The following is a 115,343-nucleotide window of genomic DNA, read 5'->3' as shown; positions in this document are numbered from 1 at the left end:
GTATTTCAAGAAGGATTCGAATTTATCGAATAAGTTACGGACAATATAAATAGACGGCTGTAAAGGTTGCATAGGTGCTTTGTCTAGTTTATACAATTTGCAGTAAAATAACACCTGCATGATTGCTTTTTTACGATCTTTTTCAGAAGGGTCGAAAAGTTCTGTTACCGATTTGAAATCGAGTCTTTCTCGTCCGGTTTTATAATCGACGATACGAATAAGTCCGTTACGTTCGTCTACCCGGTCGATAAAGCCTTTCAACTGTATGGATCGGTTGTTTTCGATAGATATGTTTTTATGTATGGGAAGTTCAGAGGCTACATAGGAAAAAGGCGTAAGGGCACGGTCTTTTTCCAGAGTTTTGTCAATCAGTTTAAGAATGATTTCCCCAGTCAGGTAATCATACCCGGTTAGCGGTTCGGGGCTATGTGGAGTTTTGTAATACTCTTTGGCAAAACATTCTTCGAGATACCGGGTGAGCAAGCCTTTGTCTTTGCGTATGGTGTCGATGTGGTCGGCGGTGACAGTTATTTTTTCTTTTTCGCCTTTGATACGGTTGTAGATTTTTTGCATCATACCGTGATAAATGCTACCGAAAGTACTGCTATCGACGCTTTCTGCGACTTCGTCGGTTTGTTCTATCTTTTCGATGTATTGCAGATAAAATTGTAAAGGACAGTTCAAATAACGATTTATTGCACTGGCCGATAATGCGCTATTTCCTTCTTGCATGAAATCGGCTAATTTTTTTTCTATGCCATATTTCCGTTTATCGATGGAGATTGTTATCGGAGAGAAGGTCGCTATGTCGCAATTGATCTGTATTTCTTGTATGGGTATGCGGTAATGGTATTTCAGTTGGTATATATATCGGCTCACTTCTCCGCTTTTGAGTCCGTCGGTGCGACTGTCGTATAATAAGAATACCCGTTTAGCCCGGCTTATCATGCGGTAAAAGTAGTAGGCATAAATACTATCTTGATGCTCTGTCGTAGCCATGCCAAATCCTTTTCTTAAATTGTAGGGAATGAATGTGGCAGCTACTTTCTTAACGGGGAACACCCCTTCGTTCATGGAAAGGATAATAAGATTATCGAAATCGAGCGCACGAGTTTCGAGTACGCCCATGATTTGTAATCCCGATAAAGGCTCTCCTTGAAACGGTATGGAAATCGAAGCGGCCATTTTCCCCAATAGCCGAAAGAATGTTTCTACGGTCATCTTTATATCTTGCTCGGCGATGACATCACGTAACCGTTTGACGGTAATGTAGTAGTGATACATAAATTCCAGTTCTATCGCCGAGAATCCCACAGGAGTTTCTTCGTCGCCGTCTTCTGATGAATCGCTCCTATTTCCACCTTGTTGCAAATATTCGAGCAATTCTATCAGATAGGCTGCCGCTTCATCTGTCGTACGGGGGATAAGAAACAGAAGTTTTATCAGTCGATGATTCCCTAATTCTTTTGGAGAAACGAATGTGCGATTGTTTTCGTTGATGAAATTCGTTATTTGATAGGCTTTTTCGCCTATTCGGGACGCTATGAACCGATGTCCCAATAATTGTTTTACATCGAGATGATAGAATCTCGGCTCTCCTTTTGAGAACCGGACGTGGCGCTGCATTTGGTATATCAATTCCATGAGTGCTGCGACAGTGGTGTGTTGCAACGTATATCCCATAGTGATGTTTACCGTAGAGATTTCCGGTGGAATGGAGTATAGCATAGGAAGCAACAATTCTTCGTCGGGGAGAACGATGGCTGTATTGATGGCCTTTTCGGGAGATAAATGATTATTGTCGATAAGGCTTTGAAGTATATCTGTCGCTTGTTTTGCCTGCCCGACAGCCGACGGTATCGATATTAATTCGATCTGAGGCGTTTGTTCGATATGCTCGTCGATCTCGATTTTTGATGGGAATCTTCGTTTATTATCGTTGAGAAAGAACGCCGCTTTGTTATATGAATCTTGCAAGGTGGGAGCGTAATAATCCCAATAGAAATCTCCTATGCCGATGTCACGTAAATATTCCATGAATATTTTTTCGGCTTCGGTGATAGCATTGAATCCGATAAATACCACTTGTGTATAAGGTAAGTCGAGAGCTTCTTTCCGTTTACTTTGTTCGGCGACGTCTCGGAATATCATGCCTTCATAGGCTTTGTTTCGGGAGGATAGTTCATCTCGTAATCCGGTATAAAGATCGAAAAGGATTTGCCACAGTTGAATGAATTGCTGTTTATTATCGCTTTCGGTGGAAGGAAAAAACAGATGCCCCCAGAAACGTTTGACGATTTCTATTTGCTCTTCGGTCAGATAAAATTCGTCTATCTCTTTCAGATCGTGTATATTGGTAAATAATTGCCGAGCATCGACCATGTATTTATCCACATCGTCGAAATCACCTAACAGCATGTCTCCCCAAAAGACGAAATTGTCGAATGTCTCATCGCTCTTTCTCAGTTCGATGTATTTTTTATACAACGTTACAAGTAGGCTGATTCGGTCTATTAAGGTATAGGGCGATAGCTCGGCCATTAGGTCGTTTATCGTGGTTACTTTGGGCGAGAAGATCGGTTTCCCGGAAACTTCGGCCAAATATTTTTGAAAAAAAATGCCGCTTCGCCGGTTGGGAAAAACAAATGCAAGTCGAGAGATTTCGTTACCGTATTTTTTGTAAAAGGCTTGGGCTATGCGATATAGAAAGGGTGTCATGATTTTCCCGGTTTTTCTACATGATCGGTTTGAGGAATTTTTATTATATTAAATATTCAGTTATATCGACAGGATTATGATCGGTAGTTTTGGGCTGCGATAAAAGGAATTTATCGTTTTTGTAATTAATAATAACGTGCCAATACATTCTATTCTCCTTTTCAGTCGTCCACATATTTTTGACCAAAGGACCAAATAGGGCATAGGGTATGAGGAGTGTCTTTTGAGAATCTCCGCATCCAAATGCGACGTAAGCCGTAGGATATTCTTCCAACATTTTTTGTTGATGAGGGTGAAATGCAAACCAAAATCGGCCTTGTTTATCGGTTGTATTATGATTTCGGGATATGGTGCACATCACGCAGAGACTATTGTCTTTGGTCGTATATGTTATTTTTGTTTGTTTTATAAGCTGTTGTTTAAGGTGGTTCTGTATTTTATGAATACAATCTAAATAAAAGTTGACCGGAATAGCTTTTTCTTTTTTAGTAGGTGATAGCGATGGTGTTTCTACTGTATCGATATCGTCTAATTGTAAGTCTTTTGACGTCTCAAATATCAAATCGATGAGTTTATCTACTCGTGTATATTCTCTTGGTTTTAGTAGTTCTGTGATTTGGAGAATAGTTTTGGCATCATTAAATGTTTCCTTCAATTTTAGTAGCTGTATCAAGGCATCGGTACTGATAATCCTTATATTCCAAGCATAGCGGGAACCTCGTACCTGAGATTCTAAATCTCCGGTATCTTCGCGTCCTACGACGATTAAAATAGAAGAATTTTCTTTATCTATTTTCCCCGCGTCGATAAGTGCACTTCTATATTTTGCAACCGATTCGCTTAAATTGATTCTGATATAATCGGTCGTTTTAACTTCGATAATGATATTATATCCGTCTTTTGTAGTCCATATTCCATCAAAACCAATACTGTTCTTTTTCCCTTTGTATAATCCGTATTCGACATCGAAATTAAGCCTTTTACCTATTTGATTGACAATGTCTTGTAAGGCAAGACCACTATTTTCAAAAGGGTTTGAAAGACAATAGTTTGCGAATTCGAATAAAATATTCGGTTGTACTATATCCAGTAGATTCCTAAATTCGGAAGAAGTTGTATTACCGTCTTTTAGCTTTCTGTCTCCTGCAAAAGATAAAATTTGAGGTAAAGACTTGTCTTTGAATATGTCTGGTGTTTCGTTGTAAAGGGTGGCTATCGTGTTCATGATTGGAATATAGGGCGTTTTGTATCTTGTGATATATTTGTTTTTTAAGTTTAATGGCAAATTTAATAATTTTGTTGTGAGTATGAAAAGACACTTTTAAAAATTAGAAATTTATGATTGGGGTAAAACAATTTTTCCCAATAACTATAATTAAGTGTTTGTTGTAGCTTATTCTGTATTATCTTTTCATTTTATTACCTATCTTTGCATTTCGATAAGGTAAAGATATATGATATCGATAGAAGGACTTTCGGTCGCTTTTGGAGGAAATACACTATTTGACAATATTACTTATGTAATTAATAAAAAGGATCGCATTGCATTGGTGGGGAAAAATGGTGCGGGGAAATCGACTATGTTGAAAATCATAGCCGGGTTGCAGGCTCCGACATCGGGTAATGTGAATATGCCGAAAGACCTTACGGTGGGGTATCTTCCCCAGCAGATGAATCTATCCGACACTCGTACGGTAATGGAAGAGGCGGAACAGGCTTTTTCTCATATATTCGAATTACAGTCGCGTATAGAGCGCATGAATACCGAATTGTCCGAGCGTACCGATTATGAGTCGGAATATTATCAGGAGTTGATAGAGCGGGTTTCCAATGCTAATGAGCAATTGGCTCTTATCGGGGCATCCAATTATCAGGCAGAGATAGAGAAAACTTTAATAGGGCTGGGATTTACACGAGAGGACTTCGGACGGGATACGTCGGAGTTCAGCGGAGGGTGGCGTATGCGTATCGAATTGGCGAAGTTGTTGTTACAGCGTCCCGATGTGCTTTTGCTCGATGAGCCCACCAACCATTTGGATATAGAGTCTATACAATGGCTCGAAAGTTTTTTATCGACTCGCGCCAATGCAGTCGTATTGGTTTCTCACGACCGGGCGTTTATCGATAATGTGACAACACGGACGATTGAAATCTCTTTGGGGCGCATTTATGACTATCAAGTCAATTATTCCCGTTATGTTGTTCTCCGGCAAGAGCGTCTCGAACAGCAGATGAGAGCTTATGAGAACCAGCAGAAACAGATACAGGATACCGAGGCTTTCATCGAGCGTTTTCGTTATAAGGCAACGAAGTCGGTGCAGGTACAGTCGCGTATCAAGCAACTTGCCAAACTCGAACGTGTAGAAGTGGACGAAGTAGATACCTCCCGGTTGAATCTAAAATTCCCACCGGCGCCTCGTTCGGGCGATTATCCCATTATCGCCGAAGGAGTAGGAAAGAATTATGGCAGTCATGTGGTTTTTTCGAATGCCACGTTTACGATTAAACGAGGCGAAAAAGTCGCTTTTGTCGGGAAAAACGGTGAAGGAAAATCGACTTTGGTAAAATGTATCATGGGCGAAATTCCCTATACAGGAACTTTGAAGATAGGGCATAATGTAAAGATCGGGTATTTTGCTCAAAATCAAGCGAGCTTGCTCGACGAATCTATTACGGTTTTCGATACGATCGATCGGGTTGCGGTAGGGGATATTCGTACAAAAATACGAGATATACTCGGTGCTTTCATGTTTGGGGGAGAGGCTTCGGACAAGAAAGTAAAAGTTTTGTCGGGAGGGGAGAAGACCCGATTGGCAATGATACGTCTATTGCTCGAACCTGTTAATTTGCTTATTCTCGATGAGCCGACTAACCATCTGGATATGCGTACCAAAGATGTGTTGAAACAAGCGATTCGTGATTTTAACGGGACGGTAATTCTTGTTTCCCACGACCGGGAATTTCTCGATGGTTTGGTTTCGAAAGTATATGAGTTCGGTGGAGGACAGGTGCGAGAGCATTTGGGCGGAATTTATGATTTCCTGGAAAGCCGTAAGCTGGATTCTTTGCGAGAGCTTGAACAACGAGCCACAGTTTCGAAAACAGAGAAGGACGGAAATATTTCGAAAGATTCTGCTTCTCCGGCCCAATCGGAGGATTCTAAGTTGTCGTATGGAGAGCAAAAAGAGTTTGCCCGTCGTTTGAGAAAGGCCGAAAAGGTGGTTGCGGATATTGAATCGGAGATTGCTGGTTTGGAGAAACGAATAGCCGAGGTGGAGGAAAAGTTGGCAACACCCGATGGCGCGGCAGATACTTCGTTATACGAACTACATGGGCAGTTGAAGAAGCAACTCGATGATGTGATGTGGAAATGGTCCGAGGCTTCCGAAGTATTGGATAAATTACAGAAATAAATCTAGCAAAAGTCGAATGCAAAAAGCTAAGTTCGATTAGAATCTTTGAGGAAACGCATTCTATATTCTACAAAGTGAATGAAACATATAAAAATGAAAGTAAAATGAAAAGAGTAATGATTTTATCGTTTGCTGCTGCTTTGCTTGCTACTGGTTGTACAAGCAAATCGACCGTAAAGACTCCGGGTATCGATCTTTCCAATCTCGATACGACGGTAGCTTGTGGTGATGATTTTTATGATTATGCGTGTGGCGGCTGGATGAAGAAAAATCCGTTGAAGCCTGAGTATGCTCGTTTCGGATCTTTCGACCAATTACGTGAAAATAACCGAGAACAAATTCGATTGTTATTCGAAGAATTAGGTAAACAAAAGGCTGAACCGGGTAGTATCGCTCAAAAAATTGGCGATTTGTACAATATGGGATTGGATAGTGTGCGATTGAATGAGGAGGGAGCTTCTCCTATTGCGGAAGAATTGAGTCGTATACAATCACTTTCCGGTAAAGAGGCGATAAGTGCCATGATAGGAGAGATGCATCGTACCACATCAGCCCCATTTTTTGCCATATATGTGGATGCCGATGCTAAGAACAGTACGATGAATATCGCAGGTTGGTATCAGGCGGGTATGAATATGGGTGACCGTGATTACTATATAGCCGACGATGAAGCCAATAGCAAGATACGGGATAGTTATCGCAACTATATTCAGAAAATATTTACATTGTCGGGATACAGTGCCGAGTCCGCAGCGCAAGCAGCTGCTACCGTATTGAAGGTGGAGACCGAAATCGCTAAGGCCGCTTTTACTCGCGAAGAGTTGCGTGATCCTCAGGCGGGTTATAATGTTATGACAATCGATGAATTGAAAAAGCAATTCGGCGGTCTGGATTGGGATATTTATTTTAATACGGTGGGTTTAGACAGCTTGAAAAAGATAAACATTGGTCAGCCGCGTACATTGAAAGCTGTAAATAATTTGCTGAAAACATTGAACGAGCAAGAGATTCGCGATTATCTGGCGTTCAACTGTATCGACGGTGCAGCTCCCTATTTGAGCGATGACTTTGTAAATGCTCATTTCGATTTCTATTCGAAGACTTTATCGGGGAAAGAACAAATTGAACCTCGTTGGAAACGTGCTCTCGATGTCCCTAACAGTCTCTTGTCGGAGGCCGTGGGCGAAATGTATGTTGCCAAATATTTCCCTCCTGAGGCAAAAGAGCGTATGGTACAACTTGTTGCGAATTTGCAGACCGCACTGGGACAACATATAGACAGCCTTGAATGGATGAGCGATGAAACCAAAGCGAAGGCTCATGAGAAACTAAACAACTTTTATGTAAAGATCGGTTATCCCGATAAATGGCGCGATTATACAGGTTTGACGGTGAATCCGAAAGATAGTTATTATGCTAATATTCGTCGTGCAGCCGAATTTGAAACTTTATATTCTCTGAAAGATGAGGGGAAACCTGTGGATAAGACCAAGTGGTATATGAGTCCTCAAACCGTTAATGCTTATTATAATCCGAGCTCTAACGAAATTTGTTTCCCTGCCGGAATTTTGCAGCCTCCATTCTTTAATTTTGATGCCGATGATGCCGTTAATTACGGGGCTATCGGTGTCGTTATAGGACATGAAATGACTCACGGATTCGACGATCAAGGGCGCCAGTTCGATAAAGATGGTAATCTTAATGATTGGTGGACTTCTGCCGATGCTGAGCAATTTACTAAACGAGCTGAAATTTTGGCTTCGCAATATGATAACATTGTTGTGCTCGATACAGTGCATGCCAATGGTCATTTTACATTAGGTGAGAATATTGCTGACCATGGAGGTTTACGCATTGCTTATACTGCATTGCATAATACTTTCGATGGTGTGGAGCCGGCTCCGATCGATGGATTTACTGCCGATCAACGTTTCTATCTGGCGTATGCTGCATTGTGGGCCGGCAATATTAGAGATGCCGAAATTCTCCGGTTGACGAAGATTGACCCTCACTCGTTGGGCCGTTGGCGTGTCAATGCTGCGTTGCGTAATATGGAAACTTTCTTTAAGGCTTTTGATATTAAAGAAGGAGATGCCATGTACATGGCTCCCGAAGATCGGGTGATTATTTGGTAATGGATTGTAGCAAACAAAAAAGGAGATAATCCCATTGGGATTATCTCCTTTTTTGTTTATATCTTAATTGAAATATCGGGAAATTTGGAGAATATCTAATTCTACGAGATCGAGATGTTTTTGTATTTTGTGTAACGGTAGATTTAGTTTGCGAGATATTGCCTCGTCGCTTAGTCCCTTTTTTCGCAGTTGATAAATAAGTTTTTGTAGATCGCTCATTCGCTCTGAAATTCGTACGAGTTCTTTATCGTATAAGTCTTCGGGTGTGATGACTCTTAAATATTGTTTCATTTGACGTTGAGTCGTGTAGGCTTGTCGATATTGCCTTAATACATTTTTGTAATCGTGAACAAAAATGGAGATGAGTAATTTGAAGAAAAATTGCTTGACTGTCGGCGGCAACATAAACTTTTTTGTTTTTTAGTTGTATATATTAAAACCTCCGCCTAATTCACATTCTTCAAAAGATGTCTTACTTGCTTTCACAGAATGGTGTGTGCTACACATGATTAGGCGGAAGGTTTAAAATCCTTCTTCCTATTTTGTAACACACACATATTTTCCCTAATGTAAGCAAGTAAGACGACTCAAAATTAAGCAATAGATTTAAATAAAAGGAGGTGCTTGATTCCATTTTTTTGAAAAAATGGCTATTCTATTATAACCCGAATTTTTTAATGGTTTATAGACTATTTAAATGGGTTTCTAAATAAAAAAACGCAGGTCGATAACGCCTGCGTTTTTTTATTTTTATAAGAATAATTTTTTTATCCTGCTCTTTTTTCAGTGGACATGTAATCGTTGCTTTGTATTTTCTTATTGAACTTTTTCGATGATGATTATCGGAGTTTGGGGTTGTTGATATAATGCTGCATGAAAGTTGTCTATCATGTAAAATCCGGTAACTTTGCCGAGTGCCGATAAGAATAATTGCTCCGTTTTCATATCTGGACAAGCCATGCGGGTAGTTGCTACTTGTGTAAAAGCTATTCCGAAAGCGGTTCCATCTAAAGAAATCCCTCCGAACATACGGTTACAGCCTGCAAATCCAGATAATTTTGCCTCTGGGATATCGATAACCATAGTCGGATTTTCTTCGGTGATTTTTTTCCCGTCGATAGTTGTGACTTTCCAAGAACCATTTAATAGATCTACCATTCGTTTTTCAAGGGTCATCACAGATTTCCCTTTTTCGTCACAGAATTTGATAGATAGCTCTTTGGTATCAGCTCGTTTATAAGAGCGGGTTTCGTTCAAAGCATTGAGGACAGTACGATCTGTAACTTCTGGTCGGCAGGCCTTCATCGTCGAGATGAGCGATTCGAAACGTAACCCATTCTCATTTTCGAAAAATGCAGTGCCGTTTATCACGTTGCAACCATCGTTGCCGTAAATACGTCCGTTTGTGAGATCGAAAGTGATTTCTACTGGTGAATCGCCTATAACGGTTTTACCTTTGGCTGTTTTTATAATCCATGTCCCGTTGAGTTCTTCTCGATTTATAGAAATGTTTTTCTTCTCATTGGTTTGTGATGTGGGAGTTTGAGTTTGTGTCATACTTCCTTTTTCAGTCGTTTTACAAGATACTGCGGATAGAAGTAAAATAATGAATCCGGTAAAAAGAAAATTTTTCATTATATATATTTGTTTTGGTTATATGCAAAGATAACAAATAAATTCTCGAAAAGTAGGACATTTTTTTATTTGTTATATATTAGGCTAATTCTTTCCCTACATAAGCTCCTTTTTCTTTGAGATTCAGTATTCCCGGATATTCTGGTTGCTTGTACCGGACACAGAGAACTATAATAATGAATAATATGCTTGCAAAGATTGTCCAGCCCGTGATTTCTTTGAGAGCCGACAACATGGCTTGTACTTGAATGCGTCCTGATACTTGCATGGTCGCAAGAGTAGTCGCGGTTTCGGCACTATGTCCTTGCATGAATTGACTGCCTTTCACCGTTTGATTGAAGCTGCCTGCGATTTCTGGATTCATCAAGTCTACTCCTGTCGATAGTGTGGCCATATAATGTTGCTGACGTTCGTTTAATAAGTTGGAATAAATCGCTGTTCCTACGGTCGGCCCGATAATTGACCGGGCAAAGAGCATTACAAAAATCCAAGACGACATATATTTGAGAGGCAGGCGTATACTACCCAATACGGCACACATGGTATAGAGTATCATCATACCGGTCGAGCGCAGTATCGTGGCCCATATCATGTGTTCATAAAGACCCATGCTTTGGTATTGGAAATACATATATATGGCGTAGGCTGTGATGAAACTGAACCCGAATGCGAAGATATATTTGAAGGGTATCTTGAAAGCCGATAGAATCATGCACAATATGGCTCCTATTACATATCCTACCAATGAATAGTTTCCCAACATGGCATTTTGAAAATTGTCTATTTTCATAGATATGCTGGTGAATACGCTCACGAACATGGCGCTGCAATTAATCATCATAAGCATGATGAATGTTATTGAAGCGAAAATAACATTCTTCTGTTTGAATACTCCTAGTTTCAGATAGGGGTGTTTCAAGTTTCCCTCAATAAAAATGAGAGCGGCCGTGGACAGTAGGAATAATATAGCGGCCAGCCGTATGTAGTAGTTGTCAAACCAGTCGAGTGTTTTACCATAAATCAGTATGAATGACCCAGCCATCATCATCAATGATGCGGCAATTACATCGCCGAATTGACGGAGATTGAAGTTGAGCTTTTTCAGATGCCTCTGATATTTCATGGTGGAAAGAACAACGACGATTGAGAGCATCAACATTCCCATCATATAGTAATAGACATATTGCCATTCATATTCATAGGCAAGCCATGCGGTCAACGAATTACCGGCTTGCGCGAAGAGCATGAAAAAGAGATAAATGATAGGTTGTGTGAGGCCTTTGGCTTGATCGTTCTTGTCGGCAACTACGGGATCGGTGGCTTCGGCTCCCGGGGTGATGATGTCGCTGGCCTCTATCTTAAATGCATACAGTATGAGAGCAAATAGATTTATCAAAGTGAGAGCCATGCGGATAAAACCCGTAATGAGACTGCATAACATGAGTAGTAACCAACTGTCTGTAATTGCACAAATATAGCTGAGCCAAAATAACAGAATGAAGCCTGTCATTAACATCATTTTGGGTCTCCTCACAGCCAAGACTCGTTGCATAAATGGTGCGAATACTACCATGCCGATTGCTCCGGCATAGCTTGCATATTGAATGTGCTCCGAGATAATTCCAAGACCGGACGACATCTCTCCACTATTTATGGTATATGCCCCGTTAATGAACATAATAGGGCAGAATAGCATGATGAGTATGATGATTCCCAGTGGTTTTGGAACCCAGTCGTAAAAAGGATAATTTTTTGTGTGAGCCATTTTTACAATTTAGCTTTTATAATAACCATCATTCCGGCTGCTAAGAGTCGGTTGTCTTCTTCCGATAATTCGTCGAACTCGATTCTTACAGGAATACGTTGTTGTATTTTTACGAAATTCCCGGCTGAATTATCGGTAGGTACTAAGGAGTATTTAGAACCCGTGGCTCCCGATATGGCCGATATGTGTCCCGAAAACTCTTTATCGGGAAAGGCATCGACTTTGATGCTTACTTTTTGGCCTTCGTATAAATTGGCTATTTGGGTTTCTTTATAATTGGCAATCACCCATTTTTGAGTATCGGGTATGATATAAGTGAGACTTTGACCGCCTTGTACAAATTGTCCGTCCTCTAAGGCCCGTCTTCCCAGTGTTCCGTCACAAGGGGCGGTAACTACTGTATAGGACAAATTTAATCGAGCCATTTCCAAAGCTGCTTGGGCTCTTAATATTCCGGCTTCGACCGATGCTTTGCGGTTTGTAACTTCGTTTACTCCCGAAGTGGCTGCGGCTTTCTGTTTTTTCAGAGCTTCTAACTTGGCGAGTGTTGCTGTTAACTCGGTTTCGAGTTGTTCCACTTGTATGGGGGTAGCCGCATTACGTTGTAATAAGTTGCGGTAACGAGTCAAGTCTTTTTGCAATTTGCTTATGCGTGTATTTATTTCCTCGATAGAGGCATCGTAAACCGAAGCAGTTGCCTGTGTCGTCGTCAAACTGGAAGACAAGATTGCAATTCCGTTTTCGGCATCTTTCAAAGCCGCCTCGGCTTCCGATACTCGTATACGGTATTCTCTATCGTCCAGAACAAGTAATGTGTCGCCTTTGTGTACGAATTGGTGTTCGGTGAAGTAAACTTTCTTTACATATCCCGGTACGCGTATGTTGATTGGCGATATATATTGTTCTATTTGGGCATCGTTGCTGGTTTCGCAGCGTTTGTAATTGAGAAAAAGGCAAGCCGCTTCATAAACTCCGTAGCATAGAACGATGATACCGATTGCATTTAATGTATATTGTCCGAAACGCAATGCTTTTAATTTTTTACTCCGTTTATAATGAGAGCTATTTTCTTTTTTCATAATTGTAAAAGTATTTATATATACTGATTATTAATTTTACAGGATTATTGGGTGAGAATATCGAGTTGTTGGGTTAATTTCAGCAAATTTAATTCTGCTATTTTATAATTGTAGTGCGCGCTCAAATAGCCGTTTTGGGCTTCGGTTAATCGGAGCTCATCTTGTAAGAGTTCGGTCATGGAAGCTATTCCTTCTTTGTATTTATCGGTTGTAACCAAGTAAACTTCTTCGGCCAACTTGTAGTTGCTTTGTTGTTTTTCGTAATTGCGTTGATTGTTCATCAAATCCGATACCGAGTTAGTGTACTGTGTTTCTAGTTGTTTGCGGGTATTTTCCTGTTGGAGTACAGCTTTTCGGTATTCGACGTTGGCTTGTTGTTTTTTGGTGTGTTTGCTCAGACCATCGAAGATGGGTATTTTCAAGGACAGGCCGAAGTTGAATGATTCGTACCATTTGTTGGATATATGAGAGTGGAAGAAATGTTTGAATTTATCTGTATAAGCCGAATAAGCCAGTTGGCTGGTGAAATTGAGCGAAGGTATGTAACCTTGATTGATTATTCGTCCTTGTTTCTTTAATAATTGGGTTTGAGTATCCAGTAATTGGAGTTCGTATAGCGAATCTGATAAACCATTGAAACGCACATTCCCGGTTATGTCGGGATTGAGCGGGGTAAGAGTTATCTCGTATTCCGAGGGAAGGTCAAGCGTATATTTCAGAAGGTTGAGTTGCTGGTTAAGCATAGCTTGGGCGTTGTGATATTGAACCCTCATATTTTCGAGATTTATTTCAACACGTTTTACATCTACGTCCATAGCCATTCCATTATCGAAGAATGCTTGTGTGATGTTGCGAAGGGAATCTAGACGGGCGATATTTCCTTCGATAATTTGTAATTGACAGATGGTCGTTTGTCCCAAGAAATAGAGTTTCCCTATTTCGACGATAAGATCCTCTTTGGCTTTTTCGTAAGACAATAGGTCTATCCGATTTACTAATTCCGAGATGGCGATACTTGTATATAGGGTCTGATTATATAATGGTAGTTGCAGTTGTAAACCGCCATTGGCATTGTATCGTAGTGTCTTGGTGACGTTATAGGGAGTTCCATATTTGCTTCCGTCGGTTACCGAAACGGCCGGTTCGGGACTATTGGTAAAATTGGCGAAAGCATTGATGACCGGTAACAGTTTGAACCTGTTTTCAGAGATCCCGTATTTGCTTTTTTGGACATTTAGATTTTTATTTTGCAGGGAGAGATTATTCGCTATGCCCATTTCGATGCATTCTTTCAATGTCATCACTTGTCCAGATTGGGCATAATTGAGTGCAATAAATAAAAAACAGCACAAAAATACGCTAGTGACTTTTTTCATAAATTAATACCTATTTGTTCGGGGGACAAAGGTAGATTGAAAAAAGTCACTTTTTTAGAGGAAAAACAAACCAAAATTGTTCTAAAACACGGATTAAATATGGTTATTCTTCATTCCGTTTCGGATATCGGGTCGGGCGTATCAACAATCGTAAGGTGGCGTTATAGGTAAAATAGTACCAACACCAGTTTAGAAAAGTGATAATTTTATTTTTCATGCCTAATATGGAAACCAAATGAACTCCCATCCATGTGAACCAAGCCGGCCGCCCGTATAATTTTAGATAGGGCAAGTCGGCTACGGCACGATTACGGCCAATGGTTGCCATGTTTCCTTTATCTTTATAACGAAAAGGCGTTTCGAAACTGTTCCGGTTCAAATTTTTTGCTAACAATTTGCTTTGTTGTATGGCTACCTGAGCTACTTGCGGGTGACCTTTGGGATAGTTTTTTTCGGTAAGCAGGGCTATATCGCCGATTGCGAAAAGGTTTTCACACCCGACGACCCGGTTGTATTCGTCTGTGACGATTCGTCTTCCTTTCCCTATGGACGTTTCTGGAATTCCTTTCAAAGGTTCGCCGGTGATACCTGCTGTCCAGATGAGGGTATGGCATTTTATTTTATCGCCGTTGTCAAAACTCACGTAAGTCCCGTCGAACGATTTCATGGTATGTCCGGTAATGACTTCGACTTCGAGTTGTTCGAGGTATTGTCGAGATTTGGTAGAGGCTTCTGTACTCATATTCTGTAATAGGCGGTCTGAACCTTCGACGATAACGACGCGCATATCGCAAGGACTGATCTCGGGATATTCTCGAGACAGAATGTACTTTTTCATTTCACCCAAAGCACCCGCTATTTCGACTCCGGTCGGGCCTCCGCCGACAACCGTGAAGCAGAGAAGCGTGCGGCGCGATTCGGGATCGGCGCAGGTACAGGCCCGCTCTAAACAGAATAGTATTTCATTTCTTAGTCGGATAGCCTCGGCAGTAGATTTCAGAGTATATACTCGTTCCCTTAATTCGGGCATATTGAAAAAATTATTGGTTGTGCCTGTGGCGAGTACCAAATAATCATAATTTATATTTCCTGTATTGGTCGTTAAAATTTGCTTTTGAGTATCTACTGCAAGAGCTTCTCCCATATGGAAACGGACGTGACGTAATTTACGTAGCTCTTTCCTGAAAGGAAAACAAATGGCGGCCGGTTCAAGTCCCGACGAGGCTATTTGATAAAACAGAGGAGGAAAGGCATGAAAATTTTTTCTATCGACTAAGGTCACTCTGAACTTTTCAGGATTAATTCGTTTGGCCAGTAAAAATCCGGCAAATCCGCCTCCGACGATAACGATGTGTTGTAGTTTTTTTTCTGTGCTCATGTCTGTGCAATTTTGAGGTATAAAGATACGAAAAAAGTTTCTTCTTTTTTATATAAGACATTTTGGCGTAAAAAATGTTCATTCGATGCGTTGGGAAAGAAAAATCTTATAAAATGCTCTCAGGGTTGTGTTGTTTTGTCATTATTTACGTACATTTGTCTGATAATCATGTTAAGGCATTTAATGAAACTTATATTCAAGTCAAATATCATATTTCTATTGCTGTCGTTTTCCTCTTTTTTATCTGTGGCGCAGATTAATACCGATAGAGTGATGAATATCGGACGTAATGCACTTTATTTTGAGGACTATATTCTGTCGATGCAATATTTCAATCAAGTAATAAAGGTAAAGCCGTATATGGCCGAGCCTTATTTTTATAGAGGAGTTGCGAAGTTGAGCCTCGATGATTTTAAAGGGGCAGAAGAAGATTGTACCCTTTGTATCGAACGTAATCCTTTTATTGTCAATGCCTATCAAGTTCGGGGGATTGCCCGACAGAATCTTGGGGATTATCAAGGCGCTATCGACGACTATACCGAGGGTTTGCGTTATGCCCCCGAAGATAGGTCTTTTTTGAATAATAAGGCTATTGCCGAGGTGCAGTTGAAAAAATATGACGAAGCCGAAAAAAGTTTCGATAAACTCATAGCTTTGCATCCGAACTATTACAACGGTTATATGAGTAGGGCCCAGTTTTATTTGGAGAAGGGCGATACGATAAAAGCGATTGATGATATAGATAAAGCTATTTCGATAGATAAATACATATCGGGAGCATATGCTCAACGGGCTATTATTAAAGTGTTGCACGATGCCGATTATGATTCGGCTTTGGCCGATATGAACGAGGCTTTAAGGCTCGATCCCAAAGAAGTGTCTTACTATTTCAATAGGGCTCGTATAAAATATCATCAAGATGATTTGCAGGGAGCTATGGCCGATTATGATTATATATTGAAACTAGATCCCGATAATACAATGACCTACTACAATCGGGGATTATTGCGTATGCAAGTAGGTGAACGGAATAAGGCTATATCCGACTTTACAAAAGTAATAAAGGCTGAACCGAACAATTATTTCGCAATTTATAATCGAGCTTTGTTATATGATATGATCGGGAATTATGGGAAGGCTATTTCTGATTTTAACGTAGTTTTGGAACAGTACCCCGATTTTGCCGCGGGTTTTTATGCTCGCTCTGATGCGAAACGGAAAATGGGCGATATGAAAGGCGGTGAAAAGGATTTCATGCTAGCTATGGATTTACAAAAGAAGACCCAGTATGAACCGATCGATGAAAATACAGTAGCTTCGAATAATAGTAAAAAATCGGGACAAGCAGCCGATGAGCGGTCTGAGTCTGATAAAAATATTAATAAGTTCAATCAAATATTGGTAGCCGATGCCCATACCGAATATAAGCCGGAATATGAGAATAAAATTCGGGGACGGGTACAAGATCAGAATGTGCAAGTATCCGTACAGCCAATGTATGTGCTTACTTATTATGAAAGACCCGATGCCGTTCGTCAGAATATTTATTATGTAAGGGAACTCGAAGAGTTGAACGATACCCATGTGTTTAGCAAGAAATTATTGCTTACGAATGCCGAGGCGGCACTGCTATCCGATCAGGTAAACTATCATTTCTCTTCCATAAATGATTATTCCCGTCTTATAGAGATAAATCCTTCTAATCCATTGGCCTATTTCGGTCGAGCTGTCGATTTTATGCTTGTTCAGGATTTTTCTAGTGCTCTTGACGATTTGAATAGAGCTATTATGACGAGTCAAAATTTTACGTTAGCCTATTTCCTTCGGGCTGTTGTAAGAGCGAAACAAATAGAATATCAACTTTCGGCGGAGTCTGTACAGAGTATAGATTTTCAACAGGTGCGCTCGAAAAACTCCAAAGATTTCTCTTTGTCTGGATTACCGGCAGTGGGAAATGAGAGTTTGAAAATGGAATATGAGATGGTGCTGCGTGATTATGAGAAGGTGATAGAGTCTGCACCGCGGTTTATATATGTATATTACAATCGTGGAAATCTGCGTTGTTCCCAGCAAGATTATAGGGGTGCTATTGCCGATTATACCGAGGCGATACGGTTACGTCCCGATTTTGGAGACGCTTATTATAACCGAGGGTTAGTCTATTTAAAACAAGGCGATACGGTTAAAGGTACGGCAGATTTGAGTAAAGCGGGTGAGTTGGGAGTTGTGGCTGCGTATAACTTGTTGAAACGAATGAGTGATTAAAAGATTTTTATAAATATCCGTTTGGGTAATGAAATAATTATTATTTTTGTGCCTTGGAAAAAGAGGCACAGTCATGTGTCTCTATTATTAAATGTATAAAATAGAAGCGTTTTTTGAAAAACGTTGAAAATAGATAAGGACAGAAAAATGATGATTAAGATTACGTTTCCCGATAATTCGGTAAAGGAATTTGAATCTGGTATTACACCTTTACAAATAGCCGAGAGTATAAGTCCAAGATTGGCTCAGGAAGTTCTTGCGGCGACAGTCGATGGACAGGAGTGGGATCTTTCTCGTTCCATAAACGCAGATGCTGCTATTAAACTTTTCAAGTGGGACGATCCAGAGGGAAAGCATGCATTTTGGCATTCTTCGGCACACTTGTTGGCCGAGGCATTACAAGAACTGTATCCCGGTATTAAATTCGGTATAGGCCCGGCTATCGAAAATGGATTTTATTATGACGTGGACCCGGGGGAGGCTACTATTACGGCGGCCGATTTTCCTACGATAGAGGCTAAGATGCTCGAATTGGCGAGCCGTAAAGAACCGATTGTTCGGAAAGAAATATCGAAGGTCGATGCTCTCGACCGATTCGGTAAACGTGGAGAAGAATATAAAGTTGAACTTATCAACGAACTCGAAGACGGTACGATAACTACTTATACGCAAGGTGCGTTTACCGATTTGTGCCGGGGACCGCATTTGCCCAATACGGGGCTTATCAAGGCCGTGAAGATAACTTCTTTGGCCGGGGCATATTGGAGAGGTGATGAGAAGCGCAAACAATTGGTTCGTGTATATGGCATTACGTTCCCTAAGAAGAAGTTACTCGATGAGTATCTTGTTTTGATGGAAGAGGCGAAAAAACGAGACCATCGTAAAATTGGCAAGGAAATGGAGCTCTTTGCTTTTTCTTCCAATGTGGGGCCGGGATTACCTCTTTGGTTGCCGAAAGGGACACAACTGCGGGATCGTCTTGAAGCTATGTTGCGTAAAGTTCAAAAACGTTTTGGGTATTTGCAGGTGATTACTCCTCATATAGGAAATAAGATGTTGTATGTGACATCGGGGCATTATGCCAAATATGGGAAAGATTCTTTCCAGCCCATTCATACGCCGGAAGAAGGAGAAGAATATTTGTTGAAGCCTATGAACTGTCCGCATCACTGTGAGATTTACAAGGTGACACCGCGGTCTTATAAAGATCTTCCTCTTCGTTTTGCAGAGTTTGGTACAGTTTATCGATATGAACAAAGTGGTGAGTTGCATGGTTTAACTCGTGTACGTAGTTTCACCCAAGACGATGCGCATATATTCTGTCGTCCGGATCAGTTGAAAGACGAGTTTTTGAAAGTAATGGATATCATATTCATTATCTTCAAAGCTTTGAAGTTCGATAATTTCGAAGCCCAAATCTCTTTGCGCGACCCTAACAATCGCGAGAAGTACATCGGTAGCGATGAAAATTGGGAAAAAGCGGAGCGGGCCATTGTCGAGGCTTGTGAAGAGAAGGGGTTAAAAGCCAGAGTCGAATATGGTGAAGCTGCATTCTATGGTCCTAAGCTCGATTTCATGGTTAAAGATGCCATTGGCCGGCGTTGGCAATTGGGAACCATACAAGTGGATTACAACTTGCCGGAACGTTTCGAGCTCGAATACACCGGTAGCGATAACCAGAAACATCGTCCGGTAATGATTCACCGGGCTCCTTTCGGTTCTATGGAAAGGTTTGTTGCAGTTCTCATCGAGCATACGGGCGGAAAATTCCCGTTGTGGCTTACTCCCGATCAAGTGGCTGTTCTGCCTATAAGCGCTAAATTTAACGACTATGCGCAACAGGTTGTTAGAGAATTGGCCGAGAAGGATATTCGGGCATTTGTCGATGACAGGAATGAAAAGATAGGGCGGAAGATTCGCGATAACGAGTTGAAAAGAATCCCTTATTTGCTCGTTGTTGGTGAAAAAGAGGCTGAAAATGGTGAAGTTTCTGTAAGAAAACAGGGTGAAGGTGATAAAGGTTCGATGAAAATTGCTACCTTTGCCGAAAATTTAAATGCAGAAGTAGAAGAATTACTCAAAGAATGGTAGTCTGAATGGATAAAAAACCGCAACCGCAACCGCAGTCTAATAGGCCAAACAAGCCTATGCCTGCAAAAAAGAATGATATAAAAGACCAATATCGTGTCAATGAACGTATTCGGGCGAAAGAAGTTCGTTTGGTCGGTGACAATGTAGAGCAAGGGGTATATACCATACAAGAAGCTATACATATGGCTGATGAACAAGGTCTTGACTTGATAGAAATTTCGCCTAATGCAGTGCCGCCGGTATGTAAGATTTTAGATTATCAAAAGTTTCTCTATCAGCAGAAAAAACGTCAGAAAGAGCAGAAAGCTAAGTCGACGAAGATTGTTGTTAAGGAGATTCGTTTCGGACCTCAAACCGATGATCACGATTATAATTTCAAATTGAAACATGCCATCGGTTTTCTGAACGAAGGAGCAAAAGTGAAGGCTTATGTCTTTTTTAAGGGTCGTTCTATTCTGTTCAAGGAACAGGGTGAAGTGCTCTTGTTGCGTTTCGCGAACGATTTGGAAGACTATGGAAAAGTGGAGATGATGCCGGTTCTGGAAGGTAAGCGTATGATCATCATGATAAGCCCGAAGAAAAAATAAATAGGATATTTGACAAACTATTCATTCAATTATAAAATTAAAATTTAGTAAAATGCCAAAGATTAAAACTAATTCCGGTGCCAAAAAGAGGTTCGCCCTTACCGGAACAGGAAAAATCAAGAGAAAACATGCTTTCAAAAGTCACATTTTGACTAAGAAAACGAAGAAGCAAAAAAGAAATCTTACTCACATGGGAACGGTAAATACCGTTGATGTAAACAATGTAAAAGCATTGTTGGGTATGAAATAAGCTTCGGCGATTTCTAAAATTTTTCTCAAAAAAAGAGTAGTTTCAAATTTTATTAACCGAATGTTTTTAGCTTGAAGTTTACCTTGAACGGTAGCGCTAACATTCAAAACAGAAAAAACTATGCCAAGATCAGTAAATCACGTTGCTTCAAGAGCAAAAAGAAAAAAGATTCTTAAACTTACCCGCGGTTATTATGGTTCTCGTAAAAACGTTTGGACCGTTGCCAAAAATACTTGGGAAAAAGGTTTGACGTATGCTTATCGTGACCGTAAAAATAATAAACGTAATTTCCGTGCGTTGTGGATTCAACGTATCAATGCGGCTGCACGTCTCGAAGGTATGTCTTATTCTAAGTTAATGGGTGCACTGCATAAAGCAGGAATCGAAATAAATCGTAAAGTCCTTGCCGATTTGGCAATGAACAATCCCGAAGCATTCAAAGCTATCGTTGAGAAAGTAAAATAAGACAAAGGGATTTGTGGTTTTATATAAAAAATTAGGGGTTGCCGAAATCGGTAAACCCCTAATTTTTTTATTGAAAATATTTTGTTTATTCAAAGTATTTGGTTAGCTTTGTATCAAAGACAAGAGAAAGCCCGGTCGTATCAAAGTAGATTGGGAAACTCATCAAAAATTATGAAATGCCGAGACAAGCTTTTCGTTCCAATGGCGGGCCACGCCTTTCGAGGTATGCTTAGCACGGTGGATTACAAAGGGGCGAAGGCTCTCAAATCCTGTCTTTCGGAGTTTCATCGCATCCTTTGATACGACCCCTTATATAGCCCGACTTTTATAGAGTCGGGCTTTTTTAGTGTAAAATTTGATGTTGCGGATAAAAATTCATCGCTAATCCCACGGATTTTTTTACTGAACTATAAAAATGCTGGAATAAATATCGATCGTTATTTGAATACAAGTATTTAGAATAAAATTGTATCTTTGTATGCGAAAGTCGGAAGTAGTTGGGCTTTGTGTAAAGCGGGTATATTTTCACCTTTGCATGTAGTCGGTTGCTATCTTTGAAAATACATTTATCATGGCAGATACTATTGCACAGTTCGAACACGTTATCTCTATTTGCAGGGATTTATTCGTCAAGAAGCTGAAAGATTATGGCGCTTCATGGCGGATTATGCGTCCGCAGTCGGTCACCGACCAAATCTTTATTAAGGCAAAACGTATAAGAAGTATAGAGACGAAAGGCGAAAGCAAAATAGATGAGGGTGTCCGTTCGGAACTAATCGGAATTGTTAACTATGGTATTATAGGATTAATTCAATTGCATCTCGGATATTCCGATTCGGAGGATATAACTGTCGAGAGGGCTTTGGATCTGTATGACAAATACATGACGGAAACAAAGGAGTTGATGTATGCCAAAAATCATGATTACGACGAGGCTTGGAGAAGTATGCGCATCAGTTCATACACCGATTTGATATTGACAAAGATTTGTCGGACTAAGCAAATAGAGAATAACAACGGTAAAACTCTTGTCTCGGAAGGAGTCGATGCCAACTATATGGATATGATTAACTATTCATTGTTTGGTCTTATAAAAATAGAATATGGCGAACAAGACGATTAAAGATAATAGGAAATCTTCTTTGATTCAATGGCTTGTTTTTCTATCTCGCTTGATCGTAGGCGGAACGTTTGTGTTTTCGGGGTTTGTGAAGGTTATCGATCCCTATGGCACGGTTTATAAGTTTCAGGATTATTTTTCGGCGTTTCATCTCGATTTCCTTTCTTCTTTTGCCATGCTTTTTTCGGTGGCTCTTTCTGTCATCGAGTTTGTGTTAGGAGTACATCTGCTGTTTGGATCTTATCGTAAGTCTACCCCTCGGCTGATCTTTATTTTTCTTTGTGTGATGACTCCTGTCACTCTTTATTTGGCAATAGCCAATCCTATATCCGATTGTGGTTGTTTCGGGGATGCGGTTCATCTAAGTAACTGGGCTACATTTTTCAAAAATGTATTGCTATTGATTATCGTATTGTTTTTAGTTTACCGGAATACCTCTTTGAGAGCTTTGTATAATCAGCAGGTGCAATGGCTCACCGGATTGTATTCGCTGTTGTTTGTCTTCTTTTTTGTTTATATTGGTACGTATTATCAGCCCTATCTCGATTTTCGGCCTTATAAAATAGGCGTAAATATACCGGAAGCATTGGCTGTCGAAGAGCCGGAGCGTGAATTTGTGTTCATTTATGAAAAGAACGGCGAGAGGAAGGAGTTTTTACTCGATAATCTGCCTTCGGAAGAAGAGGGGTGGGTATTTGTAGATAGGTATGAAAAGACAGTTTCGGGACAGGAATCCGTAACACCGATAATCGAGGATTTTACTATCTATCGTGGAGCGACCGATATAACCGAGGATATTATTTATGACGAGAACTATCGTATTCTATTGCTTTCGCCAGATCTTGAAACTGCCGATGATAGTGAGGTCGACCGAATTAACGAGCTTTATGATTATTGTGTCGAGCATGGATATGAGTTTGCTTGCGTTACGGCTTCTACCCCGCAGGGTGTAGAGGCTTGGCAAGAAAATACAGGGGCGGAATATCCGTTCTATTTTATGGATAAAACGGTTATCCGCACTATTGCGAGAGGAAATCCGTGTGTGCTGTTATTGAAGGGGGGGACGATATTACGAAAAACTTCTCCTTCACAATTGCCCGATGAGACATTGTTGGTTCAGCCGCTGGATAAGCTTACATACGGTCAGCCGGAAATTTATCGACCGGAAAGACGGATATGGTTTATCGTTTTGTTATATGCCATGCCGATGCTCTTTTTGTTGTTGACCGAGAAAACCGTGGCGATGATAATCGGACGCGTACGGCAGTGGCGGGATGCCCATCGTCGAAAGAAAAAAGAGAATGAAAATGATATGATAGAAAAAAATAATGTATAGTTTTAACCAATAAAAATTTATTTGTTATGAGAAAAAACATTGTTGCAGGAAACTGGAAAATGAATACTACTCTTCAAGAAGGAGTAGCATTGGCTAAGGAAATAGATGCCGCTTTGGCAGGGGTATCTACTAAGTGCGATGTTATCATCGCTACTCCGTTTACTCATTTAGTGTCGGTGGTCAATGCCGTAGATACCAAACGTATCGGGGTAGGTGCTGAAAATTGTGCCGATAAAACGGAAGGCGCTTATACAGGAGAGGTTTCTGCCAAGATGGTGGCATCGACGGGTGCTCAATATGTTATTCTCGGTCACTCCGAACGTCGTGCATATTATCACGAAACTCCCGAAATCTTAAAAGAAAAAGTTCTTTTGGCTTTGGCTAATGGACTGACTCCTATTTTTTGTATCGGGGAAGTTTTGGAAGAACGTGAAGCCGGAAAACATTTCGATGTCGTGAAAGCTCAGGTGGAAGAATCTTTATTCAACCTTTCTGCTGAGGATTTCGGAAAAATCATTTTGGCTTATGAGCCGGTTTGGGCGATCGGTACAGGAAAGACTGCAACTGCCGACCAAGCTCAAGAAATACATGCTTTTATCCGTAAGACCATTGCCGACAAGTATGGAAAAGAAGTGGCAGAGAATACTTCGATCCTTTATGGTGGAAGCTGTAAGCCGAGCAATGCAGCCGAGTTGTTCGCTAAACCCGATGTAGATGGTGGTCTTATCGGTGGTGCTGCTTTGAAAGCCGATTCATTTATGGGCATTATTACTGCATTCTGATAAAATAGACTTTATAAAGGCTGCAAAAGTAAGAATAAATACTTATTTTTGCAGCCTTACTATTTTGAATGAAAACGTTGGTTATGCGCAAGTCTCTTTTTTTTATTTTGCTGTTGTCCATGATTGGTTTAACGAATGGGGCGCAAGCTCAAATTGCCGTTATGGATACCTCGATCGTTCAATATCTCGAACGACCCGAGACGGGTGGTAAAGTCAAGGTCGTACAACCGGCTCAGTTGGCTAAGCGGGTAAGTCGGGCAGAAGGGGTGATAAAGTACGACGGAAATAAAGGTTATGCCCAGTCCTCGGGATTTCGTATACAAGTATTTTCCGATAATGACTATCGTACGGCTAAAAATAATGCCTTATATAAAGAGGGACTTATTCAACAGGCCTTTCCCGAATTGGAAACATACGTGACTTTTACGTCTCCGTTTTGGCGATTGAGAGTGGGCGATTTTCGTTCTTATGAGGAAGCCGGAAATGCGTTGATACAATTAAAGAAAGAGTTTCCCCAAATGGCACGGGAGATGCGTGTCGTTCGGGACAAAATACATATACAGATACATCAGGGATTTACAGAATAACTTTGAGCGATGGAGGAAGAACAGTCTGTTTGGGCCTCGGAGGAGCAACGCCGCATTTGTAAAGAATTGGCCGAGCACTATCGAGCTATTATTTCTTTGTTGGGCGATGATCCTGACCGTGAGGGATTACGCAAGACTCCCGAACGTACGGCGAAAGCGATGATGCAATTAACGAGAGGATACCGTCAATCGGCGCAGGAAATTATATCATCGGCAGTATTTGAGCATACGGGATCTCGCATTGTAGTAGTACGCGACATTGAGTTTTATTCTTTTTGTGAACATCATTTACTTCCCTTTTTCGGGAAAGTCCATGTCGGGTATATCCCGTCTGGCGGTATTGTCGGTTTGAGTAAAGTGGCTCGTTTGGTCGAAGTGTTTGCCCGGCGTTTTCAGGTGCAGGAGCGTCTTACGGCACAGATTTGTCAAAGCCTTACCGATACGCTTTCTACCGAGGGTGTGATGGTCGTCGTAGAAGCTCGCCACCTTTGTATGCAAATGCGAGGAGTCGAGAAGCAAGGAGCCGTTACGGTTACATACGATAGTAGTGGTAAGTTCGAGCAAGAAGAGTGGAGACGAGAATTTTATTCGCTTATCGGGAAAAATTCTATCGGATAATAACTTTCTATGATTCAAAAGCTAATTGTTTTGTAGGAGCTTGTCCGATGAAAAAAAATAGTAAACCATTTGCATAAACCGAAAAGTAAAACTATCTTTGCACTCGCAATTGCGAAAATAGCTCAGTTGGTAGAGCACAACCTTGCCAAGGTTGGGGTCGCGGGTTCGAGTCCCGTTTTTCGCTCTCGATTTGGATAGCGTTCCAGAAGAATAAATTGAAATTTTGAAAGGCGAAAATAGCTCAGTTGGTAGAGCACAACCTTGCCAAGGTTGGGGTCGCGGGTTCGAGTCCCGTTTTTCGCTCCATCGGTATCTTTCGGTGGTATATGCCCAGGTGGCGGAATTGGTAGACGCGCACGTTTCAGGTGCGTGTGTCGAGAGGCATGCAGGTTCGAGTCCTGTTCTGGGCACCTTCTAATAGATACTGTAATACTGTCCGGGTGGTGGAATTGGTAGACACGCTACTTTGAGGGGGTAGTGGGCGTTGGCTCGTGTGAGTTCGAATCTCATCTCGGACACTATAAGAGGTCGGTTATCTCGTAGGTTGCCGGCCTCTTTTGTTTTTTTATCCGGACCCCGTTGAAATTAGTGAGGGTACTGTTCATAAAATAAAGATAAAATCAATATCTTGGTACAGACAAGAGTTGTGAGGGGGATAAGAAAAATTCGGCTCGGTCGATTCATTCCGTTATTTTGTAGTTTCAGAGAGTGATGTGGTTGTAGCTGCTGTTGCGGTTGAGTCATTGGAGAAGGTTGCTACTTTCTCGTCGGCTTTCTTTTCGAACAAATAGATATTTTCCCCTTGCCATCTACCTGAGTTGCGGTGCGAATTTTCTGGTATTTGCCGCAAAAGTCTTGCTGTAGCTTGGGAATCGAGAGTTTGGCGTGTGCGTGTGAATTGTTCTCGTCGGCTTAATTTGTCTACGGTTCGTTGGGCTTCCCGGAATAAAGAAGATTCGAAAGAGATAGCAGTGACGCCCGGAGCAAAAAGCGCATGCAGAAAAGAACCGTTGTGCAGAGCGTAGTGGTTGACAGTAATCGAACCTTTGGTTTCGCAAACGGGGCGGTAATTATTCGATATTAGCCGGGGTAGTATCTTTTTTAGATTTTTTTGTTTCTGTCGGGGCATGCAGTACCAGATCGCAGCCTCCCCTGTTTCCGAAAAAGAGATGGTTATAGTGCTGGTTTCGGGTAATCGGGCCGAAGAAAGTATTTCCTGCCATAACGATAGGATAGGGGATACTCGTCGTAAAATGGGTAAACGAGATGTAATGGAGTCGATTTGCGATACTTGCTCTATTTCAAGAATTATTTTACTTTTTTCTGCGGGAATATAATCATATATACCGGCCGTTTTATATGCTTTTTCGAGCAGGTAATTTTGCCGGAGGATATAGCCTCCTATCAGAATTAGGCATAAGGCTATACAAATAATACTTATATTCTTTTGATTCATCTTATATTCTACAAATATAACGAATAAGTGAGCGTAAAGCCAAATATAAAAATAATATTCGAGAAATGAATAAGTTTCGAGGAAAAACCGGGAGGGGGCAATCTCGTCGTTATTGTCTGTTGATAACTTCTTTATTTATTCTGTCGAATTAGTCGGTAGAGAAAAAAATTTTCATTACATTTGTTCGTTAAAGATATAAGAACAAAGTACCGAGTAGGTTGCTTTGTTCGGGCTTGATAGTCAGTGAAAGAGCTATCGAGAGAATGTAGTGAAACAAATAAATAAAAAGATATATTTATGAAATTTATCGTATCCAGCACGTTGTTGCTATCGCATTTGCAAACTATTAGCCGAGTAATTAACTCGAAAAACTCGATGGCTATTCTCGACAACTTTTTATTTCGTCTCGAAGGAACTCGATTGTCTATGACGGCATCGGATCAGGAGACGACTATGACTACGGCTATCGATGTAATGGAAGCCGAGGGAGAGGGTGTTTTTGCTGTCAATGCGAAAATATTGCTCGAACCGTTGAAAGAGTTGCCCGATCAACCATTGACGTTTGAGATCGATGACAATAATTTGGAAATATTCCTCTACTTCCAGAACGGACGCTATAACTTTATCGGGGTGAATGGTGACGAGTATCCTACCAAAATGCCGATGGATTCTTCTGCGGTATCGTTTTCTGTCGAAGCTCAACAATTACTTAACGGTATAGGTTGCACGTTGTTCGCTACTGCCGAGGACGAACTTCGGCCAATTATGAATGGTATATTCATGGATATTTTTGAAGATAGCGTTTCTTTCGTCGCTTCCGATACACACAAACTGGTTCGGTTCAAAAATCAGGGCATTGCCCCCGGTGTACGGGCAGCGTTTATACTACCGAAAAAACCGGCCAATTTGTTGAAGGCTATACTCCCGAAAGAGAGTGGAAAGGTAGAGTTGGCTTTTGATTCGAAAAATGCATGCTTCAAACTTTCGGATTTTGTTTTGAATTGCCGGCTTATCGAGGGTAATTATCCCAATTATAACTCGGTTATTCCGACGAATAATCCCAATCGTTTAATTATCGACCGCGCTTTGTTTGTCAACGTTTTGCGTCGTGTATCCGTATTTGCCGATGCTGCTTTGGGATTGGCTAAATTACAACTGAAAAACGGGGAGTTGGTCGTATCTACCGAGAATAAGGACTACTCGATTTCGGCAGAGGAAAAAGTGGCATGCAATTATACCGGCGACGATTTGACTATTGGATTTAAAGCTTCGTTTTTGATAGAAATCTTGAATAATATATCGGCAACCGAGGTACTCGTAGAACTTTCGGATCCGACTCGCGCCGGGGTGATCCTGCCGCTGGAAAATAAAGAAAATGAAGATTTGTTGATGCTGTTAATGCCGATGATGCTCAGCGATTTTTAATAAAGCCTAAGCGATTGAATAACAGAAGATGAATTTGAACTTAAAGAATCCGCTTGTCTTTTTCGACTTGGAAACGACCGGAACGAATATAACGACCGACCGAATTATAGAGTTGGCTTATGTAAAGGTGTTTCCGAACGGAAAAACAGAAGAAAAAGATATTTATATCAATCCGGGAATGCCCATTCCTCCGGCTTCGACGGCCGTTCACCATATTACGGACGAAATGGTGGCCGATAAGCCGTTGTTCAAAGATGTGGCGCGGAATATTGCGAAGGTGTTCGAGGGAGCCGATATTGCCGGATTTAACTCCAATCGTTTTGATGTTCCTCTACTTATAGAAGAGTTGTTGAGAGCCGGGGTCAATCTCGATATATCGAAAAGGAAGTTTGTCGATGTACAAACTATCTATCATATCATGGAGCCTCGCACGTTAAAAGCCGCTTACAAATTCTATTGTGGAGCGCCGTTGGTCGATGCCCATTCGGCTTTGGCCGATACGCGGGCGACTTATGAGGTGTTTAAGGCTCAGCTCGACCGTTATACGGAGGAGATGAAAGAAGAGTATGAAGGAAAGTATCTCACGAACGATATAGACTCGTGGGTATCGTTTTCGACTCAAAATAGAAATGTAGATTTCGCAGGGCGTATTATTCTTAATGAGTACGATGTGGCTGTATTTAATTTCGGGAAATACAAAGGGCGTTCCGTCGAGGAAGTTTTCCAATTAGAACCGAGTTATTACAGTTGGATGATGCAGGGTGATTTCCCGTTGAATACGAAAAACGTCATAACTGAAATATATACTCGCGCACGCCGGCGTTTCTAAATTGCGTAAAAAATAGAGCTTCAACGATGTTGAAAGGAAAACATATCATATTGGGTATTACGGGTAGTATAGCCGCGTATAAAGCAGCCTATTTACTGCGTCTGCTGATAAAGCGGGGAGCCGAAGTACAAGTGGTAATGACTCCCTCGGGGAAAGAATTCATTACGCCGGTTACCTTGTCTTCGCTGAGCGGCAAGCCTGTGGTTAGTGAGTTTTTTACGGCCAATACCGGCGAATGGCATAGCCACGTCGATTTGGGGCTTTGGGCAGATGCTTTGCTCATTGCACCGGCCACGGCTGCGACAATCGGTAAGATGGCCAACGGGATAGCCGATAATATGCTTGTTACGACTTATCTGTCTTGTAAAGCTCCTGTTTTTGTGGCTCCGGCAATGGATTTGGATATGTATGCCCATGCTTCGACACAACGTAATTTGGATATGTTGAGGTCATATGGAAATCATATCATAGAACCGGCTACCGGTGAGTTAGCCAGTCATCTTACCGGCAAAGGACGTATGGAAGAACCCGAGAAGATAGTCGAAATACTCGATCGTTTTTTTGAAACTTCTAAGCCGCTTTCCGGGAAAAAAGTCTTGATTACAGCGGGACCTACTTACGAGAAAATCGATCCGGTGCGTTTTATCGGTAACTACTCGTCTGGGAAAATGGGATTTGCCCTTGCAGAAGCCTGTGCCGAGGCGGGAGCCGAAGTTATGTTGGTTGCTGGCCCGGTGAGTCTGAAAACGAATCATTCATCGATCGACCGTATCGATGTCGAGTCTGCCGAAGAAATGTATAGGGCTGTGCTATCCGAGTACGACCGGTCGGATATAGCGATTATGTGTGCGGCCGTCGCCGATTATGCTCCCGAAACGGTAAGCGATGTGAAATTGAAACGAACAGGGGAAGACCGGATTCTTCGGCTTCGACCGAATCCCGATATAGCGGCAGAGTTGGGACGAAGAAAAAGACCCGGACAGTGTTTGGTGGGTTTTGCTCTCGAAACCAATGACGAGGAAATGAATGCCCGTTTGAAGATGGAGAAAAAGAATCTTGATTTTATCGTTTTGAATTCATTGCGGGATGCGGGTGCGGGATTTCAGTGTGATACGAATAAAGTAACTGTTATCGGTAAGCAGGGAGAACCGATGGAGATTCCGTGTAAGCCCAAGATCGAGGTTGCTGCCGATATTGTCGATATTATCGGCCGTTATGTGTCGGAGGATCGTTGAATCTTAAACGGTAGAAACTCCTCCATTTGAGTGTCTTGAATAAGAGAGATGATATGAAAAGAAATGTCTTGTATTTTTTACTTCTCCTCCTTCCTTACCTGTCAGTTGCACAGGAGTTAAATTGTCGTGTAGAGGTGAATAGTGACCAGATACAGGGCACGAATAAAGAGGTGTTTACGACTTTAAAGGAAGCTATAACCGAGTATATTAACGATAGAAAATGGTCTACGGCCCAAATTTCGCCGGTCGAACGGATAGATTGCTCCATGCTTTTTACCGTTAAGGAATATACCGATAATCGGTTTGTCTGCGAGTTGCAAGTGCAATCGCGGCGTCCGGTATATAACAGTTCCTATACGACGACACTCATCAATTTCAAAGATACCAAAGTAGAGTTCAATTATCAGCAATACGAACCGCTTGTATTTTCCGAGACAAGTATAGAGAGTAATCTCACGGCTGTTATCAATTTCTATGTTTACATGATTCTCGGAGTCGATTTCGACAGTTTCTCGCCTATGGGGGGAACTCCATTCTACGAATTGGCGCATCAAGTGGTGAATCTGGGACAATCTTCTATGGAAGCCGGGTGGAAGGCTTTCGAAGATACCCGTAATCGTCATGCTTTATTATCGGCGTTTATCGAGCAGAGCACTGCCGGATTTCGACAGTTATGGTATGACTATCATCGAGGCGGTTTGGACGAAATGGCTTTGAGTGTAGATAAAGGACGGGCAAAAATAACCGATGCTATACAGCAATTACAGAAAGTATACGAAGCTGCACCGATGTCGGTACTCATTCCTTTATTTAAAGATGCGAAACTCGATGAATTGGTAAATGTGTATTCAAAAGCTCCGGTTTCGGAAAAAGAATCGGTATATGAAACGTTGAGCGGTATCTATCCTACCGAGAATACGATACTCGAGAAAATACGTCAGACAGAAAGATAAAGTGTAGTTACTATGATCAAGAAATTGAGTATTCGCAATTATACGCTTATCGATGAACTCAATATTGAATTTAACTCGGGTTTTTCGGTGATAACAGGTGAAACGGGGGCCGGTAAATCTATCATATTAGGTGCATTGTCGTTGATATTGGGGCAGCGTGCCGATTTGAAATCATTGAAACGTACCGATGAAAAGTCGGTAATAGAAGGTCTTTTCGATATATCGTCGTATCATCTGCAATCTTTTTTTGAAGAGAACGAACTGGACTATGATGCTAAGGAGTGTATTTTGAGAAGAGAGATTCTTCCGTCGGGCAAGTCGAGGGCTTTTATCAATGATACGCCGGTTTCTGTGACTCAGTTGAAATCATTAGGAGAACAGCTTATCGATATACATTCTCAGCATCAGAATCTTTTGTTGGCCGATTCTCATTTTCAGTTACGTGTCGTCGATACGATGGCCGGAAATTTTAGTTTATTGTCCGATTATCAACGGGAGTATCGTTTGTGGCGTGAATTATTGAGAGAATATGCTCGATTGCAAAATGAAAATCGATTAGGTAGGGAAGAAGAAGATTACTTGCGGTATCAGTTGTCCCAGTTAGAGGAGGCACAATTGAAAGAAGGAGAGCAAGAAGAATTGGAGGTAGAGCAGCAAACGTTGCAACATGCCGAGGAAATAAAGGGCGAGTTGGCGGCTATTCAGGGATATTTGCATGGAGAAGAGACTGGTGTTGTTCCTCTCCTGAATGCAGCATTGTCCAAAATGAAATCTCTCTCCCGGTTATACCCCGAAATCGATGAGTTGGTGGGACGGATTGAATCGGATTATATCGATTTGAAAGATATAGCTTCGTCGGTCGATCATTCCCAAGATAGCCTGAGTGTAGATCCCGACCGATTGTCTTGGGTTGAAAATCGTCTGGATATTTACTACTCTTTGCAGCAGAAGCATAGGGTGAGTACGACCGTTGAATTGTTGGCTCTAAGAGATTCTTTTGCCGATAAGTTGACCCGTATCGAAAATTACGATGAGGAACTGTCGGAGCTAAGGAGAAAAATCGAGGTGCAGGAGAGAAGGGTGAGTGAGCTTGTCGGCAAACTTTCGTCGGAACGGAGAAAAGCTGCCGATCAAATATCCCGAACGTTGACTGAAAGGGTGAAACCTTTGGGGATGCCGAATCTGCGGTTCGAAATAGAAATTTCTCCTCGTCAGCAATATGACGAAAATGGAGGTGATATTATTCGTTTTTTGTTTTCTGCCAATAAAAATCAACCGTTACAATCGGTATCCGAGGTCGCTTCTGGTGGAGAAATATCGAGATTGATGCTTTCGTTGAAAGCTCTCATTGCTCATGCTATGGCATTACCCTCGATTGTTTTTGACGAGGTCGATACGGGTGTGTCGGGAGAGATTGCCGATAAGATGGCCGGAATTATGAGGGAGATGGCCGAGTGCATGCAGGTGATCAGTATCACTCATCTGCCGCAGGTCGCTTCTCTGGGACAAACGCATTATCGGGTTTATAAAAGTGATACGGAAACATCGACAGCCACTCATTTGATTAAGTTATCGGAAAAAGAGAGGATCGAGGAAATTGCTCGTATGCTGAGTGGTTCCTCTTTGACAGCTGCGGCTTTGGATAATGCTCGTGAATTATTGAAACGTAATGACTTGAAAGATGGAAAAAAATGAAATGATTTTTGGCATCCGAGCTGTAATAGAAGCAGTGGAAGCCGGAAAGGAAATAGATAAGATTCTGATAAAGAAAGACCTTCAAGGCGATTTGGCGAAAGAACTTTTCGATTTGATAAAAGGTCGTGGATTTTTCGTTCAGCGTGTACCGATCGAACGATTGAACCGGATTACCCGCAAAAATCATCAAGGAGTGATCGCTTTTATCTCGGCGGTGTCGTATCAGCGGTTGGGAGATATAATCCCTTCTTTGTTCGAGGAGGGGAAGGTTCCATTCATTGTTCTTCTCGATGGAATTACCGATGTACGTAATTTTGGAGCGATTGCTCGAACGTGTGAATGTACAGGCGTAGATGCCATTGTGTTACCCGAACGGGGAAGTGTCAGTGTGAATGCCGATGCGGTAAAAACTTCGGCGGGAGCTTTGTTGCATATCCCTGTTTGTCGGGAGCGCTCGATACATAGTGCTATTCGTTATTTGAAAGATAGCGGGATTAAAGTGGTCGCTGCTTCTGAGAAGGCTGTTACGAATTACACACGGGTGGATTATACGGTTCCCGTAGCAGTGGTTATGGGTGCTGAGGATACAGGGGTCGATGCCGATAATTTACGTTTGTGCGACGAGATGGTGGCTATCCCTCAGGTTGGGAACATCGGTTCGCTCAATGTTTCTGTGGCAGCGGGCGTCATGATGTATGAAGTGGTTAGACAAAGATTTAGCGGTGATTCAGTTTTTTGATTTATAGAGAAGAAGGAATAAAGTTTTACAAATAATAAACTTCATTCCTTCTTCTCTATAAGCCTAAAACATCGTATTTTACTTTTTATTCTTAACGGTTTTTAATCTGTAATGCTCTGGTTTAGCTGGGGTATTCATTTGGTCGTCAAGAATAACGACCGTTGTATCGCTTTCTACCCACAAATTGACGGTTTGATTCGATCCGCTGTCGGGGACTAGCTTGTAAACTTTGGCTGCTTTATCTTTTTTAGTCCCTTTATGTGATAGCTTTTTCCCTTTACTGTTTATTTTTTTTCCGCTTTTCCCATCGGCTGTTATATAGGTTGTTGTCATTTGGTATACGCCATTGACACTGTCTATCTTTTGGGTAATGATTACCAAGTAGTCCATACTGTCTTTTTTCCCGGAAGCTGTCGGTACTGTACCTTCATAAGCGAATACATCTACCAGCCCGGTCGAGTCGGTTCCTACGATTTCTACGGCTTCGCCTTCGCCGGTCATCTGATTTTGTTTATTGTTTGACTGGCAAGCGATAAGAGCTGCCACGGCGAATAATGTAAAAACAAATTTTTTCATATCGTTATATATTGGTTTTTCCCTATAACATGTCGAAGCAATAAAAAGTTTACCCGAGTTGATAAAATCGCCTCAAAATTGTTTGAATAGATTCTGCGTGCCAACGGGCTATTTTTTCTCGTCCGCATTCCGATAGAAGTATTTTGCAATCTTCGTAGTTATCCATAAAAAGGTTTTCGGTGAGAAGCGCGGGGCAAACAGATTCTCTTAATATACAGAAATTCTCTTCTTTACAACCTCGAAAACGAAGTTCGGGAAAATGATTTTTCCAGAGGTCTCGAAATATTTCGGCGTATGATTTGCTTTTGTGACTACCTGAATAGGTAAACACTTCTCCACCGCTTCCTCCACCGGCATTCGCATGGATAGAGATAAGTAAACAATCACTTTGTTTGGCGATCGTATTGGCCCGTTTGCAGCGTTCCGATAAAGAAATATCTTCTTTTTCGGGTACTAATCGGACACAAGAGATACCGGCCTTTTTCAATAGAATTTCTATTCGGGATACGATGTCGCGGTTAAACTCCCATTCGAATAGTTGACTACCGTCGGGCCATATAGGAGACCTCTTTCCTGGTGTGTCGTATCCGTGCCCGTTGTCTAAAAGAATTTTTACCATAGTTCGATTTTATTTGGGTGGACAAATTTAGGGGGCTAAATGTTTATATTTATGGCATAATGATATACAGTAACAACAATTAGGTATGGCAAAGCACTTATTTCACTTAAAAAGGGGATTGTATAACTCTTGGGAATGCTGTTCCTTTGTCATGTCGAAACAATGATATTTCGCTATATTTGTAGAATATAGGATGCGGTTCGGTAGAGTCAAATCGGAAATGAGGTTTCCGTTTGCCTTTGCGCTCACCTTTGGTTATATTTGTATTTCAATGATACAAAAAAGTAAAAGAAAAAAAGATGTATAAACTCGGAGCATATAATCAGAATAACCGAATGAGCGATTTGGTTTGTGACAATTACCCTGTGTTGTTAGTCATGAGCCGTTTCGGCATCGCGTTGGGTTTCGGCGATAAAAGTATCGGGGAGGTTTGTCGGGAAAATGGCGTACATACCGAAACATTTTTGGCCGTAGTTAATTTATTGTTAGACGAGGGTGATGTCGATGACTATAAAAATGTTATATCTGCCGGGGCTTTATTGGAGTATTTACATAATTCTCACGACTATTTTCTGAATTTCAGATTACCGGCTATTCGTTGTAATCTATTGAATGCGATAGATGGAGGAGAGAAAGATATTTCTATTGCAATTCTCCGGTTTTTCGATGAGTATGTAGCCGAGGTTCAGAAACACATGCGGTATGAAGAGAGTACTGTTTTTCCTTATGTAAACTCTTTATTGGCAGGTGTAAAGCCCGATATGTACAGTATTGCGATATTTCGAAAACGACACGATCAGGTTGAAGCGAAATTGACCGAACTGAAAAATATATTGATAAAATATTATCCGGCATCGAGTAGTAATGAGCTGAATAGCGTGTTGTTCGATATATTTACATGCGAACAAGATTTAGCTTCGCATAATTATATAGAGGATTATCTTTTTATTCCGGTCATTCAAACGCTGGAATATAATATAGAAAGAAAAAAATGAAGCCTGTATTAAAAGTCGTCATAGCAGAACCTTCATTGATTATCCGTAAGGGATTATTGACTGTGTTGAAAAAACTGTCGACTCTCAATATCGAAGCGGCCGAAGTTGCCGATATGCAGCAGCTCCCAGCATTATTGTCGTGGCGTAGGCCAGATATATTGATTATAGATCCGGGATTGGCAGGTATATCGTCTATTATACAATTTAAGAAGAGCCTTGAAGGTCTCTCATTGAAATGCATTGCTTTACAGCATTCTTTGGCAGATGCTTCGGTTTTAAAAATGTATGATGGAGTCATCTCGGTGTACGATTCGGCAGAGCAGATTAAGGAAACGTTTGAATCGATGGTGCAGACTTCTTCTGAAAAAGAAGAACGACAAGAACCGCTCACCGAGAGAGAAAAAGAGATTATTATAGGCGTTGTGAAAGGAATGACCAATAAGCAGATCGCTGAAAAATTGTGTTTGTCTGCCCATACAGTCATAACCCATAGGAGAAACATCGCAGGGAAATTGCAAATACATAGTCCGGCTGGATTGACGATTTATGCCATAGTGAATAAATTTGTGGATATCAATGATATAAAAGATTCTATTTATAGCCGTGAGGAGTGATTACTTCGTTATATAAGTTATTTGATGTTGTTTTTGGGAAAATCCGCCTAACCAATAGGCGGATTTTTTCATGGTGATAAATGGTAGGAAGTTGGTATGATGTAAATTTGTTTCGACTATCTTTGCATTATAAAAAAGAAAGAATGATTAAAGCCCTGTTTTTCGATATTGACGGTACGCTTGTGAGTTTTCATACTCATCGTATTCCTCGTTCTACGGTAGAATCGTTGGAGAAAGCTAAAAAGAAAGGATTGAAAATCTTTATCTCTACGGGACGACCTTTGACTTATATCAATAATCTCGATGATATCAAAAGCCTTATTGATGGATATATTACTACGAATGGTGCTTATATATTGGTCGGAGATAAGGTAATCGCTTGCCATACAATTCCCAAAGAAGATGTTTGTGCAATGATGAAATTTTCCGATGAGCGGAAATTCCCGTGTATATTGGTGGGAGAATCGGCAGCTCTGGTCTATAACACGACTCGAGAAATCGAAGAATTTTTCCATCGGTTGCTCGATTTGAACAATATCTCCGGTAATATCTCTTTGAGTGCTCTTTTGCAACAACGCATTATACAGATGACACCGATTATTACAGCCGAGGAAGAGGCAGAGATTATGCCTTGTTTACCTTCTTGTGAGTCCAGTCGGTGGTATCCTGCTTTTGCCGATGTAACCGCTAAGGGAGTAGATAAAGGAAAGGGGGTGAAATCGGTTGCGAAATATTGTGGTTTTTCCATAAGTGAAGTAATGGCATTTGGCGATGGAGGAAACGATACCAATATGTTGAAAGTCGCGGGTATTGGTGTCGCTATGGGTAATGCCGGAAATTCGCTAAAAAAGGTAGCCGATTATGTGACAACTTCTGTCGACGACGATGGTATAAAACGAGCTTTGGAGTATTTTCATGTAATATAAAAACCGCCCGATTTTATATTATCGGGCGGTTTTCTATATATGATCGGTTGTTTTTACGGTATTACCACACTAAACTCAGCGATAGAGGTCTTTTGGTTTCCGTTTATCTCTTCGATGGGTTCTAATTTCAAGTATCTTGTTTCCAAGACTTTCCCGAATGTGACGAATTGAGGAATAGGATTGTTCTTTATGTTGCTGAATTCACCGTTAAGTATAATGCCTTTCCATTCTTTTCCGTCGTTACTTTGATACAAATTATAGTGGAAAATAGTCCCATCGGTATTCCCTTCTTGTACCGGTGTGTAACAGAACCCTTTTATGCTTCGTATTTTTCCGAGATCGATGAGGATAGGAGAAAGACCGTCGCTGTAAATAGCAGTCTCGATTTTTTTGTCAATAGCTTCTACTGCTTCTTTATCTCCGATAAGACACTCTTGGGGAGTGAAAACCGAATTTTGTGCTTCTTCTGATTTTTCTATAATAGGGTTTGCATAGAATATTCCGGTTCGTAATATGGAGAAATCGGCTCTTGTCCGATTAATAGTCACTCTTAATTTGTCGGCGATAACATCGTCGAATCTCACCAGTCGTTTATATCCTATTGTTGTGCCTTCGGAGATTTTTTCCCATACTCCGTTTATCGAAGCCTCTACGGTAAATGCTTCAATTCGTTGTCCGTTCTGTATATCCTCTTGCAGTAAGAGTGTATTCACGGGAGTCGTAGCCGTTATATTTATCTCGAAGGAATCGCCCTCTTTCCCGGTAATTTTTTCGTGAGAAGTTTTTCCATAATCGGTTGCAAATGTATGGCTTATATATTGAGCCAGTTCTTGCAGCCGTTTGGCGTCGTTTTCATGAATCAACCCCCTTGTGTCGGGAGGAATATTGAGCAGTAAAACAGAATTGTATCCTACCGATTTGAAATAGATGTCCACCAATGTAGAAAGCGATTTTACCTTATCGTCTTCTTCCCGATGATAGAACCAGCCCGGACGAATCGATACATCGACTTCCGACGGGTACCAAAATAATTCGGTCGCTTGTTCTAAAAGGGCTCGACTGCCGAGGTCTTCCGATTTGTTTTTTAAACCTAATACGGTGTTAATACTGTCTGAACGGGAATATATACCGGGAACAAGAGCCGTTGCGCTCCATTCGGTTTCCCGCCCATATCCTTTTTCGTTTCCTACCCATCTTACGTCGTCTCCCATGATAGCCATGACAGCGTTGGGTTGTAACTTTTGTATGGTTTTATAGAACTGATCCCAGTCATATTCTTGTTTTTTACCATTAGGACCTTCACCGCAAGCACCGTCGAACCAAACTTCGTGTATCTCTCCGTAGTTTGAGAGCAACTCGGTAAGTTGTTCGATGAAAAATTTATTGTATTCGGGCGAGTTTCCATAGCAAGATGCATTTCTGTCCCACGGAGATAGGTAAACACCGAATTTGAGACCATATTTGTCGCAAGCCTCTTTCATCTCTTTGACTACATCGCCTTTTCCATCTTTCCAGGGTGATGAAGCGACCGAGTGACTGGTTGTAGCAGTGGGCCATAAACAAAAACCGTCGTGATGTTTGGCTGTGAGAATCGCCATTTTAAATCCGGCATCTTTCAGCGTTTTTACCCATTGTTCGGCATCTAACTGAGTGGGGTTAAAAAGTTTGGGATCTTCCTTCCCGTCTCCCCATTCCCGATTGGTCAAGGTGTTTATACCGAAGTGTAGAAATGCGGTCAGTTCCAACTGTTGCCATGCTAGTTGTTGAGGTGTAGGTGTCAGGTGTGCTGCCATTTCGACTTTTTGTTCGATTGTCGAGCCTTCGGGAAAAACGAGATGTTTTTCGTAATATTGTTTTTTGTTTGACTGACAACCTGCGAATAGAGCACAAATAGTGAGAAAAACACATGTATTTTTCATTGGGTATAAATAATTAGTTTCCGTACAAAGATAATGATTCTATACAAAAAATAAAATACCTGTAAAATGTATGCTTTTGTTATAAAAAAGATAATGAGCGTTTAATAGGTGCATATCAGATTTTATTCGCTTATTCCATAGTAGTTTCCGTTTCCTCGTTCCGTATTTTACCTTGTATTCTTATGGGTTTGGAAAAATATGCCCGGAATTTTGGGAGATAAGTGTGTCATATATGTGATTAGCGTAAAGTCTTCCTATGGGGAGAAATATTTCTTTCCCGATAAGTTTTATTTTTTTCTTGGAAAACATTTCGATTTTTTCGATAGGTACGATATATGAACGGTGAATGCGGAGAAAATTTTCTTCGGGCAAAATTTCTTGAATCGTTTTCATGTTCGTTCGGGACAGTATGTATCCTCCGTTTTCCCGGAAAATTTTAGTATAGTTTTCCATCGCTTCGATATATAGAATGTCATTAATGGGAATTGTTACGTTAGCATATTCTTGTTTGATAACGATATTCTCGGGGACTTTTTCTGTCTCTATTCTGCGAATGGCTTTCTCGACAGCTTTTTTAAATCTTTCGTAAGCAAACGGTTTGTGTAGGAAATCTACGGCATCGAGGTCGAATCCGTTGAGTGCGTATTGAGCATGTGCAGTGGTGAATATAAAGCAACACTCTCTGGGTAGAGCGTGAGCGATATCCAGTCCGTTGATACTATTCATTTCTATATCGAGGAAAACCAAATCGGGTTTGTGTCGTTTGATCTCTTCCAACCCAATACGAGGTTCGCTGAATGTCGAAAGATCCAAATTTCCAAACCGCTCACAAAATTGAGTGATGACAAGTAAAGCAAGGGGCTCGTCGTCAATAGCTATACAAGAAAATTTTTTCATTGTAGTCGAATAGTTAGTCTGATTTTATATTGTCGGTTTTCTTGGACAGTCGTTAAATTAAAGCGACCCGGATAGAGCAATTCTAATCGCTTGCGGCAATTTTCGATGCCGATAGCAGGGGTCTTTTCCTTTTTTTCTTTCATGACCGTATTTTCTGTTTCGAAAAGGAGTTGTCCGTTTTTCACTATAATTCTGATGAGTACAGTGCAATCTATATCGGAAGATGTACCGTATTTAAAAGCGTTTTCCACGAATGTAATAAGAATCATAGGAGGAATTGGAGCTTGGTCATCGTCGGTTTGCGTTTTGAAAGAAATGTGGGTATGTTTATTTAGTCTGAGAGCTTGTAAATCGACATATTGGCGAATATAATCTATCTCGTTACAAACGGGAATGGTTTCTGATGTAGTTTGTGCATACATATATTTGAGAATGTTGGAGAATTGAATGAATGCCGATTCTGTTTTATCGGATTTGGTCAATACCAAACCATATAATGCATTGAGTGTATTGAATAGAAAATGAGGATTGATTTGTGCCTTGTAAAGAGCCAATTCCGCTTTATTCTTTTCTGCTTCGATTTCTTGTTTGGACAGAATTTGGCGAAATAGTTCGAATGTCAGTTCTATGGCGAGACTGAATCCGGTGACGATGAGAAAGAAAAACCATACGGTTTGTGTTCGCATGTGCTGTCGTATACCCAAGTCCAGAGAAGAAGTGGAAAACTTGTCTTTTGGAATAGGTATCTGGCTGAGTCCCCATGTGATTATCAATAGAGCCGCTATAAGAAAAAAAACTTGTCCGAATTTATGTCTTAAAAAAAGTGAGGGTATGTTGGCTTTGCGGTAAGTAAAATAAAGGGCATATAAGTAAACGATCAATGTTAACATGAAATAGGTGTGGTGTATGATCCATTTTTCCACAGGAGCTAACATGATAATCACTGGTAGTATAACCAAACAAAAAAGTAAATCTATGTATGTACTGATACGAGTCTGCCTCATATTTTCATTTATGTGTCGGTTTATATTGAAGGGAGAGTAGTCGTTGAAAAATTTCTTTTATGACAAAGGTAGAGCTTTCTTGTGAATTTGTCAATTGTCATCATTTGCTGTTCGGCATCACTTTTTAGTCGTTTATCAATACATGTTTATCTGGTAGCAATATAATTTATAAATTTGAGAATTACTTTTCGGGGTAACGAAGATTAATCGCAAATTAAATAATCATCACATAAAACAGTAAAAATGAAACAATTTATTATTGCTATGGCTGTATTGTCTATGCTCTCGGCATGTAAAGAATCCCAACGAAGAGAAGGCACAGCAATGTACAAAACAATTACCGTAGAACCGACAAATAGGACTTTAAAGTCGGGATATACGGCGACACTGCGTGGACGCCAATTTGTAGAAGTACGTCCGCAAGTAAGCGGAATTATTACCGAAATAAAGATAAACGAAGGTGATGCCGTTCATAAGGGACAAACACTTTTTATCATAGATCAAGTGCCTTATAAAGCAGCTCTTGAAACTGCTGTGGCTAATGTGAAAAGTGCCGAAGCCAAGTTGGCTACGGCTCGACTTTCTGCTGAAAGCAAGGCCGAACTTTTTAAAGAACAGGTCGTTTCTGAATTTGATCTTCAAACGGCAAAAAATGAATTAGCCGAAGCAGAAGCGGCTTTGGCCCAAGCGAAAGCACAAGAAACAAATGCTCGTAACGATCTTTCATATACAGAGGTTAAAAGTCCGGTAGACGGTGTTGCTAGTATGATTCCTTATCGGGTGGGGGCTTTGGTGAGTAGTACTATTTCCGAACCTTTGGTATCGGTGTCTGACGATCAAGAAGTGTATGCCTATTTTTCCATGTCGGAGAATCAAATTCTCGACTTGCTTCAACAATATGGTTCTCTGCAAAAGGCGATGTCGCAAATGCCTGACGTAGAACTTACATTGAGCAATGGTAAGGCTTATGTACAACAGGGTAAGATTGATGCCATTAGTGGAACCGTCGATGAAAGTACCGGAGCAATCAGTTTGCGAGCCTCTTTCTCGAATCCTGACGGATTGTTACGTAACGGTGGAAGCGGGACGGTTCTTATTCCTACGGTAAGAAAAAATTGTATCGTTATTCCTCAGACGGCCACTTATGAGTTACAAAATCGGGTATTCGTTTACAAAGTTGTTGAAGGAAAGGCGAAATCTGCTCCGGTCGAGGTATTTAAATTGAATAACGGTACAGAGTATATCGTAGAATCGGGTCTTAATTCGGGAGATGTCATTATTGCCGAAGGAGCCGGATTAGTACGAGAGGGAACGATAATAGAAAGTCAGACGACCCAAGAATAACGTGTTGCCATGAAAATAAAAGTATTTATAGATCGCCCCATATTGGCGGGCGTTATATCCGTCGTGATACTCATTATTGGATTGATAGGTCTTTCCCAGTTGCCCATAGAACAATTCCCGGAGATAGCTCCTCCTACGGTTAGTGTTTCGGCCAGTTACACGGGGGCTAATGCCGAAACTGTGCAAAAGAGTGTGGTCGTACCTTTGGAAGAAGCTCTCAACGGAGTGGAGAATATGATGTACATGGTTTCATCATCTACGAATACTGGCTCTGCGAGAATTACAATCTATTTTCGTCAGGGTACAGATCCCGATATGGCGATGGTCAATGTACAAAATCGTATAGCTAGTGCCCAGGGGCTTTTGCCTGCCGAGGTTACGCGGAGTGGAATTACGGTTCGTAAACGACAGACGAGCAATATTAAAGCATTGGCTCTTTATAGTCCAGATAATTCATTCGATGAAAGTTTCTTGAACAACTATTTGAAAATAAATATTGAGCCCCGTCTTTCTCGTATAGCTGGCGTCGGCGAGGTGAATGTGATGGGAGCCGATTATTCATTGCGTATTTGGCTCGATCCGGGTAAGATGGCAAAATACGGGTTGGTTCCGACAGATATAACGACGGTTCTCGATGAACAAAATTTGGAGGCTCCTACCGGTACTTTGGGTGCGGAGTCGGAAAATACGTTTCAATATGTATTGAAATACCGAGGGCGTTATGAAGATGAGAAAGATTATGAAAATTTGGTAATCAAGTCTCTTGCCAGTGGAGAAGTGTTAAGATTGAAAGATGTTGCTCGGATAGAGCTGGGTTCCCGTACTTACACTTATATTGGAGAGGTGAATGGACATCCCGGCTCTAACTGCATGATTGCGCAAACTTCCGGTTCGAATGCGAATGAGATTATCGAGGAGGTAGACAAAGTCGTAGCCGAAATTTCAAAATCTTTGCCTAAGGGTATGGAGTTGGTAGATTTGATGAGTTCCAAAGACTTTCTCGATGCTTCTATCAAGAACGTGATAAAAACATTGGTCGAAGCTATCCTTTTGGTGATATTTGTTGTGTATGTATTTTTGCAAAGTATGCGTTCGACGCTCATACCTTCTATTTCTATCATTGTCTCTCTGATAGGTACGTTTGCTTTCCTTTATGCGGCTGGTTTTAGTCTGAACATGTTGACTTTGTTCGCACTGGTGTTGGTAATCGGGACGGTGGTCGACGATGCGATAGTTGTGGTCGAGGCTGTACAGGCTAAATTCGATGAGGGATATAAATCTTCCTATTTGGCAACCGTCGATGCAATGGGTGGTATAACGTCTGCATTGATTACGACCACTTTTGTTTTCATGGCAGTGTTTATACCTGTTTGTTTCATTGGTGGTACGACCGGAACGTTTTATACGCAGTTCGGTCTCACTATGGCAGTGGCGGTAGCGATTTCGATGGTCAATGCGTTGACTTTAAGTCCGGCATTGTGCGCTTTGATTATGACCCCTCACGTGATTGGGAAAGGAGGCAAAATGAGTTTTTCTTCTCGTTTCCATATGGCATTTGATACGGCATTTCATCGTATCGTGATGAAATATAAAACAGGCGTGTTTTTTATGTTTAAACATAAATGGTTGGCTGGTGTATTGTTGGTAATTGCTGGCGCCGGATTGTTTATTTTGATGAAAACGACGAAAACCGGACTTGTGCCGCAGGAGGATATGGGAACTATTTTTGTAGATGTACGTACTTCTCCCGGAACGAATTTGGAGCAAACTAAGGTTGTAATGGACGAAATCGACAGGCGTATCAAGGATATTCCTCAGGTTCGTATATTCTCTAAGGTGACAGGTAATGGTATGATTAGCGGTCAAGGGGCATCGAACGGTATGTTTATCATTCGTTTGAAACCCTGGGACGAACGGACGGGTGATGAAGATGAAATAAATGCCGTTATCAATGAAATATATAAACGTACAGACGATATATCTTCGGCACAGATTATGGCTTTTGCACAACCGATGATTCCCGGCTATGGCGTGAGCAGTGGATTTGAAATTTATGTACAGGATCAAAAGGGAGGTACGATTGAGGATTTGTTGAAATATACGCGTCAGATGATCGACGCTTTGAATGCCAGACCCGAAATTGCGCGTGCCACGACTTCGTTCGATACCAAGTTCCCTCAATATTTGGTCGAGGTAGATGCTGCCCGATGCAAACGTAACGGAGTATCGCCGTCGGAAGTGCTGAATGTTTTGTCGGGATATATAGGAGGAAACTATGCATCGAATATGAACCGTTTTTCGAAATTATATCGAGTGATGGTGCAGGCTTCACCGGAATTTCGGTTAGATACGGAAGCATTAAATAATATGTTTGTCCGTAATTCAGATGGTGAAATGTCCCCGGTTAGTCAATATTTGACACTGACTCGTGTGTATGGGGCTGAAACGCTGTCTCGTTTTAATCTTTTTTCGGCTATTAGTGTTAACGGCACACCTGCGGCAGGGTACAGCTCGGGACAAGCTATTCAGGCAGTTCGAGAGGTCGCGGAAGAGACACTTCCCGAAGGCTACGGATTCGAGTTCGGAGGAATGTCTAGGGAAGAGGCATCGTCGGGTAGTACCACTACGTTGGTATTTGTGATATGTGTTGTATTTATCTATTTGATTTTGTGTGCTTTATATGAAAGTCTTTTCATTCCCATCGCGGTAATTCTTTCCGTTCCTTTTGGTTTGGCCGGAAGTTTCTTGTTTGCTAAAATGTTTGGCTTGGAAAATAACATCTACTTGCAAACCGGACTAATCATGTTGATAGGATTGTTGGCGAAAACGGCGATTTTGTTGACAGAATATGCTTCGGAACGTCGTCGGCATGGTATGACAATTACCCAAGCGGCAATCTCGGCAGCTCAGGTTCGGTTACGTCCGATCCTTATGACTTCGCTTACCATGATATTCGGTATGTTACCTATGATGTTTTCGTCGGGTGTAGGAGCTAACGGGAATATTTCTATCGGTGTAGGAACTGTCGGTGGTATGTTAATCGGTACGATAGCTTTATTGTTTATTGTTCCTGTGTTGTTTATCGTATTCCAGACTTTACAAGAAAGATTAATGCCGGAACGTAAGTTACCCAAAATTGAAGAAAATAAATAAACTTGTGAATCATTGATATGAAAAGGATAATTATAGGTTTGTTATTATTGACCGGATTGAGCGGTTGCCACATATATAGGACGTATGAACGTCCTGAATTATCGGGAGTCGATAGTCTGTATCGAGTTCCGGCAATGACAGAAGATACGATGTCGCTTGCTGATTTTTCGTGGAAAGAACTTTTTACCGATACGGTTTTACAACAGCTTATCGAAAAAGGAATAGCAAATAATACCGATTTGAATATAGCTCGGTTGAAAGTGCGTGAAGCAGAAGCTTTGTTGACCTCTTCTAAGTTGGCGTATTTGCCTTCCGTTTCTCTTACTCCGCAGGGAACAATCAAGAGTATAGAAGGAAATAGTCCGACTAAGACGTATAATTTGGCTGCATCGGCCGATTGGGAATTAGATATATTCGGACGTCTCACTAATGCCAAACGAGAGGCAAAGGCTGTGTTAGAGCAAAGTCAAGCATATAAGCAAGCCGTCCAGACTCAGTTGATCGCTACGATCGCAAATAGTTATTATACACTGTTGATGTTGGATAAGCAACTCGATATTAGTAGACGAACGGCCGAGATATGGGCAGAGAATTTACGCGTTATGAAGGCTTTAAAGAAAGCGGGGCAAACTACTGAAATGGCTGTTGCTCAAATCGAAGCAAGTAAATTGTCGGTCGATGCTTCTTTATTATCATTAGAACAGCAAATTACCGAGGTGGAAAATTCTTTATCGTCTTTATTGGGAGTAGTTCCTCAGAGGATAGATCGTTCGACATTGGATATGCAGTCTTTTCCCGATACTTTATCGGTAGGAGTACCTTTGCAGTTGTTGCAGAGGCGTCCAGACGTACGCCAAAGCGAAGCTGCATTAGCCGAAGCTTTTTATACGACAAATCGGGCTTATTCGGCTTTTTATCCTGCCATTACGCTAAGTGGTTCGGCGGGGTGGACGAATGCAGCCGGAGCTATTATTTCTAATCCGGGGGAATGGTTGTTTTCTGCGGTGGGGGCATTGGTACAACCGCTTTTCAACAGAGGACAGAATATAGCTAATTTGAAAGTTGCAAAAGCTCGACAAGAGGAGGCTTTACTCACTTTCCGCCAGACACTCCTTAATGCTGGAACAGAAGTAAATGATGCTTTGTTACAATGGCAAGTTGCACGCCGACGATTGGATTTGGATCGACAGCAAATTATCTCGCTTCAATCGGCAGTCAGGAGTTCCGAACTACTGATGCGTCATAGTTCACAGAACTATTTAGAAGTACTTACCGCACGCCAGACTCTTTTGGATGCCGAGTTATCGGCCGTATCCGATCGTTTTGAAGAGATACAGGGAGTTATTAATCTTTATCATGCGTTAGGCGGAGGATATTAGGTAAGAAATAATTTTATTATAATAAATGACTCACCCTAAAAGTTCAAACTTTTAGGGTGTTGTTTTTTGTGATTAGTATAGAAATCAAGGTCATAAATAAATCGAAATGGTTAAATAACTTTCGTTTACTTTCGATTTATATCTTTTTGAGAAAAAATATTATCTTTGGCAAAATTATATATAAGTCAAATATAACAGTAAACTCTATATAGAGTTCGTTTTGTATTTGTCGCAAAGAAAGTACCAATGAAAGCAGAAACAAAATGTTGGATTATGGAGAGTTGTTTCGGTATTTTCACGGAAATAAGAAATAGTTGTTTAATATAATAAATACAAGACCTTCTAATATTTAAATGATTCTATGAAAACATTATTCCAATCTTTTTCTCCCTATTTAACGGGAGTAGCAGCGACTACTGTTGTTTTTTCTTTTTCGTCATGTAAGAAAGAAAATAAAGTTCCTCCTCGTTATAATATTGTTTATATTATGACAGATGACCATACCGGACAAATGATGAGTTGTTATGATACTCGCTATATCGAAACTCCTAACTTGGATAGAATTGCTCGGGACGGAGTTCGGTTCACGAATAGTTTTGTAGCGAATTCATTAAGTGGGCCGAGTAGGGCGTGTATGCTTACGGGTAAACACAGTCATGCGAATGGGTTCACCGATAATACGACTTGTGTATTCGATGGTTCGCAGCAGACGCTGCCTAAACTTTTGCAGACTGCGGGTTACCAAACCGCTATCGTGGGGAAATGGCATTTAGAGAGTATGCCTACGGGATTCGACTATTGGGAAATTCTTCCCGGTCAGGGCGATTACTATAATCCCGATTTTATAACGATGAATAATGATACGGTTCGAGAAAAGGGTTACTTAACTAATATTATTACCGACAAAAGTATAGATTGGTTGGAGAAAGGTCGTGATAAGGAGCAGCCCTTTTGTTTGTTTATTCATCATAAAGCTATTCACCGCGACTGGCTACCTGAATTGAAATATCTCACGTTATATGAAGATAAAGAGTTTTCAATGCCCGATAATTTTTATGATGATTACGAGGGTCGGCGGCCGGCTGCTGCGCAAACGATGAGTATTGCAAAAGACATGGATATTATTTATGATACGAAAATGTATCGTGAGGGAATGAAGTCACGTTTGAAGAAAGCCTATGGACGTAAGATAAAACGGCTTACTCCCGAAGATCGGGTAGCCTATGATGCGGTATATGATTCTATAACTGATGTATTTTTTCGGGAGAATCCACAGGGGAAGGAGCTGGTTGAGTGGAAATATCAACGGTTTATGCGTGATTATGCAAAAGTCGTGAAGTCGTTGGACGATAATGTTGGACGAGTGTTAGACTATTTGGAAAAGGCTGGGTTATTGGATAATACGTTGGTTGTCTATACTTCCGATCAAGGATTTTATATGGGGGAACATGGCTGGTTTGATAAACGGTTTATGTATGAAGAGTCTATGCGAACACCGCTTGTTATGCGTTTGCCGAAAGGTTTTCAAAAGCGAGGCGATATTACCGAATTGGTGCAGAATATAGATTATGCCCCGACATTCCTCGAATTGGCCGGTGTGGAGATTCCCGATGATATACAAGGTATTTCATTGATGCCGTTATTGAGGGGCGAGCATCCGCAAGACTGGCGATCTTCTCTTTATTATCATTTTTATGAATATCCGGCAGAACACATGGTAAAACGTCACTATGGCGTTCGTACAGAACGTTATAAATTGATACATTTCTATGACGATATCGATCAATGGGAACTATACGATTTGCAAACTGATCCCACGGAAATGAACAATCTTTTCGATAAGCCGGGATATGAAAGTATAATCGAGAAATTGAAACAGGAATTGGTCGGACTTCAAACTTTATACGGAGATTCGATAGAGTACCGATTACGGGATAAAAAATTATAGGATAAAAATTAGGGAGAGAAATTTAGAAATAAGTTATTCAATATAAAGTTATGGTGATGAAGAAAGTTTTTTGGATTATTTTGTGTATGTTTTTTATCCCCCTAGTTACTTTTGCCGGGAATATGAAATTGCATTATGATCGTCCGGCAGAGTATTTCGAAGAGGCTCTCGTTATAGGGAATGGGACGATGGGAGCGACTTTATATGGCGGTGTAAAAAAAGATAAGATTTCATTTAACGATATAACACTTTGGACAGGAGAACCCGAAAGTGAAAATTCTTCTCCCGATGCTTTTAATGTTATTCCCGAAATCAGAGCTTTACTGGATAATGAGGATTATGAAGGAGCAGATAAGGCTCAATACAAGGTACAAGGACATTACAGCGAAAATTATCAACCACTTGGAACATTGACGATAGAATATCTTGATGATACAGCAGGTATTTCTGATTACCACCGATGGCTCGATATTGGTAATGCTACGGCACGAACGCAATACTTGAAGGACGGAAAACTTTTTACGAGCGATTATTTTGCATCGGCTCCCGATTCGGTGATTGTCATTCGTTTGAAATCTGAAAATAAGGAAGGAATTCATGCGTTGCTTTCATTCGATTCTCCGTTACCCCATAGCTCGCAGGTGGCCGATAATGAAATATCTGTTGAAGGTTATGCGGCTTATCATTCGTTCCCGGTTTATTATAAGGCGGAAGATAAGCATCGCTATGATCCGGAAAGAGGCATTCACTTTAAGACTCTTGTGAGGGTTTTGAGTGTCGATGGGAGTGTAAAGAATCGATACTCGGATAGTCGTATCGAGATTGACGGGAGCACAGAAGTGCTCATTTTGATAGCGAATGTTACGAGTTTTAATGGTTTTGACAAGGATCCGGTTAAAGAGGGGCGTAATTATCGCAGTCATGTAGAAAAACGTATGAAGTGTGCCATCGGTAAAACTTATGATGCTTTGCGAGAGGCACATATTAGAGACTATAAATATTATTTCGACCGTGTAAAACTCGATTTAGGAAATACAGATGATGATATTGCGGCATTGCCGACAGACAAACAGTTACTTTTTTATACCGATTGTAAGCAACAAAATCCAGATTTAGAGGAACTTTATTTTCAATTTGGACGCTATTTGCTCATATCTAGCTCTCGTACTCCGGGAGTCCCGGCCAATTTGCAGGGCCTGTGGAACGAAAGTGTGCTTCCGCCTTGGAGCAGTAACTATACAGTCAATATTAATCTCGAAGAAAATTATTGGGCTTCCGGTACGACTAATCTGATAGAGATGCAATATCCGCTGATAGAGTTTATTGCTAATCTCAGTAAGACAGGAAGAAAAACCGCAAAGGATTATTATGGAGTAGAGCGAGGTTGGTGCTTGGGGCATAATTCAGATGTTTGGGCGATGACGTGTCCTGTTGGTCTTAATGAGGGGGACCCTTCATGGGCTTGTTGGACGATGGGGGGTACATGGTTGTCTACTCACATTTGGGAGCATTATCTTTTTACATTGGACAAGGGATTTTTGTGTAAATTTTATCCTGTGTTAAAGGGGGCAGCAGAGTTTTGCATGGATTGGTTAGTCGAGAAAGATGGAAAACTTGTGACCTCTCCCGGAACCTCTCCCGAAAATAAGTACATTACGCCTGATGGGTATGTGGGGGCTACTTCCTATGGAAATACTTCCGATTTGGCGATGATACGCGAATGCCTTATTGATGCCGCCGAAGCCTCGAAGGTGCTCGGGGTGGATAAGTCTTTCAGGAAAAGAATTAAAAAGACTCTTTCACGGTTGTATCCGTATCAAATTGGGACGGACGGTAATTTGCAAGAATGGTATTACGACTGGCAAGATCAAGACCCATATCATCGGCATCAATCTCATCTTTTCGGGTTGTATCCGGGGCATCATTTGTCGGTTGAGGAAACTCCTGAATTGGCGGCAGCTTGTGCCCGTACACTCCAAATTAAAGGCGATGATACGACCGGTTGGAGTACCGGGTGGCGTGTAAACCTTTTGGCTCGGTTACGAGACGGAGAAAAAGCCTATCATATGTATCGTAGGCTTCTTCGGTATGTCAGTCCCGATAACTATAAAGGAGAAGATGCGCGGCGTGGGGGTGGAACTTACCCGAATTTGTTGGATGCTCATTCGCCTTTTCAAATAGATGGTAACTTTGGAGGGTGTTCGGGTGTTATAGAAATGCTCATGCAATCTTCAACCAATAAGATCGTTCTTCTTCCGGCATTGCCAGAGTCTTGGGCCGATGGTAGAGTACAAGGTATTTGTGCTCGTGGCGGGTTTGTCGTCGATATGGAATGGAAAAATAGAGAAGTTGTGTCATTAATTGTCTCTTCCCTTAAAGGAGGACGAACTGAGATTTGCTTCAATGGAGTTTCGAAAAAAGTCGTATTTAAAGCCGGTGAGAAGAAAAGATTGTTGTAGTTGAAAAGTAGTATGCATTATTCTATTTTTAGTTAAATAGTTGTCTTCCTTTTTATCTTAACATCTGTTTCAACTTTATGAATTAACACTGCGAAATCCTTCTTTTTATCTAAATTTGAAAACTTAAAAGGTTATAAAGACTATTGATTCTGAAAAATATCGTTTAGTTATCAATCGGGTAAGCGTTATTTCCCTTTTTGTGCTAAAAAACATATTAAAATGTTTGGTTATAAAGAACAAAACACCTAAATGAAAATGATTGGTATGTTGATTATTATTAGTATTTTTGTGAAAAGTTAATACCATTGATTATGAAAAAATTAATATTATTATTTATCCTTACTTTATTCGGAATGAGTCGTGTAGTTGCTCAAGACAATAATCCATCTCAAACTTCCGACTTAAAAGCTTATGTAGATAGCCTTTCTACAAAGTTAAATACATTGCAACATGATTATGATTACCTGTATTGTCGTCATGAAATTAATCAGCTACAGTCTGAACTTAACGATTTACAGCATGATGTAAATATTAGGTCAAATGCTATTCTTATCAGTTGCTATCATGGGGGATATGATTCTGGTTTATACTCTGCTTATAGAAGTTCTTACAACGCACTGGTTGACTTATATGACTCTGTTAAGGAAAGGATTGAAGTTGGTCAAAGGGCAGTAAGATTAAAGATTCTTTCTTCTAATTTTACCCAAAATGAAATAGACGTTTTGATGAAAGGTTGTGGAACTCTTGATCGTTGTTTATCAACACTGCAATCTTCATTAGATTATTGTGAGTTTGTTTTAGGCATGTATAGAGATTTGAAATAATTTTCGTCTTTTAATAGCATGAAAAGTTAGAGTATCTTTGTGGTACTCTAATTTTTTTGTACTATGAAAATAGTTATCAACGGCAAAACTGCTATTCTAAGGAAAGGAACATCGTTTAAGTTCGTTTCTGAAAATTACTCCGTAATGCTACGGAGTATTTCAGTTTTCATTATCGTAGATATTTTAAACCTCCTCCCCTGTGTTTCCTGCAAGAAAATATAGGGAGGGTGGCGTAGCCGGAGGGGCTGTGGAATACAGAAGTTAAAAACTATTACTCTTTAAAAAAACATAGAGTGTCTCATGGGGAGAGGCACTCTGTGTTTTGAATATTCTAATTTTAAATAATGAGGTTATTCCTTCACGGTGAAAGAGCCTTTAAGTCCTTCGGTACTGTTCGGGGCAACCCAGATGTCAAACTGTCCGGCTTCTACCTTCTTGATTAAATCTTTACCGTAGAAGGCCAGTTCCGAGATGGGCAATTTGAACGATACGGTTTGAGCTTCGCCGGCTTTCAAGGCAAGGCGTTGGAAACCTTTTAACTCCTTGACAGGTCGAGTGATAGATCCTACCAAATCGCGAACATAAAGTTGCACGACTTCGGTACCGTCGATGTCGCTCGTGTTTTTGATCGTAGCGGTGACTGTGAGCGTATCGTTGGCGTTCACCTCGTTGCTCGACAGGTTAAGATCGGAGTATTCGAATGTGCTATACGAGAGACCGTATCCGAATGCGAACAACGGGTCTTTCCCCGAATCCAAGTAGAACGATGTGTTGCCGAGCGATGTTTGCGGGGCTTCCAGCGGAATGTCGTTTATCGGGGTAATCCAATCCTGTGCCGGACGGCCGGTATTGTTGTGATTGTAATACATGGGGATTTGTCCCACTTCGCGTACGAAGGTCACCGGTAGTTTTCCACTGGGGTTGGCCTTTCCGTAGAGCAAGTCCATGATAGCCAATCCGCCCATCGTACCCGGGTGGAAGTTATAGAGAACCGCGTCGGCATAGGGCAGGTCGCGCTCGATCGTGAGCGGCCGGCCGGCCATAACGACCATAACGACCGGTTTGCCGGTGCTTTTTATGGCTTTGAGCAGGTCCGATTGTTTGCCTATCAAGTTGATGTCGCTCAACGAGTGAGCCTCTCCCGACAGGATAGCCTCTTCGCCGACAAAGACAACAACCACATCGGCTTGGCGGGCGATGCTTTTTGCTCTTTCGAAATTACGGGTGCTCTCGTCTCTCGAATGACCCAGCCCGGCCTCGTAGTAGTATTTTATGTGTTTGTATTCGTCGCTTTGCAAGGCTTTCAACGGAGTTACGGTGTGGTTTTTGTCGCCGTCGAACGACCATGTGCCCAGTTGGTCGTAGGGTGCGTGAGCCATAGGGCCGATAATGGCTACGGTCTTATTCTCTTTCAACGGAAGCACACCGTTGTTCTTCAATAAGATAGCCGATTCGGTAGCGGCTTGCCGAGCCGTTTGCAAATGTTCGTCGGAGTAGATTGTCGAAGTTTCCACTTCGTCGACATAGGGATTTTCAAATAATCCCAGCCGATATTTAATGCGCAGGATATTGCGAACCGCATTGTCGATGACGTCTATGGAAACTTTGTTCTCGGCGATTAGTTCGGGCAAGTAGTCGACGTAGGTCTGGCTCACCATTTCCATGTCGAGACCGGCATTGGCCGAGAGGCGGGCCACATCTTTTCGGTCGGCGGCAAATCCGTGGTTAATCATTTCGACCATGGAGCACCAGTCCGAAACGACAAAACCGTCGAATCCCCATTCATCGCGCAATACCGTGCGCAGGAGGAAATCGTTGCCCGAGGCGGGAACCCCGTCGTTGTCGTTGAACGAGGTCATTAGCGTGGCGGCTCCGGCTTCGACCGTTTTTTGGAACGGAGGCAGATAGACGTTGCGCAATAGGCGCTCGGGGATATTGGTCGAGTTGTAATCCTGTCCGCCTTCCGAGGCGCCGTAGCCGACAAAGTGCTTCACACATGCGGCGATGGCGTCGTTGTCAGAGAGGTTGTCCCCTTGGAATCCACGCACCATGGCGACACCCAGTTCACTGGTCAGATAGGGGTCTTCGCCCAGACTCTCGGCAATACGTCCCCAGCGGGCGTCGCGAGAGATGTCGAGCATGGGAGCGAAGGTCCATGTAATACCTTGCTCGCGGGCTTCGGTAGCGGCCATGTGGGTGCCTTTCTCCACGAGTTGCGGGTCGAACGAGGCTGCCATGCCCAGCGGAATGGGCAGTACCGTTTTGTAGCCGTGGACAATATCCCGCCCGATGATGAGGGGGATACCCAGCCGTGACTCTTCGACGGCAGTTTTTTGTATTTCGTTGATTAGTTTCGGGTCTATGTTGAGCATCGAGCCCAACTCACCATTGCGCACTTGGGCTTTGATGGAGTCCAAGGATTTATCGAAATGGATTTGGTTCATTTGTCCGATTTTCTCTTCGAGCGTCATTTGGCTCAACAGATCTTCTATAAAACGATCTTCTTCGGTTTTTCCTGTTTGTGTACAGCTTGTAGCGAATAAAGCGGCCATGCAGATGACAAACAATCCTTTTTTCATTGTATAAGAGGAATTAAGTGGGTTATAAAACTATTTTGCAAGTATGATGTTGTGTCGCGTTGCGCAGTTGGAGCAGATAGACGCCCGAAGCGTTGGCGGGCAATTGTATCGTTTCGTCGTTTTCTATCGTTTTGGAGAACAGGGTTTGTCCGCATAACGAGTAGCACGAAACAAGGCAACTCCCGTCTATCCCCTTTATGACGAGTTCTTTTTCGACCGGTCGGGTATATACTTCGATATTTGATTTTGTCATTTCGGTATAGCCCGATGAGTTGTCCGATGATACGAGCAGTTGCGGTTTCCGTGTGTCGTCGGCCTCCGACGAATAGAAATAGAGCAGGCCGGTGGCGTCGGTATCGTTCATCTTCAACTGTAATGTGACGAGGGATTGTTGGGCTTCGATTTGCTCTTTTACCCAGTCGGTCACGTTCCATTCCACATAACTGTCGAGCTCATTGCCCAAAACTTTCGTTTCGCCGATGGTGGTGAAATCGGTGGGTTTCGTGTCCCAAGTCATGGTGGTATATTGCTGGGTATTGCCCGCTATGCCTACCGGGTGAGTCTCTTTCCGCACCCAACTCGGGTAGATGCAGTCGTAATAGTAGGCACGCAATACGATGCGGTTGGCTTCGGGGTCGATTTTATCGATTGGGAACGATAGATATGCCTCGCGGGTATGGGTGTCGGAGTTTCCTTTTACCTCCAAATGGTCATCGTCTACATAAGCCGTTGTTTTGTTGGCTTGGTGCACATAGGTGTCGAAAGTAGGCGAGATCGCTTGTTTGCCGATAAAGATTTCGGCTTTCCCAGCAACCTCGCCGCTCTCGGTGGTGCGGTTGCTTATGGCCACGGGCAAGATAGAGGTTTGGGCTGTTACGGTAGGAACCGTTACGATGTACGGGTTTTCCATGATGCTGTCCAACTTTTTTTCCACCCCGTTGACCGAGTAGATGAGATTCCAAGGCGAAACCCCGGTGAAGCGGCAAATGAAAGAGGCGTTTTCGCCGCTTTCGACAACGCTGTTCTTTTCAGAAATTTCGACCAAGGCGGGCATGGGTTCAAACAATTTTTCCAGTTCTTCCATGCAAATGGCAGCCATTTTTTGTTGTATGTATTGCTCTTTTCCGCGCAGCGGGTGCCACCCGAATGTAATGTCGTATATCTTCTCGGTGTCGGCGGCATACTTGATACTCGGCTGCCGGCCGTCTTCGTCTACCACTTTGCGGGTGAAGCCTATATTATCGTCCCATTTGATGAGGGGCAGTTGCCAGCGTTCGGCCAATTCCCTGATGCTTTGGTTGTACGAGATGCGGGAATCGTGCCAGTGGGTACACAGGATAATCGTGGCGGGCTTGCCGTTCTCGGTTTGGTAATATTTCGAGTTGGGGTTGTTTTTCAAGTTGTAGCAGTCGGCTTTGTATCGCTTGATTACATAGTCATACGCCGTGTTGTATTGTTGAATGTCGGCGTGTGTGTAGTCTTCGTAATTCTCTTTGATGCCGGTTGTGCTGGCTACGTCTTGGTTGTGTACATGCATGATGATGAATGCGTCGTTGCGTTCGAGTTCTTCGTCGGTGTAAAACCTGTCGTAGAACATATCGGAGGCGGTGTGTTTAATGGCGTCGCCCGATACGGCTTTGTTCATGGCCTCGGCGTTGAAGGCGTCGCACACCAGTTCGAACCACCCGTTCTCGGGGACTGCAAACGAGGCCCCGGCAAGCAGGAAGTGGTATTGATATTCCTGTGCGTATGAAAACAGGGCAAAAAGGGATAAAATCCCCGCTAAGACAATACGTTTCATATTCATTTGTGTTTTTTGTAATAGCGACTAATTTTTCACTTGGATTTTTGCGGTGGCCTGTATCGCTTTCGACGATGAAGCGACGTGGAGCGAGTAACTGTCGTTCTCCAATTTCCAATCGGCTGTTTGCTCGTCATAGAAAGCGAACGACCGAACCGGTATTTCTATTTCCACTACTTGCTCTTCTCCGGCTTGCAGGAAAACTTTCTTAAATCCTTTGAGCTCTTTGACCGGGCGCAGCACACTGGGCTTTTTCTGGCTCATATATACCTGCACGGTTTCTGCTCCGGGCGTGTCGCCTGTATTTTTCAGGGTAAACGAAATCTTTACAGACTCGTCGGCACGGTATGTTTTTTTATCGGTTCGAGCCTTCCCATATTGGAATGTCGTGTATGAGAGCCCGTATCCGAAGGGGAACAGCGGATCTATTTTTTTTGTGTCGTGCCAGCGATAACCCACCAGAATATCATCTTTGTAATATTGCGTGCCATTTACACCCGGGTAGGACTCTGCCCCGAAATAGTGGGCGCTGTTGTCTTCCAGTTTTACCGGAATGGAGAACGGCAATTTTCCCGAAGGATTGGCTTCGCCGCAGATGATATTGGCGGTAGCCGTACCGGCTTGGGAACCCAAATACCACGATTGCATGAGCCCGTCGATTTGCGAGAGCCACGGCATGCTCACGGCATTGCCGCTAATCAGTATGACACCGGTATTGGGATTCACTTGAATAATTTTCTCGATCAACTCGTTTTGTCCGAAAGGCAGATCCATGCTCCGGCGGTCATCGCCTTCGCAATCTTGTTGAAAGTTTTTGTTGAGGCCTCCGAAGAACAGTACTACATCGGCTTCGCGAGCCACTTTCAAGGCTTCTTGCACGAGCGAGTCGGCGTCGAGTCCCGAGGGTAGTTCGTTACTGTAATTGGGCTCGCCCGAAGCATAGCCCAGCGTGAACAGAATATGCTCTTTGCCGTATTTTTCGATCATGCCCTCCAACGGCGAGATTTCTTTTTGTGGTTTCAATTCGGAGGACCCGCCACCGAGGCTCAACTGTTTGACCGCATTCTCGCCAATGACGGCGATTTTCTGGTAGCGGCCTTTCTCGATAGGGAAGAAATGGTTTTCGTTTTTCAGCAGCACAATACCCTCCTCGGCTATTTTACGGGCAATCTCGGCGTGTTCGGGGGTAAGTTTACACCCGTAGGGACGGTTTCGGTTCATACTGGTGCGGAAGGTTAGGCGCAATACCCGGCGCACTTTCTCGTCCAACAGCGATTCGGGTAGTTCTCCGCTCTCTATCTTTTTCAAGAACGGTTGAGCCAGATAATAATCGTCGTAGGCCGAACTCAACCCCCAAGTCAATCCGTTTGTCCAAGAGCCCATTTCGAGATCGAGCCCGTTGCGCGCCGCCTCATCGGTATCGTGAGCCGAGCCCCAGTCGGTCATCATAACCCCGTCGAAGCCCCAATCCTTTTTTAGGATTTGGTTGATGAGCAGGTCGTTGTGGCTGCAATACTGGCCGCGGAACTTGTTGTATGAACCCATCACTGTCCACACTCCACCTTCCTGTACACCTGCCTTGAATGCCGGCAGATAGATTTCATATAAAGCCCGGTCGCTTACCTCGACGTTGATTTTGTCTCGGTCTTTCTCTTGATTGTTCAAGGCAAAGTGTTTCAAGCAGGCGGCGACACCATTTTGTTGCATACCTTTTACATAGGGGGCAACCATGCGGGACGACAGATAGGGGTCTTCGCCCATATATTCAAAGTTGCGTCCGCTCAGCGGCGTGCGGTAGATGTTGACCCCCGGCCCGAGAATGACGTCTTTTTCCCGATAGCGGGCTTCTTGGCCTATGGCGTTGCCATATTTGAATGCCAATTCGGGATTGAACGTGGCCGCCAGACAGGTCAGTGCCGGATATGCTGTACAAGAATCGTTGGTCCAGTCGGCATGATCCCAGTTGTCCCATACAAATTCCATGCGCACGCCGTGGGGGCCGTCGCTCATCCACAATTCGGGGATACCCAGCCTCGGGCAGCCGGGTGAACTGAATTTGGATTGGGCATGTATGATGGCGATTTTTTCCTTTAAGGTCATGCGCGACAAGGCATCTTCGACACGAACCTCGATGGGTTGATTGTCGTCCAGATAGGGCGGCGTAGGTTCTTGTGCCATCACTTGCGCTGTCATGGCCAGCAGAACAGCCGAAAGAGTGTTGATTCTTAAAAATGAATGCTTCATAATGATTTTTAGTGAAAAATAGGTTTATCGACACAGACGATATTATTTGAAATATTGTCCTTCTTCCTGCAGCCGTTTGCGCAGGAAATCGACATCTATATTGTGAACATCGTTTTTGGACTGTTTGATAGCCAATGCTGCGGCCAGACCGGCGGCCTCGCCGGTGACCAGCGAAGGGGGCATGACACGCAAACTGCCCAAAGCCTCCTCGTCGGTCGAGATGCAGCGTCCCGCTGTCAGCAAGTTCTTTATGCCTTTGGGGGTAAGTATCCGGTAGGGGATACCGTGCGACTCGCCTCGTCCGTAATGCTTGGCTTCGTAGCCTTTGATGTGTATATCCACGAAGTAGCAATTCCGGCCAATCTCGTCGTCGAAGCTCTTGCGGTCCAACCAATCTTGAATCGTGAACACATAGTCGCCCTCGATGCGCCGGCTTTCGCGTATTCCCAGTAACGAAGCGGTCTTGACGATAAATGCGTTTCCATACACTTGCGGCTGATAATCTTTGAGCATGCGCAGGTATTCGGCGGCCACCTTTCGCCCTTTCACCATGGCGTCCGATATTTGCCACGGGTCGGTCGAGTTGGTCATGGCGATATGCCCTGCATTGAATTGCACCACACTCGGCCCGATGAGGTTGTTGCAGCTATGTTGGTCTATCAACGGGTATTTGCCCGATTTCAAAGCGTCGTGAATGGGGCTATCCTTGTTTTCCCAATAAAGGTTGGGATTTGTCGTGTAGCCGTATGAATCGACATTGGCCACCGAGAAACAGAGGGTGGAGAGCTGCACTTGGTCGCTGTTGTTGCCCATGAAATAGTTGGCTCCGGCCCATACCGAGAGGTCTCCGTCGCCGGTACAGTCGACGAATACTTTGGCTTTGAACGCCGTCAGCCCGTTTTTATTGGCGACGATAATGGCCTCGATGGTGTCGTCCGATGCCATTTCCACATCGGCCAAGCGGGAGAAAAACAATACCTTCGCACCCGATGAGCAGACCATATCGTCATAGACGGTCATGAGTTGCTCGGGGTTGATAGATACCCAGTCCAGTTTATCGGCCGGTTCATGGGGTACCCCTTTTTTAGCGGCGCGGAATACCTTCTCGGCCAATCCCCGGTAGATGATTTTTTCTCCGTCGGAGAAGGGGCACCAAGCGGGAATCATTCCGGTAGTACCCATGCCGCCCAGTTGGCCTGTCGCTTCGATGAGCAAGGTTTTGGCTCCTTCACGGGCGGCGGCGGTAGCTGCGGTACAGCCGGCGGGGCCGCCACCTACCACAATCACGTCCCATTGGCTGTCGATTGCGATTTTTTGGTTTTTGATCGAGAGGGTAGGCTGTTTCTCCCCAGCCTGTAAAAACGAGGGTACAGAAGTGGCCGCTAAGAGCATGCCGCTTTTTTTAATGAAATTTCGTCTGTTTATATTCGTGGGTTTCATAGTCCTTTTGTGTGTTATCGTGAGTGTTATTTTTTGATGTCGTCGCAAGTAAGAATGTCGGGATAAGAGACAAAGCGAATGAAATCTTCACTGGCCGGATGTCCCGGAACCGGTATGAAATAGTGCTTCTCTTGGTTCCATGCGTTTTTTTCAAACAGCACGAACGACAGTTTGTATTGTGAAATGACAGGATAGAGATACTTCGAAAAGAAATCGGATATCTTTATCCCTTCCAGCCCGGTCGAAGTGACGGCGGCTATTTTTTTATTTTTCGCTGCAAATTGAGTAACGAAAGCGATGCCCTCGTTGAGTTCTTGTATAAATTCGCGTCCGCTGCAACCGTCGCCTTGTAATAGGAGCGAATTGATGCCGATGATATCCACAAAATCGTTACCGGGGTAGTATGCCGGCAATATGTCGGCCGGGTCATTGCTGTAAACCGAGTAGGCGTATAATAGGTTGTGCACGTCTTTCTCGTTTTGTAAGTAGTTGACGGTCAGTTTCCAAAGATTCTTGAAGTCACTGGCCGAGCATTGAGTGGTGCTCCACCATAGAGCGGTGTCGGAGTCGTGGCCGTGGAATGGCTGGAATATCACCGGAATCGGTTCTCCCGCCTCGTCTTTCAGGTTGCCCAGAAACTGGGCAACCTTGTCCAACGAAGCAAGAAATTTCTTTTGAACCGAATCATTTTCGATAACCTGTTTGACCGCATTTTGTGTACTGCAATCATTGGCGGTTTTCCCTGTGACGGGGTTGCTCGCATGCCAAGTGAATACCGATATACCGTCCCATTGTTCCACCTTGTGCACATAGTTTGCGAGGGTCGTAAATGGAATCGAGTCGCAGTTGGCCAAATTCCCTTTTTCTATGTCGCCGATGTCCCAGCCGAATACGGCCGGATAATCGCCGCACACCGATTTTACATCGGAGCGCCCCTCGTCCAAGAACCAGTTGTTGCCATAGGCCAAAGCGTCTTGATGCCCGAGCATGATACCTCGTTCTAAGTTCTCTTGCAGTTTGAGGTATAGCTCCACGGTTTCGGCCGAGGCTTTCTTGTCGGATAAGGCAAGGGCGTTTTCGTCTATTTTGTGGCTCGAAGCGCACGAAATAGAGAGTGTCACGGTCAGGACAAATAGAAACTTGGTTGCGTAATTTCCCATTTTCTTTTAGGTTCGGTATGACGACAATATGCGGTTGACAGGAGTTATCAATTCAGATAGATGTCTCCGCCTTCCCAGCCGGCGTTTTGAGTCAGCACGCCACCCGACAAGTCGATTTGAGTTTGCGGGATAGGCAGGAATCCGCCGGTCTCTTTACGGAATGTAATCGATTTTGTCTCGGCATTGGCTTGGCCACGGCGGTTGTAGGTTACGATACCGGTTTGGTTGATGGTAATCAGGTCCTCGTCGTGCCAGCGCAACAAGTCGTAGTAACGCACGCCCTCAAAGGCCAGCTCGAAACGGCGTTCGGCTTTGATGTTTTCGAGGGTGACAGGCACCGATGCCAGCCCTACACGGTTTCTTACCCGGTCGAGATATTGTTGGGCGTTGGGCGCTCCAAGCTCGGCAGCCATCAGCAATACATCGGAGAAACGTATAAGAATCAAGTCTTGAATGTTGTCGCGTTGGTAATCAGTACCGGTCATGCTGTACAATTCGTGGCTGAAATTATATACGTCGGTTTTCGTCTCGTCGGTCCACACGTTTATGGGAATGTATTTCTTTTGCCAATAGCAAGTGAGGTCCTGTTGGTTGCCTCCACCGAAATCGAAATCTGCGACCTCGTCGGTATTTCTTGCATCGAGAACCGAGGCGTCGCGGCGCAGGTCGTTGGGATCCCAGTCTTCATAGATTTTGGGATTGACCGTACCCATGCCCCAGCCTTGTCCGAAGGGGAATGTTTTGGTGTAGTTTTGGTTGCGGAAACCCGAGTAGAGGCATATTTGGTTGCTCTTTTGTTGAGGCGAGTTCCAGTCATTGGCCAAAGCCGAGTATTTAATGGAGAACACCGTCTCTTTGCTGCCGTCGCCCACCCATTCGAGGTTGTTGTCGGCCGTGTATTTGTAATCTTTCACATAGGAGTAGGCCCACAGGTTGCGGAAGTCCTCCACTAAGTCGTGGCCACTGTTTTCGATACAGTCGACAATCCAAGTGACTACTTGGTCTTTGGTCACTTGGCCGCCGTCGTTCAGGGGCAGAGCGTCGGTTCTGTAATATCCTGTGTAGAACAGGAATACACGAGCCATCAAGGCTTCGGCCGCCCACTTGGTTACCCGGCCGAGGTCTTTGGCGCGGTCTATGTCTTGGAATTTTACACTGGGCAACAACTCGATGGAGGTTTTCAAGTCCGTGGCGATTTGGGCATAGATCTCGGAAGCCGGCGATTTGGGTATGTTGACCGGCTCGGGATCGATCATCAAAGGCACTTCGCCAAACATGCGGACAAGGTCGAAGTAGAAATAAGCCCGCAAGAAATGAGCCTCGCCGAGGATTTTGTTTTTCGACTCCTCGCTGTTCCATTCCACATCGTCCAAGCTGGACAACAGGTAGTTGCTGCGATACACCCCGAAGTACATGGCGCGCCACGGGTTGTTGAATGTGTCGTCGCCGTCTTTCTTGAACTGGTCTATGGCTTTGCAGCTTTTGTCGTCGGTGCCACCGCCGCCCAAGCGGTCGTCCGACATCAGTTCGGAAACGAAGAAGAGGCTTCCGAGCGGCTCGGGACGACCCAGAATGGAATATACACCCGTCAGCAGTTGCGAGACATCGGCTTCGGTTTGCGGGAAGTTGCTCGAGTCTTTTTTGGTTTTGTTGCTCGAGTCGAGAAAATCTTCACAACTGGTGAGCAACATGGCACCGATTATAAAATACAATATCTTTTTCATATCGTTGATTCTTTTTGCAGATTAAACGTGTTTTGAAATTTGAATTAGAATTTGAGGTTGACACCAAACATATAGGTGCGGGCTCCGGGATAGTAACCGAGGTCGATACCCGAGGTCCAATCGTCGCCGCCTCCATAGCCGATTTCGGGGTCCATGCCCGAGTAGTTGGTGAAGGTGAAGAGATTTTGCACGCTTGCATACAGGCGCAGTTGCGAGATATATTTCGACTTGAACAAGCGGGTGAAATCATATCCCAGCGTGACATTGCTGATGCGGAAGTAGTCGCCGTCTTCGATATACAAATCCGATACATAGCCATAGTTGATGGCGCTTCCGTCGATTGCGGGCAACCGGTTGGAAGTACCCTCGCCATGCCAGCGGCCTAAGATTTCGGTCGTATAGTTGTCGAAGGTGGTATTGGTATTGTTGCGGTACGATTTGGCAATTTGGTTGCCGGCTACTCCGTAACCTGTAACCGCGAAGTCAAATCCTTTGTATCCCAACGTGATGGAGAGTCCGTAGGTTACATCGGGGTGCGGGTCGCCGATAAAGGTTTTATCGCCGTCATCGATAACGCCGTTGTTGTTCAAATCCTTGAAAATCACGTCGCCGGGTTGAGCGTCGGGCATGATTTTTTGAGTGGCTCCAGTCTCGGGATCGGTCCAGATGTATGCGTCTACCTGCTCTTGATTCTGGAAGATACCGTCGGTCTTGTAACCGTGGAAGAAGCCCAACGGTTGCCCTACTTCGGCGCGTGCCAGATAAGTGGTGTTGTGGGTCAATATGTTTGAAGTACCGTTGATGAATCCTTGGTCATTGTCGATGCTGAGTACTTCGTTGCGGTTGTACGACATGTTGCCTTTGATGCTGTAACTGAAATCGCCTACGTTGTCGGTCCAGTCCAAACTGATTTCGACACCGGTATTTCTGATGTCACCGCCGTTGATATAGGGAGCCGCTGTACCCCAAATACCCAATCCTGTGGGTTGAACGAGCCAGCCAAGTGTCAGTTTTTCATACCAGTCGAACGAGAATCCCAATCGGCTTTGGAAGAAGCGGGTATCCAATCCGATGTCGGTTTGGCGGGAAGTTTCCCACGTCAGGTCGGGATTGGCGATTCTGTCGGCATATGCACCGATGGCATATTGCGATTTGTCTTCGCCGAAGTAATAGATAGCGGCATTGGATGCGCCGCCGATGGCGATTGTTTCGAGATAGGCGAGACGGCTTATGTTGCAGTTACCGTTTTCACCCCAGCTGGCACGGATTTTCAATTGGTCCATGAAATTGACATTCTCTTTGAAGAAGTTCTCTTCGTGGATATTCCAACCGGCCGATACCGAGGGGAAGTAGCCCCAACGGTGTCCACGGGCAAAGTTGGACGAACCGTCGGCGCGCATGGTCACGCTGGCCATGTACTTGCCGGCATAGTCGTAATTGACACGGCCGAAGAACGAGACGAGACCACCGTCGTCCCACGGCGAGCCGGTCACTGTGGTTGTCCCGCTGGCTACGGTTTTCACATTGTTCAGATAGGCAAATTCAAAAGAGTTAAATTCCGAGCCTCTGTTCGAGCCTCCCAAGTTCTCGCCGAAGCCCCAGCGCTCGAGCGAGTTACCTACCAAAGCGGTGAACTTGTGGTCGCCCAGTTTGAAATCATACGATACCGTGTTGTCCCAACTCCATTGCAATCCGTTCCACGAGCTTTGAGTCACTTTGTCGAGATCTTCGAAGGTCACTGAGTTGAGGTAATGCACCGGAACATATTCCCGGCTGGTGCCGCCGTTGTAGGCATAGCCGAAGGTCGAGCGCCATTTCAAGTTTTTAATCGGCTCGAATATCAGGTAGAGGCTACCGCGAATCGAGTAGTTTTTGCTGTTCACGCGCGAACGCAGGTAATCCATTTGTGCAATCGGGTTGACCGACTGATAATCGAGGCCTTCGAGGGGTTTGTGATAATCTCCGGTTTCGTCGTCATAGACGGGGAGCAACGGGTTTCCGGCCAAGGCGCTACGCACGTCGTTCCAATAGAGGTTTCCGGTTCCCATACCCAGACCCGTGCTGCTTGTGTGACCGGCGGTCAAGGTTTCACCGAAGGTAAGTATGTTGCGGTCGCCGTTGCGGATAATGTTGTGTTCCGAGTTCAACCGCAGGGTGTAGCGTTCATACATCTGTTTTATCTCAGGCTCTTCCAAACCGATGACCGGCTCTTGCGAGGTGTAGGAGAAACCAAACGAGAAAGTAGAAATGTCACCGCCGCTGGTCACATTCACGGCGTGTCCCATTTGAGGGGCGTTCTCGAGAGTCATTTCTTTCAGCCAGTTGGTCCCTTTGAAAGTACCGTTGTCGACACCTTCCAGAATGCTTTCCGGGATACGGTCGGCGAAATATTGTCGGTCATAGCCGGCTTCGTTCAGGATTTCCAGATATTGCTCGGCGTTGAGCGGAGTGGCTGTTTTGGCCAAATTCTGGAACCCGATGTAGCCGTCGTATTGGATAGAGGCTTTTCCCTTTTTCCATTGTTTGGTCGTAATCAAGATTACACCGTTGGCGGCGCGGGCACCGTAGATAGCGGCCGAAGCGGCGTCTTTCAATACATCGACCGACTCGATGTCCGAGGGGTTCAGCATGCCGATGTCGCCGTTGGGTACACCGTCTATAATATAAAGAGGTGCCGAGTTGCCGATTGTTCCGAGACCACGAATCGTCACCTTGAATCCTTCGCCCGGTTTACCGCTTTGTTTGGTAATGTTCACACCGGGAGTCTGGCTTTGCAAGGCTCCGAGGGCATTCACCGTGTTCAGCTTGGCGATGTCGTCGCCTTTGACCTGCACGGTAGCGCCTGTGATCAATTTCTTCTGTTGTACACCGTAACCGATAGCCACAAACTCATCGAGCATGTTGACGGCTTCTTGCAGTTCGATGTCTAAAAACGTTTGGTCCTTTACATCTATCGACCGGGTCTCATATCCCAAGTAGGATACTTGCAGGGTTGCGTTGGGCGCTACTTTGATGGAGAAGCGGCCTTCGATGTCGGTAATGGTTCCATTGGTTGTTCCTTTTTCTGCGATGCTGGCTCCGATTAGCGGTTCTCCTGCCGAAGTGACAACACCCGAAATGGTTTTCGACTGGGCAAATACAGAACTGCTGCAAGCCACGAAAAGCAACAAGAAGACAAGAAAACGTTTCGTTTTGTTCCTTGTGTGTCTTTTGGTTAGAATCTCTTTTTCCATGATTAGATTGTGTGTAATAATTATTTTTGTTTTTGCACTGTTATTTTATTTTTCTTGCGATTGAAATTCCGGGAAATTTCGTATGTCAAAAATAGTCGCTTATTCTCTTTATGGCTTGCACATATACCTATTACTATTTTCGTATCGGGACGGACATTTGTAAAAATGTAGCGAAGAGTTAAAGATTTGTAGCCCGGTTGCTACATTTATTATATTTGAATAAAAAATATTACATTTGTATTTGAAACACGCCGATGTGTTTTTTTAAGAGGATTTTTATTTAGATGAGGATATATAAAACAATTTTCTTAATATTATTATACTTCACGGTCTTTCCGGTTGCCGCCAATACCGATAGATTCTATGGTTTGCAGGAGGGATTGTCCAATAGCCATGTCAATAGCATCTATCAGGATCGCACGGGGCTTATATGGATTTGTACCGATAATGGATTGAACAGTTTCGACGGGGTGGAATTTAAGACCTATTATCACGTCTTGGACGACACGACCTCGCTCGGGAACAATTCGGTCTTGTCGATTTACGACGATACCAAGGGCAATCTGTGGGTGGGCACGACGGGCGGTTTGCAACGGCTCGACCGGGAAACCGACAGGTTCTCGACGGTGCATTTCTCGTATCCGTATATAACCGATTTCAGTTATGTGAGTTGCATTATCGAAGACAGCCGTGGGAACATTTGGCTGTCGACCAGCCGGGCCGGCGCCATTTGTTTGAAGGGCGACGAGCATAGCCCGGTCTACTATTTGCCTACCAACAGCAATATATGTTCCGATAAAATCAACACGATATACGAAGACCGGTTTGGGAATATATGGATCGGGTCGCAGGACAACGGAATAAGTGTGTTGAATATGGAGACACACACGATTGTGAATTATGCGCACGACCCTGCCGATGTGAACTCCTTGTCGAGCAACAAAGTGTTTTCGTTTGTCGAGTTGCCCGATGGCAACATGTTGATAGGCATGATCGATGGCGGAATAGACCTCTTTGACTATTCTTCCAAGAAGTTTATACGCAATTATATCCCTTCGGTCAAGGGGGCTTTCACTTTGAAAGAAGGAAAGGACAATAATGTGTGGATAGGAACCGACGGTAACGGGCTTAAAAAGTTCGATTATCGCACTCGGGAAGTGAGCACATATGATTCCGATTTGACCAGCATCGACATGCATCACGCCAAGGTGCATGGGATACTCGAAGACCGGCAAGACAATTTGTGGCTTGTGCTGTACCAGAAAGGTATTCTGATGGTACCCCAGCAGGAACGTATTTTCCATAACTGGGGATTGAACTTCTTTCACCCCGAGTTGAATATCGGGTCGGAGTGTGTGCTGAGCATTCTCGAGGACTCGTCGCGCAGGGTGTGGATAGGAACCGACGGCGACGGGATATACCGGTTGAACGCCGACCGTGAAGTGGATCGCCACTATACCGCGGACAAACTGCCTGCCGGAGTGGTGCTGACGATTTTTGAGGATAGCCGCGGGCGCATTTGGCTGGGAACCTATTTGCACGGGCTGTTTCTGTATGACGAGCGCTCCGACAGTTTCCAAAGCATACGGTTGCAGACCGGAGGGAGAGAGATAAAAGATATTTACATTATCGAGGAAAATACCGATGGAACCCTTTGGATAGGAACCAACGAAAACGGCTTGTGCCTGTATAACCACGACACGAAAAAACTCGAAAGCTACACCTACGACATGTTGTCCAAAGGCAATCAGATACCCAGCAACTCGGTGCATACGATTCTCTTCGGGAGTGACAGTTTGGTGTGGATTGGTACCAGCAGTGCCGGCATCGCTTGTTTCGACCAGAAAACCGGCCAGTTTCGTGACTACAATGTCGAAAACGGGAAGCTGAAAAACAACAACATTTATGCCGTGGCGCAAGATTCGGCTGGCAACGTTTGGGTGGGCACGAAAGGCGGTTTGCACTATATCGACTTGACGAGGGACACCACCTTGCTATATACCGAGGCCGACGGCCTGTCCAACGCCTCTATCGCCGGGATAGAAATCGACGATCGTGGAAATCTGTGGATAAGCACGTCGCTGGGGCTATCGTTTTACGATGTGAAAAGCCACACGTTTTCCAATTTTTACACCTCCGACGGCTTGCAGAACAACGAGTTTAGGCGGGGGGCGCACTTCCGCTCAAAGACGGGCGAGATGTTTTTCGGCGGGATAGTCGGTCTTACGGCGTTTTATCCGTTTGCCCTTCATGCCGAGCATGAATTGATGCACCTCATGTTTACCAACCTCTATTTCTACAACGAGAAAATAAAGGTGGGCGATGATGAGGCCGCTGTGTTGAAACGCAATATCAATGCGACGGAGCGGATAAAGATAGGCTACGACATACGGAGCTTCTCGATCGAGTTTGCCGCCTTGGAATACAATTCGCCCGAGAAGGTCGTCTATCAAGTAAAGATGGACAACTTCGACACCGAGTGGCGCACCTTGCCGACCGGTAGCCGTCTGGCGACCTATACCAATTTGAATCACGGTGCATATACCTTTATGGTGAGGGCTTTCTTGCCGGGAACCAAACCGGTAGAGCGGAGCCTGTCGATTGTCGTGACGCCCCCATTTTGGCTCACATGGTGGGCAAAGACATTCTATCTCTTGTGTGTCTTGGCCGCATTGTGCCTGTTTGTCTACATGATGGAGCGCCGTATCCGCCGCAAGAAAGTAGATATACAAAAGGAGAACGACAATCTCATCATGCAGTCCAAACTTCAATTCTTCACCGATATATCGCACGAAATCCGAACTCCTTTGACCTTGATTCTCTCGCCCATAGAGGCGCTCATTAAAGAGACTCCCGAGGGCCCTTTGCAAAATGTGTATAAAATGATTAACCAGAACGGACAACGCATTTTGCGGCTGATCAACCAAGTGATGGAAATGCGGAAACTCGATCGCGGGCAGGTGCGGCTGTTGACCGTGCCCACCGATGTCGATACGTTCTTCCGGGCGATAGCTTCGTCGTTCGACAACATCGCCGAGGAGAAGCATATACAGTTCGAGATACATGTGGAGCCGGGCTTGCCCACGGTTTGGATCGACCAAGAAAAATTGGACAAGGTGGTGTTCAATGTCCTTTCCAATGCGTTTAAATACACCCCCGAGGGCGGGAAGGTAACAATTGAGATAGGGAAGGACGGCGGCGACTTGAAAATCCGTATCGCCGACTCTGGCGAGGGTGTCCCGGCCGAGCAGCGGGAATTGATATTCAATCGGTTCTATCAAATACCTACAAAGAACAACCGCAATAAAATGGGTACGGGCATAGGGTTGCACCTCTCCCGCAGCCTTATGGAGATACACCACGGGCGCATTTATGTAGAAGATTCCTCGGCTGGTGGGGCGGTGTTTGTCGTCACATTGCCGCTGAACAACGATTATTTGAAGAAAGAGGAGATGCAGACCGAGGCCTCGGAAGACAGCTTGGCCACGCTCGTGCAGCCCGCTTTGCAGGATTTTGTAGAGGAGGTACAGGAAGAACCGTTGCAAGGAGCCGCCTCGATGTTCCGCTACAAACTCTTGGTGGTGGAAGACGACAAAGAGATACGCAAATATTTGAGAGAGATTCTGGGGCGTGAATATCGAGTGCTTGAGGCCGAAGACGGGTTGCAAGGGCTCGAACTCGTCATCAAGGAATTGCCCGACTGTGTGATTACCGATGTGATGATGCCCGAGATGGACGGTATCGAATTGTGCAAGAAGATAAAGACCAACGAGAAAACCTGCCATATCCCGGTGATTCTGCTCACGGCGAAAACCGCTATCGAGCAGCGTATCGAGGGGCTGGAAGTGGGCGCCGACTCTTATATCCCCAAGCCGTTCAATGTGACGCATCTGAGAACCCGGGTGCGCAAGCTCATCGAGCTGCGGCGCTCGATCAAGGAAAAATACGAGGGAAAACACGAGTTGCGGGAAGAGGACATCAAGATAAAATCGGTCGATGAAAAAATGCTCGAGAAAATCGACCAGATTATCAAAGAGCAAATCTCCGACCCCAATCTTTCGGTCGAGACCCTCAGCCGGCAAATCGGGGTAAGCCGCTCGCAATTGCAACGCAAATTCAAGCAACTCACCAACCAGAATCCGAGCGATTACCTCAAAACAGCCCGGTTGCGCTATGCCGCTTCGTTGCTTGTCACGAAAAACCTTTCGATTTCCGAGGTGACCTATGAAGCCGGTTTTTCGTCGCTGTCACATTTCTCTAACAGTTTCCGCGATTTCTACGGCATGTCGCCCAGCCGTTATGTGGAGTTGAACCGCGATTCGGGGCAACCTCCGTTGAAGGCCGTGGACGACAAGGAGGAGCCATAGACCTGTCTTTTGGAGACGGCGGTGAAATCCCCCGTCGGGACGAGCCGGCGGCGTTGGGGTGTGCTTTATACATAAATTGAAATCTGCGCTACATATTTGAAAATCCCGCCGTCGTATAGTCTCTATCTTTGCGACACAAACCTTTATAACGAATGGATATTTATCATGAAAAAAGTGCAATTGTTTTTAGCTAGCCTGCCGCTGGCGCTCTCGGTGGCATGTGGTACGACAAATGAGTTGGTGTTTGAAGATGATTTCGAGGGAACCGGGCTCCCCGATTCCTTGCGCTGGAATTACGAAGAAGGCTATGTGCGTAACGGCGAATTACAATATTACACGGTAGCCCGTCCCGAGAACTGTTATCGGCAGGACGGCTATCTGCACATCGTGGTTCGTCGCGACAGTGCGGTGATAGAGAACGGACTGTTCGCCAAACAGTGGGAGACGCCGGTCGATACGACCCGCAGCACGGCGGTTGCCCCGATTACCTCGGCCAGCATTACCACCAAGGGTCTTGCCGAATGGAAATATTGCCGGGTAGAGGTGCGCGCCAAATTGCCCGATGGAATAGGCACTTGGCCCGCTATTTGGATGATGCCCGCCGACGATACCTATGGCGAATGGCCCAAGAGCGGTGAGATGGATATTATGGAGAATGTAGGATATGAATTGCCCAAAGTCCATTATGCCATACATACCGAAAAATACAACCATACCAAAAACAATCAAAAATGCCATACCGTCGATTGCGCCACGGTGGCCACCGATTTTCATGTATATGGTTTTGAATGGCGGGAGGATAAACTCACATGGTATCTCGACGGGGTTGAAACCTATTCGGTAACAAAAGACGAAAACGGCTGGGAGGCATGGCCGTTCGACCGTCCGTTTTATCTGATACTCAATTTCGCTTTCGGCGGAGGCTGGGGCGGAAGTCAGGGTGTCGACCTCGACGCGCTCCCGCAAGAGTACATTATCGATTATGTGAGGGTGTATCGCTGACGTGAACAGGCCCTGCCGGGGGCTCGCTGCCGAAACGCCGTTTGCCCTTAACTCCATGGGGTGCTGTGGCGAAAAACGATGACCCGGCGAGCCTTGTGGGCGAAACGGAAAAACGGGGCGAAAACCTCTGTTTGAGGCGGTCGAAAGCCTCGCTGCAACATAAATCTAAATTTTCGCTACAATTTTTCAACTGCGAATGCAAAACTTCAAACAATGTCTTATTCGTTGTAAAACGGTTGTTGCAATTGAATTTATATTTGTCATGTTAAAAAGTGTGTGACAAATACATTATGTTAGTAGAATTATAAATTTAAATTTTTATTCATGAAAAAGAAAATTATTTCGGTTTTATCCACCTTCCTTTGTATTATAGGAATGTCGGCACAGGTGCCGGGTTCGTTTCAGTATCAGGCTGTGCTCCGCAATGACGACGGTAGTATAGCTTCCAATAAACCGCTCGAAGTGAGAGTGCGAATCCACCAAGGCGCGGCCGATGGCACGGTAGTCTATGAAGAAGACCACACTACATCGAGCAACGCTTCGGGAATTATCACCTTGAAAGTGGGCGAGGGTGTGAACACCTCGCGCGAAACTTTGTTTGTCGATGTCGATTGGAGCGAAGGCGTTTATTTCTTCGAGACGCTGGTCAACCGGGGTACCGGTTACGAATCGCTGGGATCCCAGCAGTTGCTGAGTGTGCCGTATGCCAAATGTGCGGTAACCGCCGACAACGTGCATGTGAAATCGCCCGATGGGAAATTGTGGAAAATCAAAGTAAGTAACGACGGAACGGTTTCGGCCGAAGCCGTAACAGAATAAAACAGCGGTTTTATGAAAAAGGCAATCCTATTATTATGTATAGCGTCGGCTTTGTGCGGAAAGTCGGTGGCTCAATCGGTCGTGTCGAGTGCCGGCGGTAGTACCGACATGTTGACATGGACGCTGGGCGAGGTATTCACCGAGTCGGTGATGCGTTCCAATGTCGTGCGTTTCTCGCAAGGATTCAATCAACCTATAGCCATATCGACCTCGGGTATCCTGAATATCAAGGGCGATAACCTCACCTTTACTGCCGGCCCCAATCCCGTAGTCGACGAGTTGTATCTCTCGATTTCGGGGAGCCGTGCCACTTCGTGGTGGTTATACGACATGCAGGGGCGTTTGCTCGGTTTGGGCGAGTTGGCCGATACACAAGCCGTGATTGATTTCTCCGATAAGACGACAGGGGAGTATGTGTTGAAGATTACGAACGAGGTCGGTAGCCGTTCGGTTTTGATTATTAAAAAATAAGTGACAGATGAAAAAGATCCTATTAATCATATTGACCATGGCTCTGTTTCCTGTGGTCGAGTTGTGTGCCCAAACTATAAAGGGCATTCCCTATCAAACGGTTGTGCGCGATGAGCAGGGCAATCCCGTGGCCGACCAAGAATTGACTGTGCGGTTCTACATTCAGCGCACGCTGTCGACACGCTCCGGTGCCCAACCGGTCACCCTGTACAGCGAGACCCACACGGCCACGAGCGACGCCAACGGTTTGGTGCGCCTGCAAGTGGGCGAGGGTACACCTATCGAAGGTTCTTTCGGTGCGGTCGACTGGTGGGGCAAAGTCTCTATCGAGACCGAGATCGAACTGGCCGGTAGCGGCGAGGCGGTATTTACCTCCACTCAAGAGTTGGGCACAGTGCCCTACGCTTTGTCGGCAGAGAATGCTTTGTTGCTGAAATCGGACGACGGCACACAATGGAGCTTGGAGTGCGATAACGACGGCACGTTGAAAGCCGTGGCGATTCCCGAGCGCTTTACCAAACTGGTTTTCTCCGACGAGTTCGACGGCACCGGTTTGCTCGACGACAGCAAATGGGGTTATGAAGAAGGCTATGTGCGCAACGGCGAGGATCAATATTATACGGTGGCTCGTGAAGAAAATGCCTATATGGCCGACGGCTGTCTGCACATCGTGTGCCGCAACGACAGCGCCTTGATAGAAGACGCGTTGTATGAGCAGCAGTGGAGTGGGTCGCATGGTTATCGCGCCGATACGATTATTCCCATTACCTCGGCCAGCGTCGTGACCAAAGGGAAATTCGCCTTTACCTATGGCCGGGTGGAGGTGCGTGCCAAACTTCCGGTGTGCTTGGGCTCGTGGCCCGCTATCTGGATGTTCCCGCAAGACCGTAGCGACTGGCCCGCTTGTGGCGAAATCGACATCATTGAGCATGTGGGATATGACCCCAACAACATCTACTTCACGGCTCACTGCGCCGACTTCAATAGCAACAACCAGCCCAACCGCTACGCTAACAGCGCTCCCATCGAGAACCCCGAGGATTGGCATGTCTATTCCTTTGAGTGGCACCCCGATCGGTTGCTTTGGTTCATCGACGGGGAGCTGCAAGCCACCGTTTTGCGTGGAAGAACCTATTCCAATACCAACTGGCCTTATACCAAAGATTTCTATTTGTTGCTCAATTTCGCCTTTGGCGGAGGTTGGGGCGGTCGTGAAGGAATCGACGTGACGGCTCTTCCCTTGGAGTATGTGATCGACTATGTGAGGATATATCAATAAACCTGAATAATACGAACTAAAATTTGAAATCATGAAAAAACCGATTACGCTTGTAAGGGCGGCCCTCGTGGCTGCCGTATGCAGTTTGTCCGTCCATGCGGATAAAGTGTATTATGTGGAGCCCGACGGGAATAATCCCGAGGGTATGACCGTAGATGCTGTATATACCAAGATTGGGACAGCTATAAACAATGTGACGGCTGATGAGCCTGTGACCATTTATTTGAAACCGGGGCATGTCTTCTCGGAGAACAACATGAATACCAATACAAACCGGATCGACCTGACCATCATCGGCGAGAACACCACGATCAATGCCAATGCGGCGCAACGTATATTGCGCACCGAGGCAGCCCGGTTGGTGTTGAAAGGCATCACTTTCACCGGGGTGAAGAACTATTCGAGCATGGGCGGTGTGCTCTACTTTGCAGGAAATTCCGGTGCCGCTTCCGAGTTGGTAATCGATAGCTGTGTCTTTGACAGCAACACTTTGACCGAGGGAGCCGAGGGCGGAGCTGCTATCGCTACCGGAACCAACGCCATGAATGTGATCATTACCAATAGTGTGTTCAAGAACAATCAGGCCGGCAAGTATTCCTCTACGATGAGCGGTGCCGTTATCCGTTTCCAAGGGAAGGACGGGAACTTTGTCGTAGAAAACTCCACTTTTCACAATAATGCCGTCAATTCGAATAATGGCGCTACGGCCATTGGCTTTGACAACGGTTCGAATGTGAAGGCCCGCTTGGTCAACAACACCTTCTATAACAATACGACAACGGGAGTTCCTTCGGGATCGGTGCCCAATATTTTGATAAAAGGCTCCTCCAATACGGTTGCGGTGGCCAACAATACTTTCTATTTTGATTTGAGAGAGGAAACAGACGAAACCGAGAGCGGAGCCGATATGATGAAAGATGTGTATCGCAGAACCTCGGCGGTCAATATCGCCGAGACTGGCGACAACGCTTTGCACTTTGTCAACAACGTGGTCGTGGGCTTGCGCAGTGCTGTGATCACCCCCGCCGCTACTGGCCGTACCATCGTTTGCCAAAACAATTACTGCGTGGTGCTGGAACCTCATGGCTTTGTATCCGAATTGGCCGATGGTGAGAACGGCAACGTGTTGTCGACCGCCCGTGTGGCCAATATTGGTGACCCTGTTGTCGAGGATATCGACAACTTGACCGCTATGTTGTCTTCGGCTGGATTGGTCGCAGAGTTGAGCGACGATAACTTCGTGCCCTATCTGGCCATGGAAAAAACGAGCCCGCTTGTGAATGCCGGTGCCAACGAATATTTGGTTGCCGAGGAGAACATCGTGCCCGAGTTCGACGTCGTGGGCACTACCCGTGAAGACGGTTATGTCGATATAGGTGCGTATGAGTATGTCGATGACGACGATCCCACCGGTATAGCAGGTAACGAATTGAGCGATGAACTCACGGTCTATGTACAGGCCGGTAACGTGGTTGTCGAGAATCATACCGATGCCGCCTTCGAGGTACGTTTGGTACAAATCGACGGCCGCCAGGTAGCTGCCATGAAGGTGCAACAAACGGCTGTCATCGACGGGAGCGCCCTTCCGCACGGCGTGTTGTTGGTCGTAGCTAATAACGGAACTTCGCAAATCACCAAAAAAGTAATTTTATAAATCAAAGATAACAATTAAAACGTATGAACAAAAAAGTATTATTTGTAGGATTGTTGGCCGGCTGTTTCGGTATGAACGCCTTTGCGGCCACAGAAATCTATGTGAGCGCCTCGACGGGTAACGACAGTTACAACGGCGCTTCGTGGGAAACCGCTTATAAAACCTTGCAATATGCGGTAGCCAGTGTAAAAGAGAACGAAGAGACCATTATCTATTTGGAAGCCAATACTACTTTCGATACGGGCGGCCAATTGGATTTCGGTGAGAACAAAAACGTAACTATTATTGGGGAAAATACGACGCTTCGCGCCGCTTTACAAGCTGGTAAGGACGGCGGTGAGGGCGCTCGTATTATGCGTGCCGCGACCGGTTGCAACCTTACGGTAAAAGGCCTTACTTTCCTCAATGGTCGCCAAGTTACTTATCAACCGGCCGGAGGCCTTTACTTTGCCGGTAATACGTTGGTGGTAGACAGCTGCCAGTTTATCGACAACGAGTCGGGCTCAGGAGGTTCGGGTATATGCGCTCGCGCCAAAGATGTGACCGTGCGCAACTCCTATTTCGACGGCAACTATGTGTACAGTAATTATGGTACGGGTGCCGCCCTTATACAAGCCGGTGTAAACAATGGCGATGCTGGGTCGCTGCTGGTAGAAAACTGTACTTTCTATCGCAATGATGTGCCGGGAGCGGGAACAGCGATTTCGACTTCCGATGCAGCTGTGGGATACTCCAATGTGGAAAGTGTAAAGGTTGTCAATTGTACCTTTGTAGGCAATACCTCCGAAGCCGTCTATACTCCCGATATAGAGAGTTCTGTTTCCAATCAAGGAGCTATCGATGTGACAGAATCTGCCGATGCGACGATATATGTGATCAACAACACCTTCTACGACAACGATGGCGCATTGCGTATCGGCGATATTTATAAAGGTGAGCTTGTGATGCTCAACAACCTGATCTTTGCCAACGGAGCCGGTATTTTTGGCGATCCCAGCTACACGGTAGCCAATTTGCGCACTCCTATCGAAGGTTACAACAACATTATCGTAGGCGCTGAGCAGGGTGTTAATGACGCTATCGACGACGAGTGCTTCAACAGTGGAAAAGCCCAGTACAACAACACGGTAGAGACTTTGGCTACCTACCCGCTATCGAATGTGGCTTTGTCTACCGTATTGTCTACCGACAACTTCGTACCCTACTTGGCGTTGACCGCCGAGAACAGCAGTGCTGTGAACGCCGGTTATGCCACAGGCGAATATGTCGACCTTGTCCCCACTACCGACATTCGTGGCTTGGCCGTTGTGGGCACGAGAGACATCGGTGCCTATGAATACGGCGCTACCGACCCGTCGGCTATCTCGTCGGTTGCAGCCGATGAATCGGACTTCGTGATTGTGGCCAATGGCGACCAAATCTCTGTCATGAATACGGCCGACCGCAACTTCACGTTGACCGTGGTAGATATGTTGGGTCGTGCGGTTTACGCCGGAAATGGCGCTGGCATGATGACGGTCAATAAACAAGACATCGACGCTCATTGCGTAATCTTTGTGTTGACTGACGGTGTAAGCAAGAAAGTACAAAAAATGATGTTGCATTAATCGATTTCCCCGGAGGGGAGCTTGTTTTATAGAAGCCGCCCGAACTCGATGTATTTCAAGTTGGGCGGTTTTGTTTTCATTTTTCTTTGTAGGGGCAAGAAAATGAAGCAAACACAAGGTCTAAATTCAATTTAATTTTGAGATAACATCTGTTTAATTCGTATTTAATTGGGATTAGATCCTCTTAATATCGGTTATGTTTTGAGAGGTCGATAGGCTCTATTGTATTCTCTTTTTTGTAAGAATACTTCACAAAAAGTCAAAAAAGACTTGTATGGAAAGATAAATGTAAAATTACGGCGCTAGGTCTGTGTTTAGATAATGCTTGAGCAACTATTAAATGGAAGTTGGAGATACGTTTAAAAGCAGGGTTAGAAAGCGAGAAATAATGTACATTTCGATGCAAAAAGTGGTGTTGGGAGTACAGTTTTCTATATTATATGAATATTTTATAAATTTATAATAGGCTTTTCATTTAGAAGAGCCTTTAAATTTTGGGATAAAAGTAATGACGATGATTTATAGAATGGATAAATTAAGACAACAAACCGACGATTTTGGACATTAATCTAATTTTAGGGAGGAGACAGGTCACAGACATTATACGAAAAAACTCCTACAATATCAAATATTGTAGGAGTAGTTGTACATTTACTGTCCATTTCTGTCCAGCGTTTCTGTGATCCGCTTGGGGCTCGAACCCAAGACCCCAACATTAAAAGTGTTGTGCTCTACCAGCTGAGCTAGCGAATCTAACCTTGTTGCTTTTTGTAAAAGCGTTGCAAAGATACGGCTTTTATTGGAATATGCAAGCGGTATCTGTAAATTATTATACTTAATTTTATCGGTATAAAGTCATATTTTTATTTTATGCTTTGATTATTAGCGCATAATACTTTCAAAGAGAGGTATAAGTAAAGAGGTGATAACTCCCATCAGCCCGATGGCCAAGCCACTGATAGCCCCTTCGACGGCTCCCAATTCGATGGCTCGTGCCGTTCCTAGCCCATGTGCCGCCGAACCTAAGGCAAGCCCTCTGGCTACTCGGCTGTTGACGTGGCAGCGGTCGAGAATGGCAGGACCGACGATACCACCCAAAAGCCCGCAGCCAAATACGATAACTGCGGTGAGCGACGGTATGCCATTCGAGTGTTCCGACAAGGAGATAGCGATGGGTATGGTTACCGATTTGGGTTGCAGTGACGAGGTGATAGCCTCGTCTACTCCCATGATTCTGCAAATAGCTATGACACTTACTATACCTACGATACCGCCGGCAAAGACAGCAGTAAGTACGGGTATCTCTTTTCCTCTGATTTGCTCGATTTGTTCGTAAAGGGCATATCCCAGTGCAACGACCGAGGGTCCTAAAAGAAAGCTGATGAAACTGCTACCTGCGCAAAACGTGTCATAGTCAATGTCCAGTAATGAAAGGAGAGCTATGATAAGCACCATAGCGACTAGAAGAGGGTGAAACAGAGCTATGTGTTTTTTTCGGTACAATTTGCAGCCGGCTAAATAGCTTCCCAATACCAATAGGAGTATAAAGGGAGTAGAAGAAAATATTTCACTCATATTTTTTCACCTCCTTTCTTATGGGATAATTTGCGGTCGAGCTGTTCTTCGGTTACTCCGACGACAACGATTACCAGCAATGTTGTCACAACCGATACGGTGAGTAATACTACCCAATTGCTCATGAGTATTTTATATTCGTGCATTAGCCCTATGCTGGCGGGAACGAAAAACAGAGCCATATTGCGGGTGAGTGCCGAGGCTGCTTTATCTACATCGTGCGGACGGATCCATTTTAAAGTGAGCGCGATGAATAGCAATATCATGCCGCATACGCTGCCGGGAATGAGTTTCCCGATTAGCAGACTCATCATCTCTCCTAATACATAGAAAAGCATGATGTAACAAAAACCTTTAATCATTTTTACTTAATCTTGATAATACCTGAATACCTTCTGTTATTTATTTTTATAGTGAATACCGTCTTCGCAGGCGGTAATGAATCCTTCGTCCTGTAAAAAGCGCAAGCTCTCGATAACCTCGTTCTCTGGATAGGGGAGGCTTTCCACGATTTTGTTTCGGCTGATTGCCCCATTTCCGAGCAGTCGCTGTATCTCTTTCGCAATTTGTATCGGAGTATTTTTTGAGACGGTCTCTCGTTTTTTTCGTTCGATACAGTTGTCGCAATAGCCACATTCATAATCTGCTTTTTCTCCGAAATATTCCAGGAGCATTTGTTGGCGACAGCGAGAAGAGATAGCGTATGTAATCATACTTTTTATGCGATCTGCCATACGCTCTCGACGCTCTTCATAGGCTTCGCGGGTAATTTGTACATAGCGGGGCTCCATGCGTTCCCGGGTATAGACGATGTATGGGGTGCGACGCCGGGGAATATAATGCAGTACATGCATGCGGTTCAGTTTTAGCAGCGATTCATACACTTCCTGCTGGTTCATGCCGAGCCGTTGGCACAACAAATCTTCATGAATATATGTGTAGTCGGCGAACAGTCCGGTATAAGATCGCAATAGGCATTGCAGCACACGGTCGGTTTGGGGATCACTTTCTCGTAATTCGTATAGTTCGTCCTTGTGTACCAGAATCATGATCCGGGATAGAGAGTCGGTTTCCTCGATAAATTCGATATATCCCGAAATGGTAAGTATTTTCAGCGCGTTGAGTACAGGTGTGGCAGCATACTTGAATGTGGTGCAAAAGCGTTTCAAGTTAAACTCGTAAATCGAATCCATGCCACAGCCTAATGCTATTTCGAGAAAATTGCCTACGCGTTCGTAAACTTTCAATATAAATTCCTTATCGGGAAATTCCTCGGTCAACCTTTTGTGCAACGTGGCTTTATCTCTTCGGGCATAAAGCAATACCGCATAGGAACGGGTTCCATCACGCCCCGCTCGTCCCGCTTCTTGAAAGTACTCTTCGGGGGCGTTCGGCATTTCGATATGGACGACAACCCTTACGTTTGGTTTGTCTATACCCATGCCGAAGGCATTTGTCGAAACCATAACCCGGATTTCGTCTGCTTTCCATTTTTGTTGTTTATCGGCTTTTTCTTCCGAGTTCAATCCAGCGTGAAAAAAATCTGCCGATATACCAGCTTTGCGCAATTCTTCGGCGACTTCTTTCGTCCGTTTTCGATTCCTCACATACACGATAGCGCTGCCCGGCACACGGTTGAGTATGCGTAGCAGTTGTTGGAGCTTGTCTTCTCCTTGTCTTACCACGTATGAAAGATTGGGACGTGAGAAACCGGTGCGGAAAACTTGCCCGTTGCGGAAGGATAGCTTACGTTGTATATCTTCGGCTACTTTGGGGGTAGCAGTAGCTGTGAGTGCCAGTATAGGGACTTCGGGCAGAATATAACGTATGTCTGCTATTTTCAAATAGGCCGGACGGAAATCGTATCCCCATTGAGAAATGCAGTGAGCTTCGTCCACGACGATAAAGGAAACCGGCAATCCTTTAATACGAGCGATGAATAATTCCGTATCCAGACGTTCCGGTGAAATGTACAGAAATTTATAGCGTCCGTACAGGCAATTGTCGAGAGTGACGATCATCTCACGGCGCGTCATACCGGCGTGCAGATAAGCTGCCCGTATCCCTCGGCTGCGTAGGTTATCTACTTGGTCTTTCATCAAAGCGACCAATGGGGTAATTACTAAACAGATGCCTTCCCGGCTAAGGGTGGGAACTTGGAATGTAAGGGATTTTCCTCCCCCTGTCGGCATTAATCCCAACGTGTCATGCCCGTCGAGCAGTGAGGTGATAATCTCTTCCTGCATAGGACGGAATTGGGAATAGCCCCAATATTTATGCAATACTTCGTGGATAATTTCGTTCATTCCTTTTGCAGATTCGGCGCAAAATTACAATTTTATCTTTTATGATGTAGAAATAGCGAAATAAATCTGATTGTTATCGATTCGTTCAAGGTCAGAGGGGCGTTTTTTGAATTTTTTTAGTTCTTGATTAGTATAAAGTAAAGAGGGTTGCAATATCTAAAAAAAAGCAATATATAATAAAAATAAAGTTTGACCGTTATTATGATATGTGTTTTTAGTTAGAAAGATGAATCAAATACGGAGAATTTTATTATTCGGCTGCTTTTTCCCTACTATTTTTAACATAAAGGCTTATGACTTTGAGCATGAGAAGATTTATTATAAAATTACATCTGAGTCTGAGGCGACCGTTGGTGTAGATAGGGGAACGACTGAGTATATTGGGAAAATTGTTATCCCCGAAGAAGTTCAAGGTGGAGATGGAATTTTTGTTGTTGGACCGGGTGGAGAGATTATTGGGCCACCTGTGGTTGATTATTCAAAGACGTATAGAGTGACATCGATTGAAGAAAATGCTTTCGGAGGCTGTTTGGGGGTGGAAACTGTGACTTTCCCTGAAAGTATCGTTTCAGTTAATAAATGTGCTTTCCAAAATTGTTTGTTTTTGGTGCAAATCTATTGTTTGGGACAGGTTCCACCTGTTTGTGATTCTAGTAGCTTTGATAATGTAAATAAGAAGGATTGTGTACTATATGTTCCGAAAGGACGATTGGCTGCTTATAGGAATGCACATGTTTGGAAAGATTTTCCTATGATTGTAGAATCTGATTTTTCAGGGATTGTAGAAATCCAAAATTCTGTGAGAATATCGGGAAAAGAAGACCGAATAATAATAGATGGTATAACCGAAGGGTATGTTTGGATTTATGATATAAATGGAGTATTGGTAAAAACTTTGCCGGCAACTGGCGAGCGTATGGAGATTCGGTTACAAGAAAGAGGTATTTATCTTGTTAAATATGCAGGTAGGACGGTTAAGGTAAAGATATGATTATATTCAATCTTGTCTTGTAATTTTATTTTTGAAAATGTAAATGGTAAACAGTAGGGAGAGATTTACAAGAAATCTCTCCCTACTGTTATATTGTGTCAAATAGTATTATTCCGAGGGGCGCATATCTTTGATAAATAACTGTATCGAACCATTGTTGTGGGTGTTCTCCTCTATGGTGTAACAAATATCGAATGGTTTGCCGGCTTTGATATGTTCGAAATGCTGGCTCATATTAAATGCAATTCCATTCATGATATTTTTCGATTTGCTATCCACCAGTTCCAATTTCACGTGTTCGTTCTTTTTTCCAACAAGGCGGCTTGTTCCGTAATCGGTTACACGCCGGGTGCAGAAAATAGGTTTTTGGTTTCCCGGGCCGAACGGATTAAATTGTTTCAGCATAGTAAAGAAATCGGGTGTGATTTCATTGAAATTGATTTCTGTATCTATGTCGATTTGCGGTTCCATCTGGTCTGGTAAGATGTGCCGGGCGACGTGTTCCTCGAATCGAGCCGTAAATTCCTTGATGTGTTCTTCTTTCATCGATAATCCCACGGCATAGGTATGTCCTCCAAAATTTTCGAGTAAGTCTCGACAAGATTCTACGGCTTTATAAATATCGAATCCTTGTACCGACCGAGCCGACCCTGTGGCCAGTCCGTCGGATAGGGTAAGAACGACGGCCGGGCGATAATATAGTTCCGTCAGGCGTGAGGCCACGATACCTATAATTCCTTTGTGCCAGTCTTTATTGTAAATAACAATCGATTTCCTTCGATTTATGTCGATATGTTCTTCCAATATTCTGCTCGCCTCTTCGGTGATACGTTTATCGAGCTCTTTACGATCCTCATTGTACTGGTCGATATTTTGACTTTTTTCCAAAGCTCCTGCCATGTCTTTGGCGACCAGCAGGTCTACCGCTTCTTTTCCCGATTGCATACGTCCCGAAGCATTGATGCGAGGCCCTATTTTGAATACGATGTCGCTGATTGTAATATTTTTGTTATTCAATCCGCATACTTTCAATATACCTCTTAAACCCATGCTAGGATTGGAGTTGAGTCGTTTAAGACCGTGATAGGCAAGGATTCGGTTTTCTCCGGTTATGGGTACGATGTCTGACGCTATGCTCACGGCGACGAGATCAAGCAGCGGTTCTAGGTCGGAAGTTATGTCGATACCGTTATTGATGGCAAACCCTTGCATGAATTTGTATCCGACGCCACACCCCGATAAGTGTTTATAGGGATAGGTTTCTCCTTCTAATTTGGGATTGAGTATAGCTACGGCATCAGGCAATTGGTCATCGGGCATGTGATGGTCGCAGATGATAAAATCGATCCCTTTGCTTTTGGCGTAAGCTATTTTTTCTACGGCTTTGATGCCACAGTCGAGAGCGATGAACAGCGTGATACCGTTTTCGGCGGCATAGTCGATACTTTTGTCGGAAATACCGTATCCCTCTTCATAACGGTCGGGGATATAGTAGTCGAGTCCCGAATAATAGTTTTGTAAAAACTTATATACCAGAGATACGGCAGTCGTCCCGTCTACGTCGTAGTCTCCGTAAATCATAATTTTTTCTTTACTCCCTAATGCACGATTAAGCCTAACTACAGCTTTTTCCATATCTCTCATTAAGAACGGGTCATGGAGATCGGACAGCTGGGGCTTGAAAAACTTCTCCGCTTCGGCGGCAGAAGTAACCCCTCGTTGAGCGAGTAGCTTACAGAGTGCAGGGACCTTTGGATATCGGTCCCCTAATGTCCGGGCTATTTGTTGTTCGTTTGATGTAAGGGGTAAGTAATTCCATTTACTTATCATTTATATGTTTTTTATTTTTTATCTGTCTTAATGCCCCATTATATAATCGAGAAAGATATTTTCGACGATATAACCGGGAAAGTGTACGAGGTAGGATTACCTTAAATTCCTTACCCTCATGAGGCTATCGCGGTGAGAAGGAGATGTATTTTTTACAGACAATCCTTTTACACCTTATTATTGCCGTAAAGTTATAAAAAGACATTCAATGTTGAGCCGTTTTTAGGAATTAAAATTATAAATCTTCAAATTTTTAACCTCCTTCAAACAATGAGTGTAAATAGTGTTATGGCGTTAGTAATAATTCATAGTCCACGACATCTAACCATCGGTCGAATTTTAGTCCCACTTTTTTGAAATGGGATACTTGTTTGAATCCGAGTCTGATGTGGAGTGACTTGCTGGCTATATTGTCGTCTGTTATGCATGCTATCAATGCGCGGTAATTTTTGTTACGGCACTCTTCGATTAATTTTTGCATGAGCAGAGTCCCTATGCCTCTGCCTGTGTATGCGGGAGATAAATAAACGGTTGTTTCTGCTGTATATCGATAAGCAGCTCTTTCTTTCCATGCATGGGCATAACAGTATCCGACCACTATGCCGTCTGTTTCATAGACAAAATAGGGATATTTCGACGATATTTGCACGATACGTGACAGCATATCTTCTTCGGTTAAAGGTTCGGTTTCGAATGAAATTATACTGTTTGTGATATATTCGTTATAAATTTTTGTGATTGCTGTGGCATCTTGTGGCTTTACGTCTCTTATCATTGTTTCTCTGTTTTACGATACGGATATATAAAAAATCGGTAAACTGTTATATACGTGGGTTCGTGTTTTATAAGAAAACGAGAAAGGGGCAAAAATTTATTCGCCCCTTTCTCGTTCGATACGATGATTATTGATTGTCTTGTATCATGTGTACATCTACTTGTGGATAAGGGAAGTGCAGCCCGTATTTGTCAAACTGTTTGTAGACTTGTTCGTTAAAGTCGAAGAATACTCCCCAGTAATTCTCGGAAGCTGTCCATACTCGTACGGTTATTTCGATCGCACTATCGGCTAGACTGCTTAGGACTACAAACGGAGCCGGGTCATCGAATACTCGTTTGTCTGCTGCAAGTAGTTCGAGAATGGCTTTGCGAGCCGTATCGAAATCGTCGCCGTATGCGATGCCTATTTTCCAGTCGACACGTCGGCGTCCCTCTTTGGAATAGTTGTTCAGGCTGCCTGTCGATAATCCTCCGTTAGGTATGATAATCGTTTTGTTATCCGGTGTATTGAGTATGGTATTGAATATCTGTATCTCCTTTACAGTTCCCGAGTAACCTTGCGCTTCGATAAAATCTCCGACTTTATAGGGTTTGAACAGAAGTATCATGACCCCTCCTGCGAAGTTTTGAAGCGTACCGCTCAAAGCCATACCGATGGCAAGTCCGGCAGAGGCGAATATGGCTAAAAACGAACTGGTGTTGATACCGAGTATTCCTATCACGATAACGATGAGAATAAGCATCAAGATGATGCGTATCAAGCTGAGTAGAAAGGTCCGCAGGGACAGTTCGACGTTACGGCGTATGAATGCTTTGGAGATAAAATGATAGATACGGTTGATGATCCACTTTCCGATAAAAAATACAGCCAGTGCGATAGCTATTTTTACTGCTCCGTGTAATATGGCACTGATGGCTTGTTCCATGAATTGCTGGAACGATAGAGACGAAAGTGCCGATAATTTTTGTTGCCACGTTTGGGCGATCTCTTCCGGAGCCGGAACTTCTGGCGTTTGAGCCAGTAAGGATTGTAAAGAATTGAAAATTGACATTATGAATAGAATTAAGAGTTTAATTATTGTCGGGATAGACTCGTTTGTACCAATCAAGGGTCGTATAATATCGGTCGAGGGTCGTGTTTCCTGTTCCTAAAATGTAGCAGCTCAGGCCGCAATGTTTGTAAATGGAGACATCTCCCATGACCGAAGGGGTTGCCGCATGGTAGAGTATGGCTTGGGAGAGGGCTTGCTCCAACCCTGTATTTTCATCGGGAGTAGCGATTTGCGATAGAAAATCTTGTAAGTCAAAACAAATATATGGCGGTTGACGATCGAAATGTTGGATATTGGAAATATCGGGCATGGCATCGTTTCGATGAGCCTCGAAAATTTCATGGATACTATCGGCTAATGCTTCCAATCTATGGCAGTCCACCAATCCCACGGTAGATGTGCGATATGCTCCGCTTTGAGCATTGTAATAAGTATAGATTGTATTGCAAACATCTTTGAGATCGAGATGATAATCGAATAGTTTTGGAATGGTCAACGAGTAGGGCATTCCGGCTCCTAGAACTTCGGCTGCCGATCCTATATAATAATCGGTCTTGTTTCGTAATTGATAGGCACATTCTATTCCACCCATGAAACAAACGTCCGTGAGAATAAAGTGGAATTGTTTATCGGGTATAGCTTCTGCTAGTTCGTCTATTTCCATATAATTTTTTCCGTCTTGCCCGAAAGAGCGTGTGGGCAATTCGTACCGTCGAGCCGGTGAAAGAGCTAACGAGGAGTTTCCCGGAGCCCAGCCGGTGCTGTGAGACCAAAGTATCAATCCGTATTCTTTCGCTGGAAATAGTTCTTTCGTTTCGTCGATTACCGAACGCATGACTTCCGTGGTAGCCGAGTTACGGTCCGGGTATTCCTTTATAATCGCTTTTTCAGCCGAACCAGATTCGTTTTTCCTAATCTGTATAAGCTGGGGATTTGTATCGTATCCGTCGCGGTAAATAATGAGATTTCCTCCATTTAGACCTCCCGATGCAGCGACTTGTAACATGTCGTTGATATTTTGCGTATCGAAACGGTATGTTGATCCTAAGTTGTTGTTCGACAACATATAAATCAGTACCGTACGGTTTACAGATCCTTGTTCCGGTTCATCTTCGTTGGCGCATCCCGAAAACAGAATGACAATTCCTAAGAGGAGAATAATCCGATGGCTGAATAAAATACTATATATAAATTTATGATTACTCATCATTTGCAAAATTAACAGAAAAATTTAGAATGTCTGTTGCTTTTGATTCGTTTTTGCATATCTAATATGTGAATGTAACGTCTAAACCCGTACCTTTGTTATATAAAATATGGGATATGAAAAATTTTTTGGTTCTCGTTTGTGTGGTAGGGTTACCCTTTTATGTATTGTCACAGTCCTATTATCAATGGGTAGAGAGGGCCGATAGTTGCATCAAGGCGAAAGATTGGGCGGGAGCAGAGTCTGCATTGGTAAGTGCGTTGCGAACCGAGCCTGCGAATGGGCAAAATTCGCTGCTTATGTCCAATTTGGGAACGGTACAACGTTATGCAGGTAATTATGAAGCTGCACTTCGGAGTTATACGAACGGATTGTTGATGACACCTCATTCGGTCACTTTGTTGCGGAATCGGGCGGCTCTTTTTTCCGAAATAGACAGTATAGATCGTGCCTATCAGGATTATAGCCAGATACTGTTAATCGACGATGCCGACGAAGATGCGCTGTATCACAGGGGACTGATTGCATTGGAGCGGGGAGATACGATTTCAAGCCGTGCCGATTTTGAACGAATCTTGAAATTGAATCCGGCGAGTGCCAACGGTCGCATAGGTTTTGCTTCGTTGTTGAAAGTGATGGGTTATTATCCCGAAGCCATAGAGGTCTATTCGCAGGTAATTCGGGTAAATCCCGAGAAGGAGATACTCTATGTAGGGCGGGCGGAAGCCTATTTGTTCGCCGGACAATATGCCAAAGCCGATAAAGACATAGAAAAGGCTATCGAGTTGGCTCCCGATGATCCGGTAGTATATGTATTGAGGGCGTTGGGCAAATTGGCGAGGTATGAAAGAGAATCGGCGAAGGCCGATTTGAAACGAGCCGTGGAACTTGGTTATGATTCCAAAGAGGCCGAGCGTTTATTGGAAGAGGAATAGAGTTTTTTTATATTTTTCTGGGACAAGAATAAAGAGAGATTTTTATTCGTTTTGTTGTATCGGCAAAAGAAAATATATATCTTTGTTGTATGATTGGATTGGTACGCCATATTGAGTATTTATTGTTGCATAACGATGATGTTTTTATCCCCGGTTTGGGTCGTTTTACAGTTCTCCGTGACGAAGCGAAAATACAATCGGGCGGTACATCGTTTCTCCCACCTGTGAGAAAAGTCGCATTTGAATCCGTTGCGACGGGAGATTCCGGGTTATTGGTTCGTTCGGTCATGCGTGCCGGTTTTATTTCTTGGAACGAGGCTGTTGAGGCTATTGCCGAAGAGGTCGAATCTGTTTATAAACACTTGGAGCAAGGTGGCGATTATGGTTTCGGGCGGTTGGGACGATTGGTCTTAGTCGATGGTAACGTGTGCTTTCAGCCACAGGAAAATAATTCTATCGAGAATCCCCGCTTCGGTTTCTCCCCATTGGAAATAGCTCCTCGTGAAGAAGATGCGGAAGATAGGGAGATACCGACGGTTGGAGACGAAAAAGTTCGTGACCGTGTATATATATCGTTTCATCGTCGTACGGTGCGTGCGGCAGCGGTAGCAGCGGCAATAATTGTGTTTTTATTAATGCTTTCTAAGCCAATCAATACACCCGATACCACCGCCAATTATGCCGGATTATTGTCTGCCGAGTTATTCGGTCAGACGGATACTACGACCGACGAAGCTGTCGTTAATGATTTTGAATCCGTTTTGGGAATCGATGAAATGCCCGATACGATTGCCGCCGGGGAAGAAGATGTTTTGGAAACCGCTGTACACGATATCGAAATAGCGAGAAATACCTACTATATTATAGTGGCTTCGCTTCCGTCAAAACAGATGGCCGAGAAGCAAATCGAGTGTTTTCACCGACAGGGAGTTTCAGCCGATTTACAGATTTATGAGACGGCACGTAAATCACGACTCTATGTAGCATCGTTCGATGATTTTGATGAAGCTCGTCGATATCATTCTCGTTTGGTACAGGAGCAGCCTCTTTTTGCGAATGCATGGATTATGAGGGCGGGAAACTAAGAGAGCCTTTGGGTTGCCTCGGGAGAAAAATCTTGTTTTAGTTTCGAATTACCGGATAAGAATGCTTAGTAAAAATCAAATTAAACGCATACAATCGTTAGCTCGAAAGAAAGGACGGAGAGAGGAGGGCTGTTTTATTGCCGAAGGTAATAAACTCGTGGAAGACACACTGTCGGCTTTCGAGTGTGATTTGTTATTGGCTACTCCGTCTTGGATTGTTTCACACGCTCACGAATCGTTGCCTAAGATACAGGAAGTCGACGAACAAGAGATGTCGAAAGTTTCTCAGCTCGTTACGCCGCCCGATGTCTTGGCTGTATATCGCATACCCGAATATCATTTAAATATCGATACTCTGAAAAAGGAGTTGGTGTTGGCTTTGGATACGGTGCAAGATCCCGGTAATTTGGGTACTATCGTTCGCTTGGCCGATTGGTTCGGTATTCGCCATATCGTTTGTTCCCCCGATACCGCCGATCTTTATAACCCTAAGGTTGTGCAAGCCACTATGGGGGCATTGGCTCGGGTAAATGTTTATTATACGTCGTTACCCGATTTTCTCTCTCAGGTGGATTCGTCGGTCGTGTATGGTACATTTCTCGATGGGGAGGATATTTATCATACCTCTTTGACGAAATCGGGGGTAATTGTGATGGGGAACGAGGGAAATGGTATATCGGCCAAGTTGGAACCTTATATTGGGAAACGGCTGTATATTCCTAATTATCCGGTCGGGCAGCCTACTTCCGAGTCGCTCAATGTGGCGGTTGCAGCAGCGATTACATGTGCAGAGTTTCGTAGGAGGCAAATCGTATAAATAGTATGGCAAAGACAAAATCGGTTTACTTTTGCAATAACTGTGGGGCAGAGTCGCCCAAGTGGATAGGACGTTGTCCCGTTTGCGGCGAGTGGAATACCTATGTGGAAGAGGTAGTGAGCACGAAATCCGCGGCCGGTGGTCGGGGCGAGTTCGGCACGATGGAACAGAGTAAAGTACGTCCGCAACGGATAGACGACATTCAGATTACAGAAGAGTCGCGAATCGATTTGGGAAACGGCGAATTGAACCGAGTATTGGGTGGTGGTCTTGTGCGGGGATCATTGGTGCTGATAGGCGGTGAGCCCGGTATCGGTAAATCGACGTTGATCCTACAAACTGTACTTGCTCTAAAAGGACAGAAGGTATTATATGTATCGGGGGAGGAAAGCGCAAGGCAATTGAAATTGAGAGCCGAGCGTATCGGTGGAAATGCTCCCGACTGTTATATCGTGTGCGAGACATCGCTCGAAGATATATTTGTGCATATTCGTAATGTCGACCCCGATATTGTCGTTATCGATTCCATACAGACGATTGCTACCAGTGCGATGGAGTCTTCACCGGGTAGTGTGGGACAGGTGAGGGAGTGTGCTGCCTCGTTACTCAAATTTGCGAAACAGACCAATACGCCGGTTCTTCTCGTAGGCCACATTAACAAAGAAGGCAGCATTGCCGGGCCGAAAGTGTTGGAACATATTGTCGATACAGTATTGCAGTTCGAGGGAGATCGACACTATTTATACCGTATTCTCCGCTCGATAAAAAATCGGTTCGGAAGCACTTCCGAATTGGGTATTTACGAGATGAGGCAAAACGGGTTACGAGAGGTGAGCAACCCGTCGGAAATGTTATTGACTCAAAATCACGAAGGTTTGAGCGGTGTTGCCATTGCTGTCACGATAGAGGGTATACGCCCTTTCCTTATCGAGACACAGGCGTTGGTCAGTACGGCAGCTTACGGTACGCCGCAACGGTCGGCGACAGGATTCGACCTGCGGCGAATGAATATGTTACTTGCCGTTTTGGAAAAGAGGGTCGGGTTCAAATTGGCACAAAAAGACGTTTTTCTCAATATTGCCGGAGGCATAAAAGTTAATGACCCCGCGATGGATTTGGCCGTAATCAGCGCGATACTTTCTTCCAATATGGATATGGCGATTGAGGCAGGAACTTGTATGACCGGCGAGGTTGGGCTTTCGGGAGAGATACGCCCGATCAATCGGATAGAACAACGCATTCTTGAAGCCGAAAAATTAGGTTTTAAACGTATGCTCATACCTCAAAATAATCTGAAAGGTTTTGATACTTCCCGATTGGCGATAGAATTAGTTGCTGTCCGTAAGGTCGAGGAGGCCTTCCGGCAACTGTTCGGATAAATAGGATATAGAGAATATGATTCGAGAATTGCAGTTAAGAATTCTGCCCGAACAAGCAGCTTCGGAACAAAGCATAGCAGCATATGTGGCTCGGGAGCAGAGTATGGATATACGGTCGATAAAGTCTGTGAGGGTATTGAAACGCTCGATAGATGCCCGTCAGCGCACGGTCATGGTGAATTTGAAAGTGCGGGTATACATCGACGAATTCCCGCAAGACGACGAGTTCCCCCGTATCGAGTATGGCGATGTTTCGGGTAAGCCTCGGGCGATTGTCGTGGGGGCTGGGCCGGCGGGGCTTTTTGCGGCATTGCGTTTGATTGAGTTAGGTATTTGTCCGGTCGTTGTCGAACGAGGAAAAAACGTGCATGACCGTCGCAAGGATATAGCTCTTATCAGTCGGGAACAGAGAGTCGACCCGGAGTCGAATTATAGTTTTGGAGAGGGGGGAGCCGGAGCGTTTTCCGACGGTAAACTCTATACTCGCAGCAAGAAGCGGGGAAGTGTCGAGCGTATTCTTCAAATTTTTTGTCAGCATGGGGCATCGGTTTCAATCCTTTCTGATGCCCACCCTCACATCGGGACCGACAAGTTGCCGAGGGTAATCGAGCGCATGAGGAATCGTATTATCGAATCGGGTGGTGAGGTACATTTCGAGACCCGAATGGAGCGTTTGATTATTGATGGCGATGAGGTGTGTGGAATCGTTACAGCCGATGGTCGTGAATTTAACGGCCCTGTTATTTTGGCAACGGGGCATTCGGCTCGCGATGTTTATTATATGTTGCACGAGAACGGGGTGGAGTTGGAATCCAAAGGTATTGCCGTAGGTGTGAGATTGGAACACCCGCAACAGTTGATAGATTCCATTCAATACCACAATCCCGAAGGTCGGGGGAAATATCTTCCGGCTGCCGAATATAGCTTTGTCACGCAGGTGAAAGGGCGAGGTGTCTATTCGTTCTGCATGTGCCCCGGCGGATTTGTAGTCCCGGCAGCCAGTGGTCCCGAACAAATTGTTGTAAACGGTATGTCCCCGTCGAATAGGGGTTCGGTATGGGCCAATTCGGGTATGGTTGTGGAGTTGCAGCCGGAGGATTTCGGAGCCCGGTTTTCTATGTTTGGAGTTTTGGCGGGGATAAAATTTCAGGAGGATCTCGAACGGCAGTGCTATTTGAACGGGAACTGCAAACAGACGGCTCCTGCCCAACGCATGACCGATTTTGTCAATCGTCGCAATTCGTTCGATTTGCCTCGCTCCTCTTATTCACCGGGACTCATCGCTTCGCCGTTGCATTTCTGGTTACCCGATTTTATCGCCGCCCGGTTGCAGGAAGGATTCAAATATTTTGGGAAAGTATCTCATGGATTCCTCACCCGGGAAGCCGTGATGATAGGGGTGGAAACTCGCACCTCTTCTCCTGTACGAATACCACGTGATAGAGTGTCGATGACTCATATTCGTTTGCGGGGATTTTACCCATGCGGCGAGGGAGCTGGTTATGCGGGAGGAATTGTTTCGGCTGCTATCGATGGGGAACGTTGTGCCGAAGCTCTGGCTATGCAAATTAAACAATCGTCGTCTTTCGATCGTTCTGTTTAAAACGAATATATGAGGCTGATTTATCTTTTTCATAGCGGGTTTTTGATCGAAGCCGAGGATTTTTCAATCATATTCGATTATTATCGAGGAGGTGAAAATATCATAGAGAAGGCTTTGTGTAGGCGGCAGCCTATGTATGTTTTGGTATCCCACGAACATCGCGACCATTATAATCCCGAAATACTGACTTGGAAAAATTTGAAAAACAATATACATTATATTTTCCCTTGCGAAATGTCCTCGTTGGACGAGCTTTCGGGGTTGCCCAATATCGTGTATCTCGATCGGGGAGAAAGTTATGAAGATGACCGATTACGGGTGAATGCATTCGGCTCCACCGATATGGGGGTGTCCTATTTGGTAACAGCCGAGGGTAAAACAATTTTTCATGCTGGGGATTTAAACAATTGGCATTGGCGTGACGAATCTACCGAAGAAGAGGTGTGGGAAGCTGAAACTGCTTATTTATCGGAATTGTATTATATGAAGCGGGCTATTAAGTCTATCGATGTGGCGATGTTTCCGGTCGATGCCCGATTGGGAAAGGATTATATGAGAGGTGCAGAGCAGTTTGTCGGGGAATTTAATGTAGGTATGTTTGTCCCTATGCACTTTTATCCGGCAGTGCGTAAAGCCGAATCCTTTGCTCCGATAGCGAAGCGATACGGTACAGAATTTGTTTTATTAAGTAGTACGGGAGATTCAGTAATTATATAATAAATGCTTATAAATCATGGAAGTAAAAGCAAAATTTGACCATTTTAATGTGAATGTGACAGATTTAAATCGCAGTATAGAATTTTATTCGAAGGCATTAGGTTTTACCGAAGCTCGTAGAAAAGAGGCTGCCGATGGTTCTTTTGTATTGGTGTATCTTACAGATGGAGTTTCTCCGTTTTTGTTGGAACTCACTTGGCTGAGAGACCATAAAGATGCATACGAGTTAGGCGAAAACGAAAGTCACTTGTGTGTGCGGGTATCGGGCGATTATAATAAAGTGAGAGCCTATCATAAAGAAATGGGATGCGTATGCTTTGAGAATGAAGTTATGGGACTCTATTTTATTCACGATCCGGACGACTATTGGATTGAGATACTTCCAGCCAAAGAGGGTATTGCTTTATAAATAGTGAAAAGCTGCATTTCTTGACGTAAGGATGCAGCTTTTTTTTAATTGAGTTGATAGAATGGCAAAAAGATTTTACCTTTGTAACATTCCATTACATAAGATGGTATGGAAATTTGTTCGATTGGATAAATAGCTTAGATGAATCGGGTAATTGATTTTCATTGAAGTTAGTTTGTCAAGACCATGAATTTACATAAGAGTTTGGTATGATCACATTTTGCATTGCTTTGTTGCTGTTAGTTGCCGGATACTTCGTTTACGGTGCTTTGGTTGAAAAAGTTTTTGGGGTTAATCCGGGGAGGCAGACACCTGCCTATACCTCGACAGACGGTATCGATTATATTCCTATGCCGACATGGAGAGTTTTTCTCATACAATTTTTGAATATAGCTGGGCTGGGGCCTATTTTCGGAGCCATTATGGGCATCCTTTACGGGCCTTCGGCCTATTTATGGATTGTGTTCGGGACTATATTCGGTGGAGCTGTGCATGATTATCTGTCGGGTATGCTTTCGGTTCGTCGGAATGGAGCTAGCCTGCCCGAGTTAGTCGGCGATGAACTGGGGTCGGGAGTTAAGCAAGTCATGCGGATTTTCTCTCTGCTTTTAATGATATTGGTAGGGGCTGTGTTTGTCGTAAATCCGGCTAATCTACTCGATTTACTTACTGGGGAAAATACGACCACGACCATGTGGACTGCTATTATATTCGGGTATTATATATTGGCTACGTTGCTTCCTATCGATAAACTGATAGGGCGGCTTTATCCTTTATTTGGATTTGCTTTGCTGTTTATGGCGATTGGGATTATGATATCTTTGTTTTTGCGTCCAGACAGTTTACCGGAATTTCACGAAGCGATAGGTTATACACGACCGGACTCTGATGTAAATCCCATATTTCCTATGATGTTTATTTCGATAGCTTGTGGAGCTATTTCTGGTTTTCATGCTACACAATCTCCGATGATGGCTCGTTGTCTGAAAAATGAAAAAATGGGACGCCGGGTATTCTATGGGGCAATGGTTGTCGAGGGTATCGTCGCTTTAATTTGGGCGGCTGCGGCGATTGCCTTTTTCAATGGGTCATTCGATGCACTTTCTGAGTTCTTGAAAGGGAAAACTCCGGCTATTTTAGTCAATGATATATCGGTGGGCTGGTTAGGAACTTTCGGTGGAATTTTGGCTATGCTCGGTGTCATTGCGGCGCCTATAACCTCGGGTGATACTGCGCTCCGGTCGGCGCGTTTGATTGCTGCCGATTTTTTGCATATTCCTCAAAAGAAAATCCGAAATAGACTATTGGTTTCTATTCCGATTTTTATTCTTGCATGGCTCGTGATGATGATCGATTTCGAAGTGCTTTGGCGCTATTTTGCATGGTGTAATCAAACTTTGGCTGTGTTTACATTGTGGGCATTGACTGTTTGGTTGGCTAAGGAACATAAATGTTATTGGCTCACTTTGATTCCGGCGTTGTTTATGACGATGGTGACGGTTACTTACATATTTTTTGCTCAGGAAGGGTTTCGGTTGTCCTATTCGGTTTCGCTGGGCATAGCCGTCTTTGTTACGTTGTTATTATCATTTTTGTTTATCCGGTTTCTCCGTACTCTATCGAAGAGGGTGTCTATAAAGAGATAATCGATTGGTGTCGTTATGAATAATTTGACTAACTATCATTCTCATTGTGATTTTTGTGATGGGCATGCCCCTATGGAACTTTTTGTACGGGAGGCTGTGAAAGAAGGGTTTTCCTCATACGGTATTTCCTCTCATGCTCCATTCCCTGTACAGAATGGTTGTAATATGCAAAAAGAGAAAATGACGGCTTATTTGGAAGAATTTCGTCGTTTGAAGCGACTGTATTCCTCCGAGATAGATTTATATATAGGTCTCGAAATAGATTTCTTAGACGATTCGTTCAATCCTTCTATCGACTATTTTCAATCCCTTCCTCTCGATTATCGTATCGGGTCTGTACACTATATCGTTGCGTCCGACGGTACGCCTGTCGATACAGATGGATCACCGGAACGATTTCGGAACTATGTGGATACGTATTTCGATGGAGATGTTAAAGAGGTAGTTCACCGATTTTATCGTAGTTCCTTTCGTATGATCGAGCTGGGGGGCTTCGACTTTTTGGGACATTTGGATAAGATAGGGTTGAATGCCTCTCTCTATTGTCCGGGATTGGATCGTGAATCGTGGTATAAAAAATGGGTGACAGACTATCTTGAAGAAGTCGCTTCTCGAAATTTATTGGTCGAAGTCAATACGAAGGCTTGGGAGACTCGTGGACGTTTTTATCCGAATCATGATTATTTCGAGTTGATGAATGATTTGGGAATTCGGGTAGTCGTTAATTCGGATGCCCATTATCCCGAGAAAATAAATGCCGGCCGGATAGAGGCTTTGTGCGCTTTGGCACAAGCCGGGTACACCAATGTCTGGCAATTTTGTAAAGGTAATTGGGTCGACGTTCCTATTGAGGATTAAATTCCGTTCGTTCCCTTTCTGTAATAATGTAATTGTTTCTTTCTTAGTTACAGCTTTTTTTGTATCTTCGTGCCGATTTTTACGCAAAGATTATTTAAGAAATATATGGGCAAGAAATTCACCGAATATTCTCGTTTCGACCTCTCGGAAATCAATAAAGAGGTTTTGAACCAATGGGATAAGCAAGATCTTTTTCACCAAAGTCTGGAAACGCGCGAAGGGTGTCCTTCATTCGTATTTTACGAAGGTCCGCCTTCTGCCAACGGTATGCCGGGTATTCACCATGTGATGGCCCGTTCCATTAAAGATATATTCTGCCGGTACAAAACCATGAAGGGATTTCATGTGAAACGTAAAGCCGGGTGGGATACTCACGGGTTGCCCGTTGAGCTTGGGGTTGAAAAGGCTTTGGGTATCACCAAAGAAGACATCGGTAAAACCATTTCTGTGGCCGATTATAATGCGACTTGTCGTAAAGACGTGATGAAATTTACCCGTGAATGGGAAGACTTGACACACCGTATGGGATATTGGGTAGATATGAAGAATCCTTATATCACGTATGATAATCGTTATATCGAAACTTTGTGGTGGTTGCTCAAACAGTTGTATAATAAAAATTATCTTTATAAAGGATATACCATTCAACCTTATTCTCCGGCAGCAGGTACGGGATTGAGTTCACATGAGTTGAACCAACCCGGTTGTTATCGCGATGTTAAGGACACGACTTGTATAGCGCAATTTAAGATTAAGAATCCGCGTACGGAAATGACCGCTTTCGGAGAACCCTATTTCTTGGCATGGACCACTACACCGTGGACGTTGCCTTCCAATACGGCTCTTTGCGTAGGCCCGAATATCGATTACAATCTTGTACAGAGCTATAATCCTTATACCGGTGTACCCATTAGTGTAATAGTGGCGAAAGTTCTCGTGCGGACTCTATTCAATCCGAAAGCCGAGGGCCTTTCTTTGGAAGATTACAAGCCCGGTGACAAACTCATTCCGTGGAAAGTCGTTGCAGAATATAAAGGTAACGATTTGGCCGGAATGGAGTATGAACAACTGTTGCCGTGGGTAAATCCGGGAGAAGGAGCTTTCCGGGTTATTACCGGTGATTTCGTGACAACCGAAGAAGGTACAACCGGTATCGTGCATATTGCGCCCACATTCGGTGCAGATGACGATCGTGTAGCCAAAGCCAACGGTATTCCTCCTTTGATGATGCTCGATAAAGACGGCAATCGCCGTCCTATGGTCGATATGACCGGTAAATTCTATCTGATAGAAGACCTCGATCCTGATTTCGTTAAGCAGAACATAGATGTGGAGGCTTATAGCGAATATGCCGGCCGTTATGTAAAAAATGCTTATGATGCCGCACTTACGGCCGATGATGCCACGCTCGATATCGATATTTGCGTTTTGTTGAAGCAAACGAATAAAGTATTTAAAATCGAGAAACATGTGCATAGTTATCCGCACTGTTGGCGTACCGATAAGCCTGTGCTTTATTATCCGCTCGATAGTTGGTTCATTCGTACGACGGCTTGCCGTGGTCGCATGATAGAACTCAACAACACGATAAATTGGAAACCGCAGTCTACTGGGTCGGGACGTTTCGGAAAGTGGCTCGAAAATTTGCAAGATTGGAATCTTTCCCGTAGCCGTTATTGGGGAACTCCGTTACCTATTTGGCGTACCGAAGACGGGAGTGAAGAGGTTTGTATTGGTTCGGTCGAAGAATTGTATAATGAGATAGAGAAATCTATTACTGCCGGATTGATGAATGAGAATCCTTATAAGAAACAGGGTTTTGTCCCCGGCGAATATACGGCTGGAAATTACGATAAGATAGATTTACATCGCCCGTATGTAGATGATATCGTGTTGGTTTCCCCTTCGGGAAAACCCATGAAAAGAGAGAGCGACCTCATTGATGTTTGGTTCGATTCGGGCGCTATGCCTTATGCGCAGATACACTATCCTTTCGAGAATAAAGAAGTATTTGACAAGCGGGAAGTATATCCTGCCGATTTTATCGCCGAAGGTGTAGACCAAACGAGAGGGTGGTTCTTCACGTTGCATGCCATCGCCTCGATGGTTTTCGATAGCGTGGCCTATAAAGCAGTTGTTTCGAACGGGCTTGTTTTGGATAAGAACGGAAACAAGATGTCCAAACGATTGGGTAACGCTGTCGACCCGTTCAGTACGATCGAAAAATATGGTTCCGATCCGTTACGTTGGTATATGATTACCAATTCTTCGCCGTGGGATAACCTCAAATTCGATTTGGAAGGTGTGGAGGAAGTTCGTCGCAAGTTCTTTGGAACGTTGTATAACACCTATTCTTTCTTCGCTTTGTATGCCAATGTAGATGGTTTCACATTCAGTGAACCCGAGGTTCCGATGGAAAAACGGCCTGAAATAGACCGTTGGATTATCTCTCTTTTGAACTCTTTGATTAAAGAAGTCGACGAACAGTTTGCCGCTTACGAACCTACTCGTGCAGGGCGGGCTATATCGGATTTTGTAAATGACAATCTCAGTAACTGGTATGTTCGGTTGAATCGTAAACGTTTCTGGGGCGGAACGATGACGGAAGATAAATTGTCGGCATATCAAACGCTTTATACTTGCCTCGAAACAGTTGCCAAGCTCATGGCTCCTATTGCGCCTTTCTATGCCGATCGGCTCTATACAGACCTTACTGCGGCAACCGGACGAGATACTCGATCGGTACATTTGGTCGATTTCCCGGTAAGTTGCAACGATTATATCGATTTGGCTCTCGAAGAGCGTATGCAGATTGCTCAGACTATGACTTCGATGGTATTGGCTTTACGTCGTAAAGTGAATATCAAAGTACGCCAGCCGCTCACGACCTTGATGATTCCGGTATTGAATAAAGAGCAACAGGATCATATCGAAGCCGTGAAAGATTTGATTCTGAGTGAGGTGAATGTGAAAGAAATGAAGTTTGTCGATAATGCGGCAGGTATATTGGTAAAACGGGTCAAACCCGATTTCAAAAAGCTTGGTCCGCGTTATGGAAAGATTATGAAACAGTTGGCAGCTACGATAGCTTCTATGTCGCAACCGGATATTATCGAATTTGAGAAGAACGGAACTTTTACTTTCGAGATAGATGGGCAACAAGCTACTATCGAAGCGAGCGATGTAGAAATTATCTCCGAGGATATTCCGGGGTGGTTGGTTGCTAACGAAGGTAATCTTACAGTAGCTCTCGACATTACGGTGACCGACGAATTGCGCCGCGAAGGTATTGCCCGCGAGCTGGTGAACCGTATACAGAATATTCGTAAAACTTCGGGCTTCGATATTACGGATAAAATCGATGTATATATCGCTTCGAACGGGGAGACCGATTTGGTTGTGGAGGAATATCGCGACTATATGTCTCGACAGGTCTTGGCCAATACGTTTGAGATATTGGGCGCTCTTTCCGGAGAGTCTGTCACCGAGCTGGACTTCGATACGTTTAAGGTGAATATCAGAATTGTTAAATCCTTGAAATAATGGAGGTCCATAGGGATATTTCTGTTATATTTGACCGGATATAGAACAATTTCCGTTTGTGGTCGGTTCTTTGAATAATTGAATGTGGAATTTTAAGTAGCAATAATTATGAGTGAAAAAACACGTTATTCCGATGCTGAACTTGAAGAATTTCGGCAGATTATTAATGAAAAGCTCGAAAAAGCATATCGTGATTATGATTTGTTGAAAGCCTCGATTATGAATACCGATGGCAACGATGTTACCGATACATCGCCTACATTTAAGGTGTTGGAAGAAGGTGCTAGCACTCTCTCCAAAGAAGAGGCAGGACAATTGGCGCAACGGCAGATGAAGTTTATTCAGCACTTGCAGGCTGCGCTTGTACGCATAGAAAATAAAACATACGGGATTTGTCGGGAGACCGGTAAGCTGATTCCGAAAGAGAGACTTCGTGCTGTTCCTCATGCAACTTTGGGAATTGACGCGAAGGAAGATGGAAAAAGAAAATAGTTTGCCGATATCCATATCAATCTGTTCTTTGGGGAAACAGGTAAAGAGGATTGGCAGTTTTTATGAAACTTACTGAAAAGTGATATTAAAATTCGACCTTTGGGGGCTGTTCTTTGGGTAGAAAGCACGAAGGTCGAATCTTTTTGAGATAGGATAAAAGTGAGAATCTTTTTATTTTGGATATGAAGAAATTGACCAAAGGGCAGGTTGCTCTTATTACGATTGTTCTTGTACTCATTGTCGACCAAGCCGTGAAGATATGGGTGAAAACTCATATGTATATCGGTGAATCTATACGAGTGACCGATTGGTTTTATATAGCGTTTATCGAAAATAACGGTATGGCCTTCGGCATGGAAGTGGGAAGCAAGCTGTTCTTGTCTCTGTTCCGTATTGTTGCCGTTGTTTTTCTGTCGTGGTGGATGCTGAAAATTAAGAATCGTCCCCAAGTCGCTACGGGATTCATCGTTTGCTTGGCTTTGATTATAGCGGGAGCTGCGGGAAATATTGTAGACTGCCTGTTCTATGGATTGATGTTTAACGATCCTGTCCCCCCTTTGGTCGCTTCTTTTGTGCCGGGAGACGGGTATGCCGGGCTGTTCTATGGGCGAGTTGTGGATATGCTCTATTTCCCTCTGTTCAGTTTTTATTGGCCCGATTGGATACCGTGGATAGGAGGTGAGCGGTTCGAGTTTTTCCGTCCGGTATTCAATATTGCCGATTCGGCGATTTCGGTCGGAGTGGTTTGTATGATTCTCTTTTATCATCGTTATCTCTCTTCCGAAAATAAACAAGTTGAGAAATCCGAATAGCTTTATGAAAAATCCGATATGGATCATATGGTTGATTTTATGTTTGTCGGCATGTGGCAGCCGTACTCCGGATTATGTCATTAATGAGAAAGATATGGAGGATTTGTTAGTCGATATACACAAATCCGAAGCTGTCATAGAATCGAACTATAATATCTATAACAACAATGCCGATAAGAAAAAGATAAGAGAAGCCGTATTTTTGCGTCATGGAGTCACTCGGGAACAGTTCGACACGACTCTTGTATGGTATGGGCATCATATTGAAATCTATATGAAAATATACGATCGTGTGGTGGAACGATTGAAAGCCGAAAATGAGGAGGCCAAAAAACTGTTAGCGGAAGAAAATTCCCAAACGATGTCGCAGCCGGGCGATAGTGTAGATGTATGGAAACAAAGGCGGAGCCATATCTTCGACTCCCGGTTATCTACCAATTTGTTAGCGTTCGATATCGCTCCCGATGAAAACTTCCGTACTCGCGATTATTTCGAGTTGAAATTTAAAGTCGTCATGCTACCTAAATTAAGCGTGAACCCGCAAGTATATATGGCCGTACGTCATACCGATAATGGGGTGGCATACAACAGAATCGATATAGATAAGGGAGGGTGGTTCTCTTTGCCGTTACAATCCGATTCTGCTACGGCGTTGTCCCGTCTTTACGGATATATCGTTCTTCCGGAGCAATCGGTTCGGGAGAAGGTATATATCGATAGTTTGATGTTGATTCGTAAGCACTATAACGATCGTATTCTTGATGTGGATAATCAGGTGTATATGCCAGAGCAGTCGGTCGTAAGTGGCGAATCTAAGAAAGCCGTTGCAAAACGGGTTACCAAATTAAAAAAGTTAGGTTCATAAGAGAAGATCATTGGATTATGAAGAAAGGATTCTTTTCGCATCAGTTGTGTTATAGGCGGTCGTTGCTCAATAAACACATTCTCTATCTCACTTTCGACAATAAAGTTGATAATATATTGCCGTTTCAGCGAGAAGTATCCTTGACTACCTTTTGTGAAGGTGTGTTGTTTGTCGTGTCGCCCGGTTTCGAACAGGAAAAAGAGGAGTTCTGTCGCATATTGCGGGAACAGCTCTCCGGCAATCCTTTGCTCACGGTAGGAGAGGCTATTATTCATAATCCCGTCTATCTTCGTAATATGGCCGACGACATCGCCCCTTGCAGTCTGTATACTGTCACATCGATAAATTGGGCGACGGCTCGGTTGAGAGACGACGAACTCACGTTGGTGAAAGTACTCTGAACAGACTCTTGTTTTATCAGCATGATTATGTTTTAGCTGGTGAGAAAAAAGTATTCAATTTTTTCCCCTACTCCGATGATTGTCGAAGATAGGGAAAATATCGCTTGGTGTCGTTCTCGGTTTCGTCCGGTTAATACTCTAAGATATATAAAGCTCTGGGGGGAAACTCCATAACGGGGGAGAACTCGATCTGTCTGTGTGTAATAATATCATGGGCGGATTGTACTTCCGATAAAATCTCGTTATAACGGCTCATGTCGACCGTCAGTGGAGAGTCGTTCCCGTTCATGATAACCAACACATTTTTCCCTTCGTAGCTGCGGCGATATACATACAATCCGTTGTTCGGCATGAAGTGCATCATTTCCCCGTGTGACAGACAGGGATTGTTTTGTCTCCATTTCAAGAGAGTCCGGCAAAAGTCGAAGGCTTCGTTTTGCAGGGGGGTGCGGTCTTGGGATAAGAAATCGTTAATCGTATCGCCCGGAAATCCTCCCGGAAAATCGAGGCGGACTAATCCGTCGGTCTTTTGCTTGCTCCCATGCATTAGAATTTCTGTCCCGTAATAGATTTGGGGAATCCCACGGGTTGTCAATAGGAATGCGATGGCTTGTTTGTAAAAGCCCAAGTGGGAGGGTTCGGACAACAGAAAACGATCGGTGTCGTGGTTGTCGAGGAAGTTGAGTACATTCATTGGGTCGGCAAACATGAAGTCGAGTGCAAGGTGGTCGTAAATCAGATTCAACCCGCCCCAACTGTCGGTTTGCGAAGTAAACGCATCACGGGCTATACCTTGTAGCGGAAAATCCATAACGCTTTTCAAGTGGGAGTTACGCGACGTATCCAAAATGCTGTTCCGTTGCCAATAGGCCGAACCGGCTTCGGTTCCGTACCAGCATTCTCCCACGATGTTGAAATTAGGGTATTCCCGGTTGATGGCGGCACACCATTCGGACATGGAATCGAAAAACACATACGGGTGAGTATCCATACGTATGCCGTCGATTCCCGAGAATTCTATCCACCAGATACTGTTCTGAGTCAGATATTTCATCAAATGCGGATTGTGCTGGTTCAAGTCTGGCATGCTCTCTACGAACCAACCTTCTACGGTCATGCTTTTGTCATATTCCGATACGTAAGGATCGAAGTGGGGAGTAAGACGGTAGGACGTTTGTCGATAACCGTCGGGGAAGTTGAACCAATCGTGCGACGGTCGGTCCAAGAACCAGATATGTTGGTCTCCGCAATGGTTGAATATCATATCCATGACGACTTTCATACCCCGGTTATGGCATTCGGTTATCAAATCCCGGTAATACATGTTTGTCCCGAACCGAGGATCGACCCGATAATAATCGGTTGTTGCATATCCATGATACGACCCTCCGGGCATATCGTTTTCGAGAACCGGATTCAGCCAAATGGCCGTTACGCCTAAGTCTTCGATATAGTCCAAGTGCTCGGCGATACCTTTTAAGTCCCCTCCATGCCGGGCATCGGGATTGTTCCGATTTACGGGTGAAGGAAATCGCATGGACGGAATGACGTTTGTAGACGGGTCGCCATCGGCGAAACGGTCTGGCATAATCAGATAAAGTACGTCCGTTGCGTCGAATCCTTTCCGGTTTTTTCCCTGTATGGTTCTTGCATTGAGTGTGTATGGGATATTTTGTTTCTCTCGTTTTCGGCTCAGTTGAATATCGAAATTGCCGGGTTGGGTCTCAGGGGCGATACTCAGATAAAGGAATGAATAATTTTTACTGTCCAGACTGACAGCTTTTGTTAAGGTTACGCCCGGGTAATCTATCTTAATTTTACAGTCGGCGATATTTTTCCCGTATAACATGATTTGTAGCTCTCGGTCTTGCATTCCGGTCCACCAGAATGGAGGGTCGATTCGTTCTATATCTATCTTTGCATAACTTGTGCTTAGGGTGCAGAATAGCAGGAATGATAGGAATATCTTTTTCATACGTATGGCATTTATGGGTTTTTCTGTTGGAGAAACAATTATATGTAAGACTTGGTTCGTAGGCAACTTCATTATAAATGAGAAAGGGAGGAGATAATTTTTATCTCCTCCCTTTCTCTATGTTCGCATTATTCGAAATCTTAAATGACTCCTTGTGCCATCATGGCTTTGGCTACTTTCATGAAACCTGCGATGTTGGCTCCTTTCATATAGTTGATGTATCCGTCCGTTTCGGTTCCGTATTTTACACATTGAGTGTGAATGTCGCTCATGATTTGGTGCAGACGTTGGTCAACTTCTTCGGCGCTCCATGAAATGTGCATGGCGTTCTGTGTCATTTCCAATCCCGAAGTGGCTACGCCGCCCGCATTGACAGCCTTGCCTGGTCCGTACATGATACGATGTTTGATAAATAAATCGATAGCTTCGGGGCGGCAACCCATATTGGAGATTTCACCCACACAGATAACGCCGTTTTCAATAAGCCTCTTGGCATCTTCTTCGTCGAGTTCGTTTTGTGTAGCACAAGGAAGAGCGATGTCGACTTTTTGTTCCCAGGGGCGTTTTCCGGGGAAGAATTGTACTCCGTATTTTTCGGCATAAGGTGCGACTATATCTTCGCCCGATGCGCGTAGTTCGAGCATATAGTCTATCTTTTCGCCTGAAATACCGTCTGGATCATATACATAACCGTCAGGTCCCGAAATGGTGACTACTTTCGCTCCTAATTGTGTAGCTTTTGATGCCGCACCCCATGCTACGTTGCCGAATCCACTGATGGCGATTCTCTTTCCGGCGATGTCTATTCCTTTGGTTGCCAGCATTTGTTTTACGAAGTAAAGTCCACCGTAGCCGGTTGCTTCGGGACGAACAAGGGAACCTCCGAATTCGAGACCTTTTCCGGTAAACGTTCCGGTGTGCTCGTGCGTCAGTTTTTTATACATACCGAACATGTAGCCGACCTCACGGCCTCCTACGCCTATATCGCCCGCAGGCACGTCGGTGTCGGGGCCTAAATGACGCCACAATTCCAACATGAATGCTTGGCAGAATCTCATGATTTCGGCATCTGATTTACCACGAGGGCTGAAATCCGAACCACCTTTTCCACCACCCATAGGTAGAGTGGTCAGTGCATTTTTGAATGTTTGTTCGAATCCGAGGAATTTCAATATGGAAAGATTTACCGATGCATGGAATCTTATTCCTCCTTTGTATGGGCCTATGGCATTGTTGAATTGTACCCGGTATCCTAAGTTTACTTGTATTTCGCCGTTATCATCTACCCAGGGCACTTTGAAGGTGATGATTCTGTCGGGTTCGACAAGCCTTTCTATCAATTTGGCTTTTTCGAATTCGGGGTGTTGGTTATAAACTTCCTCTATGGAAAGTAACACCTCGTGTACCGCTTGTAAATACTCCGACTCACCGGGGTGCTTTGCCGCCAATGATGTCATGATGTGCTCGATGTTCATAGTCGCGATATTATTAAGTTAAATTCTTGATTGGGCATCTCTTTGGAAGATGCTCGTTTCTCTTATCGCAAATGTACATATTTATATGGATAAAAAAATTTTTTTTACTACTTTTGAACAATAAAATCGCAAAAAAATAAAATGGCAATTTGAAAGCCGGAATCGACACAAAAATAATGAATCGACCGAATATTAACCAATTATATCTGAAAGATACCTCTTTTGCTAACTTAATGCAAAAAAGAGTGTTCAATGTCTTACTTGTTGCGAGCCGATATGATGCTTTTATCATGGAAGAAGATGGGCGGGTGGAGGAACAAATTTACTTCGAATATGTTTCCCTGAATCTGAGTTCGCCTCCTCGGGTGAAACAGGTAACGACCAATGAGGAAGCCTTCGAGGAATTGGCTTTGAAACGTTATGACCTGATTATAACTATGCCCGGAGTCGATTGTTCCGAGACCTTTACGCAGGCAAAGGCGATGAAACGTCTCTACCCTTATATCCCTATTGTCGTTCTGACCCCTTTTTCTCACGAAGTTTCAAGGCGTATAGCAAAGGAAGATTTGAGTGGGGTGGACTACGTGTTCAGTTGGTTGGGTAATGTCGATTTGTTAGTGGCTATTATTAAGCTGATCGAAGATAAAATGAATGCCGAAGTCGATATTACTTCGGTAGGTGTGCAGCTCATTCTATTGGTAGAAGACTCTATCCGGTTCTATTCTTCCATTTTGCCTAATTTGTATAATTTTGTGTTGAAGCAATCCCAAATATTTTCGACCGAAGCCTTGAACGATCACGAGCGAATGCTGCGCATGCGGGGACGCCCCAAAGTAATGTTGGCACGAACTTATGAGGAAGCTATGCAGATATATGAAAAATATTCGGGAAACATGCTGGGTATCGTATCCGATGTTTCGTTCGTTAGGGCAGGCGAAAAAGATAAAAAAGCAGGAATAAAATTTTGCACCTATGTGCGCTCTTGCGATCCTTACTTGCCTCTTATTATTGAGTCTTCCGAACGCGAAAATCAAAAAGAAGCCATTAAGCTCAACGCTTCGTTCTTAGATAAAAATTCTAAGAAATTGCCGGTTGATTTGAGAAAAACGATATTGAAAAATTTCGGCTTCGGTGATTTTACATTCATCAATCCTAATACGGGAGAGCCTATCGTGACAATAAAAAATCTAAAAGATTTACAAGACAATATAGATATTATTCCCGACGACTCTCTTTATTATCATGCCTCTCGTAATCACATATCCCGATGGCTCTATTCGCGGGCCATTTTCCCTATGGCCGAAGCCTTGCAGCCTCGACAAATTACCGATTTGAGCGAGATATCTGAGATTCGTAAACTCATTTTCGACGCTATTGTACAGTATAGAAAAATGAAGAATAGGGGAGTAGTTGCCATTTTCAAGCGTGACCGTTTTGACAAATACTCCAATTTTGCTCGTATTGGTAATGGTTCTTTGGGGGGGAAAGGACGAGGCTTGGCGTTTATCGACGCCATGATAAAAAGAAATCCGACTTTCGATAATATCGAAGGCGTGAATGTGACCGTTCCCAAAACGGTAGTTTTGTGTACCGATATATTCGATACCTTTATGGAGAGTAATAATCTCTATCAAATAGCTCTTTCCGATATTTCCGATGAAGAAATTTTGGAGCATTTTCTTAAAGCGAAGCTCCCCGAAGAATTAAAGCCCGATTTTTTGGCATTTTTCGATGTGGTGGGTAAGCCCATTGCCGTTCGTTCGTCGAGTCTGTTGGAAGATTCCCACTATCAACCTTTCGCCGGTATCTATTCTACCTATATGATACCCTCGTTGGACGATAAGAACGAGATGCTCCGTTTACTGTTAGATGCTATAAAAGCAGTTTATGCCTCGGTTTTTTACGCCGATAGTAAAGCCTATATGACAGCTACGTCGAATGTTATCGATCAAGAAAAGATGGCGATTATATTGCAGGAAGTGGTAGGTACGCAATACAACGATCGTTATTATCCGTCGTTTGCAGGAGTAGGCCGTTCGATAAACTACTATCCTATTAATGACGAAAAGGCCGAAGATGGAGTTGTCGATTTGGCTATTGGGTTAGGAAAATATATTGTCGATGGAGGACGCAGTTTACGATTCTCTCCACGGCATCCCAATAAAGTATTGCAAACCAGTACACTCGATTTGGCGTTGAGAGATACCCAAACACGATTCTACGCGTTGGATATGAATAGAGGTGAAAAACCTTTCTCTATTGACGATGGCTTCAATTTGTTGAAACTCTCCGTTCGCGATGCCGAGAAAGACAATTCCCTTCGTTTGATGGTTTCTACTTACGATCCTGTCGATCAGATGATCCGGGACGGTTACTATGATGGGGGGCGCAAAGTCGTTACGTTTGCCAATATCTTGCAACATAAAGCCTTTCCGTTAGCCTCTATTCTCGATTCCATGCTTACCATTGGCAGTCGCGAAATGGGACGGCCGGTAGAAATAGAGTTTGCAGGAAATCTTGTAGGGCCGGGTAATACTCCTGGTACAGTTTATTGGTTGCAGATAAGGCCTATTGTCGATATGAAGGAAATGCTTAGCGACGAAGTAATGGATTTACCCGACGAAAGAACCATTCTTAAAAGCAATACGGCATTAGGACACGGCGTGATGGATAATGTATCTCATATTGTCTATGTAAAATCATCGAGTTTTAAGTCCTCAAATAATGTAAATATAGCACGTGAAATAGAGAAAATAAATCGTACCTTTACCGAGCGGGAAGAAAACTATATTTTGGTAGGGCCCGGGCGATGGGGGTCGAGTGACTCTTCACTGGGAATTCCAGTTAAATGGCCGCATATATCATCAGCCCGTCTCATTGTAGAGTCCGCACTTGATAATTATAGGATAGAACCAAGTCAAGGAACGCATTTCTTTCAGAATTTGACTTCGTTTGGTGTTGGCTATTTTACGGTAAATACATTTGCAGGCGATGGCTATTACGATGAAAGTTATCTGAATGAGCTCCCTGCTGTGTACGAATCGGAATCTTTGAGAATTGTTAAATTTGATGCTCCTGTACTGATAGAGATAAACGGACGCAAAGGGAAAGGTCTGGTGACAAAGCCCGGAGTGGAACAAATTGAAAATAAATAAGATAGAAAATTATGTCTATATTTAGAAAAACGATGAAAGCGTTGGGGTTTTCTGGCGAAGATGATGAATTCGAGGCTCAACCTTATACTGCTGAAAATATTACGAATGCATGTATTCGGGAAAAAGAGAGACAGGATAATGAGAGTGACGTTACTCCGTCTGCTTCGAGAGTTGGAGAAGACAAAGAGGAGGAACTGCAACTCCCCGATACGCTGCTCGATACATTGTTAGAATTATTGAACAAATCGCTTCCCGATTATATATTGGCCGCATTGGATAAGGAAGCGGAGAAAAAATATCTCTTCGATCGATTAGATAAACCGTTTAAAGAATTTATCTGTGCGGTAAATGAGCGTGCCCGTGAATCCGTTTCACGGAAATGGAAAACAGAACACCTCAATTTAACGAAAGAAATGGAAGAGGCACGGGTAAAAATGAAAGAATTGGAAGAGCAGCGTAATACTATGCAAAGTGCTCAATTAAGCGCCGAACGACAGAAACGGGCGGTGGCGGAAAAAGTGCATGAGCTGGAAGCTCGTATCGCTGCGTTAGAAGCCGAAAAAGAGCAGTTTGAACTGGAAAATAAAAGTTTGGTGAATAAATTGAAAGTCTCTAATGTTCATCAAGAAGAATTGGAGGCAGCTTCTGCCGAAATTGAGAGGTTAAGAGCCGAACTTAAAACACAGAAAGAAAATATATCCGATGTAGAGCAACTTCGCATGGATTTACAGCAGGCTCGCAAAGAACTATCACAGGCAAAAGATAAAGAGACCGAGATTGCAAGTCAGTTGGAAGCAGCTCGACAAGACTTAATGCAACGAGAAGATAAAAATTCACAACTCTTAAAGCAGATAAAGGATCTCGAAATTCAGCTATCCGAAGCACAGAATGGGTTGAAGGTAGTAGACGAAGTCGAAATTAAATTGCAACAGTTTGAGCAGATAAAAGCATCGAAAGATGAAAAAATAGCACAACTCTTAGACAACTTGCAATCCGTGGAGGAAGAAAACAAACAACTCCAAGCTCGACTGAATGATCTGATAGAACAAAAAGAAAAATTAGAACAGACTGTGACACAGGGAAATGTCGGTAACAAAAACGAAATTGAGTCGTTGAAAAGCGATTTAGAAAATGCCAATGCAATGATAGCTGCATTGCGAAATCAACGACAAGAACTATTAGCACAGATAGAGAATTTGAAATTTGTGAAAAACACTAATGAAAAGCAAGAGCCGGAAACCGTTACGCCAGTCGAAGAGAAACAAGACACATCGTCCGTAATTAGTTTTGAAGTTCGTCAGGACGAAAGTGAAACAAAAAGCAATGTAAAAACTTCGGTAGAGGAATCGAAAGAAGTTACGGAGAATTCCCCTAAGAGTGTTGATACAAACACAGGGGAAGACGATTTTCCGGGTCTCGATTCATTCGATGATAACTGGTTAATTCCTACCAGACCCGATACACCCGAGATGATTGCAAAACGGAAAGAAGAGGAGAAAAAGAAACGCGAAGCCGAAGAACAGGCTGCCGTGGAGCAAAAGAAAGCGCAGCAAGTTGATTCCTCGCAAATGTCTCTTTGGTAAAATAAATGTAATGTATGGAAAGAGTCCCGTTTAGAGAATGGGACTCTTTTTTTTTAGAAGCTGTTTTAAATTTATTCCGAGACAGATTGAGCCCTATGTTGAAGCAGATTGGAGTCCGAGATATGCAGTCAATAGCGGGCTATTGACAAAAATCAAGGGATTCAAGATGCCAGACAGGGGCTCAATATGGCCGGAACATACCTGCTTGCAATGATAATATTATTTCTCTATAAATTTAAAACAGCTTCTTATTAGGAGGAAAGAAAAAAATTCGATAAAAATGATAGGAGGAATAGATTACGTTCGACTTTGTCTTCGTTACCGAGGGCGTCATATCTTCTCCCCTGTGCCGGGAAATAGTATGGGGAAGAAACCCAAGAAGCGATAGTTTCTGAGGAGAAGAGTTGTAATATACAAGGACAATCTCCACAAATTATCAGCCGAACTAGCGTTTAGGTGTAGCTCACTTAAATAGCATTGGGATTTTTTTGGGAAAAAATGTTTAAGTATAAAATCGTGAGGTACAGTCCATTGCAAGAAAGTTATGTTATATAGCATAAAAAAGTGGGAAAAAAATTTGGAGCGGAGTAGGAAAATGAATTAACTTTGCAACCGCAAAAGAGGAAACGGGGCACGCTCCGGGGAACTTTTTTGTCAAGTTCATTGAAGGAATTGAAGAAGCAAGTGTAGTACAGTAAAAGAAGAGAGAAAGAAGTCAATTCAGTCAGGTAACGCTTCGAAGGTATAATAAAGAAAAAGAAGAAGATACAACGAAGAGTTTGATCCTGGCTCAGGATGAACGCTAGCGACAGGCCTAACACATGCAAGTCGAGGGGCAGCGGGGAGGTAGCAATACCTTTGCCGGCGACCGGCGCACGGGTGAGTAACACGTATGCAATCCACCTGTAACAGGGGGATAACCCGGAGAAATCCGGACTAATACCCCATAATATGGGCGCTCCGCATGGAGAGTTCATTAAAGAGAGCAATTTTGGTTACAGACGAGCATGCGCTCCATTAGCCAGTTGGCGGGGTAACGGCCCACCAAAGCGACGATGGATAGGGGTTCTGAGAGGAAGGTCCCCCACATTGGAACTGAGACACGGTCCAAACTCCTACGGGAGGCAGCAGTGAGGAATATTGGTCAATGGTCGGCAGACTGAACCAGCCAAGTCGCGTGAGGGAAGACGGCCCTACGGGTTGTAAACCTCTTTTGTCGGAGAGTAAAGTACGCTACGTGTAGCGTATTGCAAGTATCCGAAGAAAAAGCATCGGCTAACTCCGTGCCAGCAGCCGCGGTAATACGGAGGATGCGAGCGTTATCCGGATTTATTGGGTTTAAAGGGTGCGTAGGCGGCACGCCAAGTCAGCGGTGAAATTTCCGGGCTCAACCCGGAGTGTGCCGTTGAAACTGGCGAGCTAGAGTACACAAGAGGCAGGCGGAATGCGTGGTGTAGCGGTGAAATGCATAGATATCACGCAGAACCCCGATTGCGAAGGCAGCCTGCTAGGGTGAAACAGACGCTGAGGCACGAAAGCGTGGGTATCGAACAGGATTAGATACCCTGGTAGTCCACGCAGTAAACGATGAATACTAACTGTTTGCGATACAATGTAAGCGGTACAGCGAAAGCGTTAAGTATTCCACCTGGGGAGTACGCCGGCAACGGTGAAACTCAAAGGAATTGACGGGGGCCCGCACAAGCGGAGGAACATGTGGTTTAATTCGATGATACGCGAGGAACCTTACCCGGGCTCAAACGCAGGGGGAATGTCGGTGAAAGCCGGCAGCTAGTAATAGTCACCTGCGAGGTGCTGCATGGTTGTCGTCAGCTCGTGCCGTGAGGTGTCGGCTTAAGTGCCATAACGAGCGCAACCCCTATCGACAGTTACTAACGGGTGAAGCCGAGGACTCTGTCGAGACTGCCGGCGCAAGCCGCGAGGAAGGTGGGGATGACGTCAAATCAGCACGGCCCTTACGTCCGGGGCGACACACGTGTTACAATGGCAGGTACAGAAGGCAGCCAGTCAGCAATGACGCGCGAATCCCGAAAACCTGTCTCAGTTCGGATTGGAGTCTGCAACCCGACTCCATGAAGCTGGATTCGCTAGTAATCGCGCATCAGCCATGGCGCGGTGAATACGTTCCCGGGCCTTGTACACACCGCCCGTCAAGCCATGGAAGCCGGGAGTACCTGAAGCATGCAACCGCAAGGAGCGTACGAAGGTAATACCGGTAACTGGGGCTAAGTCGTAACAAGGTAGCCGTACCGGAAGGTGCGGCTGGAACACCTCCTTTCTGGAGAAGCAAAACCTGCAATAAGACTGGAAAAGACCAAGCTCTCTCTTGGTACTACACGCTTCGTTCAATATAAAAAGAAGGAAAACAACCCGCCGCAGGCACGATTTGAAGAATAGTCCTATAGCTCAGTAGGTTAGAGCGCTACACTGATAATGTAGAGGTCGGCAGTTCAAATCTGCCTGGGACTACCAGGCCGGAGGTCAGGTGGTAAAAGGGGGGATTAGCTCAGCTGGCTAGAGCACCTGCTTTGCAAGCAGGGGGTCAACGGTTCGAATCCGTTATTCTCCACGAAAGATCCTTGACATGATGGAAAAAGAAGAGTAAACGAGCAAAGCAAACCCATATCAACCCCTAACGTCGCCGTCTCTAAGCAGAGACGGAAGACGCGGAAGAAAGTAAACAAGGGCGCATGGAGGATGCCTAGGCTCTCGGAGGCGAAGAAGGACGTGATAAGCTGCGAAAAGTTACGGTAAGGCGCAAATAGCCGTAGACCCGTAAATATCCGAATGGGGCAACCCGGCCAGCAATGGCCATACCGCCAAGCGGTAAGCCAACGCGGGGAACTGAAACATCTAAGTACCCGCAGGAAAAGAAAATAACAATGATTCCGCCAGTAGTGGCGAGCGAACGCGGAACAGCCCAAACCACTCGTGTTACGGCACGAGTGGGGTAGAAGGATCCACGACACGGCAAGAAATAAGTTAGCGGAATACGATGGAAATCGTAGCCAGAGACGGTGACAGCCCGGTACGCGAAAACCGACAGAAGCCCAGTGGACACCTGAGTAACCCAGGACACGAGAAATCCGGGGCGAATCAGCGGGGCCCATCCCGTAAGGCTAAATACTCCCGAGAGACCGATAGCGAACCAGTACTGTGAAGGAAAGGTGAAAAGAACCTCGAACAGAGGAGTGAAACAGACCCTGAAACCATGCGCCTACAAGCGGTCGGAGCATGTTAAAGTGTGACGGCGTGCCTTTTGCATAATGAACCTACGAGTTACTCTCGCTGGCAAGGTTAAGCGATTCAGTCGCGCAGCCGAAGCGAAAGCAAGTCCGAACAAGGCGTACAGTCAGCGGGAGTAGACGCGAAACCAAGTGATCTACCCTTGGTCAGGTTGAAGGTTGGGTAACACCAATTGGAGGACCGCACCGATAAGCGTTGAAAAGCTTACGGATGAACTGAGGGTAGGAGTGAAAGGCCAATCAAACTTGGAGATAGCTCGTACTCCCCGAAATGCATTTAGGTGCAGCCTCGAAGCAGAGTGATAGAGGTAGAGCGACTGATAAGATGCGAGGGCTTCACCGCCTATCAAGTCTTGACAAACTCCGAATACTATCACTTGGTCTTCGGGAGTGAGGGCATGGGTGCTAAGGTCCATGTCCGAAAGAGGAACAACTCAGACCACCGGCTAAGGTCCCGAAATAAGGGCTAAGTTGAACAAACGAAGTAAAACTGCAAAGACAGCTAGGATGTTGGCTTGGAAGCAGCCATTCATTTAAAGAGTGCGTAACAGCTCACTAGTCGAGGAGTTTTGCATGGATAATAATCGGGCATAAGCCCTTTACCGAAGCTGTGGATGTCG

General features: G+C 44.1%; 81 protein-coding genes, 7 tRNA genes and 2 rRNA genes (1 of these 90 running past the window's edge). 59 read left to right on the top strand and 31 right to left on the bottom strand.

From position 1 onward, the window contains the following. Together HMPREF9448_RS00455 and HMPREF9448_RS00450 are read right to left on the bottom strand one after the other, a co-directional pair. On the bottom strand, positions 1–2,718 hold the 5' portion of the coding sequence (locus HMPREF9448_RS00455; RefSeq protein ID WP_008860723.1) for a PD-(D/E)XK nuclease family protein. It extends 162 nt beyond the left edge of the window; only the first 2,718 of its 2,880 coding nucleotides appear in the window; the start codon lies at positions 2,716–2,718; its stop codon lies off the left edge, out of view. A gap of 43 nt (positions 2,719–2,761) precedes the next feature. Further along, positions 2,762–3,943 (bottom strand): hypothetical protein, encoded by a 1,182-nt coding sequence (locus HMPREF9448_RS00450; RefSeq protein WP_040295799.1) that lies wholly within the window; start codon positions 3,941–3,943, stop codon positions 2,762–2,764. Positions 3,944–4,172: 229 nt separating this feature from the next. On the opposite strand from HMPREF9448_RS00450, the gene HMPREF9448_RS00445 reads away from it, so the two are divergent. Both HMPREF9448_RS00445 and HMPREF9448_RS00440 read left to right on the top strand, forming a co-directional pair. Further along, positions 4,173–6,131, top strand: a complete 1,959-nt coding sequence (locus HMPREF9448_RS00445) for an ABC-F family ATP-binding cassette domain-containing protein (protein ID WP_008860721.1) — start codon at positions 4,173–4,175, stop codon at positions 6,129–6,131. Positions 6,132–6,235: 104 nt separating this feature from the next. Further along, positions 6,236–8,266 carry a M13 family metallopeptidase gene (locus HMPREF9448_RS00440; protein ID WP_008860720.1) on the top strand — a complete coding sequence of 677 codons (2,031 nt, stop codon included), beginning with the start codon at positions 6,236–6,238 and terminating at the stop codon, positions 8,264–8,266. Between the two features lie 63 nt (positions 8,267–8,329). Here HMPREF9448_RS00440 and HMPREF9448_RS00435 read toward each other — a convergent pair whose 3' ends face one another. The 6 genes from HMPREF9448_RS00435 to HMPREF9448_RS00410 all read right to left on the bottom strand — a co-directional run bounded on the left by HMPREF9448_RS00435 (position 8,330) and on the right by HMPREF9448_RS00410 (position 15,499). Further along, positions 8,330–8,671 carry a hypothetical protein gene (locus HMPREF9448_RS00435; protein WP_008860719.1) on the bottom strand — a complete coding sequence of 114 codons (342 nt, stop codon included), beginning with the start codon at positions 8,669–8,671 and terminating at the stop codon, positions 8,330–8,332. A 411-nt stretch (positions 8,672–9,082) separates the two neighbouring features. Continuing rightward, complete coding sequence (locus HMPREF9448_RS00430; protein WP_008860718.1) at positions 9,083–9,901, bottom strand: META domain-containing protein; 819 nt, start codon at positions 9,899–9,901, stop codon at positions 9,083–9,085. 79 nt (positions 9,902–9,980) lie between these two features. After that, positions 9,981–11,666 carry an efflux MFS transporter permease gene (locus tag HMPREF9448_RS00425; protein ID WP_008860717.1) on the bottom strand — a complete coding sequence of 562 codons (1,686 nt, stop codon included), beginning with the start codon at positions 11,664–11,666 and terminating at the stop codon, positions 9,981–9,983. A gap of 2 nt (positions 11,667–11,668) precedes the next feature. Further along, a complete protein-coding gene (locus HMPREF9448_RS00420; RefSeq protein WP_008860716.1) occupies positions 11,669–12,745 on the bottom strand; it encodes an HlyD family secretion protein in 1,077 nt (358 codons plus the stop codon). A 44-nt stretch (positions 12,746–12,789) separates the two neighbouring features. Then, positions 12,790–14,121 (bottom strand): TolC family protein, encoded by a 1,332-nt coding sequence (locus tag HMPREF9448_RS00415; RefSeq protein WP_008860715.1) that lies wholly within the window; start codon positions 14,119–14,121, stop codon positions 12,790–12,792. Between the two features lie 103 nt (positions 14,122–14,224). After that, positions 14,225–15,499 carry an NAD(P)/FAD-dependent oxidoreductase gene (locus HMPREF9448_RS00410; protein WP_008860714.1) on the bottom strand — a complete coding sequence of 425 codons (1,275 nt, stop codon included), beginning with the start codon at positions 15,497–15,499 and terminating at the stop codon, positions 14,225–14,227. 183 nt (positions 15,500–15,682) lie between these two features. On the opposite strand from HMPREF9448_RS00410, the gene HMPREF9448_RS00405 reads away from it, so the two are divergent. The 14 genes from HMPREF9448_RS00405 (at position 15,683) to HMPREF9448_RS00340 (ending at position 26,118) form a co-directional block, all read left to right on the top strand. Next, positions 15,683–17,764, top strand: a complete 2,082-nt coding sequence (locus tag HMPREF9448_RS00405; protein WP_008860713.1) for a tetratricopeptide repeat protein — start codon at positions 15,683–15,685, stop codon at positions 17,762–17,764. Positions 17,765–17,914: 150 nt separating this feature from the next. Then, positions 17,915–19,855 (top strand): threonine--tRNA ligase, encoded by a 1,941-nt coding sequence (gene thrS / locus HMPREF9448_RS00400; protein ID WP_008860712.1) that lies wholly within the window; start codon positions 17,915–17,917, stop codon positions 19,853–19,855. Between the two features lie 56 nt (positions 19,856–19,911). Continuing rightward, a complete protein-coding gene (infC, locus tag HMPREF9448_RS00395; RefSeq protein ID WP_040295798.1) occupies positions 19,912–20,442 on the top strand; it encodes a translation initiation factor IF-3 in 531 nt (176 codons plus the stop codon). A 52-nt stretch (positions 20,443–20,494) separates the two neighbouring features. Next, the gene (gene rpmI, locus HMPREF9448_RS00390; RefSeq protein ID WP_008860710.1) at positions 20,495–20,692 is read left to right on the top strand and encodes a 50S ribosomal protein L35; all 198 of its coding nucleotides are present in this window, start codon (positions 20,495–20,497) and stop codon (positions 20,690–20,692) included. Positions 20,693–20,812: 120 nt separating this feature from the next. Beyond that, the gene (gene rplT, locus HMPREF9448_RS00385) at positions 20,813–21,157 is read left to right on the top strand and encodes a 50S ribosomal protein L20 (RefSeq protein WP_008860709.1); all 345 of its coding nucleotides are present in this window, start codon (positions 20,813–20,815) and stop codon (positions 21,155–21,157) included. A gap of 571 nt (positions 21,158–21,728) precedes the next feature. Next, positions 21,729–22,280, top strand: coding sequence for a DUF1599 domain-containing protein (locus HMPREF9448_RS00380; RefSeq protein ID WP_008860708.1), 552 nt, complete (start codon positions 21,729–21,731; stop codon positions 22,278–22,280). Further along, positions 22,261–23,613 (top strand): BT_3928 family protein, encoded by a 1,353-nt coding sequence (locus HMPREF9448_RS00375; RefSeq protein ID WP_008860707.1) that lies wholly within the window; start codon positions 22,261–22,263, stop codon positions 23,611–23,613. Before HMPREF9448_RS00380 ends, HMPREF9448_RS00375 begins: the two co-directional genes overlap by 20 nt. Before the next feature lie 26 nt (positions 23,614–23,639). Continuing rightward, complete coding sequence (gene tpiA / locus HMPREF9448_RS00370) at positions 23,640–24,395, top strand: triose-phosphate isomerase (RefSeq protein WP_008860706.1); 756 nt, start codon at positions 23,640–23,642, stop codon at positions 24,393–24,395. 68 nt (positions 24,396–24,463) lie between these two features. Then, positions 24,464–24,982, top strand: a complete 519-nt coding sequence (locus tag HMPREF9448_RS00365) for an SPOR domain-containing protein (RefSeq protein WP_051008880.1) — start codon at positions 24,464–24,466, stop codon at positions 24,980–24,982. 9 nt (positions 24,983–24,991) lie between these two features. Beyond that, complete coding sequence (folE, locus tag HMPREF9448_RS00360) at positions 24,992–25,600, top strand: GTP cyclohydrolase I FolE (protein ID WP_008860704.1); 609 nt, start codon at positions 24,992–24,994, stop codon at positions 25,598–25,600. A gap of 111 nt (positions 25,601–25,711) precedes the next feature. Continuing rightward, positions 25,712–25,784: transfer RNA gene (locus HMPREF9448_RS00355), tRNA-Gly, on the top strand. A gap of 46 nt (positions 25,785–25,830) precedes the next feature. Beyond that, positions 25,831–25,906 (top strand) — tRNA-Gly (locus HMPREF9448_RS00350). 22 nt (positions 25,907–25,928) lie between these two features. Then, positions 25,929–26,010: transfer RNA gene (locus HMPREF9448_RS00345), tRNA-Leu, on the top strand. Positions 26,011–26,034: 24 nt separating this feature from the next. After that, positions 26,035–26,118 (top strand) — tRNA-Leu (locus tag HMPREF9448_RS00340). A 170-nt stretch (positions 26,119–26,288) separates the two neighbouring features. Here HMPREF9448_RS00340 and HMPREF9448_RS00335 read toward each other — a convergent pair. Beyond that, on the bottom strand, positions 26,289–27,056 hold the full coding sequence (locus HMPREF9448_RS00335) for a hypothetical protein (RefSeq protein ID WP_008860703.1): 768 nt from the start codon (positions 27,054–27,056) through the stop codon (positions 26,289–26,291). Between the two features lie 297 nt (positions 27,057–27,353). On the opposite strand from HMPREF9448_RS00335, the gene dnaN reads away from it, so the two are divergent. Genes dnaN through rlmB form a run of 6 tightly spaced genes read left to right on the top strand, consistent with a single transcriptional unit; the run spans position 27,354 to position 33,932 of the window. Then, on the top strand, positions 27,354–28,481 hold the full coding sequence (gene dnaN, locus HMPREF9448_RS00330) for a DNA polymerase III subunit beta (RefSeq protein WP_008860702.1): 1,128 nt from the start codon (positions 27,354–27,356) through the stop codon (positions 28,479–28,481). A 28-nt stretch (positions 28,482–28,509) separates the two neighbouring features. Continuing rightward, positions 28,510–29,310 carry a 3'-5' exonuclease gene (locus HMPREF9448_RS00325; protein WP_008860701.1) on the top strand — a complete coding sequence of 267 codons (801 nt, stop codon included), beginning with the start codon at positions 28,510–28,512 and terminating at the stop codon, positions 29,308–29,310. Between the two features lie 26 nt (positions 29,311–29,336). Then, positions 29,337–30,545: a bifunctional phosphopantothenoylcysteine decarboxylase/phosphopantothenate--cysteine ligase CoaBC gene (gene coaBC, locus HMPREF9448_RS00320; protein ID WP_008860700.1), complete on the top strand. Its 1,209-nt coding sequence runs from the start codon at positions 29,337–29,339 to the stop codon at positions 30,543–30,545. Between the two features lie 53 nt (positions 30,546–30,598). Continuing rightward, a complete protein-coding gene (porD, locus tag HMPREF9448_RS00315; protein WP_008860699.1) occupies positions 30,599–31,498 on the top strand; it encodes a type IX secretion system protein PorD in 900 nt (299 codons plus the stop codon). A 12-nt stretch (positions 31,499–31,510) separates the two neighbouring features. Next, on the top strand, positions 31,511–33,193 hold the full coding sequence (gene recN / locus HMPREF9448_RS00310; protein ID WP_008860698.1) for a DNA repair protein RecN: 1,683 nt from the start codon (positions 31,511–31,513) through the stop codon (positions 33,191–33,193). Continuing rightward, positions 33,180–33,932, top strand: coding sequence for a 23S rRNA (guanosine(2251)-2'-O)-methyltransferase RlmB (rlmB, locus tag HMPREF9448_RS00305; RefSeq protein ID WP_008860697.1), 753 nt, complete (start codon positions 33,180–33,182; stop codon positions 33,930–33,932). The genes recN and rlmB overlap by 14 nt, the downstream gene beginning before the upstream one ends. A gap of 78 nt (positions 33,933–34,010) precedes the next feature. On the opposite strand, the gene HMPREF9448_RS00300 is transcribed toward rlmB, so the two are convergent. Beyond that, positions 34,011–34,508 carry a hypothetical protein gene (locus HMPREF9448_RS00300; protein WP_008860696.1) on the bottom strand — a complete coding sequence of 166 codons (498 nt, stop codon included), beginning with the start codon at positions 34,506–34,508 and terminating at the stop codon, positions 34,011–34,013. A 49-nt stretch (positions 34,509–34,557) separates the two neighbouring features. Next, on the bottom strand, positions 34,558–35,127 hold the full coding sequence (locus tag HMPREF9448_RS00295; RefSeq protein WP_008860695.1) for an N-acetylmuramoyl-L-alanine amidase: 570 nt from the start codon (positions 35,125–35,127) through the stop codon (positions 34,558–34,560). 299 nt (positions 35,128–35,426) lie between these two features. Between HMPREF9448_RS00295 and HMPREF9448_RS00290 the strand changes: the two genes are divergently transcribed. From HMPREF9448_RS00290 to HMPREF9448_RS00280, 3 genes are all read left to right on the top strand, one after another. Continuing rightward, a complete protein-coding gene (locus tag HMPREF9448_RS00290) occupies positions 35,427–36,122 on the top strand; it encodes a hemerythrin domain-containing protein (RefSeq protein WP_008860694.1) in 696 nt (231 codons plus the stop codon). Next, positions 36,119–36,736 carry a response regulator transcription factor gene (locus HMPREF9448_RS00285; RefSeq protein WP_008860693.1) on the top strand — a complete coding sequence of 206 codons (618 nt, stop codon included), beginning with the start codon at positions 36,119–36,121 and terminating at the stop codon, positions 36,734–36,736. The genes HMPREF9448_RS00290 and HMPREF9448_RS00285 overlap by 4 nt, the downstream gene beginning before the upstream one ends. Before the next feature lie 143 nt (positions 36,737–36,879). Then, positions 36,880–37,662, top strand: a complete 783-nt coding sequence (locus tag HMPREF9448_RS00280; RefSeq protein ID WP_008860692.1) for a Cof-type HAD-IIB family hydrolase — start codon at positions 36,880–36,882, stop codon at positions 37,660–37,662. Between the two features lie 53 nt (positions 37,663–37,715). On the opposite strand, the gene HMPREF9448_RS00275 is transcribed toward HMPREF9448_RS00280, so the two are convergent. The 3 genes from HMPREF9448_RS00275 to HMPREF9448_RS00265 form a co-directional block, all read right to left on the bottom strand. Continuing rightward, positions 37,716–39,581 carry an alpha-L-fucosidase gene (locus HMPREF9448_RS00275; protein ID WP_008860691.1) on the bottom strand — a complete coding sequence of 622 codons (1,866 nt, stop codon included), beginning with the start codon at positions 39,579–39,581 and terminating at the stop codon, positions 37,716–37,718. A 180-nt stretch (positions 39,582–39,761) separates the two neighbouring features. Continuing rightward, positions 39,762–40,478, bottom strand: a complete 717-nt coding sequence (locus HMPREF9448_RS00270; RefSeq protein ID WP_008860690.1) for a LytR/AlgR family response regulator transcription factor — start codon at positions 40,476–40,478, stop codon at positions 39,762–39,764. Then, positions 40,475–41,482, bottom strand: a complete 1,008-nt coding sequence (locus tag HMPREF9448_RS00265; RefSeq protein ID WP_008860689.1) for a sensor histidine kinase — start codon at positions 41,480–41,482, stop codon at positions 40,475–40,477. The genes HMPREF9448_RS00270 and HMPREF9448_RS00265 overlap by 4 nt, the downstream gene beginning before the upstream one ends. Positions 41,483–41,725: 243 nt before the next feature. Between HMPREF9448_RS00265 and HMPREF9448_RS00260 the strand changes: the two genes are divergently transcribed. The 6 genes from HMPREF9448_RS00260 to HMPREF9448_RS00235 all read left to right on the top strand — a co-directional run bounded on the left by HMPREF9448_RS00260 (position 41,726) and on the right by HMPREF9448_RS00235 (position 52,589). Next, positions 41,726–42,826, top strand: a complete 1,101-nt coding sequence (locus tag HMPREF9448_RS00260; protein WP_008860688.1) for an efflux RND transporter periplasmic adaptor subunit — start codon at positions 41,726–41,728, stop codon at positions 42,824–42,826. 9 nt (positions 42,827–42,835) lie between these two features. Continuing rightward, entirely contained in the window at positions 42,836–45,979 is a 3,144-nt protein-coding gene (locus HMPREF9448_RS00255; protein ID WP_008860687.1) for an efflux RND transporter permease subunit, read from the top strand. Positions 45,980–45,996: 17 nt separating this feature from the next. Beyond that, a complete protein-coding gene (locus HMPREF9448_RS00250) occupies positions 45,997–47,358 on the top strand; it encodes a TolC family protein (RefSeq protein ID WP_008860686.1) in 1,362 nt (453 codons plus the stop codon). Between the two features lie 361 nt (positions 47,359–47,719). Continuing rightward, on the top strand, positions 47,720–49,306 hold the full coding sequence (locus HMPREF9448_RS00245; RefSeq protein WP_008860685.1) for a sulfatase family protein: 1,587 nt from the start codon (positions 47,720–47,722) through the stop codon (positions 49,304–49,306). A 56-nt stretch (positions 49,307–49,362) separates the two neighbouring features. Next, positions 49,363–51,765: a glycosyl hydrolase family 95 catalytic domain-containing protein gene (locus HMPREF9448_RS00240; protein WP_157260312.1), complete on the top strand. Its 2,403-nt coding sequence runs from the start codon at positions 49,363–49,365 to the stop codon at positions 51,763–51,765. Between the two features lie 311 nt (positions 51,766–52,076). Next, complete coding sequence (locus HMPREF9448_RS00235; protein WP_008860682.1) at positions 52,077–52,589, top strand: hypothetical protein; 513 nt, start codon at positions 52,077–52,079, stop codon at positions 52,587–52,589. A 350-nt stretch (positions 52,590–52,939) separates the two neighbouring features. Here the strand turns inward: HMPREF9448_RS00235 and bglX are convergent, their stop codons facing one another. Genes bglX through HMPREF9448_RS00200 form a run of 7 tightly spaced genes read right to left on the bottom strand, consistent with a single transcriptional unit; the run spans position 52,940 to position 66,770 of the window. Next, positions 52,940–55,168: a beta-glucosidase BglX gene (gene bglX / locus HMPREF9448_RS00230; protein WP_008860680.1), complete on the bottom strand. Its 2,229-nt coding sequence runs from the start codon at positions 55,166–55,168 to the stop codon at positions 52,940–52,942. A 22-nt stretch (positions 55,169–55,190) separates the two neighbouring features. Continuing rightward, complete coding sequence (locus HMPREF9448_RS14310) at positions 55,191–56,969, bottom strand: DUF5040 domain-containing protein (RefSeq protein ID WP_008860679.1); 1,779 nt, start codon at positions 56,967–56,969, stop codon at positions 55,191–55,193. 27 nt (positions 56,970–56,996) lie between these two features. Continuing rightward, positions 56,997–59,213 (bottom strand): glycoside hydrolase family 3 C-terminal domain-containing protein, encoded by a 2,217-nt coding sequence (locus HMPREF9448_RS00220; protein WP_008860678.1) that lies wholly within the window; start codon positions 59,211–59,213, stop codon positions 56,997–56,999. A gap of 42 nt (positions 59,214–59,255) precedes the next feature. Next, complete coding sequence (locus HMPREF9448_RS00215; RefSeq protein WP_040295797.1) at positions 59,256–60,653, bottom strand: FAD-dependent oxidoreductase; 1,398 nt, start codon at positions 60,651–60,653, stop codon at positions 59,256–59,258. 26 nt (positions 60,654–60,679) lie between these two features. Beyond that, the gene (locus HMPREF9448_RS00210; protein ID WP_008860676.1) at positions 60,680–61,813 is read right to left on the bottom strand and encodes a glycoside hydrolase family 26 protein; all 1,134 of its coding nucleotides are present in this window, start codon (positions 61,811–61,813) and stop codon (positions 60,680–60,682) included. Positions 61,814–61,860: 47 nt separating this feature from the next. Continuing rightward, a complete protein-coding gene (locus HMPREF9448_RS00205) occupies positions 61,861–63,537 on the bottom strand; it encodes a RagB/SusD family nutrient uptake outer membrane protein (RefSeq protein ID WP_008860675.1) in 1,677 nt (558 codons plus the stop codon). Positions 63,538–63,581: 44 nt separating this feature from the next. Beyond that, entirely contained in the window at positions 63,582–66,770 is a 3,189-nt protein-coding gene (locus tag HMPREF9448_RS00200) for a SusC/RagA family TonB-linked outer membrane protein (RefSeq protein WP_008860674.1), read from the bottom strand. Between the two features lie 284 nt (positions 66,771–67,054). On the opposite strand from HMPREF9448_RS00200, the gene HMPREF9448_RS00195 reads away from it, so the two are divergent. The 7 genes from HMPREF9448_RS00195 (at position 67,055) to HMPREF9448_RS00160 (ending at position 77,969) form a co-directional block, all read left to right on the top strand. Then, a complete protein-coding gene (locus tag HMPREF9448_RS00195; protein ID WP_008860673.1) occupies positions 67,055–71,137 on the top strand; it encodes a hybrid sensor histidine kinase/response regulator transcription factor in 4,083 nt (1,360 codons plus the stop codon). A gap of 165 nt (positions 71,138–71,302) precedes the next feature. After that, entirely contained in the window at positions 71,303–72,139 is an 837-nt protein-coding gene (locus tag HMPREF9448_RS00190; protein ID WP_008860672.1) for a glycoside hydrolase family 16 protein, read from the top strand. 324 nt (positions 72,140–72,463) lie between these two features. After that, complete coding sequence (locus HMPREF9448_RS00180; RefSeq protein WP_008860671.1) at positions 72,464–72,958, top strand: hypothetical protein; 495 nt, start codon at positions 72,464–72,466, stop codon at positions 72,956–72,958. Positions 72,959–72,970: 12 nt separating this feature from the next. Beyond that, on the top strand, positions 72,971–73,429 hold the full coding sequence (locus HMPREF9448_RS00175) for a T9SS type A sorting domain-containing protein (RefSeq protein WP_008860670.1): 459 nt from the start codon (positions 72,971–72,973) through the stop codon (positions 73,427–73,429). A gap of 250 nt (positions 73,430–73,679) precedes the next feature. Further along, a complete protein-coding gene (locus tag HMPREF9448_RS14065) occupies positions 73,680–74,708 on the top strand; it encodes a glycoside hydrolase family 16 protein (RefSeq protein WP_232297231.1) in 1,029 nt (342 codons plus the stop codon). A gap of 31 nt (positions 74,709–74,739) precedes the next feature. Then, a complete protein-coding gene (locus tag HMPREF9448_RS00165; RefSeq protein WP_008860668.1) occupies positions 74,740–76,362 on the top strand; it encodes a choice-of-anchor Q domain-containing protein in 1,623 nt (540 codons plus the stop codon). Between the two features lie 23 nt (positions 76,363–76,385). Then, the gene (locus HMPREF9448_RS00160) at positions 76,386–77,969 is read left to right on the top strand and encodes a choice-of-anchor Q domain-containing protein (RefSeq protein WP_008860667.1); all 1,584 of its coding nucleotides are present in this window, start codon (positions 76,386–76,388) and stop codon (positions 77,967–77,969) included. A 680-nt stretch (positions 77,970–78,649) separates the two neighbouring features. On the opposite strand, the gene HMPREF9448_RS00155 is transcribed toward HMPREF9448_RS00160, so the two are convergent. The 4 genes from HMPREF9448_RS00155 to HMPREF9448_RS00140 all read right to left on the bottom strand — a co-directional run bounded on the left by HMPREF9448_RS00155 (position 78,650) and on the right by HMPREF9448_RS00140 (position 81,850). Beyond that, positions 78,650–78,722, bottom strand: a tRNA-Lys gene (locus HMPREF9448_RS00155). A 129-nt stretch (positions 78,723–78,851) separates the two neighbouring features. Further along, positions 78,852–79,544 carry an LrgB family protein gene (locus HMPREF9448_RS00150; RefSeq protein WP_008860666.1) on the bottom strand — a complete coding sequence of 231 codons (693 nt, stop codon included), beginning with the start codon at positions 79,542–79,544 and terminating at the stop codon, positions 78,852–78,854. Then, on the bottom strand, positions 79,541–79,906 hold the full coding sequence (locus tag HMPREF9448_RS00145; RefSeq protein WP_040295795.1) for a CidA/LrgA family protein: 366 nt from the start codon (positions 79,904–79,906) through the stop codon (positions 79,541–79,543). The genes HMPREF9448_RS00150 and HMPREF9448_RS00145 overlap by 4 nt, the downstream gene beginning before the upstream one ends. 36 nt (positions 79,907–79,942) lie before the next feature. Further along, entirely contained in the window at positions 79,943–81,850 is a 1,908-nt protein-coding gene (locus tag HMPREF9448_RS00140; protein WP_008860664.1) for a RecQ family ATP-dependent DNA helicase, read from the bottom strand. Positions 81,851–82,076: 226 nt separating this feature from the next. On the opposite strand from HMPREF9448_RS00140, the gene HMPREF9448_RS00135 reads away from it, so the two are divergent. After that, positions 82,077–82,841 carry a leucine-rich repeat protein gene (locus HMPREF9448_RS00135; RefSeq protein WP_008860663.1) on the top strand — a complete coding sequence of 255 codons (765 nt, stop codon included), beginning with the start codon at positions 82,077–82,079 and terminating at the stop codon, positions 82,839–82,841. Between the two features lie 108 nt (positions 82,842–82,949). Here HMPREF9448_RS00135 and recJ read toward each other — a convergent pair whose 3' ends face one another. From recJ to HMPREF9448_RS00115, 4 genes are all read right to left on the bottom strand, one after another. Beyond that, positions 82,950–84,671: a single-stranded-DNA-specific exonuclease RecJ gene (gene recJ / locus HMPREF9448_RS00130; protein ID WP_008860662.1), complete on the bottom strand. Its 1,722-nt coding sequence runs from the start codon at positions 84,669–84,671 to the stop codon at positions 82,950–82,952. A 286-nt stretch (positions 84,672–84,957) separates the two neighbouring features. Next, entirely contained in the window at positions 84,958–85,446 is a 489-nt protein-coding gene (locus tag HMPREF9448_RS00125; RefSeq protein ID WP_008860661.1) for a GNAT family N-acetyltransferase, read from the bottom strand. A 127-nt stretch (positions 85,447–85,573) separates the two neighbouring features. Then, the gene (locus HMPREF9448_RS00120; protein WP_008860660.1) at positions 85,574–86,500 is read right to left on the bottom strand and encodes a mechanosensitive ion channel family protein; all 927 of its coding nucleotides are present in this window, start codon (positions 86,498–86,500) and stop codon (positions 85,574–85,576) included. Between the two features lie 19 nt (positions 86,501–86,519). Next, on the bottom strand, positions 86,520–87,710 hold the full coding sequence (locus HMPREF9448_RS00115) for a clostripain-related cysteine peptidase (protein ID WP_083855827.1): 1,191 nt from the start codon (positions 87,708–87,710) through the stop codon (positions 86,520–86,522). Positions 87,711–87,823: 113 nt separating this feature from the next. On the opposite strand from HMPREF9448_RS00115, the gene HMPREF9448_RS00110 reads away from it, so the two are divergent. The 14 genes from HMPREF9448_RS00110 (at position 87,824) to HMPREF9448_RS00045 (ending at position 103,269) form a co-directional block, all read left to right on the top strand. Beyond that, positions 87,824–88,642 carry a tetratricopeptide repeat protein gene (locus HMPREF9448_RS00110; RefSeq protein ID WP_008860658.1) on the top strand — a complete coding sequence of 273 codons (819 nt, stop codon included), beginning with the start codon at positions 87,824–87,826 and terminating at the stop codon, positions 88,640–88,642. An 89-nt stretch (positions 88,643–88,731) separates the two neighbouring features. Then, positions 88,732–89,727 carry an HU domain-containing protein gene (locus HMPREF9448_RS00105; RefSeq protein WP_008860657.1) on the top strand — a complete coding sequence of 332 codons (996 nt, stop codon included), beginning with the start codon at positions 88,732–88,734 and terminating at the stop codon, positions 89,725–89,727. 61 nt (positions 89,728–89,788) lie between these two features. Next, positions 89,789–90,544, top strand: a complete 756-nt coding sequence (locus HMPREF9448_RS00100) for a TrmH family RNA methyltransferase (protein ID WP_008860656.1) — start codon at positions 89,789–89,791, stop codon at positions 90,542–90,544. A 5-nt stretch (positions 90,545–90,549) separates the two neighbouring features. Next, positions 90,550–91,923 carry a DNA repair protein RadA gene (gene radA / locus HMPREF9448_RS00095; protein WP_008860655.1) on the top strand — a complete coding sequence of 458 codons (1,374 nt, stop codon included), beginning with the start codon at positions 90,550–90,552 and terminating at the stop codon, positions 91,921–91,923. Between the two features lie 16 nt (positions 91,924–91,939). After that, the gene (locus tag HMPREF9448_RS00090; protein ID WP_008860654.1) at positions 91,940–93,526 is read left to right on the top strand and encodes an NAD(P)/FAD-dependent oxidoreductase; all 1,587 of its coding nucleotides are present in this window, start codon (positions 91,940–91,942) and stop codon (positions 93,524–93,526) included. Between the two features lie 9 nt (positions 93,527–93,535). Beyond that, complete coding sequence (locus HMPREF9448_RS00085; protein ID WP_008860653.1) at positions 93,536–94,243, top strand: MBL fold metallo-hydrolase; 708 nt, start codon at positions 93,536–93,538, stop codon at positions 94,241–94,243. 16 nt (positions 94,244–94,259) lie between these two features. Then, a complete protein-coding gene (locus HMPREF9448_RS00080; RefSeq protein ID WP_008860652.1) occupies positions 94,260–94,652 on the top strand; it encodes a VOC family protein in 393 nt (130 codons plus the stop codon). Positions 94,653–94,861: 209 nt separating this feature from the next. Further along, positions 94,862–96,298 (top strand): carbon starvation CstA family protein, encoded by a 1,437-nt coding sequence (locus HMPREF9448_RS00075; RefSeq protein WP_008860651.1) that lies wholly within the window; start codon positions 94,862–94,864, stop codon positions 96,296–96,298. 15 nt (positions 96,299–96,313) lie between these two features. Then, the gene (locus tag HMPREF9448_RS00070; protein WP_008860650.1) at positions 96,314–97,156 is read left to right on the top strand and encodes a histidinol-phosphatase; all 843 of its coding nucleotides are present in this window, start codon (positions 96,314–96,316) and stop codon (positions 97,154–97,156) included. Between the two features lie 105 nt (positions 97,157–97,261). Continuing rightward, positions 97,262–100,699 carry an isoleucine--tRNA ligase gene (gene ileS / locus HMPREF9448_RS00065; protein WP_008860649.1) on the top strand — a complete coding sequence of 1,146 codons (3,438 nt, stop codon included), beginning with the start codon at positions 97,262–97,264 and terminating at the stop codon, positions 100,697–100,699. Between the two features lie 108 nt (positions 100,700–100,807). Continuing rightward, complete coding sequence (locus HMPREF9448_RS00060) at positions 100,808–101,191, top strand: TraR/DksA family transcriptional regulator (protein ID WP_008860648.1); 384 nt, start codon at positions 100,808–100,810, stop codon at positions 101,189–101,191. A 182-nt stretch (positions 101,192–101,373) separates the two neighbouring features. After that, the gene (locus HMPREF9448_RS00055) at positions 101,374–102,003 is read left to right on the top strand and encodes a lipoprotein signal peptidase (RefSeq protein ID WP_008860647.1); all 630 of its coding nucleotides are present in this window, start codon (positions 101,374–101,376) and stop codon (positions 102,001–102,003) included. Between the two features lie 4 nt (positions 102,004–102,007). Next, positions 102,008–102,868: a DUF4296 domain-containing protein gene (locus HMPREF9448_RS00050; RefSeq protein ID WP_008860646.1), complete on the top strand. Its 861-nt coding sequence runs from the start codon at positions 102,008–102,010 to the stop codon at positions 102,866–102,868. Between the two features lie 17 nt (positions 102,869–102,885). Further along, positions 102,886–103,269, top strand: coding sequence for a hypothetical protein (locus HMPREF9448_RS00045; RefSeq protein WP_008860645.1), 384 nt, complete (start codon positions 102,886–102,888; stop codon positions 103,267–103,269). Positions 103,270–103,399: 130 nt separating this feature from the next. Here HMPREF9448_RS00045 and HMPREF9448_RS00040 read toward each other — a convergent pair whose 3' ends face one another. After that, positions 103,400–105,244, bottom strand: coding sequence for a glycoside hydrolase family 13 protein (locus HMPREF9448_RS00040; protein WP_008860644.1), 1,845 nt, complete (start codon positions 105,242–105,244; stop codon positions 103,400–103,402). A gap of 140 nt (positions 105,245–105,384) precedes the next feature. After that, a complete protein-coding gene (gdhA, locus tag HMPREF9448_RS00035) occupies positions 105,385–106,719 on the bottom strand; it encodes an NADP-specific glutamate dehydrogenase (RefSeq protein ID WP_008860643.1) in 1,335 nt (444 codons plus the stop codon). A gap of 173 nt (positions 106,720–106,892) precedes the next feature. On the opposite strand from gdhA, the gene HMPREF9448_RS00030 reads away from it, so the two are divergent. The 6 genes from HMPREF9448_RS00030 to HMPREF9448_RS00005 all read left to right on the top strand — a co-directional run. Beyond that, positions 106,893–109,874: a PEP/pyruvate-binding domain-containing protein gene (locus HMPREF9448_RS00030; RefSeq protein WP_040295885.1), complete on the top strand. Its 2,982-nt coding sequence runs from the start codon at positions 106,893–106,895 to the stop codon at positions 109,872–109,874. A gap of 11 nt (positions 109,875–109,885) precedes the next feature. Beyond that, positions 109,886–111,457: a coiled-coil domain-containing protein gene (locus HMPREF9448_RS00025; protein ID WP_008860641.1), complete on the top strand. Its 1,572-nt coding sequence runs from the start codon at positions 109,886–109,888 to the stop codon at positions 111,455–111,457. A gap of 767 nt (positions 111,458–112,224) precedes the next feature. Next, a 16S ribosomal RNA gene (locus tag HMPREF9448_RS00020) occupies positions 112,225–113,756 on the top strand. A 117-nt stretch (positions 113,757–113,873) separates the two neighbouring features. Next, positions 113,874–113,950 (top strand) — tRNA-Ile (locus tag HMPREF9448_RS00015). Positions 113,951–113,973: 23 nt separating this feature from the next. Further along, positions 113,974–114,047 (top strand) — tRNA-Ala (locus HMPREF9448_RS00010). A 101-nt stretch (positions 114,048–114,148) separates the two neighbouring features. Beyond that, a 23S ribosomal RNA gene (locus HMPREF9448_RS00005) occupies positions 114,149–115,343 on the top strand; the annotation flags it as partial.

Source organism: Barnesiella intestinihominis YIT 11860 (assembly GCF_000296465.1).
GTDB lineage: Bacteria > Bacteroidota > Bacteroidia > Bacteroidales > Barnesiellaceae > Barnesiella > Barnesiella intestinihominis.
This window is presented reverse-complemented; position numbering and strand designations above follow the sequence as displayed.

Coding starts and splice junctions, on each gene's coding strand:
- HMPREF9448_RS00420 (WP_008860716.1), bottom strand. CDS start 12,745: ATGAAAAAAGAAAATAGCTCTCATTATAAACGGAGTAAAAAATTAAAA.
- porD (WP_008860699.1), top strand. CDS start 30,599: ATGAAAAGAAATGTCTTGTATTTTTTACTTCTCCTCCTTCCTTACCTG.
- HMPREF9448_RS00405 (WP_008860713.1), top strand. CDS start 15,683: ATGAAACTTATATTCAAGTCAAATATCATATTTCTATTGCTGTCGTTT.
- HMPREF9448_RS00115 (WP_083855827.1), bottom strand. CDS start 87,710: ATGATGAGTAATCATAAATTTATATATAGTATTTTATTCAGCCATCGG.
- HMPREF9448_RS00240 (WP_157260312.1), top strand. CDS start 49,363: ATGAAGAAAGTTTTTTGGATTATTTTGTGTATGTTTTTTATCCCCCTA.
- HMPREF9448_RS00160 (WP_008860667.1), top strand. CDS start 76,386: ATGAACAAAAAAGTATTATTTGTAGGATTGTTGGCCGGCTGTTTCGGT.
- HMPREF9448_RS00260 (WP_008860688.1), top strand. CDS start 41,726: ATGAAACAATTTATTATTGCTATGGCTGTATTGTCTATGCTCTCGGCA.
- HMPREF9448_RS00235 (WP_008860682.1), top strand. CDS start 52,077: ATGAAAAAATTAATATTATTATTTATCCTTACTTTATTCGGAATGAGT.
- HMPREF9448_RS00190 (WP_008860672.1), top strand. CDS start 71,303: ATGAAAAAAGTGCAATTGTTTTTAGCTAGCCTGCCGCTGGCGCTCTCG.
- HMPREF9448_RS00135 (WP_008860663.1), top strand. CDS start 82,077: ATGAATCAAATACGGAGAATTTTATTATTCGGCTGCTTTTTCCCTACT.
- recJ (WP_008860662.1), bottom strand. CDS start 84,671: ATGATAAGTAAATGGAATTACTTACCCCTTACATCAAACGAACAACAA.
- HMPREF9448_RS00045 (WP_008860645.1), top strand. CDS start 102,886: ATGAAGAAAGGATTCTTTTCGCATCAGTTGTGTTATAGGCGGTCGTTG.
- HMPREF9448_RS00180 (WP_008860671.1), top strand. CDS start 72,464: ATGAAAAAGAAAATTATTTCGGTTTTATCCACCTTCCTTTGTATTATA.
- gdhA (WP_008860643.1), bottom strand. CDS start 106,719: ATGAACATCGAGCACATCATGACATCATTGGCGGCAAAGCACCCCGGT.
- HMPREF9448_RS00110 (WP_008860658.1), top strand. CDS start 87,824: ATGAAAAATTTTTTGGTTCTCGTTTGTGTGGTAGGGTTACCCTTTTAT.
- recN (WP_008860698.1), top strand. CDS start 31,511: ATGATCAAGAAATTGAGTATTCGCAATTATACGCTTATCGATGAACTC.
- HMPREF9448_RS00245 (WP_008860685.1), top strand. CDS start 47,720: ATGAAAACATTATTCCAATCTTTTTCTCCCTATTTAACGGGAGTAGCA.
- HMPREF9448_RS00205 (WP_008860675.1), bottom strand. CDS start 63,537: ATGAAAAAGATATTGTATTTTATAATCGGTGCCATGTTGCTCACCAGT.
- bglX (WP_008860680.1), bottom strand. CDS start 55,168: ATGAAAAAAGGATTGTTTGTCATCTGCATGGCCGCTTTATTCGCTACA.
- HMPREF9448_RS00085 (WP_008860653.1), top strand. CDS start 93,536: ATGAGGCTGATTTATCTTTTTCATAGCGGGTTTTTGATCGAAGCCGAG.
- tpiA (WP_008860706.1), top strand. CDS start 23,640: ATGAGAAAAAACATTGTTGCAGGAAACTGGAAAATGAATACTACTCTT.
- HMPREF9448_RS00080 (WP_008860652.1), top strand. CDS start 94,260: ATGGAAGTAAAAGCAAAATTTGACCATTTTAATGTGAATGTGACAGAT.
- HMPREF9448_RS00365 (WP_051008880.1), top strand. CDS start 24,464: ATGAAAACGTTGGTTATGCGCAAGTCTCTTTTTTTTATTTTGCTGTTG.
- HMPREF9448_RS00425 (WP_008860717.1), bottom strand. CDS start 11,666: ATGGCTCACACAAAAAATTATCCTTTTTACGACTGGGTTCCAAAACCA.
- HMPREF9448_RS00140 (WP_008860664.1), bottom strand. CDS start 81,850: ATGAACGAAATTATCCACGAAGTATTGCATAAATATTGGGGCTATTCC.
- HMPREF9448_RS00380 (WP_008860708.1), top strand. CDS start 21,729: ATGGCAGATACTATTGCACAGTTCGAACACGTTATCTCTATTTGCAGG.
- HMPREF9448_RS00410 (WP_008860714.1), bottom strand. CDS start 15,499: ATGAGCACAGAAAAAAAACTACAACACATCGTTATCGTCGGAGGCGGA.
- HMPREF9448_RS00165 (WP_008860668.1), top strand. CDS start 74,740: ATGAAAAAACCGATTACGCTTGTAAGGGCGGCCCTCGTGGCTGCCGTA.
- HMPREF9448_RS00335 (WP_008860703.1), bottom strand. CDS start 27,056: ATGAATCAAAAGAATATAAGTATTATTTGTATAGCCTTATGCCTAATT.
- HMPREF9448_RS00295 (WP_008860695.1), bottom strand. CDS start 35,127: ATGGTAAAAATTCTTTTAGACAACGGGCACGGATACGACACACCAGGA.
- infC (WP_040295798.1), top strand. CDS start 19,912: ATGCCTGCAAAAAAGAATGATATAAAAGACCAATATCGTGTCAATGAA.
- HMPREF9448_RS00145 (WP_040295795.1), bottom strand. CDS start 79,906: ATGATTAAAGGTTTTTGTTACATCATGCTTTTCTATGTATTAGGAGAG.
- HMPREF9448_RS00195 (WP_008860673.1), top strand. CDS start 67,055: ATGAGGATATATAAAACAATTTTCTTAATATTATTATACTTCACGGTC.
- HMPREF9448_RS00150 (WP_008860666.1), bottom strand. CDS start 79,544: ATGAGTGAAATATTTTCTTCTACTCCCTTTATACTCCTATTGGTATTG.
- rpmI (WP_008860710.1), top strand. CDS start 20,495: ATGCCAAAGATTAAAACTAATTCCGGTGCCAAAAAGAGGTTCGCCCTT.
- HMPREF9448_RS00445 (WP_008860721.1), top strand. CDS start 4,173: ATGATATCGATAGAAGGACTTTCGGTCGCTTTTGGAGGAAATACACTA.
- rplT (WP_008860709.1), top strand. CDS start 20,813: ATGCCAAGATCAGTAAATCACGTTGCTTCAAGAGCAAAAAGAAAAAAG.
- radA (WP_008860655.1), top strand. CDS start 90,550: ATGGCAAAGACAAAATCGGTTTACTTTTGCAATAACTGTGGGGCAGAG.
- HMPREF9448_RS00255 (WP_008860687.1), top strand. CDS start 42,836: ATGAAAATAAAAGTATTTATAGATCGCCCCATATTGGCGGGCGTTATA.
- folE (WP_008860704.1), top strand. CDS start 24,992: ATGGAGGAAGAACAGTCTGTTTGGGCCTCGGAGGAGCAACGCCGCATT.
- HMPREF9448_RS00200 (WP_008860674.1), bottom strand. CDS start 66,770: ATGGAAAAAGAGATTCTAACCAAAAGACACACAAGGAACAAAACGAAA.
- HMPREF9448_RS00175 (WP_008860670.1), top strand. CDS start 72,971: ATGAAAAAGGCAATCCTATTATTATGTATAGCGTCGGCTTTGTGCGGA.
- HMPREF9448_RS00280 (WP_008860692.1), top strand. CDS start 36,880: ATGATTAAAGCCCTGTTTTTCGATATTGACGGTACGCTTGTGAGTTTT.
- thrS (WP_008860712.1), top strand. CDS start 17,915: ATGATTAAGATTACGTTTCCCGATAATTCGGTAAAGGAATTTGAATCT.
- HMPREF9448_RS00275 (WP_008860691.1), bottom strand. CDS start 39,581: ATGAAAAATACATGTGTTTTTCTCACTATTTGTGCTCTATTCGCAGGT.
- HMPREF9448_RS00290 (WP_008860694.1), top strand. CDS start 35,427: ATGTATAAACTCGGAGCATATAATCAGAATAACCGAATGAGCGATTTG.
- HMPREF9448_RS00090 (WP_008860654.1), top strand. CDS start 91,940: ATGATTCGAGAATTGCAGTTAAGAATTCTGCCCGAACAAGCAGCTTCG.
- HMPREF9448_RS00450 (WP_040295799.1), bottom strand. CDS start 3,943: ATGAACACGATAGCCACCCTTTACAACGAAACACCAGACATATTCAAA.
- HMPREF9448_RS00060 (WP_008860648.1), top strand. CDS start 100,808: ATGAGTGAAAAAACACGTTATTCCGATGCTGAACTTGAAGAATTTCGG.
- HMPREF9448_RS14310 (WP_008860679.1), bottom strand. CDS start 56,969: ATGAAACGTATTGTCTTAGCGGGGATTTTATCCCTTTTTGCCCTGTTT.
- HMPREF9448_RS00430 (WP_008860718.1), bottom strand. CDS start 9,901: ATGAAAAATTTTCTTTTTACCGGATTCATTATTTTACTTCTATCCGCA.
- HMPREF9448_RS00040 (WP_008860644.1), bottom strand. CDS start 105,244: ATGAAAAAGATATTCCTATCATTCCTGCTATTCTGCACCCTAAGCACA.
- HMPREF9448_RS00050 (WP_008860646.1), top strand. CDS start 102,008: ATGAAAAATCCGATATGGATCATATGGTTGATTTTATGTTTGTCGGCA.
- HMPREF9448_RS00440 (WP_008860720.1), top strand. CDS start 6,236: ATGAAAAGAGTAATGATTTTATCGTTTGCTGCTGCTTTGCTTGCTACT.
- HMPREF9448_RS00105 (WP_008860657.1), top strand. CDS start 88,732: ATGATTGGATTGGTACGCCATATTGAGTATTTATTGTTGCATAACGAT.
- HMPREF9448_RS00435 (WP_008860719.1), bottom strand. CDS start 8,671: ATGTTGCCGCCGACAGTCAAGCAATTTTTCTTCAAATTACTCATCTCC.
- HMPREF9448_RS00265 (WP_008860689.1), bottom strand. CDS start 41,482: ATGAGGCAGACTCGTATCAGTACATACATAGATTTACTTTTTTGTTTG.
- HMPREF9448_RS00325 (WP_008860701.1), top strand. CDS start 28,510: ATGAATTTGAACTTAAAGAATCCGCTTGTCTTTTTCGACTTGGAAACG.
- HMPREF9448_RS00415 (WP_008860715.1), bottom strand. CDS start 14,121: ATGAAAAAAGTCACTAGCGTATTTTTGTGCTGTTTTTTATTTATTGCA.
- HMPREF9448_RS00075 (WP_008860651.1), top strand. CDS start 94,862: ATGATCACATTTTGCATTGCTTTGTTGCTGTTAGTTGCCGGATACTTC.
- HMPREF9448_RS00210 (WP_008860676.1), bottom strand. CDS start 61,813: ATGGGAAATTACGCAACCAAGTTTCTATTTGTCCTGACCGTGACACTC.
- ileS (WP_008860649.1), top strand. CDS start 97,262: ATGGGCAAGAAATTCACCGAATATTCTCGTTTCGACCTCTCGGAAATC.
- HMPREF9448_RS00070 (WP_008860650.1), top strand. CDS start 96,314: ATGAATAATTTGACTAACTATCATTCTCATTGTGATTTTTGTGATGGG.
- HMPREF9448_RS00215 (WP_040295797.1), bottom strand. CDS start 60,653: ATGAAACCCACGAATATAAACAGACGAAATTTCATTAAAAAAAGCGGC.
- HMPREF9448_RS00100 (WP_008860656.1), top strand. CDS start 89,789: ATGCTTAGTAAAAATCAAATTAAACGCATACAATCGTTAGCTCGAAAG.
- HMPREF9448_RS00125 (WP_008860661.1), bottom strand. CDS start 85,446: ATGATAAGAGACGTAAAGCCACAAGATGCCACAGCAATCACAAAAATT.
- HMPREF9448_RS00300 (WP_008860696.1), bottom strand. CDS start 34,508: ATGAAAAAATTTGTTTTTACATTATTCGCCGTGGCAGCTCTTATCGCT.
- HMPREF9448_RS00250 (WP_008860686.1), top strand. CDS start 45,997: ATGAAAAGGATAATTATAGGTTTGTTATTATTGACCGGATTGAGCGGT.
- HMPREF9448_RS00270 (WP_008860690.1), bottom strand. CDS start 40,478: ATGAAAAAATTTTCTTGTATAGCTATTGACGACGAGCCCCTTGCTTTA.
- dnaN (WP_008860702.1), top strand. CDS start 27,354: ATGAAATTTATCGTATCCAGCACGTTGTTGCTATCGCATTTGCAAACT.
- HMPREF9448_RS00025 (WP_008860641.1), top strand. CDS start 109,886: ATGTCTATATTTAGAAAAACGATGAAAGCGTTGGGGTTTTCTGGCGAA.
- rlmB (WP_008860697.1), top strand. CDS start 33,180: ATGGAAAAAAATGAAATGATTTTTGGCATCCGAGCTGTAATAGAAGCA.
- HMPREF9448_RS00055 (WP_008860647.1), top strand. CDS start 101,374: ATGAAGAAATTGACCAAAGGGCAGGTTGCTCTTATTACGATTGTTCTT.
- coaBC (WP_008860700.1), top strand. CDS start 29,337: ATGTTGAAAGGAAAACATATCATATTGGGTATTACGGGTAGTATAGCC.
- HMPREF9448_RS00375 (WP_008860707.1), top strand. CDS start 22,261: ATGGCGAACAAGACGATTAAAGATAATAGGAAATCTTCTTTGATTCAA.
- HMPREF9448_RS00220 (WP_008860678.1), bottom strand. CDS start 59,213: ATGAAGCATTCATTTTTAAGAATCAACACTCTTTCGGCTGTTCTGCTG.
- HMPREF9448_RS00120 (WP_008860660.1), bottom strand. CDS start 86,500: ATGTCAATTTTCAATTCTTTACAATCCTTACTGGCTCAAACGCCAGAA.
- HMPREF9448_RS00285 (WP_008860693.1), top strand. CDS start 36,119: ATGAAGCCTGTATTAAAAGTCGTCATAGCAGAACCTTCATTGATTATC.